At 32.1% G+C, this 115,343-nt stretch carries 98 protein-coding genes and 1 pseudogene (1 of these 99 running past the window's edge); 28 read left to right on the forward strand and 71 right to left on the reverse strand.

From position 1 onward, the window contains the following. Nucleotides 1-1,758: 1,758 nt before the first annotated feature. Nucleotides 1,759-2,877 (reverse strand): aminotransferase class I/II-fold pyridoxal phosphate-dependent enzyme, encoded by a 1,119-nt coding sequence (locus CHB67_RS15520; RefSeq protein WP_141119735.1) that lies wholly within the window; start codon nt 2,875-2,877, stop codon nt 1,759-1,761. 976 nt (nt 2,878-3,853) lie between these two features. Between CHB67_RS15520 and CHB67_RS15525 the strand changes: the two genes are divergently transcribed. Both CHB67_RS15525 and CHB67_RS15530 read left to right on the forward strand, forming a co-directional pair. Then, entirely contained in the window at nt 3,854-4,237 is a 384-nt protein-coding gene (locus CHB67_RS15525; RefSeq protein WP_089382719.1) for an HU family DNA-binding protein, read from the forward strand. A 1,683-nt stretch (nt 4,238-5,920) separates the two neighbouring features. After that, nucleotides 5,921-6,994 (forward strand): nucleotidyltransferase family protein, encoded by a 1,074-nt coding sequence (locus CHB67_RS15530; protein WP_176461303.1) that lies wholly within the window; start codon nt 5,921-5,923, stop codon nt 6,992-6,994. A gap of 970 nt (nt 6,995-7,964) precedes the next feature. On the opposite strand, the gene CHB67_RS15535 is transcribed toward CHB67_RS15530, so the two are convergent. The 20 genes from CHB67_RS15535 to CHB67_RS15630 all read right to left on the reverse strand — a co-directional run bounded on the left by CHB67_RS15535 (nt 7,965) and on the right by CHB67_RS15630 (nt 29,353). Then, a complete protein-coding gene (locus tag CHB67_RS15535) occupies nt 7,965-8,552 on the reverse strand; it encodes a sugar transferase (protein WP_089382721.1) in 588 nt (195 codons plus the stop codon). A 1-nt stretch (nt 8,553) separates the two neighbouring features. Further along, entirely contained in the window at nt 8,554-9,765 is a 1,212-nt protein-coding gene (locus CHB67_RS15540) for a DegT/DnrJ/EryC1/StrS family aminotransferase (protein WP_089382722.1), read from the reverse strand. An 89-nt stretch (nt 9,766-9,854) separates the two neighbouring features. Then, nucleotides 9,855-11,678, reverse strand: a complete 1,824-nt coding sequence (locus CHB67_RS15545) for an acyltransferase family protein (RefSeq protein WP_089382723.1) — start codon at nt 11,676-11,678, stop codon at nt 9,855-9,857. Nucleotides 11,679-11,915: 237 nt separating this feature from the next. Beyond that, nucleotides 11,916-12,545: a GNAT family N-acetyltransferase gene (locus tag CHB67_RS15550; protein WP_089382724.1), complete on the reverse strand. Its 630-nt coding sequence runs from the start codon at nt 12,543-12,545 to the stop codon at nt 11,916-11,918. Nucleotides 12,546-12,564: 19 nt separating this feature from the next. Continuing rightward, complete coding sequence (locus CHB67_RS15555) at nt 12,565-13,755, reverse strand: glycosyltransferase family 4 protein (protein WP_089382725.1); 1,191 nt, start codon at nt 13,753-13,755, stop codon at nt 12,565-12,567. A 2-nt stretch (nt 13,756-13,757) separates the two neighbouring features. Further along, complete coding sequence (locus CHB67_RS15560; protein ID WP_089382726.1) at nt 13,758-14,825, reverse strand: glycosyltransferase; 1,068 nt, start codon at nt 14,823-14,825, stop codon at nt 13,758-13,760. A gap of 195 nt (nt 14,826-15,020) precedes the next feature. Next, nucleotides 15,021-16,124 (reverse strand): glycosyltransferase family 4 protein, encoded by a 1,104-nt coding sequence (locus CHB67_RS15565; RefSeq protein WP_089382727.1) that lies wholly within the window; start codon nt 16,122-16,124, stop codon nt 15,021-15,023. A 17-nt stretch (nt 16,125-16,141) separates the two neighbouring features. Then, nucleotides 16,142-17,017, reverse strand: coding sequence for a glycosyltransferase family 2 protein (locus CHB67_RS15570; protein WP_089382728.1), 876 nt, complete (start codon nt 17,015-17,017; stop codon nt 16,142-16,144). Next, nucleotides 17,010-18,248 (reverse strand): hypothetical protein, encoded by a 1,239-nt coding sequence (locus CHB67_RS15575; RefSeq protein WP_089382729.1) that lies wholly within the window; start codon nt 18,246-18,248, stop codon nt 17,010-17,012. The genes CHB67_RS15570 and CHB67_RS15575 overlap by 8 nt, the downstream gene beginning before the upstream one ends. A gap of 12 nt (nt 18,249-18,260) precedes the next feature. Continuing rightward, nucleotides 18,261-19,364 carry a glycosyltransferase gene (locus CHB67_RS15580; protein ID WP_089382730.1) on the reverse strand — a complete coding sequence of 368 codons (1,104 nt, stop codon included), beginning with the start codon at nt 19,362-19,364 and terminating at the stop codon, nt 18,261-18,263. After that, nucleotides 19,361-20,545, reverse strand: a complete 1,185-nt coding sequence (locus CHB67_RS15585) for a glycosyltransferase family 4 protein (protein ID WP_089382731.1) — start codon at nt 20,543-20,545, stop codon at nt 19,361-19,363. The genes CHB67_RS15580 and CHB67_RS15585 overlap by 4 nt, the downstream gene beginning before the upstream one ends. A 5-nt stretch (nt 20,546-20,550) precedes the next feature. Further along, nucleotides 20,551-20,763, reverse strand: a complete 213-nt coding sequence (locus tag CHB67_RS15590; protein ID WP_089382732.1) for a hypothetical protein — start codon at nt 20,761-20,763, stop codon at nt 20,551-20,553. 54 nt (nt 20,764-20,817) lie between these two features. Then, nucleotides 20,818-22,008 (reverse strand): glycosyltransferase family 4 protein, encoded by a 1,191-nt coding sequence (locus CHB67_RS15595; protein WP_089382733.1) that lies wholly within the window; start codon nt 22,006-22,008, stop codon nt 20,818-20,820. Nucleotides 22,009-22,022: 14 nt separating this feature from the next. Next, on the reverse strand, nt 22,023-23,483 hold the full coding sequence (locus tag CHB67_RS15600) for an MOP flippase family protein (RefSeq protein WP_089382734.1): 1,461 nt from the start codon (nt 23,481-23,483) through the stop codon (nt 22,023-22,025). After that, nucleotides 23,467-24,600 carry a non-hydrolyzing UDP-N-acetylglucosamine 2-epimerase gene (gene wecB / locus CHB67_RS15605; protein WP_089382735.1) on the reverse strand — a complete coding sequence of 378 codons (1,134 nt, stop codon included), beginning with the start codon at nt 24,598-24,600 and terminating at the stop codon, nt 23,467-23,469. The genes CHB67_RS15600 and wecB (CHB67_RS15605) overlap by 17 nt, the downstream gene beginning before the upstream one ends. 51 nt (nt 24,601-24,651) lie before the next feature. After that, nucleotides 24,652-25,923 carry a nucleotide sugar dehydrogenase gene (locus tag CHB67_RS15610; RefSeq protein ID WP_089382736.1) on the reverse strand — a complete coding sequence of 424 codons (1,272 nt, stop codon included), beginning with the start codon at nt 25,921-25,923 and terminating at the stop codon, nt 24,652-24,654. A 95-nt stretch (nt 25,924-26,018) separates the two neighbouring features. Beyond that, complete coding sequence (gmd, locus tag CHB67_RS15615) at nt 26,019-27,254, reverse strand: GDP-mannose 4,6-dehydratase (RefSeq protein ID WP_089382838.1); 1,236 nt, start codon at nt 27,252-27,254, stop codon at nt 26,019-26,021. A gap of 220 nt (nt 27,255-27,474) precedes the next feature. Further along, nucleotides 27,475-27,705, reverse strand: a complete 231-nt coding sequence (locus CHB67_RS17485; RefSeq protein WP_176461304.1) for a four helix bundle protein — start codon at nt 27,703-27,705, stop codon at nt 27,475-27,477. 11 nt (nt 27,706-27,716) lie between these two features. Beyond that, nucleotides 27,717-27,887 carry a four helix bundle protein gene (locus CHB67_RS17410; RefSeq protein WP_089382738.1) on the reverse strand — a complete coding sequence of 57 codons (171 nt, stop codon included), beginning with the start codon at nt 27,885-27,887 and terminating at the stop codon, nt 27,717-27,719. 515 nt (nt 27,888-28,402) lie between these two features. Then, on the reverse strand, nt 28,403-29,353 hold the full coding sequence (locus tag CHB67_RS15630; RefSeq protein WP_089382739.1) for a GDP-L-fucose synthase family protein: 951 nt from the start codon (nt 29,351-29,353) through the stop codon (nt 28,403-28,405). A gap of 2,282 nt (nt 29,354-31,635) precedes the next feature. On the opposite strand from CHB67_RS15630, the gene CHB67_RS15635 reads away from it, so the two are divergent. Together CHB67_RS15635 and CHB67_RS15640 are read left to right on the forward strand one after the other, a co-directional pair. Next, nucleotides 31,636-31,878: a type II toxin-antitoxin system ParD family antitoxin gene (locus tag CHB67_RS15635; protein ID WP_089382740.1), complete on the forward strand. Its 243-nt coding sequence runs from the start codon at nt 31,636-31,638 to the stop codon at nt 31,876-31,878. Then, nucleotides 31,875-32,177: a type II toxin-antitoxin system RelE/ParE family toxin gene (locus tag CHB67_RS15640; RefSeq protein WP_089382741.1), complete on the forward strand. Its 303-nt coding sequence runs from the start codon at nt 31,875-31,877 to the stop codon at nt 32,175-32,177. Before CHB67_RS15635 ends, CHB67_RS15640 begins: the two co-directional genes overlap by 4 nt. Nucleotides 32,178-33,463: 1,286 nt before the next feature. Here the strand turns inward: CHB67_RS15640 and CHB67_RS15645 are convergent. The 14 genes from CHB67_RS15645 to CHB67_RS15705 form a co-directional block, all read right to left on the reverse strand. Continuing rightward, on the reverse strand, nt 33,464-34,615 hold the full coding sequence (locus CHB67_RS15645; RefSeq protein ID WP_089382742.1) for a BamA/TamA family outer membrane protein: 1,152 nt from the start codon (nt 34,613-34,615) through the stop codon (nt 33,464-33,466). Between the two features lie 14 nt (nt 34,616-34,629). Then, entirely contained in the window at nt 34,630-35,742 is a 1,113-nt protein-coding gene (locus tag CHB67_RS15650; protein ID WP_089382743.1) for a BamA/TamA family outer membrane protein, read from the reverse strand. Between the two features lie 10 nt (nt 35,743-35,752). Then, nucleotides 35,753-36,793, reverse strand: coding sequence for a hypothetical protein (locus CHB67_RS15655; protein ID WP_089382744.1), 1,041 nt, complete (start codon nt 36,791-36,793; stop codon nt 35,753-35,755). After that, a complete protein-coding gene (locus CHB67_RS15660) occupies nt 36,786-38,732 on the reverse strand; it encodes a hypothetical protein (protein ID WP_089382745.1) in 1,947 nt (648 codons plus the stop codon). Before CHB67_RS15660 ends, CHB67_RS15655 begins: the two co-directional genes overlap by 8 nt. Nucleotides 38,733-38,862: 130 nt before the next feature. Continuing rightward, a complete protein-coding gene (locus tag CHB67_RS15665; RefSeq protein ID WP_089382746.1) occupies nt 38,863-40,128 on the reverse strand; it encodes a DcaP family trimeric outer membrane transporter in 1,266 nt (421 codons plus the stop codon). A 293-nt stretch (nt 40,129-40,421) separates the two neighbouring features. Further along, nucleotides 40,422-41,345 (reverse strand): hypothetical protein, encoded by a 924-nt coding sequence (locus CHB67_RS15670; RefSeq protein WP_089382747.1) that lies wholly within the window; start codon nt 41,343-41,345, stop codon nt 40,422-40,424. A 164-nt stretch (nt 41,346-41,509) separates the two neighbouring features. Continuing rightward, nucleotides 41,510-43,258 carry an amidohydrolase gene (locus tag CHB67_RS15675; RefSeq protein WP_089382839.1) on the reverse strand — a complete coding sequence of 583 codons (1,749 nt, stop codon included), beginning with the start codon at nt 43,256-43,258 and terminating at the stop codon, nt 41,510-41,512. 62 nt (nt 43,259-43,320) lie between these two features. Further along, nucleotides 43,321-43,866, reverse strand: coding sequence for an HdeD family acid-resistance protein (locus tag CHB67_RS15680; protein ID WP_089382748.1), 546 nt, complete (start codon nt 43,864-43,866; stop codon nt 43,321-43,323). 217 nt (nt 43,867-44,083) lie between these two features. Then, complete coding sequence (locus CHB67_RS15685) at nt 44,084-45,625, reverse strand: M20 family peptidase (RefSeq protein WP_217900278.1); 1,542 nt, start codon at nt 45,623-45,625, stop codon at nt 44,084-44,086. 5 nt (nt 45,626-45,630) lie between these two features. Further along, the gene (locus CHB67_RS15690) at nt 45,631-46,968 is read right to left on the reverse strand and encodes a metal-dependent hydrolase family protein (RefSeq protein WP_089382841.1); all 1,338 of its coding nucleotides are present in this window, start codon (nt 46,966-46,968) and stop codon (nt 45,631-45,633) included. Nucleotides 46,969-46,981: 13 nt separating this feature from the next. Continuing rightward, nucleotides 46,982-47,128, reverse strand: a complete 147-nt coding sequence (locus CHB67_RS17260; RefSeq protein WP_176461305.1) for a hypothetical protein — start codon at nt 47,126-47,128, stop codon at nt 46,982-46,984. 622 nt (nt 47,129-47,750) lie between these two features. Then, nucleotides 47,751-49,358 (reverse strand): ABC transporter substrate-binding protein, encoded by a 1,608-nt coding sequence (locus CHB67_RS15695; protein ID WP_089382749.1) that lies wholly within the window; start codon nt 49,356-49,358, stop codon nt 47,751-47,753. Then, nucleotides 49,342-49,659, reverse strand: a complete 318-nt coding sequence (locus CHB67_RS15700) for an antibiotic biosynthesis monooxygenase family protein (RefSeq protein WP_089382750.1) — start codon at nt 49,657-49,659, stop codon at nt 49,342-49,344. The genes CHB67_RS15695 and CHB67_RS15700 overlap by 17 nt, the downstream gene beginning before the upstream one ends. Beyond that, nucleotides 49,656-50,141, reverse strand: a complete 486-nt coding sequence (locus CHB67_RS15705; RefSeq protein ID WP_089382751.1) for a GNAT family N-acetyltransferase — start codon at nt 50,139-50,141, stop codon at nt 49,656-49,658. The genes CHB67_RS15700 and CHB67_RS15705 overlap by 4 nt, the downstream gene beginning before the upstream one ends. Before the next feature lie 39 nt (nt 50,142-50,180). On the opposite strand from CHB67_RS15705, the gene mtaB reads away from it, so the two are divergent. The 7 genes from mtaB (at nt 50,181) to CHB67_RS15740 (ending at nt 55,458) form a co-directional block, all read left to right on the forward strand. After that, complete coding sequence (gene mtaB, locus CHB67_RS15710) at nt 50,181-51,515, forward strand: tRNA (N(6)-L-threonylcarbamoyladenosine(37)-C(2))-methylthiotransferase MtaB (protein WP_089382752.1); 1,335 nt, start codon at nt 50,181-50,183, stop codon at nt 51,513-51,515. 10 nt (nt 51,516-51,525) lie between these two features. Further along, nucleotides 51,526-52,167: a MarC family protein gene (locus tag CHB67_RS15715; protein WP_089382753.1), complete on the forward strand. Its 642-nt coding sequence runs from the start codon at nt 51,526-51,528 to the stop codon at nt 52,165-52,167. Further along, entirely contained in the window at nt 52,167-52,826 is a 660-nt protein-coding gene (locus CHB67_RS15720) for an alpha/beta fold hydrolase (protein WP_089382754.1), read from the forward strand. The genes CHB67_RS15715 and CHB67_RS15720 overlap by 1 nt, the downstream gene beginning before the upstream one ends. Before the next feature lie 78 nt (nt 52,827-52,904). Continuing rightward, nucleotides 52,905-53,825, forward strand: a complete 921-nt coding sequence (locus tag CHB67_RS15725) for a lytic transglycosylase domain-containing protein (RefSeq protein ID WP_089382755.1) — start codon at nt 52,905-52,907, stop codon at nt 53,823-53,825. A gap of 11 nt (nt 53,826-53,836) precedes the next feature. Further along, on the forward strand, nt 53,837-54,205 hold the full coding sequence (locus CHB67_RS15730) for a sulfite exporter TauE/SafE family protein (protein WP_317045704.1): 369 nt from the start codon (nt 53,837-53,839) through the stop codon (nt 54,203-54,205). A gap of 80 nt (nt 54,206-54,285) precedes the next feature. After that, nucleotides 54,286-55,203 (forward strand): sterol desaturase family protein, encoded by a 918-nt coding sequence (locus CHB67_RS15735; RefSeq protein WP_089382757.1) that lies wholly within the window; start codon nt 54,286-54,288, stop codon nt 55,201-55,203. A 9-nt stretch (nt 55,204-55,212) separates the two neighbouring features. Further along, complete coding sequence (locus CHB67_RS15740) at nt 55,213-55,458, forward strand: DUF1456 family protein (protein ID WP_089382758.1); 246 nt, start codon at nt 55,213-55,215, stop codon at nt 55,456-55,458. Between the two features lie 5 nt (nt 55,459-55,463). On the opposite strand, the gene CHB67_RS15745 is transcribed toward CHB67_RS15740, so the two are convergent. The 6 genes from CHB67_RS15745 to CHB67_RS15770 form a co-directional block, all read right to left on the reverse strand. Further along, nucleotides 55,464-56,399, reverse strand: coding sequence for an NAD(P)H-dependent flavin oxidoreductase (locus tag CHB67_RS15745; RefSeq protein WP_089382759.1), 936 nt, complete (start codon nt 56,397-56,399; stop codon nt 55,464-55,466). A 1-nt stretch (nt 56,400) separates the two neighbouring features. Further along, on the reverse strand, nt 56,401-58,023 hold the full coding sequence (locus tag CHB67_RS15750; RefSeq protein ID WP_245813582.1) for a S8 family serine peptidase: 1,623 nt from the start codon (nt 58,021-58,023) through the stop codon (nt 56,401-56,403). A gap of 74 nt (nt 58,024-58,097) precedes the next feature. Continuing rightward, nucleotides 58,098-59,285 (reverse strand): tRNA 2-thiouridine(34) synthase MnmA, encoded by a 1,188-nt coding sequence (gene mnmA, locus CHB67_RS15755; RefSeq protein WP_089382760.1) that lies wholly within the window; start codon nt 59,283-59,285, stop codon nt 58,098-58,100. A 317-nt stretch (nt 59,286-59,602) separates the two neighbouring features. Continuing rightward, entirely contained in the window at nt 59,603-60,439 is an 837-nt protein-coding gene (locus CHB67_RS15760) for a sulfurtransferase (protein ID WP_089382761.1), read from the reverse strand. An 8-nt stretch (nt 60,440-60,447) separates the two neighbouring features. After that, nucleotides 60,448-61,125, reverse strand: coding sequence for a toxin-antitoxin system YwqK family antitoxin (locus CHB67_RS15765; RefSeq protein WP_089382762.1), 678 nt, complete (start codon nt 61,123-61,125; stop codon nt 60,448-60,450). 1 nt (nt 61,126) lies between these two features. Continuing rightward, nucleotides 61,127-61,564, reverse strand: coding sequence for a heme-binding domain-containing protein (locus CHB67_RS15770; RefSeq protein WP_089382763.1), 438 nt, complete (start codon nt 61,562-61,564; stop codon nt 61,127-61,129). A 162-nt stretch (nt 61,565-61,726) separates the two neighbouring features. On the opposite strand from CHB67_RS15770, the gene CHB67_RS17415 reads away from it, so the two are divergent. The 12 genes from CHB67_RS17415 to CHB67_RS15825 all read left to right on the forward strand — a co-directional run bounded on the left by CHB67_RS17415 (nt 61,727) and on the right by CHB67_RS15825 (nt 75,287). Beyond that, the gene (locus tag CHB67_RS17415; protein ID WP_262494292.1) at nt 61,727-61,855 is read left to right on the forward strand and encodes a hypothetical protein; all 129 of its coding nucleotides are present in this window, start codon (nt 61,727-61,729) and stop codon (nt 61,853-61,855) included. A 29-nt stretch (nt 61,856-61,884) separates the two neighbouring features. Then, nucleotides 61,885-62,454, forward strand: coding sequence for a hypothetical protein (locus CHB67_RS15775; RefSeq protein WP_089382764.1), 570 nt, complete (start codon nt 61,885-61,887; stop codon nt 62,452-62,454). A gap of 58 nt (nt 62,455-62,512) precedes the next feature. Beyond that, the gene (gene purB, locus CHB67_RS15780) at nt 62,513-63,856 is read left to right on the forward strand and encodes an adenylosuccinate lyase (protein WP_089382765.1); all 1,344 of its coding nucleotides are present in this window, start codon (nt 62,513-62,515) and stop codon (nt 63,854-63,856) included. Nucleotides 63,857-63,867: 11 nt separating this feature from the next. Further along, nucleotides 63,868-64,239: a hypothetical protein gene (locus CHB67_RS15785; protein WP_089382766.1), complete on the forward strand. Its 372-nt coding sequence runs from the start codon at nt 63,868-63,870 to the stop codon at nt 64,237-64,239. A gap of 3 nt (nt 64,240-64,242) precedes the next feature. After that, on the forward strand, nt 64,243-65,097 hold the full coding sequence (locus CHB67_RS15790; protein WP_089382767.1) for a TerC family protein: 855 nt from the start codon (nt 64,243-64,245) through the stop codon (nt 65,095-65,097). A gap of 35 nt (nt 65,098-65,132) precedes the next feature. After that, nucleotides 65,133-66,176 (forward strand): AI-2E family transporter, encoded by a 1,044-nt coding sequence (locus CHB67_RS15795; protein ID WP_089382768.1) that lies wholly within the window; start codon nt 65,133-65,135, stop codon nt 66,174-66,176. Between the two features lie 128 nt (nt 66,177-66,304). Continuing rightward, nucleotides 66,305-67,618, forward strand: coding sequence for a TolC family protein (locus CHB67_RS15800; protein WP_245813584.1), 1,314 nt, complete (start codon nt 66,305-66,307; stop codon nt 67,616-67,618). A gap of 24 nt (nt 67,619-67,642) precedes the next feature. Beyond that, on the forward strand, nt 67,643-68,713 hold the full coding sequence (locus tag CHB67_RS15805) for an efflux RND transporter periplasmic adaptor subunit (protein WP_089382769.1): 1,071 nt from the start codon (nt 67,643-67,645) through the stop codon (nt 68,711-68,713). 2 nt (nt 68,714-68,715) lie between these two features. Beyond that, the gene (locus tag CHB67_RS15810; RefSeq protein ID WP_089382770.1) at nt 68,716-71,913 is read left to right on the forward strand and encodes an efflux RND transporter permease subunit; all 3,198 of its coding nucleotides are present in this window, start codon (nt 68,716-68,718) and stop codon (nt 71,911-71,913) included. 188 nt (nt 71,914-72,101) lie between these two features. After that, the gene (locus CHB67_RS15815; protein ID WP_089382771.1) at nt 72,102-72,410 is read left to right on the forward strand and encodes a hypothetical protein; all 309 of its coding nucleotides are present in this window, start codon (nt 72,102-72,104) and stop codon (nt 72,408-72,410) included. A gap of 17 nt (nt 72,411-72,427) precedes the next feature. Beyond that, nucleotides 72,428-72,613 (forward strand): YgaP family membrane protein, encoded by a 186-nt coding sequence (locus CHB67_RS15820; protein WP_089382772.1) that lies wholly within the window; start codon nt 72,428-72,430, stop codon nt 72,611-72,613. A gap of 394 nt (nt 72,614-73,007) precedes the next feature. Then, nucleotides 73,008-75,287 (forward strand): TonB-dependent receptor, encoded by a 2,280-nt coding sequence (locus tag CHB67_RS15825; protein ID WP_089382773.1) that lies wholly within the window; start codon nt 73,008-73,010, stop codon nt 75,285-75,287. Nucleotides 75,288-75,362: 75 nt separating this feature from the next. Here the strand turns inward: CHB67_RS15825 and CHB67_RS15830 are convergent, their stop codons facing one another. The 3 genes from CHB67_RS15830 to CHB67_RS15840 are packed head-to-tail and all read right to left on the reverse strand — an operon-like array spanning nt 75,363 to nt 79,027. Beyond that, nucleotides 75,363-77,255: a pyruvate carboxylase subunit B gene (locus CHB67_RS15830; RefSeq protein WP_217900279.1), complete on the reverse strand. Its 1,893-nt coding sequence runs from the start codon at nt 77,253-77,255 to the stop codon at nt 75,363-75,365. Nucleotides 77,256-77,274: 19 nt separating this feature from the next. Further along, a complete protein-coding gene (locus CHB67_RS15835) occupies nt 77,275-77,460 on the reverse strand; it encodes a hypothetical protein (RefSeq protein ID WP_089382774.1) in 186 nt (61 codons plus the stop codon). Nucleotides 77,461-77,470: 10 nt separating this feature from the next. After that, a complete protein-coding gene (locus CHB67_RS15840; protein WP_089382775.1) occupies nt 77,471-79,027 on the reverse strand; it encodes an acyl-CoA carboxylase subunit beta in 1,557 nt (518 codons plus the stop codon). A 672-nt stretch (nt 79,028-79,699) separates the two neighbouring features. Here CHB67_RS15840 and CHB67_RS15845 point away from each other — a divergent pair. Beyond that, a complete protein-coding gene (locus CHB67_RS15845; protein WP_089382776.1) occupies nt 79,700-80,932 on the forward strand; it encodes a uracil-xanthine permease family protein in 1,233 nt (410 codons plus the stop codon). A 74-nt stretch (nt 80,933-81,006) separates the two neighbouring features. On the opposite strand, the gene CHB67_RS15850 is transcribed toward CHB67_RS15845, so the two are convergent. Beyond that, complete coding sequence (locus CHB67_RS15850) at nt 81,007-82,302, reverse strand: NCS2 family permease (RefSeq protein WP_089382777.1); 1,296 nt, start codon at nt 82,300-82,302, stop codon at nt 81,007-81,009. A gap of 13 nt (nt 82,303-82,315) precedes the next feature. Further along, nucleotides 82,316-82,978, reverse strand: a complete 663-nt coding sequence (locus CHB67_RS15855; protein WP_089382778.1) for a DUF5020 family protein — start codon at nt 82,976-82,978, stop codon at nt 82,316-82,318. A gap of 292 nt (nt 82,979-83,270) precedes the next feature. Between CHB67_RS15855 and CHB67_RS15860 the strand changes: the two genes are divergently transcribed. Genes CHB67_RS15860 through CHB67_RS15875 form a run of 4 tightly spaced genes read left to right on the forward strand, consistent with a single transcriptional unit; the run spans nt 83,271 to nt 88,195 of the window. Then, entirely contained in the window at nt 83,271-84,995 is a 1,725-nt protein-coding gene (locus tag CHB67_RS15860) for an NAD(P)H-dependent oxidoreductase subunit E (RefSeq protein WP_089382779.1), read from the forward strand. A gap of 16 nt (nt 84,996-85,011) precedes the next feature. Further along, the gene (locus CHB67_RS15865; RefSeq protein ID WP_089382780.1) at nt 85,012-86,277 is read left to right on the forward strand and encodes an NADH-quinone oxidoreductase subunit B family protein; all 1,266 of its coding nucleotides are present in this window, start codon (nt 85,012-85,014) and stop codon (nt 86,275-86,277) included. A gap of 18 nt (nt 86,278-86,295) precedes the next feature. After that, nucleotides 86,296-87,747: a Ni/Fe hydrogenase subunit alpha gene (locus tag CHB67_RS15870; protein ID WP_089382781.1), complete on the forward strand. Its 1,452-nt coding sequence runs from the start codon at nt 86,296-86,298 to the stop codon at nt 87,745-87,747. After that, a complete protein-coding gene (locus CHB67_RS15875) occupies nt 87,731-88,195 on the forward strand; it encodes a hydrogenase maturation protease (RefSeq protein WP_089382782.1) in 465 nt (154 codons plus the stop codon). The genes CHB67_RS15870 and CHB67_RS15875 overlap by 17 nt, the downstream gene beginning before the upstream one ends. Before the next feature lie 16 nt (nt 88,196-88,211). Here the strand turns inward: CHB67_RS15875 and CHB67_RS15880 are convergent, their stop codons facing one another. The 25 genes and pseudogenes from CHB67_RS15880 to CHB67_RS15995 all read right to left on the reverse strand — a co-directional run. Then, nucleotides 88,212-88,634, reverse strand: a complete 423-nt coding sequence (locus tag CHB67_RS15880) for a secondary thiamine-phosphate synthase enzyme YjbQ (protein ID WP_089382783.1) — start codon at nt 88,632-88,634, stop codon at nt 88,212-88,214. Between the two features lie 1,598 nt (nt 88,635-90,232). Beyond that, nucleotides 90,233-91,618 (reverse strand): exopolysaccharide biosynthesis polyprenyl glycosylphosphotransferase, encoded by a 1,386-nt coding sequence (locus CHB67_RS15885; RefSeq protein WP_089382784.1) that lies wholly within the window; start codon nt 91,616-91,618, stop codon nt 90,233-90,235. A gap of 98 nt (nt 91,619-91,716) precedes the next feature. Further along, nucleotides 91,717-92,469, reverse strand: coding sequence for a glycosyltransferase family 2 protein (locus tag CHB67_RS15890; protein WP_089382785.1), 753 nt, complete (start codon nt 92,467-92,469; stop codon nt 91,717-91,719). Continuing rightward, a complete protein-coding gene (locus CHB67_RS15895) occupies nt 92,470-93,768 on the reverse strand; it encodes a phenylacetate--CoA ligase family protein (RefSeq protein WP_089382786.1) in 1,299 nt (432 codons plus the stop codon). It lies immediately after the preceding gene. Further along, a complete protein-coding gene (locus CHB67_RS15900; RefSeq protein ID WP_245813586.1) occupies nt 93,747-94,739 on the reverse strand; it encodes a glycosyltransferase family 4 protein in 993 nt (330 codons plus the stop codon). The genes CHB67_RS15895 and CHB67_RS15900 overlap by 22 nt, the downstream gene beginning before the upstream one ends. Before the next feature lie 18 nt (nt 94,740-94,757). Beyond that, complete coding sequence (locus tag CHB67_RS15905; RefSeq protein WP_089382788.1) at nt 94,758-96,104, reverse strand: O-antigen ligase family protein; 1,347 nt, start codon at nt 96,102-96,104, stop codon at nt 94,758-94,760. Beyond that, nucleotides 96,094-97,182, reverse strand: a complete 1,089-nt coding sequence (locus CHB67_RS15910; RefSeq protein WP_089382789.1) for a glycosyltransferase — start codon at nt 97,180-97,182, stop codon at nt 96,094-96,096. Before CHB67_RS15910 ends, CHB67_RS15905 begins: the two co-directional genes overlap by 11 nt. A 346-nt stretch (nt 97,183-97,528) precedes the next feature. After that, on the reverse strand, nt 97,529-97,954 hold the full coding sequence (locus CHB67_RS15915; protein ID WP_089382845.1) for an endonuclease domain-containing protein: 426 nt from the start codon (nt 97,952-97,954) through the stop codon (nt 97,529-97,531). Nucleotides 97,955-98,271: 317 nt separating this feature from the next. Next, the gene (locus CHB67_RS17370; RefSeq protein WP_317045705.1) at nt 98,272-99,132 is read right to left on the reverse strand and encodes a glycosyltransferase; all 861 of its coding nucleotides are present in this window, start codon (nt 99,130-99,132) and stop codon (nt 98,272-98,274) included. 324 nt (nt 99,133-99,456) lie between these two features. Further along, nucleotides 99,457-99,762 (reverse strand): annotated as a pseudogene (locus CHB67_RS17375) (glycosyltransferase family 1 protein); the annotation flags it as partial. 1,172 nt (nt 99,763-100,934) lie between these two features. After that, nucleotides 100,935-101,324, reverse strand: coding sequence for an endonuclease domain-containing protein (locus CHB67_RS15925; RefSeq protein WP_245813587.1), 390 nt, complete (start codon nt 101,322-101,324; stop codon nt 100,935-100,937). A 313-nt stretch (nt 101,325-101,637) separates the two neighbouring features. Further along, nucleotides 101,638-102,633, reverse strand: coding sequence for a glycosyltransferase family 2 protein (locus CHB67_RS15930; RefSeq protein ID WP_089382847.1), 996 nt, complete (start codon nt 102,631-102,633; stop codon nt 101,638-101,640). Further along, nucleotides 102,623-104,167, reverse strand: a complete 1,545-nt coding sequence (locus CHB67_RS15935) for a glycosyltransferase family 2 protein (protein ID WP_089382791.1) — start codon at nt 104,165-104,167, stop codon at nt 102,623-102,625. Before CHB67_RS15935 ends, CHB67_RS15930 begins: the two co-directional genes overlap by 11 nt. Next, nucleotides 104,167-105,309 carry a glycosyltransferase family 4 protein gene (locus tag CHB67_RS15940; RefSeq protein WP_089382792.1) on the reverse strand — a complete coding sequence of 381 codons (1,143 nt, stop codon included), beginning with the start codon at nt 105,307-105,309 and terminating at the stop codon, nt 104,167-104,169. Before CHB67_RS15940 ends, CHB67_RS15935 begins: the two co-directional genes overlap by 1 nt. Continuing rightward, nucleotides 105,306-106,364 (reverse strand): glycosyltransferase family 4 protein, encoded by a 1,059-nt coding sequence (locus CHB67_RS15945; protein ID WP_089382793.1) that lies wholly within the window; start codon nt 106,362-106,364, stop codon nt 105,306-105,308. Before CHB67_RS15945 ends, CHB67_RS15940 begins: the two co-directional genes overlap by 4 nt. 1 nt (nt 106,365) lies before the next feature. Next, complete coding sequence (gene wecB, locus CHB67_RS15950; protein ID WP_089382848.1) at nt 106,366-107,475, reverse strand: non-hydrolyzing UDP-N-acetylglucosamine 2-epimerase; 1,110 nt, start codon at nt 107,473-107,475, stop codon at nt 106,366-106,368. A gap of 2 nt (nt 107,476-107,477) precedes the next feature. Continuing rightward, nucleotides 107,478-108,071 carry an acyltransferase gene (locus CHB67_RS15955; RefSeq protein WP_089382794.1) on the reverse strand — a complete coding sequence of 198 codons (594 nt, stop codon included), beginning with the start codon at nt 108,069-108,071 and terminating at the stop codon, nt 107,478-107,480. Next, on the reverse strand, nt 108,068-109,015 hold the full coding sequence (locus tag CHB67_RS15960; protein ID WP_089382795.1) for a polysaccharide deacetylase family protein: 948 nt from the start codon (nt 109,013-109,015) through the stop codon (nt 108,068-108,070). The genes CHB67_RS15955 and CHB67_RS15960 overlap by 4 nt, the downstream gene beginning before the upstream one ends. Continuing rightward, nucleotides 109,012-109,833 carry a formyltransferase family protein gene (locus tag CHB67_RS15965; RefSeq protein ID WP_089382796.1) on the reverse strand — a complete coding sequence of 274 codons (822 nt, stop codon included), beginning with the start codon at nt 109,831-109,833 and terminating at the stop codon, nt 109,012-109,014. The genes CHB67_RS15960 and CHB67_RS15965 overlap by 4 nt, the downstream gene beginning before the upstream one ends. Before the next feature lie 5 nt (nt 109,834-109,838). Further along, on the reverse strand, nt 109,839-111,218 hold the full coding sequence (locus CHB67_RS15970; protein WP_089382797.1) for a hypothetical protein: 1,380 nt from the start codon (nt 111,216-111,218) through the stop codon (nt 109,839-109,841). Between the two features lies 1 nt (nt 111,219). After that, nucleotides 111,220-111,915 (reverse strand): acylneuraminate cytidylyltransferase family protein, encoded by a 696-nt coding sequence (locus tag CHB67_RS15975; RefSeq protein ID WP_089382798.1) that lies wholly within the window; start codon nt 111,913-111,915, stop codon nt 111,220-111,222. Next, complete coding sequence (neuC, locus tag CHB67_RS15980) at nt 111,915-113,072, reverse strand: UDP-N-acetylglucosamine 2-epimerase (protein ID WP_089382799.1); 1,158 nt, start codon at nt 113,070-113,072, stop codon at nt 111,915-111,917. The genes CHB67_RS15975 and neuC overlap by 1 nt, the downstream gene beginning before the upstream one ends. A gap of 1 nt (nt 113,073) precedes the next feature. After that, a complete protein-coding gene (locus CHB67_RS15985) occupies nt 113,074-114,072 on the reverse strand; it encodes an N-acetylneuraminate synthase family protein (RefSeq protein ID WP_089382800.1) in 999 nt (332 codons plus the stop codon). Between the two features lie 6 nt (nt 114,073-114,078). Further along, complete coding sequence (locus CHB67_RS15990; protein WP_089382801.1) at nt 114,079-114,720, reverse strand: class I SAM-dependent methyltransferase; 642 nt, start codon at nt 114,718-114,720, stop codon at nt 114,079-114,081. Between the two features lie 92 nt (nt 114,721-114,812). Then, nucleotides 114,813-115,343, reverse strand: the 3' portion of a protein-coding gene (locus tag CHB67_RS15995) for a glycosyltransferase family 2 protein (protein WP_089382802.1). It continues 429 nt past the right edge of the window; the window shows 531 of its 960 coding nt (coding positions 430-960); the start codon falls outside the window, past its right edge; its stop codon occupies nt 114,813-114,815.

Raw genomic sequence — 115,343 nt, forward strand, 5'->3', positions numbered from 1 at the left:
GATTTTTTACGTATGTGGAGAGCTGTTGCTATTAGTAGTAAAAACAAACTTTTGAACCACAGAACAAACAGATTTCCAGTCAAGCTGGAAATGACGTATTAACTCCCCGTGTAATAGACACAAAGTTTGATATTAAATATTAGAAGTTTTATACCTAAAGTAATTTAACGTAATACCATGCCTTATGTTATTATTAAGTTGAAAGTCTAAAATCAAACAGCTCAAAAACAACATCATTGGCTCCGTCGAATCTTCGATTTTTTACGTATGTGGAGAGCTGTTGCTATTAGTAGTAAAAACAAACTTTTGAACCACAGAACAAACAGATTTCCAGTCAAGCTGGAAATGACATATTAACTCCCCGTATAATAGACACAAAGTTTGATATTAAATATTAGAAGTTTTATATCTAAAGTAATAAAACGTAATACCACGCCTTATGTTATTGTTAAGTTGAAAGACTAAAATCATACAGCTCAAAAACAACATCATTGACTCCGTCGAATCTTAGATTTCTTACGTATGTGGGGGGCTGTTGCTACTAGTAGTAAAAACAAACATTTGAACCACAGAACAAACAGATTTCCAGTCAAGCTGGAAATGACGTTGGCTTTGAACCTCAATAGAACAAAAAAGTGTATTTTGTCATTTCGAATACAATGAGAAATCTCATAAAATTGAGCATTGGATGTGGTTCCTCCTTCGTCGGAATGACAAATCATATAGTGTATTAGGTTGAAAGTTTTGAGTCGAAAGCTAGTATTTGGTATCTAGCTACCAACAACCAACAACCAAACCGTCATCCTCGCGTATGCGGGGATCTGTTGCTACAAGCAATATAAACAACATTTGAACCACAGCACCAACAGATTTCCAGTCAAGCTGGAAATGACGTTGGCTTTGAACCTCAATAGAACAAAAAAGTCTATTTTGTCATTTCGAATGCAATGAGAAATCTCATAAAATTGAGCATTGGATGTGGTTCCTCCTTCGTCGGAATGACAAATCATATAGTGTATTAGGTTGAAAGTTTTGAGTCGAAAGCTAGTATTTGGTATCTAGCTACCACCAACCAAACCGTCATCCTCGCGAATGCGGGGAGCTGTTGCTATTAGTAGTAAAAACAACCTTTGAACCACAGCACCAACAGATTTCCAGTCAAGCTGGAAATGACGTAATTTCGGTGTTCTTTTTCACGGCAATCAACTGTCATACTAAACACACCCCTAGCCCCTCTCAAGAGGGGAATTATATTTTCGTCATGCTGAACTTGTTTCAGCATCTCATCATAATCGTTCCGGATTTCAATAGTAAAGATCTCCAATCAAGTTGGGAATGACGCTTCATTTCACCGTCACCCTCAGCTTGACTGGGGGTCTTTTACATTTGAACTTCAATACAAAAGATTCCCGTTTTCACGGGAATGACGTGACACAGCAAATAAACCGTCACTTCGAGTGATTTAACGTAGTGAAACGTAGTAAAATTGTATCAAGAAGTTGTCTAAAATAATTGTTTTTAACTCCAAACCAAAAGATTCCCAAATCGAAGATTCACGAACTCTTTAGCTTAAAATAAAAAAGAAAAGTGAGTAATTAAGTTGGAGATGACGGGTTTCTTGGGGCAGGTTACTGCTGAGCCCGCGAAGCAACGTCTCACGTCTCACGTCTCACGTCTCACGTCTCACGTCTCACTTCTCACTTCTCACTTCTCACCGCTGAGCCCGCGAAGCAACGTCTCACGTCTCACTAAAAAACTTCAAACATTCTTTTTAACACACGCACAAACCCGTTGCAAATCCGCTTCACTTAAATTAGATCCACTAGGTAAACACAAACCACGTTCAAACAAATCATCTGAAACACCATTGATATAACTAGGATACTTTTCAAAAATAGGTTGTTGATGCATTGGTTTCCATAACGGACGTGCTTCTATGTTTTCTTTTTCCAACGCCAAACGTAATTGTTCTCTAATTTCATAAGAAGGGGTTGTAATACAGGTTAACCATCTATTAGCATAATAACCTGTCGGCGCTTCTAAAAATTCAAGTGTTGAAATTCCTTTAAACGAGTTTTTATAAAACTCAAAATTACTTCTTCTAGCGGCAACACGCTCATCCAATACTTCCAATTGCCCTCTTCCTATCCCTGCAATAATATTGCTCATTCGGTAATTGTACCCAATTTCTGAATGCTGGTAATGGGGTTTATTGTCACGCGCTTGGGTTGCTAAATACACCGCTTTTTGTTTTGTTGCGGCATCTTTACATAGCAATGCACCTCCTCCTGAAGTGGTAATGATTTTATTACCGTTAAACGATACCACTCCAAACTCCCCGAAAGTCCCACATTTTTGATTATCAACACTGCTTCCTAGTGCACTTGCCGCATCTTCAACAATAGGAATGTTGTATGTTAGACCTATTTCTAGAATCTCATGAATTTTACAAGGCATTCCATAGCCGTGGACTACAATCATAGCTTTGGGTTTATTGCCTTTTGAAATTTGATCTTGAATGGCTTCTTCTAATAACATTGGGCATACATTCCAAGTATCCGTTTCGCTATCTACAAAAACAGGTGTTGCTCCAAGATACCCTACCGGATTTACCGTTGCTGCAAAAGTAAAACTCTGACACAGTACACGATCTTCTTTTTTAATTCCTAAAAGAAGCAATGCCAAATGTATTGCCGAAGTTCCTGAATTTAATGCAACTACTTTGTTTAATGTCGTTAAACACGCTGCTAATTCTTGCTCAAAATCATCAATTTGAGCACCCTTTGGAGCAACCCAATTGGCTTCAAAAGCTTGTTGAATGTATGTTAATTCAGCACCAGACATATGTGGTGGAGATAGTAAAATCTTATTTTTCATACGTGTGGTTAAAAATACATTTTTTATACAAAATGACGGGTTTTAACGGTTGGTTTTTCAATTTTAAGATTCGTTGATCATCTTTAGATTTCATTTTCCACTCCTATAAATAGTTGAAGTTCTCATTTTGAATGGAAATCCGTTTATTTTTCAACCTGTGTAAACTATTAAATTGCGGGATTCTTTGTGAAGGCTTACCAAGAAAGAAGTAACCTATTATGTCAACTTCATTTCTAACAAAAAAAGACTACAAAAAAAAGATTCTAAACAAAATTAGCGGTTTTTACGCTTTTTGAAAGCATCATTTTTATTAAAAAAAGGTGAAAAACAACAAAAAAAAGAAAATAATATAAAAAAATTAATTTTTTTTAAGCGAAGTACCTAACGTACAACTTATTGAATTTCAATATGTTTACGTTATAGTTTTTGCAAAAATAACTTTAATTATTGAATAAAACAACTTTTTTTGCATTTTTTTCTTGCGTAATGTAAAATGTATTGTTATATTCTATATATTTGAAATATGAAAATCAAATAAAATTGCTTATAAGTATCATTGATTTTTACGAACCTATAAAAGTAGTGCGAACTACTTTTTCAACAGTTAGTTTATCTAAACTATGCTGTAGAAACAACAAAGTCCTAAAGTTGGCGCTTTAGAACTTGGTATATTGTAACGCTAAAAGAAGCGCTGTATGTTTTTCGATGAAACAAAAATACACTTCTTCTTTTAGCTTACCAAATTTTTTTTAATAAATAAAAAAATCCAATATTTTGCATTGGTAATGGTAAGATGTATGACTTAATTTAAGCAACAAACACATTGTAACAAATTTATTTACAATTGAATACCCTAAAATCGATGGATTGTTCACTTCCCAAGGAAGGTGTCTCGAATGCGTACAAGGTTTGTCGTGAATAGTTCCTTTTAAAAACTATTCAAAAGCATATGTGTAATTTTTAAGTAAATAATAGAATGATTAAATATAAATTAAAAGAGCAAGTTAATCCAACGGATTTAGCTGCTCCAAATAAATATATTCCTGTAAAACAAAAACAGGAGGCCCTAACATTAAGAGACTTTGCAAAACGTATCAGTCGTGAAAGTACGGTGAGCTCTATGGATGCGATGGCAGTATTGGAAGGTTTGTTACAAATCATTCCTGATGAAATACTCAATGGGAAAATTATCAAATTAGGTGATTTTGGTACGTTTAGATCTACCATTTCTTCGGAAACGGTTGCAAGTCCTGAGGAATTTACGGTTTCTAAAATTCGTAGTTTAAACGTACGTTTTAGACCATCTAAAGAATTTCAAAAGCAATTAGGTGGTATTGATTACCAACTGGTTTCTGATTAATTTCTAGTAATTTATTAACTAAAAGGCGTTCATTTTGAACGCCTTTTTTTACGTCTTTTTTTAAAAGTCGGCCGACTTATTTTAAAAGTTGCCCGACTTTTATTTTTTGTCGACCGACTTTTGAATTATTTGTTCCAGTTATTGCATTGGCGTTTATTATTGAGTTTAAAGTTGAAAGCTATTGGCAAACGGCCCAAAGCCAACAGCTCAAAAACAACATCATTGACTCCGTCGAATCTTCGATTTCTCGCGTATGTGGGGAGCTGTTGCTACAAGCAATATAAACAACCTTTGAACCACAGAACAAACAGATTTCCAGTCAAGCTGGAAATGACGTAAATATGCATTATTAAACCAAAAGCTAACTGCAAAAAGCCAACAGCTCAAAAAAAACGTCATTGACTCCGTCGAATCTTCGATTTCTCGCGAATGCGGGGAGCTGTTGCTATTAGTAGTAAAAACAAACTTTTGAACCACAGAACAAACAGATTTCCAGTCAAGCTGGAAATGACGTATTAACTCCCCTCTTGAGAGGGGTTAGGGGTGTGTAATAGATACAAAGTTTGATATTAAATATTAGAAGTTTATACCTAAAGTAATTTAACGTAATACCACGCCTTATGTTATTGTTAAGTTGAAAGTCTAAAATCAAACAGCTCAAAAACAACGTCATTGACTCCGTCGAATCTTCGATTTCTCACGTATGCAGGGAGCTGTTGCTACAAGCAATATAAAAAACATTTGAACCACATAACAAACAGATTTCCAGTCAAGCAGGAAATGACGTAAATATGCATTATTAAACCAAAAGCTAACTGCAAAAAGCCAACAGCTCAAAAAAAACGTCATTGACTCCGTCGAATCTTCGATTTCTCGCGTATGCGGGGAGCTCTTGCTACAAGCAATATAAACAACATTTGAACCACATAACAAACAGATTTCCAGTCAAGCTGGAAATGACGTATTTTCGGTGTTCTTTTTGACGGCAATCAACTGTCATACTAAACACACCCCTAGCCCCTCTCAAGAGGGGAATTATACTTTCGCCATGCTTAACTTGTTTCAGCATCTCATCATAATCGTTCCGGATTTCAATAGTAAAGATCTCCAATCAAGTTGAGAATGACGGTTCATTTCATCGTCACCCTTAGCTTGACTGGGGTCTCACTCATTAGAACTCCAATGTAAAAGATCTCCAAATCGAAGATTCACGAACTCTTTAGCTTAAAATAAAAAAGAAAAGTGAGTAATCAAGTTGGAGATGACTTGACGTAGCTATACCGTCACTTCGAGTGATTTAACGCAGTGAAACGTAGTAAAATTGTATCGAGAAGTAATCTTTCACATTGAAACTCCAATGCAAAAGATTCCCGCATCCGCGAGAATGACGTGTTTGTTAGCTATCAGCTGTTAGCTTTTGGCAGTTGGCAATCACTATTCACCGTTCAGCATTTACTGTTAAGCCAGCGAAGCAACTTCTTACATCTCACTAAACAATACATACCCCTAGCCCCTCTCAAGAGTTGACTGAGCGTAAAGAAAATGTTCAGTGAACATTTTTAGCGACAGGGCCTGGTGGCGTGTGGAAGAAAATCAGCATAAAACTTCAATGCAAAAGATCTCCGACTATGGCTAAGTTTTTTTTACATTTACAAACAAATCATTTAAATTAATTAACAAATCTTGGTAAACAGTCAATTAAAAACATTAGAAACTATAGGTGCCATTTTAAGTTTTAAAAGTGATCCTCATTTATTAAAAATCACTTTACAAAAAGAACACTTCAATTGGGATGCCCTTGTAACAATTGGTAGTAGGCATTTGGTGTTACCTGCTATGTATTGCCGACTCAAAGAAAAGCAATTGTTGCATTGTTTACCTGAGGATTTAGTTCTGTACCTGGAAGAAATTACCGCCATCAATCGGAATAGGAACCTAGGAATTTTAAAGGAAGTCACAGCAATTAGTGAACTATTTAACAAACATCAAATAGATCACGTATTTTTAAAAGGAAGTGCTTTACTTGCTGGTAATTATTATCAGGATATTGGGGAGCGTATGATTGGTGATATTGATGTGTTGGTTGCTTCAAATCAATTGGATGAAGCTTATGAACTTCTACTGAAAGAAGATTATAAATCAAATGTAAGTTTTGGAGACAAATACTTTGAATATCAACACCTTCCTAGACTTGCAAAAAAAACAGTACTCGCTGCTGTTGAAATACATAGAAACGTTTTAAAAAGAAAGTACTTTAATTGTTTAATAGTTAATGAAATTTTTATAAAAAAAAGAATCATAAACGGTATTTCAATTCCTAATGATCAACATTTATTTGAACATAACATCCTAAATTTACAATTAAATGATCAAGGAAATTATCTTGTTTTTGTTAACCTTAGAACTGCCTATGATACTGAATTAATTTTAAAAGAAAATTCAACAATCGATTTTAATTTTTATTATTCCAAAGGTTTATTTAAAAATTACTTTTTACTACATCCATTTCTAATAAAAGATTTCAATAATATACCATCAACTACAATTACCAATAAGCTATACTTAGCCTTTTATATTTTCAAAACGAAACATAGATGGTTCAATATTATCTGGAATAAAATATTCTTTTTTGTAGATCTTGTAACTTTTCTCGTAGCACACTTTTGGTTTTTTATTTCTAACAAAAAATATAGAACTGATCTGATAAAAGAAAGAAAACATTTTTATAAAAAACTTAAAATACAGTTTTTCAGATAAATTATTATGATTGGAAGTGAATTTCTATCAGTTCAAATTAGAAGTTTTGTTTTTCAGTAAGCTAACTCTAAAGCTTTTTTTGCGATAATCTCTTTAGCTAATTGATGATCCAATGCAATAGGCTTCTTTTTGTTCTCGTCATACTGAAATTGGTTCAGCATCTCAACATAGTTGTTCCGGGTTTCAATGTAAAAGATCTCCAAATCGAAGATTCACGAACTCTTTAGCTTAAAAAAAAGTAAAGTGAGTAATCAAGTTGGAGATGACTTGACGTAGCTATACCGTAACTTCGAGCGATTTAACACAGTGAAACGTAGTAAAATTGTATCGAGAAGTATTCTTTCACATTGAAACTCCAATGCAAAAGATTCCCGCATTCGCGAGAAATCGAAGATTCGACAGAGTCAATGACGTGTTTGTTAGCTATTAGCTGTTAGCAGTTGGCAATCACTATTCACCGTTCAGCATTTACTGTTAAGCCTGCGAAGCAACGTCTCACTTCTCACTAAATAATACACACCCCTAGCCCCATTCATGAGGGGAATGTATTTGAACTCAAGACCAACAGATTTCCAGTCAAGCTGGAAATGACATATGTTTTAAATCTCCATACAAAAAAAAGTATGTTTTGTCATTTCGAATGCAATGAGAAATCACATAAAATTGAGCATTGGATGTGGTTGACTCCGTCTAATCTTCGATTTCCTCCTTCGTCGGAATAACAAATCATATAGTGTATTAGGTTGAAAGTTTTGAGTCAAAAGCCGGTATTCAGTATCTGGTATCTAGCTATCAACAACCACCAACCAAACCGACATCCTCGCGTATGCGGGGAGCTGTTGCTATTAATCCTAAAAAGTATGTTTGAAATACACAATTAAAAGATTTCCGATAAAGCTGGAAATGACGTAACCTTTGAACCATCAACTTATTGTTTGGATTCTAGCTAGTTTTAATTATTTTATTTACATTAATTTATTATTACCAAAAATGTTTTAAAAATCACCCCAATATCCTTCATTAAAGTTCTTTGTTTTAGGTAATCTAAATTAATTTGAAGTTTTTTAGGCATTATAACATTTATATAATAACTATTTGGGTTTTCCTGTGATGATAAAATTTCATTTTCATTTCTAAATTCAATCGATGCCAAATCTGTAATTCCCGGTTTTACAACGAGCACCTTTAATTGCTCTTTATTGTATAAATCAACATACTTTCTAACTTCTGGTCGCGGTCCTACAAAACTCATATCCCCAATAAGCACATTGATTAACTGAGACAATTCATCTAATTTATATTTTCTCAAATAGTAACCAATTTTTGTTACTCTAGGATCGTTACCTCCAATGGTTAACAACCCAAGCTTGTCTGCATCTACCCGCATCGTTCTAAACTTGAATATCTTAAAGTCTTTATTGTTTTTACCAACCCTTACTTGTCTATAAAAAACGGGGCCTTTTGAAGTCAGCTTTATAAGAATACCTATTACTAATAATAAAGGGGCAATAACAATTAACCCAAAAAAAGCCAACAATACATCAAAGGTTCTTTTCATTTTATTGCAAAATTTTATTTACAGCATTCACTACCACTTCAATAACTCTATTAATTTGCTCATCTGTTAATTCATAATAAACAGGCAATGAAATTTCATTCTCCCATAATTCTTTTGCTATTGGGAAATCATTTAATTCGTAGCCTAATGATTTGTAATAAGATAATAACGGCAATGGCTTATAATGCACATTTACGGAAACATCCTGATTGAAAATTTCCTGAATGATCAAATCTCTTTGCGCTTTGCTACAATTTTTAATTCTTAACAAATATAAATGATAAGAGGATTCTTTCATATTGTTATGATATTCCGGAACTATTGCCCAATCAAAATTAGCCAATCCTTCTGAATACATTTTAAATATTTCCTTGCGTTTTGGTAAGGTTTCTGTTTCATATCTTTCCAATTCTACCAAACCTATAGAAGCAAGTATATCTGTCATATTACATTTAAACCCTGCATCTATAACATCATATTCCCAATTTCCTTTTTGAGTCTTGGCCAAGGCATCTTTATTTTGTCCGTGCAATGACAGGGTATTTAAAATTTTATAAATTTCTTCGTTCTCAAAAGGCTTGGGTAAATTGATACAAATTGCTCCCCCTTCAGCTGTTGTTAAATTTTTAACAGCGTGAAAAGAGAATACAGTGAAATCAGCTTGTGAACCTACTTTTTTTTGATTGTAAGATGCACCAAATGAATGTGCGGCATCAGACAAGACCAATATTCTTCCTAATTTTTGTTGGTTTTCAGTTTCAGCAATAAATAAATCTTTGACACTTTTTTTATTCAATAGCGCATTTAATGCTGCATAATCAATAGGTAAACCTCCTACATCAACAGGGATGATCGCTTTTGTTCTGGCGGTAATGTGTTTTTCAATTTTAGAAACATCAATTCCAAAATCTGTTGAAACATCGACCATTACTACTTTAGCACCACGGTGCCTTACAATGTTCGCAGTGGCACAATAGGTATAAACCGGGACAATTACCTCGTCGCCTTCTTTTATACCATACCAATATAACAATAGCTCTGCGCCTGCTGTCCATGAATTCACCGCTAAAACATCGGATACATGACAGTATTCTGCAATTTTTTTTTCAAATAATTTTGTTCTTGGACCAGTAGTGATCCATCCAGACTGTAAAGCGACTGTTACTTCTTTTATAATTTTATCGTCAATTCTTGGAGGAGAAAATGGAATCATTTTATTTTAATTTAGAGCGTTAATTTATAAAACATCTTTAAAAGTTCACTTTTGGCTGACACTATACAAGTCATAATAATAAATAGTATTTATAAGTTTTTTTCTTTTATAATATCTTTTAATCTTTCCTCTAATATATCGGAGAAAAATAAGGCACCAAATATTGTTAAATGTCTCGTGTCATGGCTAATAAATTTACAATCTTTAGTGAAAACTGGAACATTCTTTTTGGAATCTATGATATTCTCTATAAGATCTATATATCTATCATTCCATATTAATCTTAATTCTTGATTTGACTTCCAAATATCTTTCCTTATAGATGTTCTAATTGTATCACATCCAAAACTTTCTTTAGTAGAATTATAATATACACCATTATTAATACCAAAATTCTTTAATCCCACAACCCAAACTTTATATATATCTATTTTAAATTTACTAATTAATATATCAAACATTATTTTATTAGTTGGAATATCAGAAGAATAAAAAATATAATCAGCATTATATGTTCTATTAATTAACTCAGTTGTTATATCAGCTTTCCATGGATCAAAATAACTTAGTTCTATACTTTCTTTTAATTTTGTTTCTAATAATATATTGGCAAAATCACGAGCGAAACTATTTCCAATAATTAATACTTTTAGGTTGTTGTTTTTCTTAAATGGTTTATCTAAAACTTTAATTCTATCGTTATACAAAGCTGGACTGTTATTTACAATGTCAAAATTATTATATAATCTAGGTACAAGTGACTTAGTTATATTAAGTTGTGGAAAATCTTTTACCCTACCATTAATCTTATATATATAAAACGAAGCGCTAACTATAATAATAAAAGATAAACTAACAACTTTATATACATTTTTAGTTTCAATGAATTGTTTATTACGCAATGGATTTTCAACAAAAAAGTAAGTAAATACAGATAATGTAATAATAATAATAAAGGATAAGAAGATAGATTCTATTGAATTAATATGGAGATTAAATGAGTATCTAGCAAATGCAAAAACTATTTGATGCCACAAATATAAGCTAAAACTAATTTTACCTAAACTAGATATAATCGTATTAGAAAAAATTAACTTATACAGTTTATTATCATTAAAATGGTACTTCCCTATGGTAAGAACTCCAATTGAAAGAAATGTTATAACTATTATTTTAGTATCATTATCTGGGATAATATTAAATTGAATAATTATGAAAATAATAATTATCATTGAAAATAATATAATTTTACTTTTTTTAACTTGTTTTTTATTTAATTCCCATTTACTAAAGTAAATAGCTGCAATACCTCCTGAAGATAATTCGAAAAACCTATATTGTAATAAGTAGAACTTTGCAGAAACATCATTGCTATAATAGAATAAAGCTAGTGATATAAATGTCAAAAATATAAGTAGCGGAAATATAAATTTTTGTTTATTTCCTTTTAGTATTAAGAAAATAAATGGATATAATAAATAGAATTGTTCTTCTATTCCTAGACTCCACATGTGCATCATTGGATTATATTCATTACTTACTGCCCAATAATCATTTGAAGTTATATACATGAAAATATTGAACATTGAAAAATTTGAAGCTAATACATTTTGACTCAATACATTTAAGTCATTTGGAGACATGAAAATTATACCTGTGATTAATGCAGATACTGTTGTGAATAACACTAAAGGTATAATTCTTCTAATTCTTCTCTCATAAAATGAAAATATTGAGAACCTATTTTCTTTAACTTCGTTATAAATAATGCCAGTAATTAAATATCCACTTATTACAAAAAATATATCTACACCTAAATACCCATTTGGTAAAAGGCCTAAATGAAATAATATAACTGAAATTACTGCAAAAGCACGCATTCCGTCAATATCTGTACGGTACATTTTTTTCATTAAAATAATCTATTAGGTTTATAGCAACATGTAATTTGGTATCCAATAAATATTGAATTCTCAAAAATATTAATCATAAGTTTATAAAATTATTATTTGCAAACTTCGGTATTTCCTCTTCAGGAGCTTTAACATTCGGTCCTGTTATCCAAACAGAATTAAGTGAATCAACGACTTCATTTACTATTGTATCGTCTATATATGTAGGTGAAAATGGTATAATCATTTCAATTTATTTTATAAATTCATCATTTCATTCTTAAACTCTTCATCAAAAAAGGAAGTATAATATACTGTTTCTTTTGTTTCTAAATATTTCATTTCTCTCCAACCTGATTTTTCAAACACCCTTCTACTAGATTTATTTTTTTTATAAACTCCAGCCCTAATTCCTCTACTTCCTCTATATTTACTTACATTCTTTGTTTCTTCAATCAACTCTCCAAAAATACCTGAACCTCTATAATTAGAATCAACTGCACCAATAGTCATTTGTGCAAAACCTTGAGAATCAATAATTGATATTTTATTACTATCAACATCTGGTCTACGCAATAAACGTTCCCATAACATTTTTGAAAACAATCTTGTTGGTTTTAAAACTATACTTAACATAAACTCTGGTAAACAGGCAATAAACATAGGTTTAGTAAATGCCCCATCACAAACGGCCACTAAACCAATAATCTTTCCTCCCTCTATACCTATTAATACGTAAGATTCTTTTGATGTAATCAACCATTTGTATGTAGCTTTAACATAATTTTCACCTAACATCATAGGAACGTGGTTTTTGGGTTTAAAAGACAAACAATGCAACTCTGTTATTTCGTTCAAATCATTTAGGTTCGCTAGTTTAATATTCATGCAATAAAATTTTATATGATTAAATAATTGTGATTGAAGACGCCAATTTATTTAAATTCTTCTTTTTTGATAAATTTTCCATTGCATAATCATAACCATTATTTCCTTTGTCCAAAAGTTTACTCTCTGAGATAGCAAATACCAATTTAAATTTATCAGCTAAAATACTTATATTTTCAGGTGCTAGCAACCAACCACAATTTGCAGCATTAATAATTCTAGCAGTATCGCTATCATCATCTACACAAGCAATAATTGGTTTCTTTGAAAACATATATGCTGGTAATTTTGACGGAATTGAGCTTGCTGCTGCTCCCTTTTTAATTGGCAACAACATGACATCTGCTTGTGCTTGAATCTCAGGAACTTTACCATTTGGAACCTCCCAAAATTCAATTCTAGCTGGTTTTAATGCATTTGCCTTTTCTTGAAGTAATTCCTTTTGAGAACCTGACCCGGCAATTACCAATCTGCAATTTTTTAAATCTGCTTTTACAAATGCTTCAATTAATAAATCTATCCCCGCAACAGGACCTATATTTCCAAGATACATAAATGTAAATGGTTTTTCTATGGTAGATCTACTTAAATTTGATACTTCATAGTCTAAAAAGACGCTTTCATCCTGCCAATTTTGAACAACATTAACTTTCTCTGATTCAACTTTTCTTGTCTTTATCAAATAATTTTTCATCTTATTTGAGATGGCAATAATCTTCGTTGCATTTTTAAGCACATATTTATCTATAGGCAAGAGCATAAAATTAAACATCGATTTAAAAAGAGGCACTTTATTGGAAAGTGACTCAGGATACACATCCTGCACATGAATTATAATTGGTAATTTATATTTTTTTGCAGCCTTAACACTAAAATATTGTGCCAATAAAGGCCAAGTATTTGCATAGATTACATCAATATTTTTATGATTGCTAACAATATACTTATAACAATGTTTCCCAAAACTATAACTTTCCATAAAACGACCAATTATTTTAGAAGGTGAGCAAGTATATGAGCTTAACTTTATAACATTATATTCTTCAACTTCTGGTTCATTTTCAAAATTAAAACCATGCGGCCTTGTAGGCTTCGGACAAAGTACCGTAACATTATTATTCTTTGATAATTTATGAGCTATATCTTTAGATAAAGATGCTGAGACTATCGGTTCAGGAGGAAAAACTGCTGAAATTAATAATATATTCATTATTAATAATTTTTTATTGACTTAAAAAAAACCTTAACTACTTCATCCCATGAATCAGGAAATTTAGTTATAGTTTTTGAATAATCTGGTTTCATATTTAATTTCAAATCATTCAACAACTTCTTTAAACTCATCAAAAAGGAAGCTTCTGAGTATGGCCTATAATAGTATCCTTCATTTTCACAAATCCAACGAGAATAAGGTAAATCAACTGTTAACACAGGTAAGTTTAATGTAATAGCCTCAATTAACGGTAAACCGTAACTTTCTGCACATGACAAAAAAAGTAAAGCATCAGCTTTATTATAATAAGTATTCATTTCTTCAGCATTCAATCTTCCAAGATTCTTTATCCACTTAATCGATTCAAAAGGCTTGAACTCTTCATCAAATAGAGTTAACCAAACTTCTACATCGTTCAATTCTATATTATTTGATTCACAATAATCGTTTATTTTTAATAAAAAATCGTGTTTCTTATGTGTATAAAATGCTGCAGGATAAAATAAAATTTTCTTTTTCTTATCATTTACTACATTCATATCTCCGTTCTTTTTGTCTAACCAATTAGGAACAGGCTGTGGGCAAACGGTTACCTTGTCCTTAATTTTCGGGTATGAAAGAATCAAATTCGTAGCCATTGCTCCAGTTTGTACGATTATTTTTTTTGCAAATTTATGATTTATTGAAAACAAAAATCTACTTATTCTGAAATTAAGACTTTTACCAGAATACCTATTTATTCTTGGATAAATTAAATTTGGCTGATGCACTAATACAATTTGATCTCTAATACCTCTTAGAGGTATGTCCCCTAAAACAATTGTAGGTACATTAGGGAAAATAAATTTTGAAAAAAAACATTCAAAAAATCTAGAAAACCCATTTGGAAAAATTCTTTTGTAACGTATTACACTTCCAGTTGCAGGCTTGTAACTAGATAAAGGCCCCTTTAATGGTAAATAAATCTTTAAAGAATTCAATTTCCCCATATTTGAAGCCGAGTCAAGAAAAGATTTCACTACCTGAGAAGCACCTAAACCTAAAATATTTGTTGCGTGTATTTGCATTAATTCAACTTTTTTAATAAATATTAACAGCTAATTCAATTTTAGTTTAGAATTTAAAAATGAATTTTCTTTCATAATTGACAAATCTAAACCTGAAATTTCATATTTTTTTATACTTAATCCTAAATTATCCTGCATAAAATCTTGTAGCCCGTATTTTCAATTTTGTTAATTTGAAGTAATTTTTTCATATACTTATTTAAGAAGTTTTTTAAATATTTCAATTTGAACATGTGGATTATATTTTTCATCTATAATTCTATAACAATTGTTTCTAACAAAATCTCTTTTTTTATCAGAAAAACCAATCCATTTTTCAATATTCAAACAAAGACTCTCAAGAGAATCCTCCTTAAAAAATGACCCCGTCAACCCTTCAGTTATCGCCTCAAATTCGGGCATCTGATTACTAAAATTATCATGAGTTATAATTGGTGTGCCGTAAACTAAACTATGCATAGCGGTTAACCCTACATTACCTGGCGATACGCAAACACTTGCATTAAAAATAAGCTCTCCTATTTTATTTTCATCATAACAAGGACCATATAACCAAATATTACGTTCATTCCCTATAATATTATTTAAAAAAGATATTTCTTCTGACTTTTCACCAATTATAATAAGATTACAATTAGAACCTCTGTCATTTAATTTATTTATTGATTCAATTAATAAATCTAGTTTTTTAACTTTTTGGATTCTCCCAATATATAAAATAACAGGGGCTTCATTCCTAAAATAATTCAAATATATTTCTGATGATTTTAATTTTTTCCTAATACTAATTTGCTTATCATAATCCAAAGAATTATAGATACATATCATTTTATTTTTTTTAAACCCTTCTTTTTCCATCAATTTTTTAGCATAATCTCCGTAAAGCAAAACTTTAGTGGAAAGAGAAAAAAATATTTTTTTTAAAACTTTCTTAAGAATATTTTCACGACCATACCAACCATGTGTCCAGACAAAGGTTTCTTTATTTAAAATTTTTGCAAATATTAAAATAAGCCACGTAGAAATACAATGCGGTTCTCCAATTAAAATAAAGTGAGAATATATTTTTTTAAAAACTAATTGAACTGCTCCTTTTTGCCAATAAAAACCACCCATTATTGGTGTAAATTTTAGATTTTTTTTAAAGCCGTATAACTCTGAATAATCCATCTTTTTTATTGGATTAAACACTCTGTCTCCAATATAAAAATCACAATTTAGCTCTTTATCCATCAACTTATAGATTGGAGCTCTATAATGGGCTGCTAAATTAAAAATACAACAATATGATTTTTTCATATTAATTTAAATAAATATTAATGTCTTATTCTATTCTGAAAATCTATATATACTTTTGGAATTAAAACTTTAACCCATCCCATAATAAACACAGCTGGTAATCTTAAAGGGAAAAACCTTTTCATTAAGTGTAAATTATCTATAAATGCCATACCTAAGGGATTGTACAAAAAATCAATTCTTTTTTTAAATGTTAGGTTCGTAAATATTTCAAACTTATTGCTTTTATTATTAGAACAAGTTCCTAAATAATCTTTCATTAACAATACTGGAATTCTATGTCTAACAGCATTTAACGTATAGTCATAATCTGCCACTCCATGTATATACACTTCTGATAATATCCCAATTTGTTTCACAACATTATTTGATACATACATTATGTTTGCGTTTCCTAAATTACATTCTTGAATTTTCTTACTAGGTTGTAATTTGTCATAGGTAAATAAAAATTTATTCTTAAGTTTAGCCCCCCCATAAGTGCGATTACCTTTTGTTTGATCTCGAGTTGAACCAATATAAACACCCCCAATACCAAAATTTTTGAAAGCATATTTTTGAGTAGAAACTATTTCTAAAAATAAATTTTCCAATACTAGTGTATCATCATTAAGCAGCAAATAACCATCATAATCATTTTTCAATGCATATTCCCAAGAATTCCTCATACCTCCTGCCCAAAATAGATTCCCATTTCCTTTTAACAACTTTACATTTGGATAGTTAAGAGCAACGGCATCACTTGTGCCATCAATAGAACCATCATCAGTTAAGAAGACATCTAAATTGAATTTTAATTCCGATTTTTCATAAGCAAAATATAAATACCTTAAACATTCCAAAGTTAAATTTATTCTATTATGACAAGTCATTAAAACCGCTATCTTATCCATTATAATCTAATTTATAAATATTTACAACTAGTAAATAACACATTAGAATTGGACCTGACCAATAAGGATTCATTATACCTCCTATAATCATAGATATTACTACGGAAAAATTACAAATTGTATTAAAATTATTTTTATATTTCATAAGCCTGTATGAATTTTTTAAACTTTTTAACATAAAAAATAAAAAAGCACCTCCTCCACCAAAAATACCCATTACTGCTAAAAGATCAATTGCTGAAGAATGCCCTCCTATCACACCCTCATAAATTGTTGCACGAATATTACCTCCACCACCAAACATCATTTTATCTACAAAAGTATTCCAAGAAAATTCCATTAATACAAACCTTGAAATACCTCCCGATCCATAATCGTACCCGCCTCCTGATGGATTTTCGATAAAATTATTAAATCGCCATTTAACATCCTCTATTGCAGTTATATTTGAGTTTAAAAAAAAATTGAATAAAAAAAATGTTAAAATAGATAATGCTAAAAAAATAAAGCTTGCTTTAAAAAAAACAACTATATTCTTTTTATTATTAAATAAATAAAGCACCCCCATGGTTAATAAATTAATTAAAAATAGTGCTATTGGTGTAGCAAAACCTGAAAAAGATAACTTATATACTATAAATAAAAGAGGTAGCGCATAAATTCCTTTTTTAAAAACTGTTTTTTGCTTTATAACTAAATTAATAAAAAGAGGTGAAAAAACACCAATGAGTGCCCAAAAGCCAGAAGTTCCGGAAGTCAAACTAAGATCTGAATCTGAGTAAATTTGCCGAGCGCTTTCATTTTCACCTATGGATTGTCCTGTAAATAAAATATTAAGTAAAATAAAAACCAATATACTTTTTATAGCAAAATCCTTATATAATTGATTTTTTGATGAAAACAGACCTATTGAAAAATATATTGGTAATAAGATAATTGAGATAAAATACTGATAATCGTTAGCTCCACGTAAAAAAGTAAATGCTACACCAACAATAAACAAAATTAAAAATAAGAACATTGTTCTATTTAACTTATAACTTTTATAATTAGTATTAATAATATAATCACCGCTTTTACCTGAAAAAACTAAAAAAAGTGAAATAACCAATAAAGGTATAAGCCCTACATACCCTCTATAAATTAAACTAATAAATGGAGAGACCATAGAACTTAATAGTAAAATTAAAACAGCAATTCTCCAATAAATAATATTAGCATTTAAAACCATAATCTTTCAAAATCAATTAATAACTTTTGAGTAAAAATTGGCATAATTAGCTACACCTTTTGAAATTGAAAATAAATCAATCGCACTTTGAACTAAACCTTTTGACAAAGTAATTTTCTCTTCAATAACCAAATTATAAATATTACTTATTGCACTAACTAGAGCTTCGCAATTTGGATCATACCCTATAGCATCAGGTACTAGTTTTAAAACATCATTAAGCCCCGGCACTTTTACTAACAGCGTTGGGATACCTACTGCAATACTTTCAATTGCTGCATTTCCAAGCCCTTCTAATTTAGAAGACATGATAAAAACATCAGAAATCCCCAAAATTTCCTCTGGATTTGAAACTAACCCTAAAAACATACATCTGTCATAGATACCTAGTTCTTTTGCCAGTTTTCTTTCATCGCAGCACTTATTTTCTCTACCTGCATGTAAATAAATCCAATTCATAGTTTTAGGTAATTTAGAAATTGCGTCAAGAATAAGTTCGTGCCTTTTAATAGGGGAACAATTCCCTATGGAAGTGATTACAAACACATGCTTATCTAAGCCTAATTTTTTCCTAATCTCAATTTTATCGTTTAATTCAACTGGTAAAAACCTATTACTATCATACCAATTATAAATAACTTTCGATTTTGTTAAAAAATGTTTGGCTTCATTTTCAGCAACAGAATCTCCAACCGATATATACTTAATATTTAAAAACACCGCAATAAAACGATCAAATAATCTTCTTAATTTACCTAAAAGTCTCGGTTTAAAAATACTATGAAAAGTTCTAACTATTTTTTTTTGCCCACTAAAATAAGCATTTAAAGCGTGCATTAAAAAATTAGCTTCCGTATGTATATGTACTACATCTACTTTTATAAGTTTTAAATATTCTCTTAATTCTAAAAAACTATTTAACTTTCTGTTAACAAATGATATATGTTTTACATTATACCCTTTTAGAGTTAACAACTCAAATGCCTCTCCTTTTTCTTTACCAGTTGCCAAAATATAAATTTCAATATCATTCTTTTTCCATTCTAAGAACGAATTAGCCAACATCATTTCCATCCCAGAAAAACGCAACTCATTTAAAATATAAAGTATTTTCATTCTTTAATTAGTTTATTATAAATAGCTAGGGTTTGATTTGAAACAACCTCTTGTGAATACTTACTCCAAACGTGTTTAATCCCTTTTTCGGATAAATCCACCATTAATGCTTTATTATTTAGCATATCGGCCATAGAATTTTCCATTACACTTATAGAGCTTACATCACACAATTCACCAATTTTTCCGTTTTCTAGAATATATGGAACTGCTCCTGAAAATTTACCAGCAATAACGGGTAAACCTCTTGCCAATGCTTCAATTAAAATATTTCCAAAAGACTCTTCTAGTGATGGATGTACCAAAACAATTGCTCTATCATACTCCTCCATTAACTTCTTATGGTCTACTTCTCCAATTAAATTCACCTTGTTTAACAAACCCATCGTTTCCCATTTTTTAACTTTTGGAACGTTCATATAAAATTGCTTACCAACCAAGTTTAATTCAACATCTTCAAATTTTTTATTTATTTTTTGAAAAGCAATTAAAAGTTTCTCTATATTTTTAGCTGGACTAATATTATTAGATACAGAAATAATGTACCGTTTTTTTTCAATATTAGTAAAATTTGTTTTTATAAATTTATTACTTATTGAATTTGGTATAACTTCAACCTCTTTCTTCCATTTTTTCTTTACAAGTTGCTTAATATATGGCGAATTAGCTAAAAAGGTTAAATTTGATGTTTTAAAAATTCTAAAATCCATTAAATATCGAGCAAACCTATAATAGTTTAAATTTAATTTCAAAATTTTTGGAGCCCAATCCCTCACTGTAATAATTACAGGAATTCGGTTTCTAAATTTAACAACTCCTTGCGCATATTCATACGTCCAATGCGCATGTAAAATGTCTGGTAAATGAGGTTCTAATTTTACAGATTCAAAAATAAAATTGATTTCTTTATTAAAAAAGGTAAGTGCTCTTAGCTTCCCATTTACTCTTAATGGATTTATATAAATTGTTAATAAATCTCCTCTTAAAATAACTCGGTTTTTAACTTCAAATGTTAATGTGTAAACAGATACTTTATGCCCCTGTATTAGAAAAGAATGAATTAAAGAATCTACCGCTGGTGCCTTTAACCCAATTATTCCATTAGCTTTAACTTGACTTTCTTTATTTAAAAAAGGTACAAATTCTTGTATTGTTACGGGAGATGAAATACCTATATGCATCCTGACTATCTTGTTCTAGTGGCAAATTCTTTTTCTTTTTCTAAGTCAACCTCAGGCAAAAAGAAAGGAAAATTAACATCCAGTTTATAATTATTAACAATATACCTTTTTAAATTATCTATTTTAAATTTCATTCTATGATATTGTGTATGATTCTCTTCTATATAGTAAATTGCCTTAGCTGCTTTGCTATATAATTCTTGAGGCTTTTTCTTCAAAATATTTCACATTAATCAATTTCATCATCTATGTTATCTGCAAAATAACAATGTTCATATTTTTATGAAATATCTATATAATGAGTAAAAAGCAGATTTAAATTTATAAATTATGCTTGGAGACATAGCTTTATCTAATCCTAGAGCTATATTTTCTATATTTTTATCAATTCCTTTATTATATATTTTCAATTCATTTTCAAAAATCATAGGTAAATCCTTTGCATTTACCCTCCAATCTAAAAAATTAAGTGCACTGGTACGTGCATTTACCTTATGCTCCAACAATACATTTTTATCTTTTATATAAAACTGCATTGCATTTGTTAAAGACTCACTATTACAAATACTCTCAGCCCAATAATAGCCATCTCGCCTTCCTAAATATTTTTCAACATTTACTAATTTCCCATTGTAACCATCTAATACAAATTCATTCATAGGTGGGTTATTGGTAGTTATAGCCGCTAAACCAGAAGCTAATGCTTCTGGTAAGGTTAAACCAATACCATCTAAACGAGAAGGGTATAAATAAACATCTCCTTCATTATATGGAAATGGATCAAAAGTTCCATATTTAAATTCAATTCTTTTATCTACACTTATTAAGCCTTGCCATTCTGGCAAGCAATCATTAAATTTAACTTGACTATATACAATTAATTTACAGTCTCCTTCCACATTATTAAAAGCTTTAATAGCCAATAAAGTACCCCTTCTGTCTAAACTATATTTACCTTGCCAGCCTGCACTAATAATAAAAGTAACTTTTTTATTGTGTGTTTTTATTGGTGCAAACTTATTAACATCTGTTCCCCAAGGTATATAATGGACGTTTTTATGCCAGTTAAAAACCGAATAATGTCTTTTAGTATTGCATATTAAAAAATTGTACAGCCCAAATGCAGGTACTGTTTCTTGGGTATAATAATCTATGTAAGAACCTATACAAAACCCCGCTTTTTTAGCTTCAATAACAGGTTTCCAATAACGTTGTTCATTAAAAAAAAGCACATCAATATTATTGTGCTTAGCCCATTTAATTAAATGAGAAGTATTTACACCATTTGTGTGGTAAGGAGCCCATGAAACTGATTTGTCATCCCATACGCTATCACCAGCCATGTTTTGCCCTCCTCTAGCATAAATAAACACATTATGTGCTTTTGAGAGCACTTCCTTGTATGCTTTTGATACATATCCTCCACCTGCTGGAAACCATGTTGTGACGATTCCTATATTCATAATATATAACTTAATTAATTCTTAATTTTTTTGAATGATTTTGTAGAAATTAAACCTAAAATATCCATAATAATATTTCTTTTAAAAATATACACTAACGTAAAATAAAGAATGGAATAAATTAAAGCAACTACTATAAAAATAAAACAAGTATCACTCTCAAATTGATTCATAATAGAATAACCTAAAATTAAACATAGAGTCCCTATTACAAAATATGGTAAAAAACTAGCTAAATATGCTCTTATATTTGATTCACATATTCTATAAACAATAAATTTCCAATTTGGATAAATAAACAACAAATGCAAGAAAACGAAACTAAATGCAATACCATTGATGCCATATTTACTTCCATATAATATGAATGTTGGATACAATAAAAATGTAATTAGATTCCAATAAAATGCGATATTAGCCTTACCCTTTGACAATAAAAGTGAACCGGCTGGGTTACCAATTGATTTTAACAAAAATCCAATAGCTAGAATTTGAACTATAGGAATAGCTTCTACCCAAACTTCACCAAACATTAAAACTACAATTGGCTGAGCGAATAGTGCAATAAGTAAATAAATTGGTGTATTAACTAAAGTAAGATAACTTACTGTTTTAAGATAAACCTCTCTTAGTTTTTTAGTATCCTCACTAATTTTAGACATTACTGGAAAAGTAACTTTTGTAATAACAGGGTTGATAATAGTTGATGGCTTACTCACCAAGTTTTTAGCAACATTATAGACACCTAACACTTCTACCCCAAGTAATTTCCCAATTAAAATAGTATCGAATTGAGTACCAAAGTAATTCATTGCTTTTTCTGCCATTTGATACATCCCAAAACTTAAAAACTCTTGTATATCTACTCTACTAAAATACAATTTGGGTTTATAAATATTTTTTCCATAATACATAAAAAGAATTGTACTAAGTGTAGCATAAATAATTACTCCATAAGCTAAAGAAAAAACGCCTAAATTATAATATGCCATTATAATTGTTGCAATAAACGAAACAAATCTTGAAACCGTTTGTACAATTGTTATTTTACTGAAATTTAATTCTTTTTGAAGTAAAATCATAAATTGCTGACCAAATGGTTGAATTACAAAGGTTACTCCAACTAATTTAATTAAATTAGTTAGTTGTGGTGAATCATAAAATACCGCTATATATGGTGCGATAATTAAAATAATTAAAAATAAAACAATACCAACAGCGATATTAAGCCAATACAGTGTAGTTAATTGGTTTTCTGAAACTTTTTGTTTATAAATAATGGCATTTGAGATACCCATATCTATAAACATACTAGAAAAGCCAATTACAACCATTACAATTGCCATTAATCCAAAATCTGTTGGGTTTAATAGCCTAGCTAAAATAGCAAGTTGTACTATTTGTAGTATAGCATTAAAAACAGAGCCAAACGTCGTCCATTTAACTCCTTTTATTGTTTTATCCTTTAAGGTCATCTATGTTAATTAAGTATTCTACTATCCTTTTACATGCCTTCCCATCGCCATAAGGATTATGTAAACCACTCATTTTTTGATAATGCATTGCATCATTTAGTAGAATAGTAGTTTCTGCTACTATTTTTTCTGAATCCGTTCCTACTAAAATTACAGTCCCTGCATCAACAGCTTCTGGTCTTTCCGTAGTATCACGCATCACCAATACTGGCTTTCCTAAACTTGGCGCTTCCTCTTGTACCCCTCCACTATCTGTAATAATTAAATACGATTTATTCATTAGCCACACAAAAGCTGGGTAGGATAAAGGTACTATTAAATAAATATTTGAAATGCTTTCTAGCAATTCATAAACAGGTTTTTGGACATTAGGGTTCAAATGCACTGGGTATATTATTTGTGTGTTGGGATTTTCTTCAGCAATTTGTTTTAACGCCTTACAAATATTAATAAATCCTTGCCCATGATTTTCTCTACGATGCCCAGTAACTAAAATTAACTTTTTATTTTTATATACAAGTTGTTTTAAATTTTCAATTTCAGAGTCATAAACACTATCTAATTTTGAAACGCTCTCTAACAACGCATCAATTACTGTATTTCCTGTTACAACAATATTTTCATCTTTAATATTTTCTAACAATAAATTTACTTTAGAAGCTTTGGTTGGTGCAAAATGAATATCTGATATTCTACCCGTAATTTGTCGGTTCATTTCTTCAGGGAAAGGAGACCACTTATTATTAGTTCTTAAACCAGCTTCCACATGACATACCTTTGCTCCTGAATAATACGCTGCAATACTTGAGGCCATTGTTGTAGTTGTGTCTCCGTGGACAAACACATAATCAGGTTTAAAATCTTCTAAAATAGGTTTTAAACCATTAATAATATCACCTGTTAATGAATATAAGTTTTGATTTGGTTTCATTAAATCCAGGTCAAAATCGGCTTTAATTTCAAAAAAATCTAGTACTTGGTCTAACATTTCTCTATGTTGCGCAGTAATGCAAACCTTCGTTTCAAAATTATCTTTAAATTTTTGAAACTCTTTTACTAAAGGGGCCATTTTTATTGCCTCTGGTCTTGTTCCAAATATAATTAAGTTCTTTTTCATTTTCTATAATTTTTACTTACAGATTTTTTCAACACTAAAATTAGTAATATATTATAACCTCCAACTTGGGTTTTCAACTATTCCTTTGATATCGATAATTACGGGGTTGTCATTTGAAATATTTATATAATCAGCTTCTGTTAATGCTTTGAATTGTTTATGAGCAACAGCAACAACAATGGCATCGTATTTTTTTGACTCTTTAAAAGGATTTGCCACAACACCATGTGTATAACTTTTTTTATCTTCTTTAGGATCTACCCAAGGATCATAAACATCAACTTTACAGCCAAATGATTTTAATTCTTCAATAATATCTACCACTTTTGTATTTCGCATATCAGGGCAGTCTTCTTTAAAAGTAACCCCTAATATCAAAATATTGGCATCTTTAATTTTTTTATCGCTGGCTATCATCACTTTAATGGTTTGGTTGGCAATATATTTCCCCATACCATTGTTAATTTGACGAGCGCCTAAAATTAAATTAGGTTTATAACCAAGTTCTTCTGCTTTGTATGTTAAGTAATAAGGATCTACTCCAATACAATGCCCACCAACCAAACCAGGTGTTAATTTTATAAAATTCCATTTGGTGGCAGCCGCCTCTAACACTTCATTGGTATCAATATTCATGGTGTCAAATATCAATGCCAACTCATTGATTAAGGCAATATTTACATCACGTTGTGTATTTTCAATGACTTTACTTGCTTCAGCAACTTTTATGCTTGAAGCTTTGTGTGTACCTGCAGCAATAATAGATTTATAAAGTGCATCTACCTTATCTGCAATTTCAGGTGTTGAACCTGAAGTTACTTTTAATATTTTGGTAACCGTATGGTTTTTATCTCCTGGATTGATACGCTCTGGTGAATAGCCACAGTAAAAATCTTTATTAAATTGAAAACCTGAAACTTGTTCTAATTCTTTTACGCACACTTCCTCAGTTACCCCTGGATAAACGGTAGATTCATAGATAACCAAATCTCCTTGTTTTAAAATACCACCAATCATTTGAGATGATTTTATAAGGGGTGTTAAATCTGGGCGGTTACTTTTATCAATTGGCGTAGGAACTGTAACAATAAATATATTACAATCTGCGATTCCATCTGTGTTTGAAGCGTAGCTAATTTTATTTTTAATTTCGCACAATTGATTTGAATCTAATTCTAAGGTTCTATCTACCCCATTACTTAATTCTTCAATACGTTCTTCATTGATATCAAAACCAACCACATTGAATCCTTTTTGTGCAAAAGCATGTACTAAAGGCAAACCAACATACCCCAACCCTATAATCGCTATTTTATCTTTCATATTTGTTACTAATAATGATTTATTCAAAAAATAAAAGTAATGTAGCCTTTATCTTTAATTACTTTTTTTTATACTTTAATTTTAAATCGCTATAATTACTCCGCTTGTTTCAAAATTTCATGACCTGCTTTTAGCAAATCAACATCTTTTTTCATTAACAACACATCACTTTGCATCATGTCTTGTACTAAGGCTTTTAAGTCGTATTCAGGTACCCAGCCTAATTTTTCTTTTGCTTTTGAAGGGTCTCCAATTAATAAATCTACTTCTGTTGGTCGGAAATAAGATGGGTCAACGGAAAGGACTTCTTGGCCTATAACCGGTTGCTTCCGATTGGCAGATCCTGAAACAAGTTCAGGATGACGTTGTTGGGTTCTCGATACACCTTCGCTTTGCTCCGGCACTCGAACTGACGAATTTGTTGCTTGGTTGTATTTTTCTTGGTTGATACTTTTTACAACGGCGGTTTCGTTTACGCCCGCTCCTTTAAATTCTAGTTCAATACCTACTTCTTCAAAAGCTAGGCGTACAAAGTCGCGTACTGTTGTGGTAACTCCTGTTGCTATGACCCAATCTTCAGCTTTGTCTGCTTGTAGTAGCATCCACATCATACGTACATAATCTTTGGCGTGCCCCCAATCACGTTTGGCTTCTAAATTCCCTAGGTACATTTTTTCTTGTAAACCTAAGGCTATTTTTGCCACAGCACGGGTAATTTTACGGGTCACAAACGTTTCCCCTCTTCTTGGAGATTCGTGGTTAAATAAAATTCCGTTACACGCAAACATATCATAAGCTTCACGGTAATTCTTGGTAATCCAAAAACCATAAATTTTAGCAACTCCATAAGGTGAACGTGGATAAAATGGAGAGTTTTCATCATAAAAACCTCTTTCATTTTTATTCTCTGCCATCCCTCCATACAATTCAGAAGTGGAAGCCTGGTAAATACGTGTCTTTTTTTCCAAGCCTAAAATACGTACCGCTTCTAATATTCTCAAGGTTCCCAATCCATCAACATTACCTACATATTCAGGCGTGTCAAAAGAAACAGCTACGTGACTCATTGCTCCTAGATTGTATATCTCATCTGGTTGTGCTTCTTGGATGATACGGGTTAGATTCATAGAATCGGTTAAATCTCCGTAGTGTAATTTCAACCGTTGATCAGGATCGTGTGGATCTTGGTATAAATGATCTATCCTGTCGGTGTTAAACAAAGAAGATCTTCTCTTAATACCATGTACCATATACCCCTTTTCCAACAAAAGTTCTGCTAAATAAGATCCATCTTGACCTGTAATTCCTGTGATTAATGCTACTTTTTTCATATTTATTTGTTCGATGTTGGTTGTTTGTTCGTGAACAAAATCAACTTTCAAATTTACTTTTTTTATTGACTAAAACTTAGACATAGACTAAGACTTTTTTTATTGACTAAAACTTAGACATAGACTAAGACTTTTTTTTACTAATACGTAAACTAAAACTAAGACTTTTTTATTGACTAAAACTTAGACATCGTTTTGGTTTTGGTTTTGGTATTTGTCTTTATTTACTTAATACTTTTTTTCTTAATCCGAATATTCTTTTTTGTAAACTTATTATATTTTTTAATAGCTCATCAAAATTAAGTTGAGAACTATACTTTCTTTTATTGGCTATTCTCAATTGAGTTTCGAGTTCAAAACAGGAACCTAAACTAATTTCTAAAAACCTTGCAAAATCTTTTTGAGAAGTTCGCCCTCCCCGCCATCTGGCTCGTTCTCTAAAAAAGTCCACTGGACTTTTTCTTAACGTTCCGTCCTCTCTGCAATATTTGAAGGAATTGAAACTGCTGAACGCGTAATCTGAGAACTCAATGAATATTTTTCTTCAGAAGGAAAATTATCAACCATTGTATAAATAGCATCAACCATGTTCATACTATCAATCCACACATCATATTCCCTAAAATTTCTCATTGCCTTGGTCTTCGTCTTAGTCTTTGTTTTCGTTTTTGTTTTTGTTTTGGTCTTAGTTTTTACTTCTCGTTTCTATTCAACAGATTACTTCGTCGTACCCTCCTCGTAATGACGGTTCACTCTTTACTCTTCACTGCTGAGCCTGCGAAGCAACTTCTCACTTCTCACTTCTCACTTCTATGCTACAGATCCCCATCAAGCTGAAGATGTCACACTGAGCTTGTCGAAGTGTTGTTTCAGCATCTCATCTTTTATACTTCCAATCAAAAGATTACTTCGTCGTACCCTCCTCGTAATGACGGTTCACTCTTTACTCTTCACTGCTGAGCCTGCGAAGCAACTTCTCACTTCTCACTTCTCACTTCTCACTTCTCACTTCTCACTTCTCACTTCTCACTTCTCACTTCTCACTTCTCACTTCTCACTTCTATGCTACAGATCCCCAGTCAAACATAGGATGACGGTTCGTCTTAGTCTTTGTCTTCGTTTTGGTCTTCCTCTTTATTTTCCTCCACTTACATTTTCACTTCTTTAAACGCTTCTATATTTTTTAAAAACCAATCATAGGTCTTATTTAATCCTTCATCTAAACTGGTACGTGCTTGCCAACCTTCATTTTTTAGTTTAGACACATCCATTAATTTTCTTGGTGTACCATCTGGCATTGCACTATTCCAAACAATTTCACCTGTATGCCCAACAACTTTTTGAATTTTTTCAGCTAAGGCTTTGATGGTTAAATCGCTTCCACAGCCTACATTGTACAAATGTTCAGTTAGTTTGTGTTCAAATGCAAAACAAACTGCTTCAGCCATATCATCTACAAATAAAAATTCTCGCATAGGCGTTCCTGATCCCCATAGTTCAACGGGTGTATTGCCATTTTCTTTTGCTTCGTGAAATTTACGCAGCATTGCTGGCAAGACGTGTGATGTTTTTAAATCGAAATTGTCATGTGTGCCGTATAAATTAGTAGGCATTAAACTAACATAATCTAAACCATATTGTTTACGAATGGCTTCACAAGCTTTTACACCTGAAATTTTTGCAATAGCATACCATTCATTGGTAGGTTCTAAACTTCCGGTTAATAAGGCTTTTTCTTTTAAGGGTTGTGCTGCTAATTTTGGATAAATACAAGAACTTCCTAAAAAAATAAATTTCTGAATACCTGTTTCAAAAGAGCCATTGATTAAGTTGTTTTGAATCAACATATTATCCATCAAAAACTGGTATGGATACGTGTTATTTGCTAAAATACCTCCAACTCTGGCGGCGGCATCAATAACAACTTCTACCTGTTCACTCTTTAAAAAATCGTTGACATCTGCTTGATTTCGTAAATCTAACTCTTTACTGGTTCTTCCAACTAAATTGGTATAGCCTTTACTTTGAAGATTTCTCCAAATGGCACTGCCTACCATTCCTCTATGGCCAGCAATGTATATTTTTGAGTCTTTATTCATAATATAAATTGACAGATTGTCAATAGTTTAGTTACGCAAATTTTGATTGCAAATATAACCTTTCTTTTAAATTAAGAAGAAGGATTTTGGATTAAATTGGGGGTTAGATGTTAGAAGTGAGAAGTGAGAAGTGAGAAGTGAGAAGTGAGAAGTGAGAAGTGAGAAGTGAGAAGTGAGAAGTGAGAAGTGAGAAGTTAGAAGTTAGAAGTTAGAAGTTAGAAGTTATAAGTTATAAGTTATAAGTTAGATATTAGGTATTAGATTTGTACAATGGCTTCGCTGGCTCAGTATTTAGAACTAAAAAACCGTCATTCCCAACTTGATTTGGAATCTTTTGCATTGGTGTTTAAATGTAAAAGACCTCCAGTCAGGCTGAAGGTGACGATGAAATGAAACTTTCATTTCAGTGAAAACGGGAATCTTTGGCTTTGGAGCTCAAAACAACTTTATTCTTTTTTGCATTGCCCAAAAAAGAACCAAAAAAGTCTAGTCTGATGAAGATTTCTTTAAAATTCAATCCTCAAAAAAGACATGCGCTGAACTCGCTGTGCTCAAACAGCACCGCCTGTTTTCTTTTTCTTCGGAAGTATTTTCTACAGAAATATTCATAGGACATCCAAAAAAACCGTCATTCCCAACCCTCTACCCTCTGCTGAGCGGATTCGAAATGTTGATTAGGAATCTTTTGCATTGGTGTTTAAATGTAAAAGACCTCCAGTCAAGCTGAAGGTGACGATGAAATGAAACTTTCATTTCAGTGAAAATGGGAATCTTTGGCTTTGAAGTTCAAAACAACTTTATTCTTTTTTGCATTGCCCAAAAAATAACCAAAAAAATCTAGTCTGATTTTATTTTTCTACAAACCTACTTAAAAAACGTTACCCACCAATTCCAGACCGCTACGCTCTTTGGAAAACCCGCCATCCAGCGCTACATTTTTTAGTTGTTTGTAACGAAAAATTAAATAGGACACTTCTTTGATATTAGTGGATTTAGGGATTAACTTTTGAGCCAGTGAAATAGTTTCATACTTCTTACCGATTATTACACACCCCTAGCCCTTCTCAAGAGGGAAATGAATTTGAACCACAAAACAAACAGATTTCCAGTCAAGCTGGAAATGAGGTATGTTTTGAACTGTCTTTGCGAGGGCGTTTATAAAGTGCAACGATATAAACAACTGCGGCAATCTCAATGTAATAGAACGTAATTAACCTTTGAAATAACAAACTAACAAATTACATTTAATTGTTTTTCTTCCTTCTTTTCCATTGATGAAAAGAACCAAAAATCTAGGCTTACGAAATAAGTACTAAATTTATTACTTGAAGGCTAAATTTTAGGAACTCACTACGTTAATTGTTGTAAATTTGTTGCATACGTGGTGTTCAAACAACCTAAAATTTTACGCCTTCTGCACTGCAAATTTTACGTCCTTTTTTCGATAGGCCGTTTAATTTAAATAATTTGCTGTAGTTACTTTTCAATTACCTCTTTTTTTATTGAAACTTCGCAACAAAATATAAGTTTAGTAGAAACGGTTGGGTGTAACGAAAAATTAAATAGGACAGTTTTCAAAACATCCTTTTTCAAAACGACTATTTACTTTTGGTGGGACTCTTTTTGTAAGAATAGTGCAGCCAAAGCTCAGAGATTCAGCGACTGCAAGGAGCGCTGAGTTTGGCAAACGGTGCTTGCAATTCCTACAAGGCTGGAGTGTTAAAAAATGTTTGAGAAACATTTTAACGATCAGGCCGGGGTGCGCTAGGGCTTCTTTGGTTGTCCAACGCGCCACCTGGCTCCATCGCTAAAAACAGTTACTAACTGTTTTCTGAACGCTAGGCCCTGGGCAATCAAAGAAATGAACAGAAAATATCTTTCTTATTCTTTTTTTCATCGATAAAAAAAGAACCAAAAAAATCTAGTCTGATTTTATTTTTCTACAAGCCTACCTAAAAAATGTTATCCACCATTTCCAGACCGCTGCGCTCTTTGGAAAACCCTCCATCCAACGCTACATTTTTTAGTTGTTTGCAACGAAAAATTAAATAGGACACTTCTTTGTTTTATTTTCTAATTTGCTTTTGATTCATAAAATAAATGTTATTATAAGCCTATTGAAAAATAGACTCCCTTTAGGGCTGGGGAGAAACTATTTTTCAAATTAATTAGTGGTTAGTAGCTACTAAATAATTAAAAATGAATGATTAATACCTGTTGTGTGATTTAAAAATTTTTCATTGTTACCAAAATTTGGTAAATTTGAGTGAAATTTAATAAAAATGGGAAAAAACACATCAATATCAATCGGTAATCATTTTGAGGAATTTATTCAAAATGAGATTAAATCTGGAAAATATGGTTCTGCAAGTGAAGTTATTCGTTCTGCTTTGAGACTTCTTGAAAGAGAAGAAAGAAAAGAAAGAGCACTAATTAAAGCTCTAGAAATTGGAGAAAAAAGTGGGTTTGTTGAAAATTTCAATCCAAAAGAACATTTGAAAGAATTACACCGTAAACACTTATGAGTAAAAATAAATATCGCATAAGTGAACAGGCTATAAATGACTTGAATGACATTTGGATTTACACATTAAATAAATGGTCTAAAGAACAAGCTGATAGATATTACGATTTGATAATTAGCGAAATTGAGTTTATTTCTGGGAATTTTTTGACTGGAAAATCAGCGGAGCAAACTCGAAAAAATTATAGAGTGACTAAAATAAAATCACATTTAATTTTTTATAGAAAAATAGAAAACAACATTGTAGAAATAGTAAGAATTTTACATCAAAGAATGGATCTCAAAAAACGAATTGATTAAAAAACTACACACTACAACTCATAAAGTTTGTGCTTACATTTAAACTAAATAACGAACCATCAAACATTCAACAAACAATTTGCTACGTCCCAAAATCTCCGATTTTCCAGTCGCACAAATCTTATAAAAGCTCAATCACATCCAATGCTCAATTTTATGTGATTTCTCATTGCATTCGAAATGACAAAATATATGTCATTTTCAGCTTGATTACTCACTTTTTTTTATTTTAAGCTAAAGAGTTCGTGAATCTTCGATTTGGGAATCTTTGGCTTTGGAGTTTAAAACAACTTTATTCTATTTTGCATTGCCCAAAAATGAAATCGACATTAGGAGATTCACGAACACTTCATAAAATAATAAATGGGTGAGCTAACCAAAAATCTAGTCTGATTTTATTTTTCTACAAACCTACTTAAAAAACGTTATCCACCATTTCCAGACCGCTGCGCTCTTTGGAAAACCCTCCATCCAACGCTACATTTTTTAGTTGGTTGCAACGAAAAATTAAATAGGACACTTCTTTGATATTAGTGGATTTGGGATTAACTTTTGAGCCAGTGAAATAGTTTCATACTTCTTACCGATTATTACACACCCCTAGCCCTTCTCAAGGGGGAAATGAATTTGAACCACAAAACAAACAGATTTCCAGTCAAGCTGGAAATGAGGTATGCTTTGAACCGTCTTTGCGAGGGCGTTTATAAAGTGCAACGATATAAACAACTGTGGCAATCTCAATGTAATAGAACGTAATTAACCTTTGAAATAACAAACTAACAAATTACATTTAATTGTTTTTCTTGTTCTTTTCCATTGATGAAAAGAACCAAAAATCTAGGCTTACGAAATAAGTACTAAATTTATTGCTTGAAGGCTAAATTTTAGGAACTCACTACGTTAATTGTTGTAAATTTGTTGCATACGTGGTGTTCAAACAGCCTAAAATTTTACGCCTTCTGCACTGCAAATTTTATGTCCTTTTTTCGATAGGCCGTTTAATTTAAATAATTTGCTATAGTTACTTTTCAATTACCTCTTTTTTTATTGAAACTTCGCAACAAAATATAAGTTTAGTAGAAACGGTTGGGTGTAACGAAAAATTAAATAGGACAACTCTTTGTTGAAAATTGCCTATTTGCTTTTGATTCATAAAATAAATGTTATTATAAGCCTATTGAAAAATAGACTCCCTTTAGGGCTGGGGAAAAATTATTTTTCAAATTGATCTATCATAATTTGGATGTGGGTGGTTGACTGTTAGCTATAAATTTTTTAACCGCTATTTACCAAGATTTTCCAAAAACAATATAGAATGCAAAATCTTTACCATTACCCCATGCAAAGTCGGTTCCCATATCTACACCAAGTTTGCGCGCTATTTGATATCTAAAACCTGTACCTACAGTATATGCCCAATCTGTCTCTCCAAAATCCTTGAATTCTGAAAATGCTTTACCTCCACCAAAAAATCCTAATACAGACCAACGTTTGTATATATTGTAGTTCCATTCGGTTTCTGCTACTAAGGTATTGTCTCCCTGGTATCGCATAGCCGGCACACCACGTAAGCTAACAAATGGATAGGCATAAAATGGTGCATCTCCAATCAAATAACTACCCTGAAAGCGCCAAGATGATCTTAGCCTATCCACTATAGGTACATAACCAAAAAAATCTGTTGACAAGGTGCTGAAATCATCTGATGAACCCAACCACTCTGCACTATAACTCATTGCTATTTGCGCTTTAACCCCTTTGGTAGGCGTAAAGGTATTATTTAGATTGTCGAAGGTGATTGTTGGTTTTATTGAACTAATCTTTGAATTGACATTTAACCTTTTTAGTATCGCATTTATTATCGGTCGGTTAGGAATGGTATCAAAGGAAACATTTCCGTTGAAATACATATACGTTGCACCTGCGTAAAATTTTGATTTCCCCAGCCTGGCTTCAGCTTGCTGCATAAATACCCAAGAATCTAACTTAATTCCTATTGGATTGCCATCTAAAATAGGACTGTTATTTCCGTAGTATTTAATATTCACATTAGGTTTAAAAATCGCTGTGATGGTACGAACACGGTTTTCACCAAAAATATGACTATGAAAAGCACCTGCCCCCCAGGTTTTATTTTCAGTATACAACCCAACAACACCTGATACGCTTGGTGGTACATAGGTTTCATATTTTTTCTTGCGCTTATGAAAATACAACAGGGCCAATCCACCCCCATAACCAACTGCGGGCTCTGTTATTGGAATTACAATAGGCAATACCCCATTTGCCTCCAATAAAAATTGACTCAAGTCAAAAGCCCCATCCTCAGGATCACGAAAGCTTAACTTTTTTTTGGTTTTTAGACTATCCTGTTGTGCTATTGTTATTTGAGTAAATAAGCAAGTAAACAAAAAAAATAAAATTAGTTTTAGTTTCATATCAATTAAATTTATCAACGTCCAAACGACTCCCCAATTCTGAAATAAATCCCCCAATCATCTTTTCCAAGGGCAGCATCCAGACCTATATTAATACGCATTTTTTCAATGACCATGTATCGTACTCCAACTCCTCCCCCTGGTAAAAAAGGAGCATTGTCTATATCTCCAAGTGTTTCAACTGCAGTAGCTAACCCAAAAAAGGCAACAGCTCCAAATTTGTTTTGAAAACGGTGACGATATTCTGCTTGTAGTGCGTATACCTGGTTTTCACGATAACGCCCTTTTGTGTAACCTCGAATATCGTCTTGACCAACTACGTTCTGCCCTTGAAAAGGGACATCACCAGTTGCAATGGCTGCATGAAAACGCGCAGCAATAATATCATTTGAAGATTTGATAGGAATAAATTGATTGTACGTAATATTGTACGATTCGAATTTATTATCACTCCCTATCCAATCCCTATAAAAATTATTTTTAAAAGAAATGTTGTAACCTTTGTACGGATTTATCTGATCATCACGCTCATCAAAGTTTAAGGTATAACCTAAAGAGTTCATACTGCGATAACTTGTCACTAGTTCGGGAGGAATAAAATCAGGTAGATCATACGTTAGTTTAGACTTTGAATAGATACCTACCAAACCGAAATATAGTTTTCCAATAACTTTACGTTCTACTTTAAGCATAACAAAATCTGCTTTTGTATTAAATCCCACAAAACCACCTCCAAAAATGGGGATTTCCTGAAAGTATTGATAATTTATATTTCCAGCTCCAAGGGCTGCTAAAATACGCCAGCGATCTTCATTGAGATACAAGCGTTGAAACAAAGTTCCAAACCAAGTGCCATTTGTGGTATACATTCCAAAAACCCCTGATGAAGACACAGGGGAAATAGAATCCGTTTTGCTTACCTTATAGAAAACTCGTCCCATAGCGCCCAAACTAAACCCAGTGGCATTGCTATAATTAACTACTGGAATGGCTGCAAAATTTACTTTTTTATCAGTTTTTTCTTTTTCTTGAGCATTAACAGTTAAACAAAATAACAAATACACAAAAATGGTGATGGTAATCTTAATTTTTATAATTTCTTTCAATACTTTTGATATTATAAACATTCAATCTTAGTTACAGCTGTAAACCAGACAAATAATTTTTCCCTTTAAATCCAAAACGGTATCCCAAACCAACAACTATTTGACTTCTACTTCCAAAATTGTATATACTAGTTAAAGTGTATCGCTTATTAAATTGAAAATTAAAACCAACATTCATACTCCAAGGCGAAATAAATTCCTTATTAAACTGATAATGAAGATCTACAGGTTTGTCGTCTGAAAGCCAATTGGCAACGCCACTGTAAATAGGTTCTAAAACTTCTTGTTCTCTATCCGTCAAATTATCATACCAACCATTTAATCCTTCTAAGGCCTTTTCTTTATCAGACGTACTAATTAGTCCTAATTTTCCACTACCTGCTTTGTTAATGCCAAGATATTGCGCCCCTACAAGAATTGCTAAATTTCTAACTGGGTTTCTAAATTTGATTAAATAACCTGTCCTTCCAGCAAAAAAAATAGATTTATTTGGCTGATCTAAATTTGATAACTTAGTCCAAACCATACCAAAATCTGCTGACACTATCATTGGCCCAACAGCACCTCCTAAAACAGCACCCCAACCATACGCTAGACCACTATTTTTTTTAGTATTGAATTCCATTTCAAAAGGAAGCCCCAATTGTACATTTGTTTGTGAACTAATATTCCCCACTATACCATAAAGATTTAAGAAAGGTAATAACCAAAAATCATAACGTAAGGTATAAGCACTTACATCTGAACTAATTTTCTTAAATCGAGCAATACCATCAATAGGCAAAAGTTCATCCTCACTAAACCCCACATAAGCATCACTTAGTAGGATGTCCTGTTTGGAAGCTGCATAGGTAAATGAAATTCCATTAGGATAAGGAATATCAAATCCCATTTTCCTGATTTTTTCTCCCATGATAGGTAAATGCCACTCATAGGGCGTTCTTTTTAGGCTATCGCGATAAGATTCAAGCCTATCCGAAATTGACAAGTTCGTTATTTGACCATAGGTCATTGTAAAAGAGGCTATTATAAATATAGCACTGGCTATAATTTTTTTAATGTTATTAGTCATGGCTTAATATTATAGATAATTCTTTAAAATTGTTTGCAATTATTACTTTTTCCCAAGTAGCTTTATAAATTAAAAGTGAGATGATTGCTGATACACGACCTTCTGTTATCACATCCTCAACAATACCTGTATTTACAATAGCTTTTATTATATTTTGGGCTACATCTTTCACGTTGCTCTCTTGTATAGATTGCAATACAGGAAGAAGTGCTTGTGTAATTGCTTCCTTAGTAACATTGTCTTTAATAATATCTAAATTAAGGATTAACTCTGCTAAATAACCAGCGACAACTTCAGCATTGAGCTTTGTGATTTCTTCCAAAAGCGGAAGTATTAAATTTTTAACCGATTCAGCGGTTATATTTTCAGTAATAAAATTATTCAAAGCTGATGCAATTCTTAAAGCAGTTGCATTAGGATCTAAATTATTAAGAATCGGACTTAACAAATCTCTAATTTCAATATAAAGTACTTCAGAGATCTCATCTTTAAAACCTAATAGCCATTCTGCAAGTGTTGTACCAGCTGTCTCAGGATCTATCGTTTGTAAGAATTGAATTGCGGCTCCAAAAGTATTATTTATATTTTCAGTCGTTAAGAATTGTGATAAGATAATATTGGCTACATCTTTTGCTGCCTGCTCAGGACCTGTAACAGCAATCACTGGTTTAATCGCTATGTATGCTAACTTGATGGTGTTTTGCATACTTTCATAGTTGGGAGACAAATTAAGATCAGGAAAAACTTGATTAAGACCATTGATCAAGTTTTCAATACTTGCTGTGGTTTCTGTTGCCAACGCTCCCATTTGAAAAATGGATGTTTCATCTATACGAGTTGTAAAAGGTAACAATCCATCAGAAATTGTTGTTTCATTGATAAAGACATCTTCAACTACTGTTGTCAACTTACCTGAAATAACATCTATTTGTGCTTCATCTAAACGTGTAAATTCAGTCCAAGCGCTCACAAGTATCGGCTGTACATTATTTTCATTAAACACATCCGAAAAGAGGTCTGAAATTAAGGTTGCAATAGCTTCAGAAACAGCTTCAGAGTTGATGGCTATTTGCTCAATATAAGGAAGAATGAAATCATTAATCTGTTCTTCAGAAAGCTGTTCGTCTATAAGTTGAATCACCTTGTTTGCAATAGCTTCAGCAACTGCATCCTTATCAATATTAGAAATATTCTCTAATTGAGTTAAAATTAATTCTGTTAAAAGTGGATGCCATTCAACTTGCTCAAGGGCATTTCTAATTTCAGTAGCTAATAAATCTGCTAATTCGTCTGGATCTATTTCATTTATAAATTCTAGTTTTCCTGCTATTGCAGAAACCACCACATCATTAATTAAGGTTTGTAAGGCTTCATTGTTAAACAAAAGGTCGGCAATAAAGTCACCTACTTTAGTTGGAGTTCCATTGGCTACCTGATCAACAAGCTTATCATTTATTTTTTTTATAATATTTTCAGCAGTTTCCTCTGTAGCTATCAATGACATTTCCTTGGCATTGGCATCATAAATGTACTTATAATTTACATTCTCTGCCGCGTTAATTCTTATGGTTCTTTCATTAAAAACAAAATAAGTACCTATTGCTTCTTCTAAAAGCAAGTCTATTTGACCATTTTTAGTAATGATAGTACCATCCTCTTTAAATTCTACTTCATATTTCCGCATATCTGAAGCATCAAAAACCATATCATCTAGATCATAAATACCAGCACTCAAAATAGCATTAGTTGCGTTGAACAATACAGGAGGTGGAATGTCATCATTGCGAAGTTCAAATTTGAATTGCTCAAGGTTCCAGGTATTTGATGTGAGTATGTCCTTCGTTTCATCTACTGCTTTTATTACGCTATCTTCAGGTGTTTCACAAGAAAAAAGTAATATCATTGCAAGCGCAGCGATAAAAGTAAATTTTGTTTTCATAAAAGTATTATTAAAATTGTTAAATTTTATGTGTTTTATTAAATATAAATATATTTTTATGTTCTTATTTTAAAAGAATTTAATAGTTTCAAATTTTTAAGAAATCAATAATTTCCGATACCATTTTTTATTAAAAATCAAATTTCGCCATGGTTTGTATTCTTCCCGCATTCCCAAAGGCATCATTATTAGTTCTTTGTGCTCCCCACATATATTCAGCACCTATAGAAAAGTTTTTTCCATACTTATAAATAAGGTTTAGATGTCCGATACCTCCCCTTTTTAAGGCGAAAGGTGCTCTTGAATCTGGAGCATCTAACCAGCCATAGGCATAATTAATATTAGACTCTAATTTAGGATGCCATCTATGCATAAAACCTGCCATTAAAGCTGCTGCAGGCATTGGGTCAAGTTCTCCTTGAGCGTTTAAAACAGCGTTGGAATTACTGCTAGCAAAAGCAATAATGTTGTTTCCATAAGCTTTACCATAGCTAAAATTATACGTGAAATAATTATTATCTCCAATATATTGTCTACCGGCCACTACAAAATCATATTGAAGTGTTTGATCTTTAGGACCAGTAGCTCCACCATCCCAACGTAATTGTGCAATACTAGACCCCAAAAATAAGACACCTGTTTTCCACCTGTAATCAAACCTTAATGCCAACAAAGGCAATTGCACAGAAGCCTGACCTGATAAATTATTCGGATTTTCGATACCTAGATTAGATAAATACTCTAGACCAATGGACATTTTTAACTTATCATTCAATTGGTTTTGATATCTTATTTGTGCTGATCTCCCTCCAAAGAGTGCGTCCCCTGCAGCAAAATCAATCATAAAGGCCATCGACTCCAAAAAAGATAGCGTTGTCCAAGTTTGCCCAATAATAAAATCTCCAGCTGAAATATAAGCGTGTCTCAATCTAAATTGGTTTCCCTCTGAAAAAAAATCCCCTTCAATAAATAAATGTATGGGTAACTTCTTGTCTGAAAAACGTCTTAAATCTATATGAATCCTAGTTTCTTTAACAAAGAAAGAAAGGTAGCCCTCATTATCATATTCTGGTTGTCCTTCTACAGGAATTGTAGACATTAAAAACTGAGTTTTATCTAAAGTTCCGTCCATATCATAAAGAAAATCGGCTTTTAAATACCCTCCTATTTTCATTCTAAAATCTGTCCCAAACATGGGCCAAGATCCCGGGAAATCAGAACTTACTAAATGTTCTCTGGCGGTTTTCAAGACTTGTTCTCTTAAATCACTTTCAGGAGTTACTAGTTGCTTATTTATGCTGTCATTTTCGGTTTCATTTTGCGCTTGAATAACCTGACATAGCAATAACAGTACGATAAAAGTTAGCTTTATTTTCAATTTAAATGTGTTTTTCATTAATTAATTGTGTTTTACAACTCATTTTCTCAATGTTTAAATCTTGTAATATCTACCAATTGAATGGTAGCAACTAGATACATATTATTAGTTAACGCATTCGCAGTTAAAGATACTTTTAAAGGGATGGTCATTTTTTCTGTATCCACAATGTTTCTTTTTAATGAAACACCAATATCATAGAAACCTGCTTTACTTCATTAAAAAAAATTCCTAAATTAGAACTTCTTTTTGTTTTGACATTTTTATGTGCGTTATATTCAGTGTTTAAAAATCTTACCCCCTTAATTACTCTACCAAGGCAAAGGTACAACTGGTGCAAATGTAAATCTAACTTGGTGTTTTGGGCCAAATGCATCAGGAGATGCAACATAATACCAGTATTGTAATCCCATTCTAACAGGCATTTTACCAAACTTTAATACTTTTTGTACACCTGTTCCTAACGGTAAGGTAAACTTATTTCCTTTTGTACCATTATAATTGTACGAATAGGTTGGTGAAGCTGCTACTTGCCACCCTTTTTTTAAGTTTACAGTATAAAAATATTGACCAGCTGTTACACTGGCACTTTTAGTGTTATTATTTGCCGCAGCAAAAGCATCATGTACAAAAACAGTTGAAGAACTCAAATCCGGGTCACTTGGACTACCAACACCAATAGCTTGACTTACCATAACACCTACTGCTCCAAAACTAGTTAACTTGGCTACCATAATTTCTGGTCCTAAAGTTACCTGACTTGATCTTAACGCCTTATCTGAAGCTGTTGGAAAACCTCCAAAAACACCAATTAATGTAATCCACTTAGAAGGCCAGGTTTTACCAATGGCAATGTCAGCACTAATATTTCCAAAGGCTCCTTTGTTTTCAAAGCCATTTGCTCCAAGAACAGGTTGAGATAAAAACACAGGAATTAATGGTCTTACATATAAATTAATCCCTTCTGAAATAGATATAGGTAAAGATGGTTGAAAACTTAATACAAATCCATTTTGATTAGCATCGGGTAAATCACCACCATAATTAACATAATCAATAGGAAAAAGCATTTGCCCCAATGTAGCGTTAGGGTTGGCTAGCTCTTTTGCTAAGGATGCAGCATCATCTTGTGGTGCTCCGTTATCTGTATCTTGGGCATTCATAACAAAAAGCGACATTATAAATTGCAATGCAATTAGCGCTATTACATTTCGTTTGTTTTTTAAATCAATCATAATTCTATTTTTTTAGTTTGAATAAGTTTAATTTTATTTCCAACCTATCCAAATTTTGAAAGGAAATTTTAGTAGTATCAGGTATCGTTTTAAATTTTAATTGTTATTGTACGTTTTTTTACTTTACCTTAATTTATCCATCTATTTTTTATAATTAATATTATTTATTTTCCTGTTTTAAGATAAACAGTTTCACCTTCTTTTATAGTTTCCAAAACAATAATTTCTTTGATATCTTCTTCGGAAACTTTCAAGGGATTTTTATCTAGAACAACTAAATCTGCCAATTTACCTACTTCTAGTGTTCCTTTGGTATCTTCTTCAAAATGTTGATAAGCGGACCAGCTAGTAATTGCTTGTAAGCCTTCGTAGGCTGTTATTTTTTCGGCAGCTCCAATGACTTGACCTGACCGTGATTTACGCTCTACAGAAATACCCAACATACGCATAAGATTTGGTAAAGCTACTGGTGCATCCGTATGAATTGTAATTTTTACTCCTTTGTCTAAAGCTGTTCTGGTTGGGCTAATTTTATTAGCTAAACTATCACCAATTATCTGCTTATGCCAATCGCCCCAATAGAAGGTATGCAATGGGAAAAGTGACACTATTAAGTTCATATCTTTTGCGTTATCTAGTTGGTCTTCTCTTATGTATTGTCCATGCACAATTACATCACGCCTATTATCGTGGCTATACTCCCCTTCTAACTTCTTCATTGTTCTTAAAAGTTGATCTACAGCTGCATCACCATTTGTATGACTCAATATTTGCCAATTATTTCTGTACCCCTTTTCATAGATTGTATACAAAATACTGTCGTTTGGAATGGCTGGATAGCCTTTATAATCTGCACTCCTACCTTCTGGTGGAATTAAGTAAGGAGTAGTCCTCCATGCTGTTCTACCCTGAGGAGACCCATCTAATGTTACTTTCATCCCTCCTATACGGTAATGGTTGTTATACGTTTTACTATTCCATTTAGTACTCATATAATCATCTACCTGTGTATAATCTATATAACTTACAACATCTAATTTTAGCTTACCAGACTCAGCTGCATTAACCATCATATCATGGCTTGGTTTCATTGTTCTTCCTTCTTGAGCTGTGGTGAATCCAAAAGACAGCGCCATGCTTTGACCAGATTCAAAAAACTTTTCAGCGGCTTCTTTGGTTGCAGGAACCGTTGCTTTAATAGCATGTGGAATGGCCGCTAATTCTTCTAAAACCCCATTTGGTTCGTTACTACCTTTTTCTCTCCTAATAATTCCTCCCTCTGGATTCTTGGTATTGGCATCATAACCAATAACTTCTAATCCTTTAGAATTAACTACCGCAAAATGACCTGAAATATGTATGGCCATTACAGGAAACTCTGTAGATACTTTATCTAAATCATGCTTGGTAGGAAAGCGTTTTTCATCAAGCACAGAATCGTCAAATCCCATTCCGAAAACCCATCCGGTTAAGGCTCTATTCTCAGGTGTATTCCACTCTTTGAGAATATGAATCATGGTAGGAATATCTTTAGCACCAGCATCTGGTGGTGGTAATATTTTCGCTGCAATAGCTTGAATACTGAAGGATGCAAAATGTGCATGCCCATCAATCAAACCAGGGACTAGGGTTTTGCCTTCCAAATTTATTTTTTGAGCATTTCCATAGGCACTTTCAGCTTCAGCTAAAGAACCCACAAAAGCAATTTTATCATCTTTAACTACTAAGGCTTCTGCATAAGTAGGTGAGTCACCTTTCATCGTAAGAATATCACCTCCAAAATATAGCTGCTCATATGAAGGTTCATTTGTTAAATCGCTGGAATTCTTTTTGTCTTGCTTGCAAGATAAAAAGATGCCTAAGCATACCATAAGCACAAGAGTAATGGATTTTTTAAGGTTGAATAATTTCATAATATATTTTTTATATTTATAATCATTATTTTTAATTTGCATTATGATTATCTCTTTAAACATTAATTTACCTTTTTATCAATGTTTTTCAATCTAAAAGATAAAAGCGCATTTACAATTCCTGCTATTAAGAAACCAATACCTATCCATACAGTGATGGCAATAGCACCTACAAATATATTTGAGGTAATAAAATAACCAATAATAACTGTTAGTATTCCACTAATTAAGCCAAGCCACCAAACAGGAACCTCAGTTTTACGTATAGCTAAGGAATTGACAAAAACGATGACTCCACTTATCATCATCCAAAAACCAACTATAAACGGAATAACTGCTGCTGTAATTGCAGGGTTTGATACTAAAACTATAGCGAAAAGGAGATCTATAATACCACCTGCTAGATTCCATCCCCAATTGTCGTTAACACTTTTCAATGATAGCGCTACCCCTATTTCAAAGATACCAGTAATTGATAAACTAATTCCAATATAGAGCGCCAATGCCACTAGAGCATCTATAGGATTTCCTAGTACATATAATCCTAAAACTATTAAGATGATACCTCGTAACAGAATTAACCACCAATTTTTAAATGCATTTTTCATAAGTTTTAATGATAAAGATATTAATTTCTTTATTTATGTCTTACAAGGGTATATTTCTTTTGAAACCTTTAAAAGGTTAGAGTATTTTTTTAAAATTATTATTCTTTTTTAATGTGCTTTTATAAATTATAATACTAAAACAATACTAGTTTTTCAACTTCCTTATTAGAAGCTGAAAAACTGTAAAGCATATATTTATATAAAAAATTTAATATTCTTAAAGGCTTTCTAAATTATCAAATATTTGATAAAAGAAACCTATAGACTTGGCATATTCATCAACAAGAATACGTTCATTTACACCGTGAAAACCTTTAAACTCTTCGGTGTTTTCCAATTGAATAGCAGTCATGGTATACACATCTGGTGCAAAATCTCTGGCTTGAAAATGTTTAGAATCTGAACCTCCAACCACAAAAAATGGTGATACAATTAAATCGTTACCCCATATTTGGCGTACGGTTTTTTCTAGCATTTTATATCCAGGGCCACTAGCATCCGCTATATTAGTTGCTGGTGTAGAAGCTGAAATATCTTTCATTGTAATACGATCATCTCCAATAGCTTTTTTAATATGCGCCATAATTACTTCAGGTGTGTCACCTGGCATAGGTCTGAAATTTACAACAGCTGTTGCTGATGGAGGCAATACATTATCCTTAATACCAGCATTAAACATCGTAGTGGCTATAGTTGTATGAAGCATCGCCCTTGTAACTTCATTTTTTGACATAACTTCAATAAATTTTTGTTCCATATCAGTTACTTCTCCATCTTTACCAAAAGCTACAGCGGCATACAAGGGTTGATTTTCAGCATCTAATTCAGGTCCCATGTAAAGGTATTGTTGACGCACTGCAGGGTGAATTCTATATGGGAATTGTGCTTTTTCTAATTTTGTAATAGCCTCTGCTAAAATTCCGATATTTGATTCTTCTGGAGGCATAGACGAATGACCTCCTATACCATGTATAGCCAACTCTAAACTAACAAATCCTTTTTGAGCGATACCAATCAATGCTGTATTCTCCTCAATTCCTGGGAATATCCCTGGTGTTAGCGGAGCAGATTCATCCATTATATAGGCAAACCTTTTTATACCACGTTCTTCTAAAACATCGGCAACTTTTTTAGCACCTTCAGCGCCTCCAACTTCTTCATCTTGACCAAAAACAAAATAGATGGTACGCGATGGTTGCCAACCTTCTTTTATTTTCATTTCAGCAGCTTCTAAAATGGCATGAACTTGATTTTTATCATCCAATGAACCACGCCCCCAAATATAACCGTCCTTTACAGTACCTGCAAAAGGTTCTACCTTCCATTGGTCTCTGGAATCTTCAGGAACAGGTACAACATCCATATGCGCATAAAACAGTGCTGGTTGTAATGTTGGGTCTTTACCTTCCCAAGTATATAGCAAGCTAAAAGGTCTTGGATCACCATGTAATTCTTTTTTTAAAGTTTTATGTACTTCTGGGTATGATTCCTCTAAAAATTCATGATAGCTTGAAAAGGCCTCTTTATCAAAGTCACTTCTATCCTGATTTGAAATGGTTTTATAGGTGACTGCTTTTGATAATCGTTTAACCGCACCATCAAGATCTACGTCAATAGATATTTGTTCTACTCCTTTCATTTGCTTGGAAGTAAAATTTTCCAAATCTGGGTTATTTTTTTCTGTGCTCTCTTTTGTATTTTGACCACAACTAAACAACATAGCTACTGAAGCTAACGCAATTAAAGTTTTTGTTTTCATATTTATTATTTATTTAAGGTGTTTTTATAAATTTCACCATTTTTCATTATTACTACAAAATTTTGACCAGGGTCTCCAACCAAATCAAGATTTTTTAATGGATTACCATCTACTATAATCATATCGGCATAAGCACCTTCTTTTACAACACCCAATGGCCCTTCTTGATAAGGGTGACGTGGACCAGACAATTTTAATAAACGGGCATTTTCTGATGTAGCTATCTTTAGAACCTCGTACGGTGTAAACCATTCTCCAAGGCGAACTAAGTAATCACTTTGTTGATGCGCTTTAGACGCGTCCATCAACTGATCTGTACCAAATGCTAAATTAACCCCTACTTTTTTTGCCATTGGATACAATGCAGATACAGCATCTGTTACCTGCTTATACTTTGCAGCACTTACAGGGTTTGTCCAAACCATATCTTCTTCCTTCATAGGTTGCGGACTTAGCCATGCTCCCTTTTCCTTCATAAGTTCTAAGGTTTCTTCTGAAGCAAAAAATCCATGCTCAATACTCATAACTCCTGCTTCCACAGATGTTCTAACTCCCCTGTCAGTCATAACATGTGACAAAACATAGGTATTGTAATTAGTCGCTTCTTCTACAATAGCCTTAATCTCATCCACAGAGTATTCACTAACATCTAATGGATCAAATTCAGAAGATACACCACCACCAGTACAAATTTTAATTTGAGTTGCGCCATATTTCAAAATATCTCTAGTTCTTAATCTAACTTCAGTCTCACCGTCAGAAGTCATGGCCATCATGTTTAGCTCCCAATAATTTAGAAAACGTTTATCTCTAGGAGTTTCCAATTTACTATAATGGTCTGCATGTCCTGTAGTTGGACTCATAAAAGGACCCGATGGTAAAATTCGGTGCCCTGGATATTCTCCTGAATCAATTAGCTTTTTGATAGCAAAAGGATTACCTCCTGGGTCTCTTACAGTGGTAAAACCACGCATTAATGTTTCTCTTGCCCCAGTCATACTACGAATGGCTACCTCAGGCATATCGCCTTGATTTGCCAATAGTACTGATGCAGGTGTATAGGCATAGGTAGTGTGCCAATGTGCATCAATTAAACCTGGTATTAATGTTTTTCCTTGTGCATCAATAACTTTTGCATCTTTTGCTGAAAGGTTTTTCCCTATTTTTTTAATAAGATTACCTTCTATCATAACATCTGAATCTGTGATGAGTTTTTCGTTTACACCATCAAAAATATTGACGTTTTTAATAATAATGGTCGTTTTTTCCTCCTCTTGAGCAAAGCTGAAATGAGATGTGACCAAAACCATAAAGATCACCAATAATTTAATTTTGTTTTTCATTTTGTTTTTCATTTTATTTATTCAACGCATTTTTATATTCTTTCCCATCTTTCAAAATAAGCAATAAGTTCTTTTCAGGATTTGCTAATAAACAAGTATCCTCCAACGGGTTTCCGTTTACAAATAAATCCGCAAAAACATCTTCTTTTACAACAACCAATGGATAATCTTCAAGTAACGAATATACATTATTATTTTTAAATGTTTAATTTTTATTAATTTTAGTTAAACATTATTATTGAGTTTTATTGCTAAAAACAGGATTATTTTAAACATTCATGCACTATTTGACACTATGAAAATATAACTAAAAAATCTTAGTGCTTCCATATGAATCTGTTGTTATTAATTATGTGAAAATTAGTAATAATTATAAACCATTAGCTAGTTTTAATATTAACAAAATATTAAGAATATAAATTTAAATAAATAAAATTAATATATAAAACATTACTTTAATTTATATATAAAAGGACTTATTTTAAAAATATTTGGCATTCTAAAGCCAATATTCACCTTAATTTTTACATTAAATTAAATTGAATTTAGGGGAGGTTCTATAAAAAAACATGGATGTATTATTTGCTAAAATGCTGATGATACAAATTCAGACTTATAGAATGGTGTTCCTTATAGTGATATCTTCACTTAGAGATTATCCTATTATTTTTCTATCAGCTAGACCTATGTTTAGACTTCTAAAATATATAACATCAAAGAATACCTGCATACAAAAGTATAACAGTTTATATTTTACATGATGTTCCCATATTTGTTTTTTATCACTTATGCTTCTTTACCCGTTTTAAATCTAAATGATTGATGGGATTGATTCCTAAACCTGAAACGTTTTTTTGTGTAAAGCGCACTACTTGATCGTAATACAAAGGTATTACGGCTGCTGAAGCCATGACCATACTATCCATTTTTTGGTACAAGGCTCTTCGTTCTAAATTATTGGTTATGGTAATTGATTTCTCATATAATTTATCAAATTCAGGCGAGCTATAATGTGTGTAATTTGGTCCGTGAGGGGAGAAATTTTTACTGTGAAATATAAACAAGTAATTTTCAGCATCGGGGTAATCGGCTACCCAACTACCTCTAAAAATACTCAACTGTCCGTTTACCTTTGTTTGCCTTAATGTTGAAGGCGGCATCACATCGATATTCACTTGCAAGCCAGTTTTTTGAACTTCGCGCTGAATGTATTCACACAAATCTAAATATTGGCTATTGGTACTTATGGTAATTGAAGGCGTTGTATTTCCTGTTTCTTCTATATACAATTGCACCAATTCTTTTGCTTTTTTTGGTTGATAGGTGTACCCTTCCATTGCATTGAAAGAAGGCAGGCCTTTTGGTATAAATCCGTTAACGGCAGGTGTACCAATACCATTGCGTAAATACAAAATCATTTTTTCACGATTGAAACCGTAATTAATGGCTTTTCTAATTTTCAACGAGTTTACTTCCTTTTCTTCAGCATCTAAATAAACACCTAAATATTCGGTATTTAAATACGGACTTGAGAGCATATCAATTTTATCCTGGTGATGTGCTTTTAACTTGCCATCAGTTGTTAATAAATCGTCCTTATAAGAAGCGTCAATACTGCTCATAAAATCAATATTGCCTTGTATAAATTGCAAAAACTCGCTCTGTTTGTCTGGTAAAAAAGTAATGGCAACTGCTTCCAAATAAGGCAATGCGTTTCCTTGTGCGTCTTTTTCAAAATAATGGTGATTTTTTCTAAAGACCAACTTGGTATTCTCTACCCATAATTTAAATTGAAAAGGACCTGTACCAATAGGATTCGCTCTAAACGTATCTCCAAAATAAGCAACCGCCTCTTTTGGAACAACCGAACAATACCGCATACTTAAAATACTTAAAAAAGGTGGAAACGGTTGTTTTAATTGAATTACAAAAGTACTGTCATTTACTGCTTCAAATTGCTCCACAAATTCTAATACCCATTTTCCGGGTGAAGTAACTTTGGGATCAATCAATCGGTTGAAACTGTATTCAAAATCACTTGCAATTACATTTCTTGTTGAATCATTTCCAAACAACTTGTGCTTGTGAAATTTCACATCGTTTCTTAAATTAAAACGGTATGTTTTTCCATCTTCAGAAATGGCCCAAGATTCAGCAATATCAGGATGCACTTCTAATTGATCATCTAATTGTACCAACCCGTTAAACAACTGATTGGTTACCCAAATAGTACGTAAATCTTTTGCAAAAGCAGGATCTAACGTAGTAATATTTGCATGTTCATTATACCTAAAAACCTGAGAATCATCATAATTTGAAACATTTCTATTACAAGAAATCAATAAGCAACAACCAACAATCAACAACCAACAACTACTTCTCAAAACCATACGCTCTTTCAACTTTACAAATTCGTAATTGGTATGTTTTATACCATAATTCTTTTCCCTTTTCTCTTGCCAATGAGTGTTCTGCGTTATTTCGCCATTTTAAAATAGCCTCTAAACTTTTCCAATACGAAACGGTGATTCCAACTTCACTTCTAGCAGATTCTATGCCTAAAAAACCTTCTTGTTGCTTCGCTAATTCCTCCATTCTTTGGGCGGTTTCTAGATATCCTTCATCAACTTCAGTTCGTAATGTTGAAAAAATAACAGCATAATATGGTGGTTTTGGAGTAGTTGCAATCATAATTCTAAGTTCATTATATATTCAGGCAATTTGGTGTATTTACAAACTTGTTCTTTAACAACTGTAAAACCTGCACGTTTTAAAATTTTATAAGAACCTGTATTCTCAATAATTACTTCAGCCATTAATTTTTTTAACCCTAGCTGTTTTGAAAATAGAATTAAACCTTCAACTAACGCTGTTCCGTATCCATTGTACCAATATTGTTTTAAAAACCTGTATCCAATTTCATTGTTTTCAATAACACCGCAAATTCCAACAAAGCTTCCATTTTCTTTTAATGTCACCGCATAAGGCCATTCCATAACCTTCGTTTCATAACGTGCAATCCACTCATTTAATTTAGCTTCACTTTGTTCAAAAGTTGCTGCGCTACCCGTAATATAGCGCATCACTTCTATATCACTTTGCATTTTATGAAAGTCATTTAAATCAGAAATTGTTAATTTTCGAACTCTAAGCCGATTGGTTTCAAATATCATCAATATTATTGTAAATTTGCATCCGATAAATGTACAAGAATGAGCGCACAAAAAAAAGTCGCATTTTACACTTTAGGCTGTAAACTAAATTTTTCAGAAACTTCTACCATCGCACGTAACTTTCAAAATGAAGGTTTTTCACGGGTTGAATTTGAGGAAAAAGCTGATATCTATGTTATTAATACCTGTACGGTTACTGATAATGCGGATAAACGTTTTAAATCAATTGTAAAAAATGCATTGAAAAAAAATGAACATGCCTTTTTAATTGCCATAGGTTGTTATGCACAATTGAAACCTGAAGAGTTAGCCGCCGTTGACGGTGTTGATTTGGTATTAGGTGCTACTGAAAAATTTAAAGTAACCGATTATATAAACGACCTTTCTAAGAATGAAATGGGCGAAGTGCACTCTTGTGAAATTGAAGATGCCGATTTTTACGTTGGCTCTTATTCTATTGGAGATAGAACCCGCGCCTTTTTAAAAGTGCAAGATGGTTGCGATTATAAATGTACCTATTGCACTATTCCTTTAGCGCGTGGTATTTCACGCAGTGATGAATTGGAAAATGTGCTAAAAAATGCCAAAGAAATTTCAGAAAAAGGTATTAAAGAAATTGTGTTAACTGGGGTTAATATTGGTGACTATGGTAAAGGTGAATTCGGGAATAAAAAACACGAACATACCTTTAACGAATTGGTGCAAGCTTTAGATACAGTTGATGGTATTCATCGTTTACGAATTTCATCTATTGAACCTAATTTATTAACCAATGAAACGATTGATTTTGTAGCTACATCAAATAGTTTTGTGCCGCATTTTCACATTCCTTTGCAAAGTGGAAGCGACACTTTGTTGAAATTAATGAAACGTCGTTATTTACGTGAAACCTACGACAACCGTGTTGAAGCTATAAAAAACAAAATGCCAAATGCTTGTATTGGTGTAGATGTAATTGTTGGATTTCCTGGCGAAACCGATGAATTATTTTTAGAAACCTACAATTATTTAAACGAATTAGATATTTCCTATTTACACGTTTTCACCTATTCTGAACGACCAAATACAGAAGCTTTTGATATGGAAGGCGTAGTTCCTAAAAAAGTACGTGCAAAACGCAGTAAAATGTTACGTGGCTTGTCGGTTAAAAAACGTAGAGCTTTTTATGAAAGTCAGTTAGGAAACGATTTAACGGTGTTGTTTGAAAGTGAAAATAAGGATGGGTTTATACACGGATTTACACAAAATTATGTAAAAGTAAAAACACCTTGGAATCCTGAATTGGTAAATACGTTGCAAGAAATTACGTTGACAGAAATTGATGAAGATGGCGTGGTACGATTTGATTGGATTCAACAACCTGAATTTATATAAAATGACTTAAATGACAGATTTATACACATTTGCGATATTAGTTTTTACGGCTTTTTTCACTATCATAAACCCGTTAGGCACCATGCCTATTTTTATGACAATGACGTCTACGTTAAGTAAAAAAAGAAGAAAACAAACCGCAAAAAAAGCAACCATTGTAGCTTTTTTTACCATTTTAGCATTTGCATTTTCAGGTCAAATTTTATTTAATTTCTTCGGAATTTCAGTCAATAGTTTTAGAATTGTTGGTGGTGTTATTTTCTTTATGATGGGTTGGGATATGTTACAAGCACGTTTGGGTTCTTTAAAACACACCAAAGATGAAGGGCAAATTGATGCGTATGTAGATGATATTTCAATTACACCATTGGCTATTCCTATGATTTGTGGCCCTGGAGCAATTACAAATGCTATTATTTTAATGGAAGATTCACAAAACCTAACTCAAAAATCTGTATTGATTGGTGTTATTGCATTTGTATTACTGCTCACCTATTTAATATTGGTTGGTGCAAGTACTATTACCGACAAGTTAGGAGAAACTGGTAATAAAGTAATGATGCGCTTAATGGGATTAATTGTAATGGTAATTGCTGTTGAATTTTTCTTTAGTGGTTTAAAACCTATTATTTTAGATATAATGCATAGCTAATGGAAACAGCAAAAACGCCTATTTATTTTATTCCGGGATTGGCTGCCAGCGCTAAAATATTTGAGCGCATACAATTGCCAAAAGATTCATTTGAAGTCCATTTTTTAGAATGGATCATTCCTACCTCTGTAAACGAATCTCTGGAAGCTTACGCAAAAAGAATGGCTGAATTTGTGACTGAAAGTAATGCAGTTTTAGTAGGTGTTTCTTTCGGCGGAATTATGGTGCAAGAAATGAGTAAATTTTTAAATGTTCAAAAAATAATTTTAATCTCAAGTATCAAATCTAGCAAGGAACTACCACCTATGTTGAAGGTGCTTGAAAAAACACATTTATACAAATTATTTCCTTCAAAATACATTTCATATTTTGAAAATTATGCTACGTATGCTTTTGGCGATTTTGCAAAAAAAAAGGTGAAATTATACAAAGAATACTTAACGGTTAGAGATGTTCTTTATTTAGACTGGGCCATTGAAAATGTACTGAAATGGAATCAAACTGAGCCTTTAAAAAACACGGTTCATATACACGGAACAAATGACCATATTTTTCCGATTAAATATATTAAAGATTGTATTCCTGTGGAAAATGGCACGCATGTTATGATTCTTTTTAAAGCTAAAACCATCAGTAATCTTATTACAAAAGCCATTTAATTGTTAAAATAGAAATACATTTTCTTCAAATGCGAATAAATTTGTATTTTGTGACTCATCATAAAAATTGGGGTAATTATGAAAAATTCAATTAAAATTCTAGGTTTAATAGCCGTGATACTTGTAAGTTCATTGTTTATTTTTTCAACAGAAAAAAAAGCGATAACAGAAGATAAAATCACTACAGACAATGAGAAAAACACGAGTGATTCGTACCAAATTAAAGCGTTAAAAATACCTTCAAATTTAAATTTTGCAGGAGAACCTGTTCCTATTGAAAAAGAAGATATTAAAGAACGTATTGATCGTGAATTGTTGGTAAATACTTATTGGCAATCTAACGGGCTACTTTTGTTTAAAAGAGCACATAAATATTTCCCAATAATTGAACCTATTTTAAAGAAAAATGGCATTCCTAACGATTTTAAATATTTAGCCGTTATTGAGAGTGGACTTCAAAATGTAACTTCGCCTGCTGGCGCACGTGGAATTTGGCAGATTATGAAAAATACAGCTCGAGAAAATGGACTGGAAGTAAATGCAAATGTGGATGAACGTTACAACCTTGAAAAAGCAACACAAGTGGCTTGTGATTATTTAAAGAAAGCGAAAGAACGTTTTGGAAGTTGGACATTGGCTGCAGCTGCTTATAATGCTGGTAATGCAGGTATTTCAAGAAGAATGAATTCTCAATTAGTTGATAATTATTACGATTTATTATTACCTGATGAAACACAAAGGTATGTGCCTAGAATGGTTGCTATGAAAGAAATTTTATCAAACCCTACAAAGTATGGTTTCATTTTTGAAAACAACGATTTGTATAATTTTGAAGCAACTAAAACCGTTAAGGTTGATACTGTTATTACAGACATCGCTCGATTTTCAAAAGATATGGGTATTAATTATAAAACCTTAAAATTACACAACCCTTGGTTGCGTGAAAACAAGTTAAATAATGCCTCTAGAAGAGCTTATGAAATAAAAATTCCACTATAAGCAACATGAAAATGACAACAATTCTTACCTTAATTATTATTGGGCTATTAGCAGGAATTTTAAGTGGTCTAGTTGGTGTTGGAGGCGGAATTATTATGGTTCCGTTATTTGTATTTGTATTAGGATTAACACAGCACAACGCCCAAGGATTAAGTTTGGCGGTTATGTTACCTCCTGTAACTATTTTAGCCGTTTATAATTACCACAATGCAAGTGGTGGCACTATTGATTGGAAAGCAACCGTAATCGTTGCTACTCTTTTTGTTTTAGGCAGCTTTTTAGGTTCTAAATTGGCACTCCAAATAGACCAACGTATGTTAAAAAAAATATTTGGCTTTTTTATGCTGATGGTGGCTATAAAAATGATTTTCTCAAAATAAAAGACATTTAAGCTGAATTAAAATCTAATAATAACTAGTACTACCAAATTATCACTACATTGTGAATTCAAAAATAATACATGAATTTCACAAATCCATTGGTATATGGAGTACCTTGCTTTTTAGCGCTTATTTTATTAGAATATTCCTACAGTAAATCTCATCACAATAAAAAACTTTACAACTTAAAAGATTTAGGAGCTAGCCTATTTATGGGTGTTGGCTCTGCTATTATAGCTCCACTTATTAAAACAATTTCAGCTATTGTTATATTTAACGTTGTTTATGAACTATTCAACCCTGAAATTGGCGGAATTAGAACCAATATTATGGGTTGGGAATCTTTTGGTTATGCTTGGTATATTTGGATTGCTTGTCAACTATTAGATGATTTTACCTATTACTGGTTTCACCGTCAAAATCATATGGTTCGTTTTCTTTGGGCTGCACATATTGTGCATCATTCCTCCAATAAATACAACTTAGGAACTGCTGTTAGAAATGGATGGTTTACCTTATTTTACAAACCTCTCTTTTATATGTGGCTTCCCGCAATAGGTTTTCCTCCAGCAATGGTTATTGTTTGTTTGGGAATTGAATCGCTATGGCAATTTCAATTACACACCCAATATATTTCTAAAATGGGTTTTGTTGAACAACTATTTAATACGCATACCATGCATCAAGTGCATCACGCTAAAAATATAGCTTATTTGGATAAAAACCACGGTGGATTTTTAAATATTTTCGATCGAATTTTTGGCACTTGGAAACAATTAGACGAAACTATTGACATAGAATACGGAGTTACACATGCGCCAAACTCTTATAACCCTTGGATTATATTGACGCATGAATATAAAGACATTTGGTTAGATACTAAAAAATCTAAAAACTGGTATCATAAATTTATGTACACTTTTGGTCCTCCAGGTTGGAGTCACGATAATAGCACGCAAACTGTAAAACAAATGCAATTAGAATTAAAAAAACAGTAACTTTGCCAAATGGGATTAACAAACAATGATATTTTTAAAAAATTACGTGTCGCTCACAAATTAAGAGATACCGATATTGTAGATATTTGTAAGCTTGTAGATTTTAAAGTATCTAAAAGCGAACTAGGAGCCATCTTTAGAAAAGAAGACCATCCAAAATACATGGAATGTGGCGATCAAATATTACGTAACTTTTTAAATGGTTTGGTAATTCACTTACGTGGACCAATGCCTCCTAAAAAAGAAACAACGTAATTTTTTTAGCAAAATGAAGCTTTTACTTCATCAAATTCATTAACTATTTCTTTTACAATTTCAGCTGCTGGTTTTATTTCATGAATTAATCCTGCAATCTGACCTATTTCTAATTCTCCGTTGTCTAAATCACCTTCAAACATCCCTTTTTTAGCTCTTCCTCTTCCTAACTTTTCTCTTACTTGCTCAACCGTAGGTTTTTGCTTGTACAACTCTTGTAATTCATTAAAAAACTGATTTTTAATCAAGCGTGCAGGTGCTAATTCTTTTAAGGTTAAATACGTATCTCCATCTTGTGCTTTTACCACTTCTTCTTTAAAATTAATATGAGAAGAAGCTTCATCACTGGCTACAAATCTACTTCCAATTTGAACCCCATCAGCACCTAAAACTAGCGCAGCTAACATACCTCTTCCCGTGGCAATTCCACCAGCAGCAATTACAGGTATTTTCACTTTTTCTTTCACCATTGGTATCAATGTAAGCGTCGTAGTTTCCTCTCTTCCGTTATGCCCACCTGCTTCAAAACCTTCAGCAACCACAGCATCAACACCCGCTAATTCAGATTTCACAGCAAACTTTACACTACTTACTACGTGTACTACTTTAATGCCTTTTTCTTGTAAAAATGAAGTCCACGTTTTTGGATTCCCTGCAGAAGTAAACACAATTTCAACACCTTCTTCTACAATAATTTGCATAATTTCTTCAATGTTAGGGTATAACATTGGCACATTTACACCAAAAGGCTTATCGGTTGCTTTTTTACATTTTTGAATGTGTTCTCTTAACACATCAGGATACATAGATCCCGCTCCAATTAAACCTAAACCTCCTGCATTACTTACTGCTGAAGCCAATCTCCAACCGCTATTCCAAACCATTCCTGCTTGAATAATTGGGTACTCTATATTAAACAACTGTGTGATACGATTATCCATCTTAATTTTTTATAATTTTTATAATATGTGTTTGTTCATTATAGGAAAGTTGTAATAAATAGACGCCTTTCGCTAAAAACGAAATATCTTTTACCGGATGTAATTTTGAAATAATAGCTGTTGAAACTACTTGTCCTAATAAGTTATAAATAACAACCTTCACTTCTTCTGAAGCTGTCGAAAATTTAAAGTTTAGTTCGTTTTCTACAGGATTGGGAAACGGCTGTATATGATCTAAAACTAACTCAGGAGTTTCTTCATTTAATAAATTAAAAATAGTTTCAAAATCAGGAATTCCATAACCTTCCTGTTCGGTTGGATTCAAAAATAAATGTGCCGATTCCTTTATTAATTGTATTATTTCAGCATTTGTTTTTTCAGGAAAAGCCTGCCATAAACAAGCCACAACACCTGTTAAAACCGGTGATGAAAACGAAGTTCCGTTAGAAATTGCAATATTTCCAGCACTATTAATTACAAAAGCCATAGCGCCTACAGCACAAACATCTGGTTTTATTCTTCCGTCAAAAGTAGGTCCGTAAGAACTAAATGGCGCAATAGTTCCAAAATAAAATACAGCTCCAATACTTAGTACCGAGTTAGCATCAGCAGGAGCACTTATATAACGCCAATTACTATTACCTTCATTTCCTGCAGAATTCACCACAATCATACCGCGTGAAAAAGCAATTTCAGCACCACGACTAATAAAAGTAGTTTCCCCATCCATATCTTCATACGAATAATTATAAGTTGGGTTGTCAAAAGTAGTATAACCTAAAGACGTATTGATAACATCAACACCTAAACTGTCTGCTTTTTCAGCAGCTTCAACCCATAAACTTTCTTCTAAAGGTGTTTCATTAGCAGCATCTTCAGTAATAAATAAATAGAATTCAGCATCAGGCGCAGTTCCTACAAACTCATTTTCAATAGAACCCGCTATGGTTGATAAAACAGTCATTCCGTGAGAATGACCCGTATAAAAATTAGAATCTCTATGTACAAAATTGTAACCTCCTAAAATTTGGTTGTTATTTCTAATGCGTTCAAATGCTGAAAAAGTATCAACATTTGGAAAACCAGCATCAATCACAGCTATTTGCATTCCTTCACCAGTGAAATTATTTTCATGTAAAATTTCGCCCTTTAATTGTTTAATTTGACGCTCGGTAGTTCCGTAATTAAAATCGATTGTAACTTCGAATTTATTATTTTGATGCACTATTTTTTTTGAAGTGGTATTTTTGGTTGAAGTATTCAATGATTTATTTGCAAATTGAACGTTGGCAACAAAATCATGCTTCATTAAGTTTGAAATAGCTGTTTGCGAACCTTGCACATGCAAAGCATTCAACCATTTTGAACGTGCTAAAATTTTAATTCCTTCAGTATTTTTAATTTGAAAAACATAGGATGCTTCAACTGGAATATCTTTAAAATCTAATGAAATATTGTAACGCATTCTTCGATCTAAAGAGCGCTGCGTTAACATTTTTAAAGGTGCATTTATAAATTGTTTTTCACTTGGCTTGTCTGTAAAATACACCCAAGCATCTTCAGTTTGAGCAAACAAACTGCATACGGATAAAAATAGTGTAAGTATGAGTAATTTCTTTTTCAATTTTTGTGGGGTCTAAATTATCAACTAAATTTACTGCTTTTTATTGAGTTAAAAACTCAATATTCTGTAAAAAATTATGAAATAACTCCGGAACCTAACAACTCATCATTTAAATACCAAGCTACAAACTGACCTTCAGTAATGGCAGATTGTGCATTTTTAAATGCAACATACATTCCTGTTTCAACTTTATATAAAGTAGCTTCTTCTAATTTTTGACGGTAACGAATTCTTGATAGCACCTCCATAGAAGCGCCATTTTGCATTGCTAAATCGGTGCGAATCCAGTGTAATTCTTCATTAGAAACAAACAATACATTGCGGTACAAACCTTTGTGGTTTTTACCTTCACCTGTATAAATTACATTTTCAACAACATCTGTATCTATTACAAATAACGGTTCTTTTGTTCCTCCAACGGCCAAACCTTTACGCTGTCCTTTGGTGAAATAATGCGCACCTTGGTGTTTCCCTACAACTTTTCCATCACTTATAGTGTACTCATATTTTGTGCTGAAAAATGCTAATTCTTCTTCTTTAGAATGAAAGGTTGGAATTTCACGATTGTAAATTGCTGAGTCTTCAGGAATTTGAACAATTACGCCTTCCTTAGGTTGTAATTTTTGCTGTAAAAACTCTGGCAAACGCACTTTACCAATAAAACAAAGTCCTTGAGAATCTTTTTTATCGGCTGTAATTAAATCTTGCTCAGCAGCAATTTTTCGAACTTCAGGTTTGGTTAACTCGCCAATTGGAAACAACGCTTTTGACAATTGTTCTTGTGACAACTGACATAAAAAATAAGATTGATCCTTATTATCATCTATTCCTGCCAATAATTTATAAACAGGTTCATCGTTTATTTCTTCTTCCCCTTTTCTACAGTAATGACCCGTTGCCACATAATCAGCACCCAAATCCAAGGCGATTTTTAAAAATACATCAAATTTAATTTCACGGTTGCATAAAACGTCAGGGTTTGGCGTACGTCCTTTTTCGTATTCGTTGAACATATAATCAACAATACGTACTTTATAATCTTCGCTTAAATCAACTACTTGAAACGGAATACCTAACTTTTCAGCAACAATCATTGCATCGTTACTATCTTCTAACCACGGACATTCATTAGAAATGGTCACAGAATCATCGTGCCAATTTTTCATAAACAAGCCGATTACTTCATAACCTTGCTCCTTTAATAAATAAGCAGCAACACTACTATCAACACCTCCTGAAAGTCCAACAATTACACGTTTCATTTTTAAAAAATTTAGTTTGCAAAGTTACGCATTACTTTTATAATGAAAAGTTAAACCTTTGGTGCATTTTAATTAAATTTCACTAATTCCAATGAATTTAGGACTTGTATGCTTAAAAATTTATATAGAGCATAGAAATTTCATTAAAAACAGCGCTGTTCTCGATACGATTTTTTATCAAAAATCACTCGAACTGACGTTTTTACGATATTTAAATAGCCAAAATGCACAACGAATCAGTTAAATATCTAAATAAATTATTGGGATTCGTTTTTTTACTGAAGTCGTGTTATTCAACAACTATATAAAATTGTTATTTACCCAACTTCAACAGGAAATTTACCAACTTGTCCCCACTCCGACCAAGAGCCATCGTACAACGCTTTTTCGTTGTCATTTACCAATTCAAAAGCCAATAAAATAATACAAGCTGTAACACCTGAACCACAAGTAAACACCATTTTTTTGTGCTTACATTTTAAGTTTAAAAGAAGATTTTCTAATTCCGATTTTGACTTCATTTTACCGTTTTCTAATACGCTACTGTAAGGAAAACTAACAGAATTTGGTATATGACCTGCAGCCATTCCTAATCTTGGTTCAGGATTTGTCCCTAAAAAACGAGCTTCAGAACGTGCGTCTAAAATTAGCACATCTTCGTTTTGAAGATTGTTTAAAATGAATTTAGAGTCGCTAACCAGCTCCGAATTATAATGCGATTCAAACGTTCCTTTTTCAAACGTTTTATTATTCTTTTTCTCACAAGCAAATCCGGCATCTTTCCAAGCCGTTAAACCTCCATCTAAAACAGTCACATATTGATGTCCCATTGCTTTAAACATCCAACGCGCTCTCGGACTTGTGTAAATTCCTAGATTATCATAAACAACAATAATACTGTCTGAATTGATTCCTAAATTTTGACACTCTTTTGAAAATACCTCAGGACTAGACATCATATTAGGAAGTTTATTTTCCTTGTCAAAAAATACCGTTTCCATATCAAAAATTCGAGCATCTTTAATTTGAATATCAATATATTTAGGCTCTAAATTTGAAACATTTTTTTTTGGACTAGCATCTAAAATTACTAAATTTGGTATGTCTAAATTCTGAGAAAGCCATTCTACTGAAACTATTGGATTTAATGTCATAACTACAATTATTGTTTTAATGTATTGGTGTCTGGTCGTACAGATTTTCCATCGTCATAAAATTCCCACTTCCCTGCTTTTTCATCATTTTCATACATTCCTGTATAAATTAATTTTCCGTCCAAATTATAATATTTTGCCAAGCCTTGTAATTTACCATCAACATAACTTAAATCATCAATTAAAACACCATTATCTGCAAAACGCTCAACCTTACCGTGTAACTTTCCATTTTTATAATGTAAAATCTCCGTTGGAATTCCCGATTTATAAAAGGTTTTTGAGATGCCATTTAAAACACCATTCTCATAATTTTCTTCTGAAACAATTGTAATCCCATCCTTTTGAAAATAAAGCCATTTACCGACTCTATTTTTACCATCCATTTGCCCTTTGCTTTCTAAAATCCCTTCTTCTGAATAAAAAACAACCTCAGCCAAATTAGTACTTTTTGAAAAGGTTTTAACTAAAATAGGATGTTCAGAACTCACCATACTGTAATACTTAAAAACACCTACTTCTTTACCTGCTTCAAACTGACCTTGGTAACGAATTCTTCCATTTGGGTAGTCTTTTTTCCAAACGCCAACTCTTTCTCCTTTTGCATTCAATTTATTAATTTCTTCTTGTGCAGAAAGTGATAAAATTCCGCTAAACAAAAACAGCACTACAAATTTAAACTTCATTTTATTGTTCTTTTATCGTTTTTACCCAAGCGACTAACGCATTGTATTGTTCTTTAGACATTTCAGCTTCTTTATGCAATAATAAATAACTTTTCAAAGGCATTTCATGAGATAGCAATACTTCTTCAAAATTTTTTAAAATATGTTCTTTCTGATACTTGTTATAAGCGGTCCATTCTGAAAAATTTAAATGCGCTTTACCATCATTTACGTGACTTGCCAAATACCACGAAACAGGTGCAATTTCACTATACCAAGGGTAAACTGTTGAGTTTGAATGACAATCGTTACACGAATTTAGTAAGATTTGTTCAACTTCATCAGGTACATCTATAACTGTTGAAATATGATTGATATTGTTTTTGGAATCATTTTTATGAGGTCGTATAAGCTGTATTAAAATAAAAACAACCACAATACTCAAGAGTACTTTTTTCATAAATTATAGTTTTAATGCATCTATATTTAAATAGATTTGCTGTAAAATTACGTTAAATAAAAACCATTATGTGCCTTTTACAACATTCAAAATAGTTCGTAATTTGTATTTTTAAAGTTTAAAGATAAATATTCTTTTTTTACATTTAAATTTTTATTTCATATGGGAATTTCAAATTTTTGGTATTATACACTTGTAATTGTAGTAATTGTGCATATACTTATTGCTTTTGGATATTTAATGTACAAACTTTCACCCAAAAAGAGAGATAAAAAGAAGAATGAGAATTAAACATTGATATTTTGCTAAAACTACAAACATTGACTAAAATTTATTTAAATGAACAGCTTGAAGCCATGCAAAATGCAAAACGTGAAAATCGTTTACGTGTTGCCAATTTGGTATTGGAAAACCCAGCGTTAATGCCTTTTTTAATTGAACAAGTTTTTGAAATTGAAAATAAACTATCAATAAAAGCTGCTTGGACTTTAGAGTTGGTTTGTGAGCAACAATTAAATTTACTAGTTCCTTATTTAGCTACTTTTGTAACTAAAATTAACACACTAAAACATGACAGCGCTGTGAGGCCTGCTTCAAAAATTTGTAACTTCTTAGCCATTGCTTACAAAGCAAAAAAAAATCCGCTTATTACTAAAAATTTAACTTCAGAACATATAAACCGTATTATTGAAACAGGTTTTGATTGGATGCTTAGCAACCACAAAGTAGCTACCAAAGCTTATACTATGAATGCCTTATTTTTACTAGGAAAAAACACAGATTGGGCACATCAAGAATTGAAACTTATCCTTGAACAAAATATTCCAAAGGAAAGTGCGGCATATAAAGCACGGGGAAAGATAACTTTAGCACTTATAAACAAAAAATAAATGTAACAATTATCGGTTAATTTCATTAATTTTGCATTTTTCAACACAAAACTAACAAATGGCATTAACAAGTTTAAACGCAATATCTCCAATTGATGGAAGATACAGAAGTAAAGTAGAAAGTTTAAGTCCTTTTTTTTCAGAAGAAGCACTTATTAAATATAGAGTAAAAGTAGAAATTGAATATTTTATTGCATTGTGCGAAATTCCTTTACCACAATTGGAAAATTTTGACAGTTCACTTTTTCCGCAGTTAAGAGCAATTTATATTGATTTTACTTCAGAAGATGCTCAAAAAATAAAAGATATTGAAAGCATCACCAACCACGATGTAAAAGCCGTTGAATATTTTATTAAAGAAAAATTTGATGCTTTAAACCTACAAGCTTTTAAAGAGTTTATTCACTTTGGATTAACTTCACAAGATATTAATAATACTGCAATTCCATTATCTATTAAAGATTCTTTGGAAGAAGTATATTACCCTTCTTTAGATGAGTTGACTTTGAAGTTAGCTGATTTAGCAGAAGAATGGGATGATGTTCCTATGTTAGCTCGTACACACGGACAACCAGCTTCTCCAACACGTTTAGGAAAAGAATTGTTTGTTTTTGTTGAAAGAGTAAATCAACAAGTATTGCATTTACAGCACACTCCGCATGCTGCAAAATTCGGTGGAGCTACAGGAAATTACAATGCACACAAAGTTGCGTACCCAAACATTGATTGGAAAGCATTTGGAACTCAATTTGTTGAGGATATTTTAGGTTTACACCACTCTTTCCCAACAACTCAAATTGAACACTACGACCATATGGCTGGTATTTTTGATGCAATGAAACGTATCAATACCATTATCATGGATTTAGATAGAGATATATGGACTTATATTTCTAGCAACTATTTCAAACAAAAAATTAAAGCTGGTGAAGTTGGTTCTTCTGCAATGCCACATAAAGTAAACCCTATTGATTTTGAAAATTCAGAAGGAAATATTGGAATTGCAAATGCATTGTTTGAGCACTTAGCTGCTAAACTTCCTTTATCTCGTTTACAACGTGATTTAACAGATTCTACGGTATTAAGAAATGTAGGTGTTCCTTTTGGACATACATTAATTGCCATTGCTTCTACATTAAAAGGATTGAATAAGTTACTTATTAACAAAGAAGCCTTTGAACAAGATTTAGAAAATAACTGGGCTGTTGTTGCTGAAGCTATTCAAACAATTTTGCGAAGAGAAGCATATCCTAATCCTTATGAAGCTTTAAAAGGGTTGACACGTACTAATGCAAAAATTACGCAAAAATCTATGGCTGATTTTATTGATAGTTTAGAAGTTTCAACTGAAATTAAAACTGAATTAAAAGCAATTACACCAAGTAATTACACAGGAATATAAATTAAATAGCTATGAAAAAGATTGTTTTAATATTTTCAATAATTGTACTAGTTATAAGCTGTAAAGACGAACCTTTAAGCGCTGACCGATTTAAGACGGGAACGTTTGAAATTCCGGCAGGGAAAGGATACGAAAAAACAATTATTGTAAGGAAAGACTCTCTTCAAATTGAAACTTATGAAGATAGAATAGATACGCTTTCAATTTCTTGGAAAAACAATTTTAACTATACGTTAAAGATGATACATCCAAAAACAGCTATTGACGAAGATCCTATTCATATTAAAATTACGAATATTGAAAAAAACTCATACGAGTTTGAAGCTGTAATTGGACATTCAAATTTTATTCAAAAAGGAGAAATTATTAAAATATTAGATTAAGCTATGGAGATTTTTTTACAAGCCTCTACGTGGATTGCGTTATTGACGCTAATTTTTTTAGAAATTGTATTAGGTATAGACAATATTGTATTTATATCTATAGTTTCTAACAAACTTGAAGAAAAAGACAGACCAAAAGCACGTAACATTGGCTTGTTATTGGCTATGGTTTTTAGAATAGCACTACTGTTTGGTATTTCATGGGTGCTAAAATTACAAAGTGTTTTATTTGAAATTAATACATCTTGGCTACAAGCAGGAATTACAGGTCAAAGTTTAATAATTATAGCTGGTGGTGTATTTCTACTTTACAAAAGTGTTGCTGAAATTCACCACAAATTAGAAGGTGAGGAAGAAGGTACAAAAGCAAAAGCGAGCAAAACTATTTCAAGTGCTATTGTTCAAATTGTGATGCTAGATTTAGTATTTTCATTTGACAGTATTTTAACAGCTATTGGGTTGGTAAGTTTTGATGCTACTCCTGTAGGTTTTGGTTATTTTGGCGGAATGTCAATCATAATTATTGCCATTATTGTATCCATTATCGTTATGCTCATATTCGCAGGCCCTGTAAGTCAGTTTGTAAATGAGCATCCAACTATTCAGATTTTAGGCTTGTCGTTTTTATTACTAATTGGTGTTATGTTATTGGCCGAAGGTTCGCATTTAGCCCATTTTGAATTTTTCGGAAATCCTGTTCATAGCATTCCAAAAGGATATTTGTACTTTGCAATTTTCTTCTCTTTGTTCGTTGAATTTATCAATTTAAAAATGAAGAAAAGAAAAAACCCTGTAAAGCTTCATAATGCAACAATTGTTGACGAAAAGCTAAAGGACCGTAATTTATTAGATAAATAATCACGTTTTTATTCTTAAAATAGAACTTAATTAAAATGAATTTAAAAGACACTAAAACAACAAACACCTTGCTATTGATAATAGTAATACCGCTTGTTTTTTATATTTTGAAAATATTATCTTTTATTTTTATTCCGCTGATTGCTTCTATGTTTATTGCGCTCATTTTTTTACCATTGATGAGATGGTTTAATAAACGACATGTACCGAAATTCATAAGCATCTTTGTAATCTTAATTATTTTCGGACTTATTTTTAAAATTAGTGGAGAATTAATTAAACTATCTAGCAAGGAGCTAATGGCTGTTGATACTGCTTTCTTAGATAGTGCTAAATTAAAGCTAACCAATCTAATCGTAGCTGTACATCAATTTTTTGGTATAGAATATATGGCAGACGGTAAATCTGTTTTTTCGAATTTTATTCAAGGTGAAGACATTTCAAAAAACTTTGGAACAACGTTAGATTTTATTAGAAAAACGCTAACAATGACTTTAATGACCGCTTTTTTTGTGGTTTTATGGCTCGCTGAATCTATCAATTTTGAAAAACTACTAAACAATACCATATTAAAGCAAAAATATGCTTCTGTAAAAACGTTTATGAAAATTGAAAAGGATTTAATTAAATTTATTAAAGTTAAAATTCTTGTTAGTTTATTTACGGGTATAGGAATAGGCTTGGCGTGCGTATTTTTTGATGTAAAATTCCCTATTTTTTGGGGCTTATTTGCATTTTTAATTAATTTTGTACAAATGATTGGTTCTTTTATATCAGTCATTTTATTAGCCATTTTTGCATTTATACAATTAGATCCCACAAGCACTTTGTTCTTTTTTGTATTAAGTATTACGGGGGTTCAAGTGCTATTTGGAGGTGTTTTAGAACCAGTTTTTATGGGAAAATCCTTTTCTATAAATATTATTACAATTTTAGTAATGCTAATGCTTTGGGGCTATATTTGGGGAATCCCAGGACTTATTATGGCAATACCTTTAACTGTGTTTATTAAAATTATCTTAGAGCAAAACCCTAAAACAAAACTGTTTGCGGGTTTCTTAAGTGGCAAACAACAGTAAAAATTTCACTCTTTTAAAAGCTATAAAACAAAATTAAAGTTATAAATGTTACATAACACTGTAATGTTTATGACGATTCGGGCAACTTCCCTCAGCTACTTTTGTATTGAACTAAAAAAATACAAAAAATGATGCGAAGTAAACTCACTATCTTATTTACATATTTATTGGTTAGCTTTTCAACAATAAATGCACAACAAGAAATTTCTACTTCTTTAGATGCTATTTTAACAAAAGCGGCTAAAAATAACTTTACCAATAAAATTTCTGATGAAGATTTAAATGCCGCAAAAGCAGCGTACAATCAAACAAAATCGGTTTTTTTGCCAAACATTAATGTTTCATATTCAGGAATTGCAACTACCAATCCGTTAATGGCATTTGGTTCAAAATTAAATCAAGGAATTTTAACTGCTGCAGACTTCAACCCAGATTTGCTAAACGATCCTGATAACACTACAAATTTCGCAACAAAATTTGAAATTGAACAACCTATATTTAATATGGATGGTTTTCATATGCGTAAAGCGGCGCGTTCAAAAATGAATGCGGTTGAACTACAATCGTTAAGAACAAAAGATTATATGGCTTTAGAAGTTACAAAAGCCTATATGCAATTGCAATTAGCTTATAAAGCTGTTGAAGTATTAGAAACTGCAAAAGCTGCTGCACTAGCCAACAAAAAAATAGCTGATAATAACTTCAAACAAGGTTATGTACAAAAAGCCGATGTGTTATTGGTTGACATTCATGTGACTGAAGTTGAAAATCAGTTACAAAACGCAAAAAGTAATATTAAAAATGCTTCAGATTATGTACATCATTTAATTGGTGAAACTAGTGAAGGTATTTTAAAACCATCTGACATTTTAAATGCTGAACTAGATTTAAACTTGTATAACGCAACATTTTCTAATGAAAGAAGTGACATAATTGCGATGGAAGAAAGCTCAAACGCTTATAACCATATGTACAAAGCTTCAAAAATGGGGTATGTCCCAAGGTTAAATGCCTTCGGAAGTTATGAAATGTATGACAAAGATATTTTTCAGGTAAACTCTGGTGGTTATTTAGTAGGCGCCCAATTGTCTTGGAATGTTTTTGAAGGTTATAAAAGAGTTGGAGAAACTCAAAAAACGAAAGCTGAATTTAACAAAGCTTCTATTAATTATGATGCCTACAAAAGTAAAAGTGAATTAGAATTTAACAAAGCTAAGCGTCAGTTAAAAGATGCTGAAAATACCTTACACTTAACAAATTCAGCCGTTGAACAAGCAAATGAAGCTTTAAGAATTAGAACCAACAGATTTGAACAAGGGTTGGAAAAATCTTCAGATTTATTAAATTCTGAAACACAATATTTACAAAAACAACTAGCATATTTACAAACCGTTTTTAACTACAATTTCACCAAAGCTTACGTGGAATTTTTAACTAAATAAATTACTACACTAAATTTATACAACATGAAAAATATTACAAAAATAATAGCTATTGCGACTTTAATTTTTATGACAAGTTGTGGAGAAGATAAAAAAGAAACAGTTGACAACAGACCTACTGTAAATGTAAAAGTAAGTACTCCTTCTTCTGAAAACGGAAATTTTATTACCGCGAGTGGTAAAATTGAAGCCGTACAAAATGCAAATATCAGTACTAGATTGATGGGGTATGTAAACAACATTCCTGTAAACGTTGGCGACAAAGTTTCAAAAGGGCAACTTTTAATTAGTATTAATAGTGCTGATATTACAGCACAAAAAGGACAAGTTGATGCCGCTATTATTGAAGCAACTGCTGCCTTAAAAAATGCTGAGAAAGATTACAATCGCTATAAAATATTATTTGCTGATAGCAGTGCTTCACAAAAAGAACTAGATGATATGACTGCCAATTACGATATGGCAAAAGCGCGCTTAGAAGCAGCAAATCAACAAAAAAAACAAGTAAATGCGCAATTATCTTATTCAAACATCACTGCCCCTTTTAGCGGAATTGTAACTGGAAAATACATTAACAAAGGAGATATGGCAAATCCAGGAATGCCTTTGTTGAGCATTGAAACTCCTGGTAATTTTCAAGTAATTGCAATGGTTCCTGAATCACAAATTACTCAAATAAGTGAAGGAATTAAAGTAAATATTCAAGTAAAGTCTATCAACCAAATTGTAACTGGTAAAGTTACCGAAGTTAGTTCTTCAACCAAAAATACAGGCGGACAATATTTAGTGAAAATTGAATTAGACAAAACCAATGTTAATTTACTTTCAGGAATGTTTACATCAGTACATTTTCCTGTAGAAAAAACAAATGAAACAGCTCCGGTATTAATTGCAACTTCAGCTATAGTTACAAGAGGAGAGTTAAACGGAGTTTATGTAGTTAGCCAAAGCAATACTGCATTATTACGTTGGTTGCGTTTAGGCCGTGTGTATGGAGATCAAATTGAAGTGTTGTCTGGCTTGTCTTCAAACGAACAATACATATTAACCGCTGAAAGCAAATTAGTGAACGGTGCAAAACTTAACATTCAATAATTATGAAGGAAGGATTAGCTGGTAGTATTGCCAAAGTATTTATAAATTCAAAATTAACTATTTTACTAATGGTCATGTTTATGGTGATTGGAGTGTATAGTTCATTTTTGATACCAAGAGAAGAAGAACCTCAAATTGATGTACCAATTGCTGACATTTTTGTGAGCTATCCAGGTGCAAGTCCGCAAGAGGTAGAATCTAGAGTTATAAAACCTTTAGAAAAAATAGTTTCGAACATTAAAGGAATTGAGTACGTATACTCTACTTCAATGAACGAACAAGCTATGTTAATTGTGCAATTTTATGTGGGTGAAGATATTGAGCGCTCGTTTGTAAAATTATACAATGAAATTATGAAGCATATGGATCAAATGCCGCAAGGTGTTTCCATTCCTTTAGTAAAAACAAGAGCTATTGACGATGTTCCTATGTTAGCCTTAACGTTATGGAGCGAAACCTATGATGACTATCAATTAAAACAAGTTGCCAACGAGTTAACAAGTGAAATTGAAAAAATAAACGACGTTGCTATTACCAAAAAAATTGGAGGAAGAAACCGTCAGGTTCGTGTGGTGTTAGACAAAGATAAAATGGCTGAAAGTGGCTTGGATATGTTGAGTATTACTCAAAAGATTCAGGCAAACAATCAACAATTAAATTCAGGAAGCTTTGATAACAATAATACTGAATATTTAGTAAATACTGGAAATTTTTTAAGCACTATTGAAGATGTTGAAAATTTAGTAGTTGGCGTACAAGAAAATCAGCCAATTTATTTAAAACAAATTGCTAGTATTACTGATGGACCTGAAATCCCAAAAGAATATGTATCTTTTGGTTACGGAAAAGCAAACAAATTATCAGAAACCTATACTTCTGAATATCCTGCAGTAACTATTTCAATAGGAAAACGAAAAGGTGCTGATGCAATGAAAATTTCAGAAAAAATCTTAGGAAAAGTAGCGTACTTAAAACAAGATTTATTACCTGATGATGTGCATATGACCGTGACTCGTAACTACGGAGAAACAGCATCACACAAAGTTTCAGAGTTATTAATGCACTTAATTGGCTCAATTTTAGCGGTAACAATTGTGGTAATGTTGGCAATGGGCTGGCGTGGAGGATTGGTTGTTTTCTTATCAGTTCCTATTACATTTGCTATGACGTTGTTTAGCTATTATATGCTAGATTACACCTTAAACCGTATTACATTATTTGCCTTGGTTTTTGTAACGGGTATTGTGGTTGATGATAGTATTATTATTGCCGAAAATATGCATAGGCATTTTAAAATGAAACGATTGCCTTTTAAACAGGCTGCTTTATACGCTATTAATGAAGTTGGAAATCCTACAATTTTAGCAACATTTACAGTAATTGCATCTGTATTACCAATGGCATTTGTATCTGGTTTAATGGGGCCTTATATGAGTCCGATGCCAATTGGAGCTTCAATCGCTATGATTATTTCATTATTTGTAGCTTTAACAATTACACCTTATTTAGGATACTATATTTTAAGAGAAAAAGAAACACAAGAAGATAAAGAAGAAAAAGGTTTAGAAACTACCTTAATTTTTAAGATTTACAATAAGTTTGAAAAACCTTTAATTGAAAACAAGGCAAAACGTTGGGGATTCTTAGGTTTTACATTTGTACTATTATTAGGTTCAATGGCATTATTTTACACCAAAGGTGTGGCTGTAAAAATGTTACCGTTTGATAATAAAAACGAATTTCAAGTAGTGGTTGATATGCCTGAAGGAAGTACTTTAGAAAATACCTCTGCAGTTACGCGTGAAATTGCAAACTACCTTTCGCAAAGACCTGAAGTTGATAATTACCAAAGTTTTGTAGGAACCTCTGCTCCTATTACATTTAACGGTTTGGTTCGTCATTACGATTTACGTGGAGGCTCTAATATGGCTGATATTCAAGTGAATTTAATCGATAAATCACAACGATCAGAGCAAAGTCACGATGTCGCTAAAAAACTAAGAGCCGATATTCAAGCTATAGGAAAGCGTTTTAACGCCAATGTGAAATTGGTTGAAGTTCCGCCAGGGCCACCAGTATTATCAACAATTGTTGCTGAGGTTTATGGTCCTGATTATAATGAGCAAATTAAAATAGCGAAACAATTACAAAACATTGTGGCTACTACTGATGATATTGTAGATGTTGATGACATGGTTGAAGCAGATCAAACAGAGTATAATTTTGTGGTAGATAAAGAAAAAGCAATGTTAAATGGTGTAGCTCCTCAACAAATTGTTGCAACGTTAAAAATGGCATTGTCTGAACAACCTATTTCAACATTGTATAACGAAGCTTCAAACGATCAAATTGGATTGGTATTGGCTTTGGATGAAAAAGAAAAATCATCTATCAACGATATAAAACAAGTAAAAGTTATTTCGCAAATGGGAATGGCAATTCCTATTGGAGATTTAATTAAAGTTGAGGAAAAAATTAGAGAAAAATCTATTTTCCGTAAAAACCAAAAACGTGTGGTGTATGTAATTGCAGATATGGCAGGTACATTAGAAAGTCCGGTGTATGGTATTTTAAATATGAGCGATCGTTTAGATGAAATTTCAGTTCCGGCTGGTTATCAATTAAACGAAGAATTCAACCAACAACCAGAAAATGAAGATGACTACACGATAAAATGGGATGGTGAATGGCAAATTACTTATGAAGTTTTTAGAGATTTAGGAGCTGCTTTTGCCATTGCAATATTTGTAATTTACTTACTAATTGTAGGTTGGTTCCAAAACTTTAAAGCGCCACTTGTTATGTTGGTTGCCATTCCACTATCAATGGTTGGAATTATGCTAGGGCACTGGATTTTAGGCGCATTCTTTACGGCGACTTCAATGATTGGTGTTATTGCTTTAGCTGGTATTATGGTGCGAAACTCAGTATTACTTATCGACTTTATTGAATTGAGGTTAGAAGATGGCGTTCCGTTAAAACAAGCCGTTATTGAAGCAGGAGCCGTTAGAACTACACCTATTTTATTAACAGCTGGAACGGTTGTAATTGGAGCATTTGTAATCTTGTTTGACCCTATTTTTCAAGGATTGGCAATTTCATTAATGGGTGGTACAATTACAGCAACCATATTAACATTATTGGTAGTTCCATTGGTGTATTATATGACTGAAAAACATAAATACGAGGATAGAAAGTAAAAGTTAATTGTTATTCTGAACAGCAAAAGATGGTTCTCAATTGTTCAGAATGACAAATTATAAAAAGTTCGTCAACCTTAACTTGTTTCAGGTTCTCACAAAAATTAGATGCCAATATCATGAGATTCTGAAACAAGTTCAGAATGACGTTTAAAAAAGCATAGCATTATTCACCTAAACACCTAAAAATGAAATTATTATTAATAACAAGCGTATCAGAATACGAAAAAGAGGTTTGCAAACTTTTTAAAAAAGCTGAAATAATAGTTTATAGCACATCTGATATTCAAGGGCATAAATTTTTTGCAGGAAATAACCTGCAAGACAATTGGTTCTCTACCCAAAGAGATTCTTTTGATTCTAAATTATATTTCTCTTTTACTTCAGAAGATAAAATTGAAACCATCTTTAAAAGTATTGAAGCATTTAACACCGAAAAAACGAGTTCAAATCCATTAAAAGCAATTGTATTGGATATTGAAAAATTTATTAACTAAAAAAAAACTAAATAAAAATGAAAAATAGAATTATACACATTGTAGCTGGCCTTTTTATCCTTATTAGTATAACCTTAGCTGTTAAAGTCAATATAAACTGGTTATGGTTTACGGCTTTTGTAGGTGTAAATTTATTTCAATCTGGAATTACCAAATGGTGCCTCATGGGAACAATTTTAGGCAAATTAGGTGTAAAAGATTAAATTCTTTTGTAATTTGCCAAAAAATTGTAAGGCATTAAAAACAAATTAAAACATATTATATCGAGTGTACTATTAATAGCTGTACTGCTTCCTTTTGCAGTACAGTTTGTACATTCTTTTGAACGTCATGAACACATTTGCAGTGAAAATAACATTCATCTTGATACACATAAATTAGATTGTTCCGTTTTTCACTTTAAAATAAATCAAAATTCTATTGATTTTTCTTCCGAAGAAATTACTTTTGAAAACAACATTTCAAATGCTCATATTTTCACCAGTGAAGCGTGTAAATCACTCGTAAATCTTTACTACAAATCATCTAGAGCCCCCCCTATTTTATTGTTATAATTAAGCTTACATACAATTACTTAACAATAAAAACATATATATTATGAAAATATACTTAACGCTATTTTTAGTAGCGGCTTCCTATATTTCAATTGCACAACAAAAAATTTCTGGTACCGTTACAAATAATCATAATAAACCTTTATTTGGGGTTGAAGTGTTTGTTGAAGAACTACAAAAAGGAACTTCAACTGATGAAAACGGCTATTATGAATTAACCAATTTACCCAACAATACAATTCATCTTATCTATAATTATTTAGGATATGAAACACAAATTAAAACAATAGCACTAAAAAATGAAGAGACTGTATTTGAAATAATTTTAGAAGATGCAGTATTTCATATGGAAGAAATAATTATTTCAACTCCTTTCAATAAATTGCAGTCTGAAAACGTAATGAAAGTTGATAAAATAACCGTTCAACAATTAAAAACCAAAGGAGCAGCTACTTTAATTGAAGGTGTTAGCTTAATACCAGGAGTTTCACAAGTTTCAACAGGAACAGGTATTGGAAAACCTGTAATTAGAGGACTTAGAGGAAACCGGGTATTGGTTTACTCACAAGGAATTCGTCTTGAAAATCAACAATTTGGAGATGAACACGGTTTAGGAGTTGACGATGCTAGTATTGAAAGTATTGAAGTAATTAAAGGTCCTGCATCGTTATTATATGGTTCTGACGCCTTAGGTGGTGTACTTTATTTTACACCTTTAAAATTTGCCGATGAAAATACATTTAATGTGTATGCTAACCAAACTTACTTTACAAATACAGACGGAAGCAATACCTCTTTTGGAGTAAAGCAATCCTATAATTCTTGGAAGTTTTTAGCTAGTGGAGCCTACAATTCTCACGGAGATTATAAAATCCCTGATAATAAAAGCGTTCTAAATACTCGTTTTAATGAAGCTATTTTTAATGCGGCTATTGGCTTTAACAGTAACCTAATTTCTAGTGTTGCGCGTTTTAATTTCAATCATTCTAATGTTGGTATTCCTGAAGAAATTGGCGCTGAGAACACCTTTAAGACACCGATGTTACCTTACCAAGATTTAACTAATAAATCAGTAAGCTTAAACACCATTTTCTATTTAAATAATTCAAAAATATCAACTGTATTTGGATATACAAAAAATGACAGAAAAGAGTTTGAAGAACATCATGATGAACATGCTGATGACGACGACGATCACGATGACCACGATGACCACCAAGATGATGAAGAGCTACATCCGTCACTTCACCTAAAATTAAATACGTTTAGCTACGATGCAAAATGGCATTTACCTAAAACTAAAAATTTTGAAGGAATTTTTGGTGTACAAGGAATGCTACAAAACAACTCAAATTACGGGGAAGAAATCCTAATTCCGGATGCTACTATAAATGATATTGGGCTTTTATTTACAGGTACTTATGATTTTAAAAATAATAGTAACTTACAAGGTGGAATTCGTTTTGATTACAGAGCAATTGACACTGAAGAACACATTATACAACACGAAGATGAACTTCATGTTTTTGATGCGCTTGATAAAAATTATGAAAACTTTTCAGCATCTTTAGGATATAAAACAACACTGTTTAAAGTTATTACCAGCCGATTTAATGCAGCTACAGGATTTAAAGCACCCAATTTAGCTGAATTGACTTCAAACGGTGTGCACCACGGATCCAATCGTTTTGAGATTGGAAATCCTGATTTAAAAAGTGAACGCAATGTACAATTAGATGTTGCTTTGGAATACGATACGAAACATTTTGAACTATTTGCTAACGGATTTTACAATTATATAGACAATTATATTTTTATAAATCCGACAGGTGATTTTGAAGATGGTTATGACGTTTATAAATACACGCAAGAGAATGCAGAGTTATATGGTGGAGAGTTTGGATTTCACTTACATCCCCACCCATTAGATTGGCTGCACTTGCAAAGTAGTTATGAAACTGTAATTGGAAAACAAAGCAATGGAGACTATTTACCGTTAATTCCTGCAAATAAATTCATCAATACTATTAGAACTGAATTCAACATAAAAGACTGGTTAAATAAAGGCTTTGCAGCCATTACTGTTGAAAGCAATTTGGAACAAAATAATGTAAGCGACTTTGAAACGGCTACGGAAGGCTACAGTTTATTAAATATTGGTGCTGGTGCAACATTTGTAGTTTCTAGAATTAATTTTGATGTAAGTTTAAACCTTAACAATGCGTTAGATAAAACGTATATTTCTCACTTATCTCGCTTGAAGGCAAACAACATTCCTAATATTGGAAGAAACTTTATTGCTAGTGTTAAGTTTAAACTTTAACTCTTAATAATCGTATAAAAAAAAAGGTAGCCTGAAGAGATCAGGCTACCTTTTTTTATGTATTTAATTTATTTGTTATTCAATCACAAATAATAAATCTCCTTTTGATACAGAGTCTCCAGATTCGTATTTAATTCCTGAAATAACCCCGTCTTTATGTGCTTCAAGGTTATTCATCATTTTCATAGCTTCAAGCACAACAACCATTTCACCTTTTTTTACAGTGTCACCATTTTGTTTCTTGAATTCAACAATCATTCCTGGAATTGGAGCTAATAAAGCATTTTCATTGCTTTCTTCTGTAGAAACTTTCTTCTTACGTTTTTTTCTAGCTACAGCTTTCCCGTTAGGAATTGCAACATTAAATTTCTCTCCATCAACAATAACTTCCATTTCTGTCATTTGAGAATCTCCTTTGCTAGCAGTAGTAAGTTCTCCAGATAAAGCTTTTGCAATTAATTCTTGCTCTTTCTCTACTTCAGCCATAGTTTTAGCTTTCACATCAGCAGGAACTTCTTCTTTACCATATTTCCACTTCAAAAATCTTTTACCTGTTATAGGGTACAATGCAACTAAAACTTCATCATCAAGATCTTGAGCAACATCTTTAAATTTATCTTTTACTGCTTCCATTTCAGGCTCTAAGATTGAACCAGGACGTACAGAAATAGGCTCTTCTCCACGCTCATAATCTTTTAAAGCTTTCGCTTGAACTTCAGGATTGATAGGCTCTGTTGTTTTTCCATATAAACCATAACAAAGATCTTTTACCTCTTTTGTAATTTGAGCATACTCACCTTCGTAAGAATCAAACAATACATTGTTTACTGTTTGTACCCCAACAATTTGTGAAGTAGGTGTTACTAATGGAATATTACCTAAATCTTTACGTACTTTTGGTAACATTTTAAATACATCTTCCAATTTATCCAAAGCATCCATTGCTTTTAACTGGTTTACCAAGTTAGAAAGCATTCCTCCTGGAGTTTGGTGAAGCAATACATTAATATCTGTAGTAGAGTATTTAGGATTGTTATCTAAATGTTTGTACTTAGGAATATATTTCTCCATTTCATCAGCAATAGCAGTGATTTTTTTGATATCCATACCAGAGTCACGGTTAGTACCTAACAATGACATAATGATTGGCTCAACAGCTGCGTGAGACGTACGGTAAGCGTAAGGCCCAATACAAGTATCAACAATATCAACACCTGCTTCAATTGCTTTAAAAATAGCTAAATCACCCATACCTGAAGTAAAGTGCGTATGTAAATTCAATGGAATATCAGTGATTTTTTTGATTTCACGAACCATATTGTAAATATCATATGGCGCAATTAAACCTGCCATATCTTTAATACAAATAGAATCTACACCAAAAGCTACAAGTTCTTTTACTTTGTTCAAATAGTACTCCATATTATACACATCACCACCTAAACGAGGTTGGTTTAAAGTATAACATACAACTCCTTGAAAATGCTTGTCGTTATCTTTAATAACTTGAGCTGCAGTTTCAAAGTTACGGTAATCGTTCAATGCATCAAAACAACGGAAAATATCCATTCCATTATCAATAGAACGTTGCACAAATGCTTTTACAACATCATCAGCATAGTTACGGTAACCTACAACGTTTTGACCACGAAGTAACATTGAAAAAGGTGTTTTTGGCATTACTTTTTTCAAAGTTCTTAATCTTTCCCAAGGATCTTCACCTAAGAAACGGTGCATGGTATCAAACGTAGCTCCACCCCAAGTTTCAACAGCGTTATAACCTGCATTATCAATCATTTCTGCAACTGGCAACATATCTTCTGTACGTCCACGTGTTGCGAACAAAGATTGGTGACCATCACGTAAACTTACGTCGTTAATTTTTATTGGATTAGCCGCTTTAGGACGATCTGCTCCAAATTCTAGTTTGGACATTTCTAATATCCCGTGTTTATCGAAATTCATCATTTTAATGTTTTAATAATTATTATAGAAAAGGTTTAGCTCCTGGTGTTTTTAATTTACCTTGCACCATTTGTCTGTCGCTCATAATTCTACGTATTCCCATTTTTCCCCAAACATCTTCTGATACTTTGTCTGGTTTCGTTTCCATTTGAGTGTAAGCACTAACTGCTATCACCGCTGCTCTTCTCTTTTTTTCTGTTTGTGTCATAATAAAAAAATTATAGTGGAATATTTCCGTGTTTTTTAGGAGGCAATATTTCCGACTTAGAAGACATTGTTTCTAATGCCATAATTAATCTTTCTCTTGTTTCACTTGGTAAAATCACCTCATCAATATATCCTCTTTCAGCTGCCAAATAAGGTACACTAAAAGCTTTTTCATACTCTTCTATTTTTTCTTGAGTTTTAGCTGCTTTATCTTCAGCTTGGCTAATGTCTTTTCTATAGGTTGAAATTACTTCAACTGCTCCTTTAGCCCCCATTACTGCAATTTCAGAAGTTGGCCAAGCAAAAACCATATCAGCTCCTAAATGGCTTGAACTCATTGCTACATAAGCACCTCCATAATCCTTTCTACATACTACGGTAAATTTAGGAACGGTAGCTTCTGAATAAGAATATAATAGTTTTGCTCCGTGTCTAATAATACCATTCAACTCTTGTTCTACACCAGGTAAATATCCTGGTACATCTACAAATGTTATTAATGGAATATTAAAAGCATCACAAGTTCTAATAAACCTACTTATTTTATCTGATGCATCAATATTTAAACAACCTGCTAAAAACATTGGTTGGTTAGCTATAATACCTACTGATCTGTTATTTAATCTACCAAAACCAACAATTGCATTTTCAGCAAAATGTTCGTGAACTTCATAAAAATCTCCTCCATCTAAAACCTCTTCAATGACTTCTTTCATATCATAAGACATTTTAGAGTCATCTGGTATAAATGTATCTAACATATCACAAGATCTTTTTGGATCGTCTCCCATTTCTAATGTTGGAGCAGTCTCCATATTATTGTTAGGTAAATAATCAATTAAATCTCTAATTTGTTCAATACAATCTTCGTCACTTTCACAAGCAAAATGTGAGTTACCACTTTTTGAATTATGAACCATTGCTCCTCCAAGTTCTTCAAATGTAGTTTCTTCACCAGTTACAGTTTTAATTACATAAGGACTTGTAATAAACATATGACTCGTTTTTTTAACCATAAAAACAAAATCAGTAATTGCAGGTGAATAAACAGCTCCACCAGCACAAGGTCCCATAATTGCTGAAATTTGAGGTATTACACCTGATGCTCTAGAATTTTTAAAGAAAATATCTCCATACCCTTTTAAAGCATCAACACCTTCTTCAACTCTTGCCCCACCTGAATCATTCAATCCTACAATAGGAGCACCAGCTTTCATAGCCAAATCCATTACTTTACAAATTTTAGCGGCATGTATTTGTCCTAAAGAACCACCTCTTGAAGTAAAATCTTGAGAAAATGCAAATACAGATCTTCCATTTACCAATCCATAACCAACAATAACACCGTCAGATTCAATCTCAACGTGTTCCATTCCAAAATTAGTAGACCTATGCTTTGCAAATGCATCTATCTCATGAAAACTATCCTCATCAAATAAAAGGTTTATACGCTCACGTGCCGATAGTTTATTTTTGGCATGTTGCTTTTCAACTCTTGCATCACCTCCCATTTTAAGAACTTGCTCTCGTTTGGCTTTTAACAAATCTATTTTTTCAACAACTTTCATATTTATTTCTATTGTTTAAATTTTATTTTTTAAGCTAAATTTTTCAATAACTATTTTTATGCTATTTAACTGTAACAAAGATAACAATCGCTTTTAATTAGAAAACTGATAAGTATCATACTTTTAACGAAAACAATAAAATACCAATAGATCCTACATAAGCATTTTATACACATATATAAAAAAAAACCGTTATTTAAGTCTTTTTATTGAACAATTAACATTTAAATAGGTTTAAATTTGAATATATGTCAAATTTTATTTTATTCATTGTTTTTTATTCAAATGGCCTAAAACACCCTAAAAAAGCCTGATTTTTTGAATATTAGAAGCTAAAAAAAAGATAAAAAAACGCACTAAAAATATATTTATTTCACTTCAATAAAATTATAAACTGCCATTTAAAACGTTTTCGAAGCAATAAAAAAAACCGTCTGCTTTTTGTTTTATTTTACTCTAAAATTCGATTCATTTACTGTTTAAATTAAAATCAAAGAAAAAAAACTTTTTTTTAAAAAAAAGTCATATTTAACAAAAAAATATCGATTTTACTTTAAAATAACTTGTTTTTTATCAAAAAAAAATCTAAACAAACGTTTTTAACGTCATTTTAAAGAGCTGTTATTATTTATTTTTTATGATTACTTTTAGCAAAAATTTAAAACCCTCATAATGCAAAAATCTCAAAAACTAGAAACCATTAATTTAAATAATCCTATAAAACGAACGCTTGTTGGAATTCAATTTTTATTTGTAGCCTTTGGAGCAACTGTGTTAGTTCCTCTTTTAATAGATATTGACCCTTCAGTTGCTTTATTTACTGCTGGAGTTGGAACTCTTATTTTCCATTTAATTACAAAAGGAAAAGTCCCTGTATTTTTAGGTAGTAGTTTTGCTTTTATTGCTCCAATTATAGCGGCAACAAAGTTATATGGTTACGCAGGAACCTTAGGAGGCTTAATTGCTGTTGGGTTGGTATACGGGATTGTTTCGGCAGTTATTAAACTTTGGGGATTGCGAATTATTGAAAAAATATTCCCTTCTATAGTTGTAGGACCTGTAATTATGATTATTGGTTTATCATTAGCTCCTGTTGGAGTTGATATGGCTAAAACAAACTGGCTTATTGCACTTTCAGTATTAATAACAGCTATTATTATTGTAGTTTATGCAAAAGGATTGATGAAGCTAATTCCTATTTTTATTGGCATTGTAGTTGGATATCTAATTTCAATTATTGCAGGTTTGGTAGATTTTACATCTGTTAATGAAGCTGCTTGGTTTGTATTACCAAAATTTACAAGGCCTGAATTTAATTGGGCTGCTATTGTGTATATGATACCTGTTGCTGTAGCTCCTATTATTGAGCACATTGGTGATATGTATGCAATTGGTGGAGTTGCAAACAAAAAATTTGTAAAAGATCCTGGTTTACACAGAACCTTATTAGGAGATGGAGTTGCTACGGCTTTTGCTGGTTTTTTAGGAGGCCCACCAAACACCACTTATTCAGAAGTTACGGGTGCAGTTGCTTTAACTAAGATTGTAGATCCTCGTGTATTGAGAATAGCTGCTGTTACGGCGATTGTTTTTTCTTTAGTAGGAAAAGTAAGCGCCATATTAAAAACGATACCACAAGCTGTTTTAGGCGGAATTATGCTATTATTATTTGGTATGATTGCAAGTATTGGTATTAAAACATTGGTGGATGCAAAAACTGATTTTTCAAAAACAAGAAACCAGGTGATTGTTTCAATTATTTTAACCATTGGAATTGGAGGTGCAGAAATTTCATACGGAAATTTCTCATTGGCAGGAATTGGTTTAGCCTCTATTGTGGGTGTACTATTGAACTTGATATTACCAAACAAGTCAACACCTATAAAAGGAAGTCACGAAGAGTAACCTATTATCACGCATAAAAAAGCCTTTTTGAATATATTCAAAAAGGCTTTTTTTTATAATATGATTATTTAAAACTACATCATAAACTTAATGATGAACAACACTGCAATTACATACATTATTGGTTTTATTTCTTTAAATTTCCCTGTCAATAATTTTAATAATACATAGGACAACATTCCAAACACAATACCTTCAGCAATACTATACGTTAAAGGCATCATAATAATGGTGAAAAATGCTGGAATCGATTCTGTAAAATCGTTCAAATCAACTTTTGTTATAGGTGTTATCATCATTAAACCTACAATTATTAAAGCTGGTGCAGTTGCTGCTGCCGGAATAATCATAAACAAGGGTGCAAAAAATAACGAAAGTGCAAACATCACAGCAACCGTTAAAGCAGTCATACCTGTTTTTCCTCCTTCAGCAACACCTGCAGCACTCTCTACATAAGTTGTTACGGTTGAAGTTCCTAAAATTGCACCTACAAATGTTCCTATAGAATCTGCAAATAACGCTTGTTTTACTCTTGGCACTCTACCATCTTTATCTAACATTCCAGATTTTGAAGAAACACCTACTAAGGTGCCAACGGTATCAAACATATCAACAAATAAAAACGTAAATAATACAATTAACATATCAATTGTAAAGATTTGAGAAAAATCAAATTTAAAAAAGATTGGTTCAATTGAAGGTGGTAAACTCACAAATGTAAATCCTTCAGGAATAACAGTTACTCCAACAATTAAACCTATAACTGTTGAAGATAAAATCCCTATCAAAATAGCGCCCTTTACTTGTTTTACTAATAAAACACCAATAATGATAACTCCGGCTAATCCAACCCAAACTGCAGGGTTTTTCATATCGCCTAAACTCACCAAAGTTGCAGGATTATCCACTATCAATCCAGTTCCTTTTAAGCCTATGAAAGCAATAAAAAGTCCAATACCAACTGAAACTGCGTGCTTTAAATTTAAAGGTATTGAATTCACTATTAACTCACGAATATTGAACGCCGTTAATAATAAAAATACAATCCCTTCTAAGAATACTGCTGTTAAAGCAAATTCCCACGAATAACCCATTCCTAAAACTACTGTAAATGCAAAAAAGGCATTCAATCCCATTCCTGGTGCCAATGCAAATGGTAATTTAGCAACCAATGCCATTACTAACGTTGCAATTACTGCAGATAAAGCTGTTGCTGTAAAAACAGCATCCTTATCCATTCCTGCAGCACTTAAAATACTTGGGTTTACAGCTAAAATATACACCATTGTCATAAACGTAGTGATACCTGCAATAATCTCAGTTCTAAGTGTTGATTTTTGTTCGGTGATTTTAAAATATTTATCTAACATAATCTATCCTTATTTATATATTCCATTTAACACCTAAAGTTGGTCGTGCTTTAAAACCATTGTAACCTGCAAAGTTATTTGAAACCTCAACCTCACCTCCTAATGAAAAGGATTTATTTAAATGATACCAAATTTGTGGCTCAGTTAAAAGTATTGTTTTTTCGCTCAAGCCATTTTCAGACCATAAATCAGCAAAACCAATAAATGTAAGTTTTTCTTGAATGATGTTCCAGTACCAAGTTCCTGTTACTTGATAATTTCCTTTACTAGTTCCTTTGAAAACTTTATAACCTGCATACGTTGAAAATCCCCAAACGGCATTTGACATACCATAATTAGCTCCAAAAATCCAAGCATTGTTAATTGTATAGCCATCTAAACCACCGTCACCATCAAAATCACCATTACCCAAACCACCATTAAATTCAACGTGTAAACCTACTGGCATTTTTTCTGTTTTTAAAACACGTGCCAATTCAAAATACACTTGACTAATACCATTTTCTCCATTAAAATCAAAATCAGTAAAAGTATAAGTATTTCCGTACTTATCTGGTTTAAACATTTCAAAAGTTAGAGTTATATGTTCTCGGTCAAAATCATAATGACCTTGAAAATTTTGAGCGCTTAAAGTAACAACTGTAAAAAAAGCAAAAAGAGTACTAATTTTTTTCATTATAAATAAGTTAAATTTTAAGCATCAAATTTACCTTAAATCACACCAATCAGTCTTTTATTTAAATCTTAACTTGTCAACATTTAATTACGTACTAAAGCTACTTTAATTACTTATAAAATAAGACTCATAACCACAATATTGCTATCTTTCATATTAAAATTTACAGATTGTTAATAAGTTTTTACTTACAACCCGTTAAAAATGAATTCAATCAGCACTAATTAAAATTAAAAATAGTTGAATTTCAATATTTTATAACGTAAATTTATACTACAAATACTATTATCTTATGAAACGGTCTAGGCTATTAACCCGCCTTTGGGAGTTTCAAAATAAGTATGGTTATATCCCTGACGTTGCCATTTCAGAAATTGCCCAAAAGCTAAGGGTTTCAAAAATTGAAATTGAAGGAGTTGTTTCTTTTTATCACTTCTTCCACAGACAACCAACTGGAAAATACATTATTTACCTCAGCAGCAGTATTATTTCAGAATTTAAAGGTTTAAACGAAATTAAAACTGCTTTTGAAAAAGAAACAGGATGTACTTTTGGTGTGTATAATCAACATCCGCTATTCTCACTTTTCGAAACTTCCTGCATTGGTTTAAGTGATCAAGAGCCCGCTGCTCTTATCAACTTTTATCCATTTACCAATTTAACACCTAAAAAAGTCGCTTCAATTATTCAGGATTTAAAAAACGGCATACAAGTCGATTCTATAGCTAACAAACCTGCTAGTAAAATTCAGTTCATTCCTTCGGAAGAGAAAACAGTTTTTTTTAGAGATTATCACTTAGGGAATTCATTAGAAAATTTAAAATACTTAGATGCCAATGAAGTTTTAGACATTATTTCAGATGCTGAACTTACCGGTCGTGGTGGTGCTTTTTTTCCTACTGCACAAAAGTGGATGTATGGTAAAAACGCTACAAGTGAATTAAAATATATTATTTGTAATGCCGATGAAGGTGAACCTGGAACGTTTAAAGACAAAGCTCTTATCCAGAATTTACCCGGACTTATTATTGAAGGAATGATTATTTCGGCCTATATAAGTGGTGCACAAAAGGGGTTTATTTATTTACGTGCAGAATACAGCTATTTACTCGCTAAATTAAAAGCTACCTTAGTTAAATTTCAGAAGCATAATTTACTTGGAAAAAACATCTTAAAAATACCTAATTTCAATTTTGATATTGAAATTCAATTGGGTGCTGGCGCCTATGTTTGTGGTGCTGAAACCGCTTTAATAGAATCTTTAGAAGGGAAACGAGGAGAGCCAAGAATTAGAAATAGTTTTCCTACAGAAAGAGGTTTTAATAACCATGCTACCATTGTAAATAATGTGGAAACTTTTGCAATGGCTGCAAGAATTATTGAATTGGGAAGTGAGTACATTTCAAAAATTGGCACAAAAAATAGTAAAGGCACCAAATTGTTAAGTGTAGCTGGAGATATTGCCAAGCCAGGTATTTATGAAATTGAATGGGGAACCACCGTTGAAGAGCTATTAAACCGCTGTGAAGCTAATGCTCCCTATTTTGTTCAAATTAGTGGACCTTCAGGTGAATGTATTAATGCTACTGAATTTAACCGTAAATTTTGCCAAGAAGATTTAGCCTGTGGTGGTTCGGTTATGATTTTTAATAGATCCCGAAGTATCCTTCAAATATTAGAAAACTTTATTCAATTCTTTAAAAATGAATCCTGCGGTAATTGTACGCCTTGTAGAGCTGGAAATCAGATCCTCTTTGAAAAAATACAGAAAATAAAACGGGGTATTTGCACCACCGATGATTTAAAAGATGTTCAGAAGTGGGCACAAATTATGAAACTGACAAGTCGCTGTGGGTTGGGGCAATTTTCTGGAAAAACCTTTAGTATGGCAATAGATAAATTTGACGATTATTTCAATTTAAAAGTAACCACTTGTAGTGATAATTGTAACGTTGAATTTGATATAGAACAGGCTATCTCTGATTATGAGCAGGTAGTCAAAAACACACAATTATAGTTTAATCTTATGAACTATGGAAACAATAACATTCAAAATAGACGGAAGAAATTGTACTGCGGAAAAAGGCCAAAACCTCATTGAAGCAGCCAAACAAAACGGAATATTTATTCCAACCTTATGCCATTTTAAACACTTAAATCCTTTGGGGAGCTGTAGGGTTTGCACGGTAAAAAATAACGGACATACCATTGCTGGCTGTATTGTTAAGGTTGCTGAAGGAATGAATATTGAAGTAAACACGCCTGAATTATTAGACGCCAGAAAAGCAATTTTGGAAATGATGTTTGTTGAAGGAAACCACTTCTGCCCTTCTTGTGAAAAAAGTGGCGATTGCGATATGCAAAATTTAGCTTATGAAACAGGTATTCGCTACACTCGTTTTCCACATTTATTTGTAGATCGAATTGTTGATGCTCATCCAAAACGCATAGCTGTTAATCAAAACAGATGCATTAAATGCCAGCGCTGTATTGAAGAAGTTAATACAAATGATGGCTATAAAGTATTTCAATTAACAGAAAAAGGAAACAAAACACAAGTTTCGATTGATTATGAGCAAGAAGCCAAACTTTCAGCAGCAGAAGCTGAACACGCCATGCATATTTGCCCTACAGGCTCCATTTTAGTAAAAGGCAAAACTTTTAGCAAGCCTTTTGGAGACAGAGCTTTTGATTATAAATTAGGAAGAAAAGATATTTCCTTAAACGATATTAAAAAACATACTACTACAAAAGGCTCTAAAAAACGCATTGCAACCACATCATTAGCCGGTTGTTTTGGCTGCCATATGTCGTTATTAGATATTGATTTAGGTCTTTTAGATGTTATTGAACTGGTTGACATCCACAAATCTCCTTTAACCGATATTAAAAAATTTACGGAACGTTGTGACATTGGTTTAATTGAAGGTGGTTGCTGTAATACCGATAATGTTGAAGTGCTACGTGAATTCAGAAAAAATTGTGACATTCTTATCTCAGTTGGTGAATGTGCTATTTGGGGTGGTTTACCTGCAATGAGAAATACCGTTCCACTTGAAGCCTGTTTAAGTGAAGCCTATTTAAATTCTATGACCAGTGAAGAAGGTGAAACGATTATTCCCAATCACGAGGACATTCCGAAAATATTAAATAACGTATATGCAAATCACGATGTAGTAAAAATTGATTACCACATCCCTGGTTGCCCTCCAAATGCGAATCATATTTGGAATGTGGTAAAACATATATTGTTTGAAGAAGAATATACGATTGCCTACTCTGAATTTAAATATGATTAACTGAAAAAAAATGAAACCATGAATAAAAGAAAAATAACTATAGAACCTATTACACGTGTTGAAGGACACGGTAAAGTAACCATTAAATTAGATGAAAACGGTAAAGTTGAAGATGCTTTTTTACATATTGTAGAATTTAGAGGTTTCGAAAAATTTATTCAAGGACATCCGTATTGGGAAGCGCCTGTTTTAGTGCAACGTTTGTGTGGTATTTGCCCTGTAAGTCATCATTTAGCAGCAGCAAAAGCTATTGATCAATTGGTAGGTGTTGATCCTGAAAACTTATCGCCAACAGCTACAAAATTGCGAAGGTTATTACATTACGGACAAGTTTTTCAATCGCATTCGCTACACTTTTTCTACTTGGCTTCACCTGATATTTTATTCGGAATAAATGCGCCTGCGGAAAAAAGAAATATTGTAGCGGTGGCTGCTCACAATAAAGAACTCGCTAAAAAAGGCATCTTAATGCGAAAATTTGGTCAAGAAATTATCAAGGCATTGGCAGGGAAAAAGATTCACGGAATTGTAGCAGTTCCCGGTGGTGTGTATAAAACTTTTACTAAAGAAGAACGTGCATATTTTTTAGATGGAAAACAAATTCCGAATGTTGATACTATGATTGAATGGTCTAAAGAAATCATCGATTTTATTAAAAATTATCATACAGAAAATGCGGAATGGATTGATAATTTTGCTTCCTACCCTTCCAATCATTTAGGTTTAGTTGATCGCGAAACTGGAGCCTTAGAATTGTATGATGGAAGATTGCGATCTGTAAATTCCGAAGGAAAAGAATTGCTAAATATTGAAGATATTGACTACCGAGACCATTTTAAAGAAGCTGTAGCACCTTGGTCTTATTTAAAATTTCCATATATGACAAAATATGGAAGAGAAGAAGGTTGGAATCGAGTTGGTCCTTTAGCTAGAATGAATACATGTTCACATATTACAACTCCCTTGGCTGAAATTGAACGTTTAATTTTTAAAGGTTATACCAATAACCAACCTAACAATATGACCATGCACACGCATTGGGCACGCTTGATTGAAATGCTACATTGTGCTGAATTGATGAAAGAATTATTATTAGATGAAGAAATAATGGGAAGCGACTTAGTGAGAGAAGGAACGCCAAGAAATAAAGGAATTGGAATTATTGAAGCGCCAAGAGGCACCCTAATTCACGAATACCATACCGATGATAAAGGTTTAATTACAAAATGTAATTTAATTGTTTCAACCACACATAACAATGAAGCTATGAACCGTGGTGTACGTGCAGTTGCTAGTCAAATTTTAAGCGAGAAACCCGAAATAACAGAGCCTATGTTAAATCAGGTTGAGATAGCCATTAGAGCTTATGACCCTTGTTTAAGTTGCGCAACGCATGCTTTAGGGCAAATGCCTTTAATTGTTCAGTTAGAAGACAACCAAGGAAACTTAATTGATGAAAAAATTAGATAACACCCTAATTATTGGGATTGGAAATAACACACGCCAAGACGATGGACTAGGTTGGTATTTTTTAGATAGTTTGGAAAAGGATGACTTTAATCCTGAAAATTTACTCTACAAATACCAATTAATGGTTGAAGATGCCGAAATTATTTCAGCATATGAAACTGTTATTTTTGTTGATGCTTCTAAGGAACATTCAGCAAACGGATTTAAAATTGAACGGATTTTCCCTTCAGAACAAGTCGCTTTTTCAACACATGCAGTACCTCCAAATCAAATTTTAAATTTATGTGCAACCATTTATCATAAAAAGCCAAAAGCATACGTAATTAAAATTGATGGCTATGAGTGGGATTATAAAATTGAACTCTCTAAAGAAGCGGAAACAAATTTAAATAACGCCATAAAAAGTTTCACCCAAGTACTTTTACCTAGAATTATAGCCAAAAAATAGTTTTAAAAAAATTTTATTACTCTCCAAAAGCTGTTAAAACCAGCTTGCGTGAACCTCCATAATCTCTGTGTTCACAAACATAAATACCCTGCCAGGTTCCTAAATTTAAGCACCCCTTGGTAATTGGAATAGTTACTGAATTTCCTAATAAGGATGTTTTAATGTGTGCTGGCATATCATCAGGACCTTCATAAGTATGCAAATAATAAGGTGCATTTTCAGGAACCATTTTATTGAAATGACTTTCAAAATCGGTTCTAACCGTTGGATCTGCATTTTCATTGATGGTTAAACTTGCTGAAGAATGTTTAATAAAAACCTGTAGTTGTCCAATTTGAATATTTTTCAACTCAGAAAACTGACTCATTAATTCTTCTGTAATTAAATGAAAACCTCTTTTTAATGGTCGTAATTGAATTTCTTTTTGATAAAATTTCATAAGCAATATTTTAAAATGGTTTAGATGTTCAACTTTAAGGATATAATCAAACTTATTTAACATCTTTTGTTTTTTTACACAGTCTAAATGACATATGACAGATAACAGTCTTGTTCTTTACCCTTTTTACTTCTCTTGGTTTAGATCAAATTTAATACTTCTATAAACATAAACCCCCATATACAAACATAAGATGACAGTAGTAAATGTCACCCTGAGCCTGTCGAAGGGTCTCATGATTTGGAATACAATCATAAGATGCTGAAATCGAAGATTCACGAACACAGTATTAAAAAATAAAAAAGAATGGTGAGTAAATAAATTCAGCATGACGAAATATAACTCCCCTCTTGAGAGGGGTTAGGGGTGTGTATACTTTCTTAAAAATATACTTTTTTTAACGAACAACTACACTAACCAACCAAACCGTCATTCCCGACCTGATCGGGAATCTCATGATACGGAGAAGAAAGTAAATAGTCTTCGACAAGCTCAAACTGATAACACGCAACGTCACCCTGAACTTGTTTCATGGTCTCACATAATCTTGAATACAATGATGAGATTGCCACGTCGCGTACTCCTCACAATGACAGTAGTAAATGTCACCCTGAGCCTGTCTAAGGGTCTCATGATTTGGAATACAATCATAAGATGCTGAAATCGAAGATTCACGAACACAGTATTAAAAAATAAAAAAGAATGGTGAGTAAATAAATTCAGCATGACGAAATATAACTCCCCTCTTGAGAGGGGTTAGGGGTGTGTACATTTTTTTTTAACGAATAATTACACTAACCAACCAAACCGTCATTCCTCACCTGATGCGGAATCTCATGATATGAAAAGTAATGATGAGATTGCCACGTCGCTATCGCTTCTCGCAATGACAGCAATAAATGTCACCCTGAACTTGTTTCAGGGTCTCATAATTTGGAATACAATCATAAGATGCTGAAATCGAAGATTCACGAACACAGTATTAAAAAATAAAAAAGAATGGTGAGTAAATAAATTCAGCATGACGAAATTTATCTCCCCTCTTGAGAGGGGTTAGGGGTGTGTATACTTTCTTAAAAATATACTTTTTTTAACGAACAACTACACTAACCAACCAAACCGTCATTCCCGACCTGATCGGGAATCTCATGATACGGAGAAGAAAGTAAATAGTCTTCGACAAGCTCAAACTGATAACACGCAACGTCACCCTGAACTTGTTTCATGGTCTCACATAATCTGGAATACAATGATGAGATTGCCACGTCGCGCACTCCTCACAATGACAGGAATGGAGATGCTGAAATAAATTCAGCATGACGAAATATAACTCCCCTCTTGAGAGGGGTTAGGGGTGTGTACATTTTTTTTTAACGAATAATTACACTAACCAACCAAACCGTCATTCCGCACCTGATGCGGAATCTCATGATACGAAGAAGAAAGTAAATAGTCTTCGACAAGCTCAAACTGATAACACGCAACGTCACCCTGAGCCTGTCGAAGGGTCTCATAATTTGTAAAGAAAAGCAAAAAGTCTTCGACAGGCTCAGACTGACATCGATAGCAATGGAAAGCTGTTAGGTTTAATTGCAATTTTAAGTTCCTCTAAAAAATAAAACTGTACTAATCGTTTTCATCACAATTTTAAAATCTAACAATAAGTTACGTTCTTTAATATAATACAAATCGAACCATAACTTTTCTTGTTGATCTTCAACAGAACTTGCATACGGATGCATGACCTGTGCCCAACCAGTTAAACCTGGCTGAATTACATGCCGTAAGGCATAATACGGGATTTCCTGTTCTAATTGTGAAACAAATTCTGGGCGTTCAGGTCTTGGACCTATCAAACTCATTTCACCTTTTAAAACATTAACAAACTGAGGCATTTCATCGATCCTCGTTTTTCTTAAAATTCTTCCAAAAGGTGTAATTCGCACATCTCCTTTTTTAGACCATACTACTCCGTCTTTTTCAGCATTAGAAACCATGGTTCTAAACTTTACAATTTTAAATTCCTTCCCTCGTTTTCCAACCCTATTCTGTACATAAAATAACCTTCCCCTATTCCCAATTAAATTCAATACAAAAACAAATGGAACTATGGCTACAAAAACCAAAATACCAATAATACCAAAAAGAATATCTAAAATTCTTCTGAAAGCTAAATACAAATTATTTTGATGGCTTTTACTAAATGAAAAGTAATTGTAAAAGTTAGCAATTAACTGATTCTCAGAAATCTTAAAGGTCTCATCCTCTAAAAATGCATCTACACTACGTATGCTCATTCCTTTTTCAAACAACATTATTAATTGTGTATTGATATTTTTAGCATTGTGGTCGTTAATTGTTGAACAAATTAAAATTTCTTTGATTCCTAAATCTATAACCAACTCCTCAATATTTGTGGTTTCAATAGGTGCAAATTGCAATTCACTACACTTTTCAGATGCTTTATTTGAAATATACCCTACAAACCGATTGCTTTGTTGCAAATCAACTTTAGCTAAAAACGATTCAACCGATGCTACATCACCAATTAACAATATATTTTTTAAAAACCGTGGCGAAAATATAAATTGAATATAGATCAATCTATTTAAAAGTACAGCTAAAAAAACAGTTAATAAAAAGTAAACTAATTGCAATCTGTTCTGTGGTAAAATTGGCGTAATTTTAGGTGTAAGCACAAAAAATAAGGCGGTAAAAACAACAGTAACTACCAAACTTCGCAATGTTAAATAACGATCGCTAGCCGTTCTTAGTTGAAATAATTCAAACACTTCCCCAAAAAAGTAATAGTATATAAAAAGTACAGTAAACCAAGTATATAACGCAGGACTTTTAAAATTGAAATATGAAAAATCAAATACCGTATTCAATAAAAATAAACCAAAAAATATAAATACCACATCTAAAGTTCGTAAATATATTTTACGTTCTGAAATACTAAAATGTATAGATTTTGGGGGCATTTAAGAATGTAAATTAAATATTCAAAGTTATGTATTTAATATAAATTAATAAGTATTTTCATAAAACTTATTAAATATATCTTATTTATGTTTTTTTACTAATTAGCATACTTCAATAAACCATTCTTCATCCACAAAATAAAATAGTAAGCCGATTTAACAACTGATAAATGCTCGACATTTCTATAAAATGCCCATTGATGCTTTAACAAATTCATTTTATTTCTAGAATGAGAGTTCTCTCTAATTCTATAAATTGCTAATGGCTTTGGATAACCTATCGCATAATCTATGTTTTTTAAATAATTCAACCACAATCCCATGTCCTGACGGTATAAAACATTTGGCATATATAACTTACCTAATTTTTCTATATTTATAAATGCTGTTAAACAACTTATAGAGTTTGTTTTTAAGATGTCTGAATAAGTAACTCTAGTTGGTACGATAAAATCTTTAAATTTAGGTTTTAAAGATTCATCATATCTATGATACGAGGCAAAAACAAAACCTTCTGATTTTTTTACAAAATTTAAAGAAATTTCTAAAAACTCGGGTAACCATAAATCATCTGAATCTATAAATGTTAAAAATGCTCCTTTAGCTTTATGAATGCCTAAATTTCTACATTTAGCAGGTCCTTGATTTATATTAGCTTTAATTAAATTAATTCTAACATCTGACTTACAATATTTCTCTATAATTTGAATTGATCTATCTTTTGAACAATCATCTACAATAAGCAACTCCCAATGTACATAGGTTTGATTTAATACGCTTTCAATAGTTTCTGAAATATATTTTTCACAGTTATAATTAGGTGTTACAATAGATACTAACGGCTGCTTCATTTAGTTGATTGTTGAAATAAAACTTTTTAACTTTTTGTTGTTTGAAACTATGCGTTGTCCATCTTTAATAACATAATTTAGATCTTGGTAAAAATAACGCTTAATTTCTTCTTCCAATAATTTTAATATGGTTGAAGATAGGCTTTGTTCAATTATAAACACCAATTCACCTTTCTTTTCCTGTTGAACTTGATAGGTTAACTTCACTCCTTTTTCAGCTAAATTTTTAAATATATAATAAAAATACAAACTCGGATAGGTTTCTGAAAGTCCGTACACCAAACCACCTATTCTACCAGTAACCTCTTCTAAAATTGAATGCTGCATTCCGCATTTGCATGTGGTTTCTTTGGGTGCTAGCTTTATATAATCACCCAATTTATAACGAATAATTGGAAAGGCATGCATTTGTAAATTGGTTACAATAATCTCATCCTCAATTTCTTCTACTAGAACACCTTCCATATTCAGGTGCATATTTCCTGCAGGACATTCAAAAGCAATAATGCCTGTTTCTGCAGCACCATATTCACTAATCACTTTTTGACCAAAAGCTTTTTGAATCGCTAATTGGTAGGCTTCCTGAATTTTTTCTGAAGTGCCTTTCACCATTTTTAACTGAACAGACAATTGATGCTTATTCATATAGTTGGCTACTTCATAAACCATAGAAGCATAACCATGTACATAGCTAGAATTCTGCAATTTAGCTATAAACGATTTTAGTTCGTTACTTTCATAACTAAACAATCGAAATCTATTCTGTAGGTGATCTAGAAACTGTGTTTTCAACTTTGAAAATCCCCTAAAATTAAAGCCCCAAAAATAACCATTACGCTCCCAAGGTTGTACATTGTACCAAGAATAGCCTCTAAAAATTGAAGCTCTGTTGAACGAATCTGCAGGTTCTTCTCTGTTGAATTTTAAGGATTGCCCCGAAGTACCAGAAGTACTGCATTGAAATGTTTTACCAAAATTTAAATTTGTATGTATGGCTGTAGTATTAGCAATCAACTCCTCTTTTGAAATAACAGGTAATTTATGCAAATCGTTCAACGATGTAATATCCTGAGGTTTGAAGCCAACAGCATCAAAACGCTTTTTGTAATACACTGAATGTTGATAAGCAAGCTTCACCAATTTTTGAAGTTGTTGTAACTGATACGCTTCTAATTCTTCAATAGAGAAGTGTTCAGATTTCTTTAAAAAGTTGAACCATTCCTTCAATGATGGGTTTCTTAATCGCTGCCCTATTTTGAATCGTATTTTCGCCCACATTATGTTAACAATTGAATCCATTGTTCTTTCACTTTAGTTACATCAAAGTCCTCCACCATAGTACGTGCATTTTGAGAAATTTCAATAGCTTTCTTAGGCTGTTGAAGTAATATTCCTATTTTAAATGCCATAGCTGCTGCATCACCAGCAGCTACCAAACATCCTGTTATATCTTCTTGAATTAAATAAGGCAATCCACCAACATTTGTAGAAACCACCGGCAACCCTAAAGCCATTGCTTCTAAAACACTCACAGGTGTATTATCAATCGTAGTTGTATTCATAAAAATAGCATAATTTTTGGATTTTTCAATCCATTCTTCTTTTGAAAGATAGCCTGTAAATTCAATTGAATTCAGCAATCCTTTTTCTTCAGCAAATTGTATCACTTTTTCCAACGAACCATCTTTGTCTGCTCCCACCATACACAATGTTGCATTGGGATAAGTTGTCTTTAAAATCTCCAATACTTCTATCGCCATTGTAGGATTGTAAATCGCATCAAAAGCACGCACCCATAATAAGTTTGGTGCTAAAACAGTACGCTGCTTGAATGGATAATTTTTCAATTCAATAGCATTTGGAATAAACTGCGTTTTAAAACCTTTTTGTTGAAATTCAACTTGTAAATAATTAGATGGTGCTATTGTTACCAGCGAATGTTTAAAAATAAAACTACATAGTTTCGGGTTTGTTTTCAAGCGTTCAGGTAAATTTCCACCGTGTAAAATTGGAATATAAGAGATTGAGAATAGACGTGCTAATTGAGAAATGACCAATGCATAATAAAAATTAACCGTACTATAGGTATCTATCAATACATAGTTTGCATTTGTATTTGTGATTACTCCCCAACACATATGCAATAACCTCAACAGTTTATACTGTTGATTTGAATAAATTTTAACTTGAAAACCACTACTCATTAATAACTTACTCAACAAATCTAGGGTTGTTGGGTTTGCTGATGTTAAGTGGTTTCCTATGTACACTATTTTTTTCAATATATGTTATCCTACGTTATCGGTTTCCTCAGAACTATTAAAATTAATATGTATCAAACTCAATCCATAAATAAATGCCGGAAAAGCAATCCGCATCGCTGAATGGTTGATGGTTAAAAACCAAAAGAGCAAAAATGCACTTAAAAATGCCCTTGCTAAATAAGGCTGACTTAAGATATGACTCGCAGGAATTGCTATTAATATGATTAAAATAATCAAACCTATCATTCCGTGTTCACTTAACAATCTACTGACTTCATTATGAGATGCTGCTACTACTCCTTCCTCTTCCATTCTATCATATTTAGAACCTCCAACTCCTATCCCAAAAAATGGGTTTTCATAAAAATTATCCAATTCACTCTTAAAAAGATCTATTCTCCCTGTACTTATATCTTTCTTTGTAGTCCCAGCTGCATTTTTATTGGTATATCTATTTACCAACATTCCACCAGTAGCATCGGCAGTATATACCACCAAAGCCATACTAAATAAAGTTACTAAACCTGCATATTTAACGAGTTGTTTTACTTTATCTTTTCGAGCCATGATGAAATAAAATATAAAAGCTGTCAATGCAATAATTGCTGTTAACATCCCTCCTCTCGATAAGGTAATTAACCCCCTATAGGACAAATACATAAACAGTAGTACATCTATTGCTAAAATCGAAAAAACCCGTTTTTTAAAAAACAATAAAACTGCTAAAATAAACATGCCCAACCCTAAAATGGTTGATACCTGGTTGGGGCCATAGCCACCTGAAGCAGCAAAATTAGCACCTCCTCCAAAAGATATTTGTCGTACATCTGGTGTTTTAAAATACAACAAACTCAACATAGAAATTATAGGTAACAACATCACAAACAACATGTCCAAGAGTGTATCAAATGAAATTTCCCGTTTGTAAAAATAAATCGCACACAACCCTAACAAAACAGGGCCACTTAAGTTAAATGCCACTGCTTTTCGAATGGATTCATCATACGGAATGTCTACAAATGCAATACCAATCAATAACAGTAAAATATATACTAAATAACTTACGGATACATGATGCCGTTTTCGTTCAATATATAAACCGATGGCTAAAAATAACAAGATGGAATATTTGGGCAATTCGTAAAACAACATACCTCCCGACATGCGAAACAATACCTCTGCACTCACCATATAAGCACTCCATAAAATAGCTTGATTTTCACTATTTTCAGATTTCACAATATTTCTGATGGCAATCGCAACAATTATGAGCGAATACACCTTACTAATGAAACCAGATAGCAATAGTATCCCTAAACCTAAATGAAATAAGGCAAGTACCAATTGTATGTTTGTATTTTTAGTTTGCATCACAGTAAATACCTATCAATTGTTGTGTGTACGCTTCTTTTGAATAATGTACTTTGATATGTTCATACAACTCTGTACCAAATATGTTTCTTTTAGATTCATCTTTAATAAGTACTTCTAAAGCTTCCGCAACTACAAATTCATTTTCTTTTATAACTACCAATCCATTTTGCTCATTAAAAATTACTTTTCCGCATTCTCCCACATTAGTTGTTACTACTGGTAATTGCATCAATCCATATTCTAACAATGCCACTGGTAAGCCTTCCGACGAAGATGCTAACACTCCTATAGTAGCTTGTGCTAATACATTTGAGGTATCTGAGCAGCTTCCATACAAAAATACATGATTTACCAAACCATGCTCTTTTATATACGCTTTTATTTTTTCTGAATAGGCATCTAAAAAATCCATCCCTACTAAATGCAAGGTCCAATCGCTACGCACCTTTTGTACTATACAAAAAGCTTTTAATAAATTCAAATGATCTTTCTGCGGACGTAAATTTGCCAAACAAACAATTCGCTTTCCTTCATCTCCTTTTAATTCTGTTTGCTTTATTTCTTGTGGGTTGAAGTTTGCAAAATTCTGAAGATAAACGTTCTTTGCTACTTTTAAATAGTGCTGATTCCATTCGAGTAATAAGGTATTGACAGAAATGGTCGCATTGAAAAAACGAGAAATCCATACCAAAGGAAATTTTGGTCTTGGATCTAAAGCTTCACTCATTCCAAAATGATCGTGCCAAATCAACCGCAGTTTAGGATTCAATAACTTCATGATAAACCCCAAAAAATAAGACGATGAGTGCGCATGAATAATCGTTATTTGATGTTGTTTGATATAGATTCGCAATTGACGTATCGCTTTAAAATCAATTGTCCTTTTTTTATTCAAAAACAAATAACCAACATTCGCAGCTATCTTTAACTTTAAATCACCCTCCAATCGTGTAGCACATATATGCGATTGCATACCTTCTTCTGCCAGTGCATTGGCAATGTTTACTGCCATCATTTCAGCACCTCCTGGTGTTAATGAATCTATGAGTTGTATGATCTTAAGGTGTTGTTTCATATATTAATCCCCTCTTGAGAGGGGCTAGGGGTGTGTTTAGAATTATTATTAAATTATAAAAATTCCCCAACTATTTCTTACCAATTATTAAAAATGCTCCCAAAACATTTTCTTAACGCTCTGTCATGCATTTCTCCAGCGCGCCTCCTGGTATCAGCGCACCAACTCGCCCATAGCTACCGCTATGTCGTACTAAAAATGTTCACTGAACATTTTCTTTACGCTCTGTCATGCATTTCTCCATCGCGCCATCTGGCCCTATCACTAAAAATGTTCACTGAACATTTTCTTCACGCTCTGTCATGCATTTCTCCATCGCGCCATCTGGACCTATCGCTAAAAATGTTCACTGAACATTTTCTTTACGCTCTGTCCCCTCTTGAGAGGGGTTAGGGGTGTGTTTTTCAAATTCAAAAATATAAAATTCTATTGCTTTAATTACATTTTCAATTGTTTTAAATACTTCCTCATCTTTAAACCTTAATATTGTTACACCTAACTCATTTAACCTTGCTTCCTTTCTGACATCTTTTTCAAATACCTCTACCAATTCATGAGAGTATCCATCAAGTTCAATCCCTAACAATAATTCTGGGCTATAAAAATCTAAAATATAATGATCAATTGGCTTTTGTCTACAAAATTTATAACCGTAGAGCTGTTTGTTTTTCAACTTATTCCATAATACTATTTCAGATTTTGTTGCATTGTTTCTTAGTTCTTTGGCTAATCCTTTTAATTTAGGGTTGTACCAAATTATTTTTCTTTTCATTTTAATTGCATTTTTACTAATGTTACCTATTCTTGGCAACATTTAATCTATAAATCTAATGATTTTAATATTTATAAATATATAACAGATTAAATACACACCCCTAATCCTATCTAGAGGGGAATTACTCATTTGAAAACTGAAATAGACTATGAACAGATCAAATACACACCCCTAACCCCTCTCTAGAGGGGAATTACTCATTTGAAAGCTAAAATAAACTAACAACAAATCAAATACACACCCCTAGCCCCTCTCAAGAGGGGAATTACTGATTTGAAAACTTAAATAGATTAACAACAAATCAAATACACACCCTAACCCCTCTCTAAAGGGGAATGAAATAGTTTCCCTATCTCCTCTTCAAACTTTTCCAATGTATATTGCCTAGACCAATCCATTGCTTTTTGTGCCTGCTCTTTATAGATCGACGGATTTTGTAAATAGGTTTCGATTGCTGAAATAATTTCATTTGAATTTGCATTTACAATACTGCCTCGTTTTCCAAAATCCAACATAGACGGTATACACGATACGTTACTTGTAATGGGTAAGCAGCCCCAAAACATAGCTTCAGCCACCACCTTTGGCCATCCTTCAGATTTCGAAATAAATACTAAAAAATGTGCTTGTTGATAGGCTTTCTTCACTATTTCTTTTGAAGTATTTCCAAGTAAAAAAACAACATCCTTTAAGTCATTAACTAATATATAATTTTCGACATTAATCCGCTCAACGCCGTCTCCATACATATCCAATTGTACAGAGTACCCGTTTTTCTTTAGTTGATGCACTACTTGGACACTTAATAAGGGTTGCTTTCCTGGGGTGAATCCACCTACGTAGATGAATTTTAGATTTGTTGATTGAGACCCTTCGACAGGCTCAGGGTGACATTCAGCACTGTCATTGCGAGGAGCCTTTCGACTACGCTCAAGACAGGTTGGCGACGTGGCAATCTCATCATTGCCTTCCACATCATAAGATTCCGCATCAGGTGCGGAATGACGTTCCGTGTTGTCATTGCGAGGAGTGTGCGACGTGGCAATCTCATTATTACCTTCCACATCATGAGATTCCCGATCAGGTCGGGAATGACGGTTGGCGGAGAAAGGCTGAGGGTGACGTTCCGATTCGTCATGCTGAACTTGATTCAGCATCTCATCATTGCTTTTCATATCGTGAGACCCTTCGACAGGCTCAGGGTGACATTCAGTATTGTCAGTCTGAGCTTGTCGAAGACTTTTTACACTCTTCTCTATATCATAAGATTCCGCATCAGGTGCGGAATGACGCTCTGTGTTGTCATTGCGAGGAGTGTGCGACGTGGCAATCTCATCATTGGTTTCCAAATCATGAGATTCCGCATCAAGTGCGGAATGACGGTTGGCTGAGAAAGGCTCAGGGTGACATTTTGTATCGTCATTGCAAGAAGTAAGCGACGTGGTAATCTGATCCTTTGAAAAGATAGCTTCACTGCGTTCGCTATGACGTTCTAATAATTCCTTCTCAGAATAACTAGCCGTAAAAAACGGCATGATATTGCTACTTTGTTTAGACCATTCACCATATACCAGTACTTTGCAATTTCTGGTTAAAAAAGTATTGCTCACCATCCATTTTTGCAATTTATAACTATAGGGTTGCTTGCTTTTCGGATCCCAATTACCTGCATATTTTACCGTTTTGGGTTTGTGAGGAAATAATACCTGTACAAAACATCCCAACAAGCCTATATTACCAGGGCAACGCAGGTGAATATGATCTGCCCATTGCATGGCTTTGTATATTTGATATATTATGAAAGGGATTTTAAAAATAGCTTTTACTGCATTTTTTAATGAGGTAATATCTATTGACTGTATTTTAGTGAGGTGGATTGTTTTTGTTTCGTCATGCTGAACTTGGTTTAGTAGCTCATCATTACTTTTCATATCGTGAGATTCCGCATCAGGTGCGGAATGACGTTCCGTGTTGTCATTGCGAGGAGTGTGCGACGTGGCAATCTCATCATTGAATTCCATAGCGTGAGACCCTTCGACAGGCTCAGGGTGACATTCAGCGCTGTCAGTCTGAGCTTGTCGAAGACTTTTTACATTCCTTTTCAAATCATGAGATTCCGCATCAAGTGCGGAATGACGTTCCGTTACGTCATGCTGAACTTGATTCAGCATCTCATCATTGCTTTTCAAATCATGAGACCCTTCGACAGGCTCAGGGTGACATCCTGTTTCGTCATGCTGAACTTGATTACTCACCAATCTTTTTTTAATGCTGTGTTCGTGAATCTTCGATTTCAGCATCTCATCATTGACTTCCAAATGATGAGATGCCCGATCAAGTCGGGAATGACGGTTGTATTTAGATTCAATAGAGGTCAATTCTTTCTTCGAAAAGGGAGCTACAATCTTCACCTCATCTACATATTTCAACCATAAATTCATTTCTTTTACATAAGGTTCGTAAGCAAAGAGTTCTTGCTCATGAATTTTATGTTCGGCATGCGTAATGATGGTGAATTTCATTGTTTCAGAATTACTTATTGAGTCAAAAATAAAACTAAATAGCAATATACAATCATGTTTTAAGCTTTTATCCCTAAACTAATTGAAGTTTTTTGCTTTTTGTAACTGCTATACGCTTTCACGCTTTTGCCACTACTCATATACAAGTTTACCCGCTTTTGCCCCAACCCTAAAGGGTGAGCGGAAAAACTACAATATTAAATTCTTGCTTTGATTTTGTAAACTAATAAGTTAAATCAAGGATATTTTCACGCTTTTTGCTCCAACCCTAAAGGGTGAGCGGGTAAACTACATTATTCAACAGAATAAGGTAACTGTAAAAACTACCATATTTAATTCAAATCATTAGCTTGAAAAACAGACTCCCTTTAGGGCTGGGGAAAACTATTTTTCAATACAATTTTCGAGAATGTTTTCACGCTTTTTGCCCCACCCCTAAAGGGTGAGCGTGAAAACTATTTTTCAATTTCATTCCTAATTTGATTTATGACTGATAGGATGTCATTTTCAACTTCTTTGTTTTTAAATCTTATCACTTTCAATCCGTTAAATTCTAGGAAATTGGTTCTTTCTTTATCTTTTATTATTTGCTCTTGTTTATCGTGGTATTCTCCATCAACTTCAATGACTAAATTATATTTGTGTATATAAAAATCGACAATATAAATTCCTATAGGATGTTGTCTTCTAATTTTACAACCTAATAATCTTTTGTCTTTCAACTTATTCCATAATAATGTTTCAGAATTCGTCATATCTTCCCTCAAGATTTGGGCTTTTTTGAAAGTTCCACTGTTTGCTCCCTTCCACATGCTATCATCTAATTGAATTTTACTTATTTTCATATGTAATCTTTTTCTTATGATATAAAGTTACCGTGTTTTTTTTCTTTTTGCAACTGCTATACGCTTTCACGCTTTTGCCCCAACCCTAAAGGGTGAGTGGGAAAACTAACATATAAATTCAAATCATTAGCTTGAAAAATAGACTCCCTTTAGGGCTGGGGAAAACTGTTTTTCAATAGACTCCCTTTAGGGCTGGGGAAAACTATTTTTCAATGCAATTTTCGAGAATGTTTTCACGCTTTGGTCCCAACCATCATACAAGTTTACCCGCTTTTGCCCCAACCCTAAAGGGTGAGCGTGAAAACTACCATAATTATTTTTCTACTTTCGGTTTATTAAAAAATAATGAAAACCAACCAACCAATCTACCTGAAGCTTCTGTAAATGCTTCTTTAGGCTTAGTTGTAGTAAAAATATTAGTAAATCGTATCCCAATTAATAACAATACAATGGCGTTCCATTTAAAACGAGCATTCAAAGAAGGCTTGGGATATTTTACATGCCAAACATACCAGCCATTGCGTACCACCATTTTTCCATACCTATATTGATTGGGTCTTCCACTTGGTTCATGATGATGCTCTAACTGTGCTGCTGTATTTATATACAATTTTCCTGTTTTAGCAACTCTTAAAGAAAAATCAGCATCTTCATACAAACCATAACCTTCAAAATAAGTTGAAAATTGTAGTTTTTGAAATACTTCTTTTCGATAAGAAGCAACACCTCCCATTAATTGTTCAACTTCATATATGTTGCCTGAAGGAGGCAAAAAAGAAACTGATCTCCCATTTGAAAATACAGGCATAAATCCAGGAAGAGTTTCATCTATCAAACCTAATTTTTTACGCAAAATAAACCGACTCCCTTCCTTACGAATATAACCATCAAAACCATATTCACTTTTAGTCAACGCTCTATTCGACTGCTCCCAATTAACTTCATTATTAATAAAACCTCCAACAGCCAATGCTTCTGAATAATTACTATAAGTATTGATTAATTGTTCAAAATAATTGTTCGCTAAAATGGTATCATCATCTAAAAAACAACTAATTTCACATTCATCAGCTACTTTTGAGATACCGAAATTACGCTGTTTCGTCAAACCTCTACGCTCTTCTGAAACTAAATAATAACTTAGATTTTGGTAGGTTTTATTCTCCAATGCCATTTCGGTAGCAGTATCTAAAGAGCCATCCACAATAATTATTTCATTGGGATACAAGGTTTGTTTCTCAACTGAATCCAGTAAAGTTATCAATGCTTTTGGGCGTTGGTAAGTACAGATGATGAGACTAAATTTCATTACCATCCGTTTTCATTAATTTAGTTGCCCAAAATACACTTCTGTTCCATTGTTTTATAAAATTTTTAAAATACGTAATTGGATTTTTATTTTTTTTAACTCTATAGTATTTAAGAAATAAAATGGTTTTATATCCTTTTAACTGTTCCTTAGTTTTATGCTTTAAAGTAAAAAGCATCACTGTCGGTGAAGGTTTTGGTTGTATCATTTCATTACTCCATAAAAATGTAGGTTTTGTTCTAAAACCGCCTATAGGAGCTTTTAAATGTGTAATTTTTAACTCTGGTAAATAAAAAACATCAAATCCTTTGTTTCTCAATTGCATACCAAAATCACCATCTTCACCATAGCCAAATTCTAAATCCATACTAAACCTAACATCCTTTAAACAAGAACTTTTAACAAAACTATTCCCCGATCCAAAAATCTTAGATTGATTGATTATTTTAGATTTAATTTTTTCATTTTGTTGTGGATATGCTGTCGAAAATACAAGAATCCCTAATTGATTTGCCATTAATAAACCTTCTTTCAGCAGATTACTATCAAACCTATTGTCATCATCATTTAAAAACACCCACTCACTTTCAACCTGTTTCAATGCTATATTACGCGCATTACAGGCTCCTGATTGATGTGTAAAAGTATGCTTAATTGTAAAAGGCCAACTTTCATTTGTAATATAATCCAATTCTGAAAAGCTATTTATTTTTGGATTCTGCTCTACAATAATGACATTTATTGGCAAATGTGTTTGATTTCTTAAATCACACAAAACATCATATAAATATTTTTTTCTTCCAATTGTTGGAATAATAACATCAATAGTCTCTTTTGTGTTTATGATATATTTCTTATATTGTATGTTTATTGATTTAATTAAGTTGGTTCTATTTTTATAAAATAACGAAATGAATAAAGGAAATAGTTTTATTGTTTTTTCAAACCAACATAAATTTAAAAACAACAGAAATACCCATCTTGTTTTGTAGTGTTGCTTTACAAATCTAAACAACTTGAAATCCGAGACCTTCTTATCTGAATTGACAACATCTTCTTTTAGAAGATTAGGATTGGAATAACAAAATAATCCCAATGGCATCGCTAATTTCGCCACTGAATTTAAATAATAATCAAAATCTTTATCAAATGGAATGCTTTTCGAAATTTGATTTATTATTGACGTATGAATTATGCCAACACAAGCACTCATTTGCCAAGTAGGAAACAAAATATTTTTATTACAGTTTATAAATAAAGATTCATCTACATAACCAATTGCAGCTCTAAAATAATAGTCTCCTTTCGTAAAAGAATGCATTTCATTGGTTCGCTGAAACATTTGACTGATAAAATCAAAATCTACAGAATTCCTATTGTTAATATCACACCAAACCAGTAGTTCATTGTCATAGATTTGACTAATCAATGAGATACTCTGTGCAATGGTTAAATCTGACAACTTCCCATTATCTAATCCCTCTGCATTGATTACTTCAACTATTAAATTGTTATTATGATAGACAATTATCATTATATCATTCCTTTATAAAATTCTAAGCTCTGTTTTGCAACCACTTCTTGCGAAAAGTATTGTTCTACTTTAAATCTAGCCGCTTCCCCAAATTTTGCTCTTAACTCTTCATCTTGTAATAACTCCCAAATTTTTTGAGCATATGCTTTATGATTTATTGGATGTTCAATGAAACCATTTATCTCATTGTCTATTACTTCTTTTGCCCATCCTATATTTGAAGCGACTATTGCTTTTTCCATAGCCATTGCTTCAATCCAAGAAACGGGTAAAGCTTCTGCAAATGAAGGAAAAACACATACCGATGCTTCCGTAATATGCTGTTTCATATCTGCATAAGGTACGACTCCTAAATAAGTTACGTTATTTAAAGCCTCAACATCAAATAACGGTTGCATCAATTCCCATGTTGAAGAGTTTCCTGTTTTTATATCTCTTACATCAGCTCCAACAAGTACTAATTTCACATGTTGATGTTGTTTCACCACTTCATTAAAAATATAGGGAAGCTCTAACAATCCTTTTTTACGAATCAAACTTCCAAAATACAAAATAGTCTGTTCAAGAGGTTCATTCTCTATTTCTTTTTTAAACAAATCTGTATCAATACCATTTGGTATTATTGCAAACTTTTTATCTAAATCAAAAATCTGATTGGTAACTTTAGCTGTATATGCACTCACTGAAATTAACCCATTGGCTTTTTTTAATGCCCGTTTTTCATGAAACTTATTTATCCATTTTACTGGGCGTTGTTCTAAATGACAAAAATAAGTATCTGTACCGTGCAATCGAATCACAATCGGGCATTTTTTCGTTTGAATAAAGGACGTTATTCCGGTCCAATCTGGAGCTTCAACAATCTCTAATTGTTTTTTCTGATATAAACTATTGATCTTCGTTTCTATTTTTTTGCGAATCAACCACCAAGACAATCCCTTTAATTTGATGTTTTTAATTTGATGGATTTCAATACCTTCATCATAAAAAACAGCATCCTTAGGTTGCCCATAAACTAATACAAGTACTTTTTGTTGCTGTGCCAACAAACCTTTAGATAGGTTTCTAATACTTGTGCCAATACCTCCAGATTTCCCTGTTGTCGCATGTGGGTACTCAGGTGTTAAAAAAGCTATCTTCATTTAATATAGCTTAAGTGATTTTCAACCATGGTATCCAAATTATACTGCTCTTCAATCAACGTATTTGTTGCTGTTGCTATTTTCAAGGTTCCTAAAATAATCCTTTTTAAAATTGCACTTAGCGCTATTACATTTCCTGTTTCAAAAATAAAACCATTTTTAGCATGCGTTATCACTTCTAAATTACCTCCTACTGTCGTTGTAACAACAGGTACATTGGCTGCTAAACTCTCTAATATAGACAAGCTAAAACATTCCATGTAAGTTGGCTGTAGCATATAGCTATAATTGGTAAACAATTGGTTTAGATGCGAAGTGCTTCCTTTAAAATGAATCAATTTAGTTAAATTCAATTTAGCACATTGTTCTTTTAGTTCATTTTCATAAGGCCCTTCACCAAAAATATCAATTTCGATCCTATTTTTAAGATTGTCTGGCAATATTGAAACTGCTTGTAACAAATCTTGTATTCCTTTTGAAAAACGCAAATGCGACGTAACTATAAATTTATTTTTATTTGGTTGGGTTCTTTTTTCATAAACGGAGGAATCAATACCGTTATATATTACAATCGTTTTATCATTTAAATAAAAACCATAATCCTTTAAAATGTGTTTTTTCGTATACTTAGAAACTCCAACAAATTGGTCGATATATCGACTATACATAACACCTTTTATTTTATTTTTCACTCTTTTACTGAGAGGAAAACCTTCCAAAGGTCGTGGATTGTGATCTACAGCTATAATTTTATCAACACCCATCTTTTTGGCATGTTTATAAAAGGAAGTACACAACGCGGTAAAATGAGTCACTAGTATCTCATACTTGTTTTTTATGTTTTTTTCTAAAAAAAAACTTTCAACAGCATCCCCTTTAGCTGAAAAAATGGTTAAACCCTCAAAAAAATTAAATGGAGTGTAACTTGAAAAATACCAATGCACTTCATAACCCAATTCCTTAGCTCTTCTATCATACTCCACATAAAAACGATCCATACCTCCAATTCTATCGGGACGTAGAACATAATCACATATGACAGCTATTGTTTTCATATTAAAAATGTTTTAAAAAAGTTACTATTTGTTTAGCTGCGGTACCATCTCCATATGGGTTTTTATTGCCAATCATATTTTCATAAGCTATTTCATTATCTAATAAAATAGTAGCTTCCTTTACAATCTTTTCCTTATTAGTACCTACTAACTTAACGGTTCCTTGTTCTACTGCTTCTTGCCTTTCAGTTACTTCTCTTGTTACTAATACAGGTTTTTTTAAAGAAGGTGCTTCTTCTTGCACCCCTCCACTATCAGTAATAATTAAGTACGATTGATCTAACAACCATATAAAAGCTTCATAATCCAAGGGAGCAATTAATAATATATTTTTAAGATTCCCTAAAGTATCATAAACTACTTTTTGTACATTTGGATTTAAGTGTACTGGATAAATTAATTGTACATCCTCTCTAATTGCTAACTCTTTTAAAGCACTACAAAACTCATAAAACTTATCTCCAAAATTTTCTCTTCTATGTCCTGTAACTACAATTAGTTTTTTATTTCTATCCAGAAAAGTATTGATTTCTTTTATATCTGTTCGTTCCTTATTTATATTTTTAATTCCCCATAATAAAGCATCAATAACGGTGTTTCCTGTTATGTGAACTGCATTAGACAACACCCCTTCATTTAACAAATTTTGAGCAGATTGTTGGGTAGGTGCAAAATGAATATCTGCCAACCTTCCTGTAATTTGTCTATTGATTTCTTCTGGATAAGGTGCCAATTTATTATAAGTTCTTAAACCTGCTTCTACATGACCAATTTTAATACCTCTATGAAAAGCAGCCAAGGCTACCATACTGCTTGTAGACGTATCCCCATGCACCAAAACTAAATCTGGCTCAAAATCTATTAACGCTTTATCAATAGCTGTTAATATCCTAGCACTTAATTCATTTAAACTTTGATTAGGTTTCATCAAATTCAAATCATACTCTGGAGTAATCTTAAAAAACTCTAATACCTGATCTAACATTTCTCTATGTTGAGCTGTAACACAAACCTTTGTATCAAATTCTGTATGCTGATATAATTCCTTTACCAAAGGCGCCATTTTTATTGCTTCAGGCCTTGTACCGAATACTACTAAAATCTTTTTCATATTTACCATTCTTTTCTCCAATCAATATTATCCTTAACTATTATAGCAGGGTTTCCTGCTATAATAGTAGCTGACTCTGTATAACTTTTCGTTACAACACTCCCTAAACCAATTAAATTAATATTTCCTATTTTAACACTTGGTGCAATAGATGTATTAGACCCTATATAAACATTACTACCTATACAAACAGAAAGATCTTTTCCTGATTTTGTGTGAATAGAACCGTGTGTCCAAATTTGACTACTTTTTCCAGCTAACCATGAATTTCTACCTATAGTAACATTGTTATATAAATCTATAAAATGATCATTAATTATTCTACTATTCTTGCCAATAGTAAAATTAGCAGAACCTATTATTTTATTCCCACTATGAATGCTAAAGCCATCGTTGATTTTTAAAATATTACAAGAAATATTATTATAATCTCTAATTAATACATTATCTCCTATATCTACTTTTTTTGCATTGATAACACATTTACCTATCCTAACATTTTTTCCTATTTTATATTTAAAAGCAAATCGATAAAAAAAGACTCTCAAACTATTTGTTGGTAATCTTTTTACAATAATAAAGAGTATTTTTTTCATATCAATTCTTTTTTCAACTCCCTTACTTGACCAAATTGAAATTGATTACAATCATATCTTGGTAAAGCTTGTTTTCTATTCAATAAATCATTCTTTTCAATATCTCTTTGCTCAACATTAAAAGAAAAGCTACACTTAAGACTATCTAAAATTATTTCACAATTATCATCAAAAGAATGAAACCCTCCATATGGGTAACAAAATGTTTTAATATCAAATTCATCTACAATTTTTTCTAAATAATTGAATGAATCATTTATCTCATTAAATTGTTTATTTTTAGAAATTTTAGATAGAACAGGATGAGACACTGTATGACTTCCAATCACCATTCCATTATCATGCATTTCTTTTATTTGATTATTTGTCAAATAATAATTTAATAATATCTTTTCAAAATTAGGTATTAACTTATTAATAACCTTATCAATAATTATTTCTCTAAACTCATATTTTATAAAATAATTAAGTGTTTTTTTTGTTAATAAGGTATAATTATCATTTACTTGTAATTTATATACCATCGAACGAAATTCATTTTCACTTTTCTTATCTAACATATCATCCGTCAAGTAAGACATTATTGTTTCATATACTTTTCTACTGTCATTAGATGCTAATAAAATATGAATTCTATGTACATCAATAATTTTTTGTTCTATAAAAGGTAAAGTAGGAATATAAAAAACCCCCCATAAATCTCTTTTTTTTAATTCCTTATATACATATTTATAATGACATGATAAACCATCATCAAATGTTAATACAACTCCATTAGGCACAATTCCACTTTTAAAAGAATTAATAAAATCTGCTTTTGAAACAAAACCATATTCTGACTCAAAAAAATCTAACTGTTTTCTAAAGTCATCTATATGTAAGCTTTTCAAATTTGGAAATAAAGGGTCAAAAGGTCTTACATAATGATACATTATACCTTTCATTTATTTAGTTTTAAATTAATTATTGGATATTTATCATCTATTAAGTATTTATTTTCTAAATATTTAGAAATTATATTCTCTTTTGTTATATTATTATAAAGCATTCTTAAACTTTCTTCTGTAAAATCTTTTTTCCTATATAACCTTTTAATTTCTGAGGGGGTAATTTTTTGTTTAACATTATTTATGCTATCAAATTTTAAAATTAACTCCGAACATACAATCGCCATATCTTTAATCAGTCTATTACCTATTGTATGAATTGAATCACAAGTGTTCATTTTTGCTCTAAACTGATGAATTATATTACCCGTATCAATCCCCTTATCAATAAACATATAAGTTACACCTACAAACTGTAGTTCATTATTTACAAAAGGAAAATAATTTGTACCTGCTCCTCTATAATATGGTGAAATTCCTAAATGAATATTAATAAATCTACCTTTAAAACTACTTATTAAATTTGATTTTATGATTGAACACCCGTAAGAAATTATTAAATCTGGATTTAAATCAATTATTTCAGAAACATATTTTTTATTATTTATCTCACCTTTTTCAATAAAAACATTATTCGAATTTTGAACAACATCATTAAAAACTTCAAAAAAATCACTTTCCACTTGATCTCTCAATAATAAATGTTTAGTTCTTAAATCGTTATTAATCGAATCTTTTTTAACTAATGATTGAATGTTACCTTTTTGTGATTCAGAAAATGATTTAAGTAATTTTATACCTTTAGTGTTCTTTAAATACTTCCTAAAGAATGTGTGTCTTTTTTCACTTCCTGTTAAAATTACTATTGTTTTCATTTAAACTATTTTAAACTATTAGCAATACGCTCACTTGTACCTTTAAGCTTTTTACTTATTTTTAAATTTAATAACTGTTTTCTTTGAACACTTCTTAAATTTGGGTTATCTAAAGATTCTTGCATTTGCAAATGTAATTCTTCTTCATTTTTAGCAACTGTAACAGCTTCACTATTTACAACGTGTTTGTAATGTACATAGCTCAAAAACTTCTGATCATCATACAAACCGTTTTTTTTATTTCCAAAGACTGTATTTATTACAGGTTTATCAAAAATCATAAAATCTAAACTCATAGTAGAAACCATATTTATATTTAAATCACAATAATTTAAAATAGCTTTTAAATCCATTACATCTTCAATTGTTGGTAAGCGCTGAGACCATGCTTCTGTATGCCCCTCTCTAGATAAAAACCATTTTGGAAAATTCCATATAACTTCTGGAAATTCATTTTTCAAATCATCAAATCTTTTTCCATCTTCTGCTGGTGAAGTTCTAACTAATAGCTGTAAATTTTCATATTTTTTTATATAAGTTAAAACTGCTCTAATATGAATTTCATCATTTTTACCAATTCCCGTATCTGCACAACTATAGCAAATAATCTTCTTATTAGAATCTAATTTAAATTTATTAAAAAACATTTCTTTACTTAGTGTATATCTGTCTAAAACATAAGGTTCAAATTGAGGTGTTCCTACAATTTTAATTTTTTCTTTATCTGTATTTGGATAAAATATAGACATTTCAGTTTTCATTAGTTTGCTCCAAACTAGATAAGAATCAAAAGTACCTAACATTCTTCCTTTAGATGCTAAATTATCCCAACTAAAAATAAAAGCACTAGTTTCTATCTTTAATTTATTGGCAGCTGCTAATAAAGGTGCTAAATATGGTGGTCTTTGGTGTGTGAAAAATAATTTATCTGGTAATTCTTTTTCTAAAGTTTTTTTATAATCAATATAAACTCTGTCTCTTTTAAATGCATTAAACTGTAATTTTTCAAAAAAAATTATGTTTTTTTCTGAATGAAAAATTGATGCAATTTTGTATACAAGTTTTATAATCAAATTTCTTTTAGAATTAGATACAGGGTATCCTCTTTCTAAATTACTATTTATACCAAAGTAGCTTTTATGTAAGTACATATGAGCTACTTCCTTTAACTTTCTATAAAACCAAACTTTATTAGTTTCCTTATAAGGTTCTAAATCAAAAACTTTAATATTTTCAGATATTAAAGAATCATTATAACATTTAGTCGGGATTCCTGAATATATGTTTACCTCATCATATTTTTTAGCGATCTCCACCAAAAAATTGCTCATAACAAAATTTCTATATCCAACACCATCTGTAATTACAATACCTATTTTTTTCATTCTAAAAAATATTTTTTACCAATATTTCTGCCTTTTTCCAATCCTCTAAAGTATCTATATTTACATACCAATCTTTGGGAGATTCTATATAAGATAATGATTTACCAAATAATGAATCTTTTTCCAAAATAACAGATGTTTTTGTTAAATATATACTTCCGTCTCTATGATAGGCTTTAGGTAAATCTTGCCTCCTAGAGATAATTTGTTCCTCTCCTGTAGCTATTTTTAAATTTCCCAAATCATCTTGTTCAAAAACCCAATGAGGATTGAATTCATGAGGAACTTCCTGAACAGAAACCAAACTATCTGTACCAGCATTTATAAATTTCTCTATCGCTTTATTTAAAAATTCAATCGTTCTAAAAGGACTTGTTACTTGTAACAAACAAACAGCATCAAAATCAACACCTATACTTTTGTAATATTTTAAAGCATGCTGAATCACTGGTAATGTCGGAGCTGTATCTATAGCTAAATTAGAGGGTCTTCTAAAAGGCACTTGAATGCCTAAACTTTTTGCTACCTCCATAATCTCTTCATCATCACTACTCAAAACTAAAGTATCAATAAAACTACTCGCTAAACCAATTTCTGATGTATATTGAAGTAAAGGTTTTCCTTCTAGTAGTTTTATGTTTTTTCTAGGAACTCCTTTAGAACCTCCTCTGGCGGGTATAATTCCTAAAATTTTCATTAATACACAATTGTTTTATGAAATGTCAACTCAGTTTCAGCAAGAATATTCGCTATTCTTTGTCCTGATGCTCCATCTCCATAAATATTTTCAGAGACAATATCATTGGCAATAATTCTATTCTTAATGCTCTTTATAATTTCATTTTTATCATAAATAGTATCTAATACATTATTAGCTCTTTCTCTTCTATTTTGACGAGTTCCTATATTTACAACTGGTACTCCTAAATAAGAACATTCACGAATTCCTACACTAGAATTCCCTATTAAACACTTACTATTAACTAATAATTTTAAGAAATCATTAGGTTCCATATTCTTAAAAAAATGAATATTTTGTGGTTTGTGATTTTCTCTAAAAGATCTTATTGCTCCCGATGTTCCGTCTGAACCAGCATCTACATTTGGCCAAAACCAAAAAGTAGGAATATTTAAATGATGAACAGCTTTTAATGTTTCTTCTACATCTTTCCTTGCAGATTCATACTCTGTCGTTACAGGGTGTTGCATTACTACTATATATCCTTTTTCCCACTCTATATTAGATCCTACACCTCCATATTTTTGAATAGGATCAAAATCTAATGTTGGATTGTTTTTAATTTCATCTGCCAAATCTATAGATGGACAACCAGTATTAAAAACCATTTCTGGGTTTTCACCCATTTTTAAGACTCTTTGTTTAGCATCTTCTGAAGCAACCAAATGAAGGTCTGCTAATTTTGTATTAGCATGCCTTACTTTTTCATCTATATTTCCAGTGACCTCTCCTCCTTGAATATGAATTAAAGGAATATTTTGATAAGATGCTGCAATACTAGTTGCTATAGTTTCAAACCTATCCGCAATAGTAACTACTGCATCTGGTTGTAAACGATAAAATACATTTGCCAATTCCATAACCCCTAAACCTGTGGTTTTTGCCATTGAAGTTGGATTCTCTCCCTCCAACACCATAAAAACTTTTTCAGAAATGGTAAAACCATCTTTTTCAATAAATTCTACTGCATTCCCATAACGCCCCAACAATGCAGAACCTGCAATTACCAACTGTAATTCTAATTTCGGGTGATTTTTTATAGCAATTAAAGCTGTTTTTATTCTACTATAAGAAGGACGTGCTGTAACCACAACACATATTTTTTTTATCGACATATTATTCAATTAAATCCTCATCATTTAAAAAATTCCATTGAGACAAATCTCTTTTTATTTTTTTACCAATCACTTTTTCATATTCACTAGCCAAGATACCAAATCCTTTAGGCTTTTTGGTATCTAAATCAGAAAAACTAATAATATCTCCTTTTTTTAAAATTTTATTGATTGTTAATGATTTTTCAAATATTGACTTCAAATCACTAAACCCCGTATTGTCTGACTTATTTACTGGGTTTTGTAACGCTCTAACAATGTTTTTCACTGCTTTTACCAATTGAGTAGTTTCGTTCATTGTTAAAGATGCCTTGGCATCTGGGCCGAACATTTCCTTATCAAAAACTACATGAAACTCCAAAATTTCTGCTCCCAATACAGTAGCTGCTATACAAGCTTCTATAGAAGATGAATGATCTGAAAAACCAACAGGAACATTATACTTCTGTTTTAATTCCTTAATTACATTTAATCCAAATTGTTCTGGTTGAGTTGGGTATGCTGTTGTACATTGTAAAATAGAGTAATCTACTCCTCTATCTTTTAAAAAAGAAACTGTTTTGTCTAATTCATCAAAAGAACTCATCCCTGATGATATAATTACTGGCTTTCTTGTTTGTGATATTCTTTCTAATAACACAAAGTTATTTACCTCACCTGAACCTACTTTATATTTTTTTACACCAACTTCCTCTAATAAGTCTACGGCTGCATTACTAAAAGGAGAACTCATAAACTCTAAACCTACCTCATCACAATGCTGTTTGATTTCTTTCCATTGTTCCAACGTAAACTCCATACGTTTCCAATAATCCATTCTTGTAGTATCCTGCTTAGAAAACTTGACTCTAAAAGGTTCATGAATACTACTTTCTGCTTCAGCAATATGAGTTTGAAACTTGATGGCATCACAACCTGTTTTAGCAACCGCATCTATATAAGCATGTGCCATCCCTAAACTTCCATCGTGTGCTTGCGCTATTTCTGCTATAATATCCATTTATTTTTATTTTTTAACAGCTACTATTCCATAACTCATTCCTAGTGCTTTAGGATTTCGTTTTTCAATATAATTCTCAATTTGTCTTTTAACTCTTTCTTTAAATGATTTTGGTTGAATAGATTTATATTGAATATCTACTATTGCATATTCTTTAATTTCAAAACCAAGATTTTCTAAATAAAATCTAACAATATGTTCCCAAGGGGTAAAAACATGATGCTCTAGAAGGTGTTTTTCTTGAAAAGTGTAAAGCGTGCCTTTTAAAAATAGGTTTAATGTGTTTTTACTTGATTGTGGGTTAGGTGTTGTAAGGATTAACACACCGCCTTTTTCCATACTTTTATAAATATTAGTTAAACCTAATAATGGATTTGCTAAATGCTCTAATACTTCTAAAAATATTACACCACCTGCTTTTTTTGAAGAAGTTGGTGCTGACTCATTTAAGTCCCATATTTGAGCTTCTTCAATTTTACGAATATAATCAAAAGGCTGCCATTCAAAACCTCTTGAAACTATGCTGTTTTTCATATTACCCCACCCAGAACCTATATCACTAATTACTTTATTTGGCAGTTTTTTTAAATATTTATCCATCATTGCTTCTGCAAAGTCTACTCTACGTATATAATAATTTAATTTCATTTTTGATTTTTTATTAATTAGGCATAAGATTTATACAACTTATATCACTAACAATTTCTTTGTTCAGTCTGTAAAAGACTATTATCCATGAATTAATGAACTCTTATTTTATTTAAAACTTTATCCCATCTAAAAGATTGTATCCTAAAAAATTTAATTAATTTTAAACATGACATAATTATTATTTTTCGCTTGATAAGATTTAATTGAAAAACTTTTTCAATATATATAATATTATAATTATGCTCATTTATTAAAGCCTTACGGTATAGGTTTAGTAACATTCTGTATGAACTTTGAATTAATTCACTATCATTTAAATTAATAGCCCTGACCAAATTTCCTTTTACAATATAAGATGACGATTCTTGGAAATCTTTTCTATAAAATTTGGCTTTACTACTCGTTGATTGCAAATGACCTCTGTATAAAAAACCATATGATTGAATAATTTTATACTCATGTTTATCAATCTTAAAAAATAATCTAGAAAATAACTCAAACTCTTGCCCTTTTTTGATTACATCTAAAAACAAATCATGTTTGTCTAAAAATTCTTTTCTAAATAAAACTGATGGGGTTAAAATCTTTACACCTTCTAAAACATAGTTTTTGTATAATGA

This window comes from Lutibacter agarilyticus, assembly GCF_900188235.1.
In the GTDB taxonomy this organism is placed as follows: Bacteria; Bacteroidota; Bacteroidia; order Flavobacteriales; family Flavobacteriaceae; genus Lutibacter; species Lutibacter agarilyticus.

What these genes read in the sequence shown, in the direction of transcription:
- CHB67_RS15520 (WP_141119735.1), bottom strand. Translation starts at nt 2,877, where the DNA reads ATGAAAAATAAGATTTTACTATCTCCACCACATATGTCTGGTGCTGAA.
- CHB67_RS15525 (WP_089382719.1), top strand. Translation starts at nt 3,854, where the DNA reads ATGATTAAATATAAATTAAAAGAGCAAGTTAATCCAACGGATTTAGCT.
- CHB67_RS15535 (WP_089382721.1), bottom strand. Translation starts at nt 8,552, where the DNA reads ATGAAAAGAACCTTTGATGTATTGTTGGCTTTTTTTGGGTTAATTGTT.
- CHB67_RS15540 (WP_089382722.1), bottom strand. Translation starts at nt 9,765, where the DNA reads ATGATTCCATTTTCTCCTCCAAGAATTGACGATAAAATTATAAAAGAA.
- CHB67_RS15545 (WP_089382723.1), bottom strand. Translation starts at nt 11,678, where the DNA reads ATGAAAAAAATGTACCGTACAGATATTGACGGAATGCGTGCTTTTGCA.
- CHB67_RS15550 (WP_089382724.1), bottom strand. Translation starts at nt 12,545, where the DNA reads ATGAATATTAAACTAGCGAACCTAAATGATTTGAACGAAATAACAGAG.
- CHB67_RS15555 (WP_089382725.1), bottom strand. Translation starts at nt 13,755, where the DNA reads ATGAATATATTATTAATTTCAGCAGTTTTTCCTCCTGAACCGATAGTC.
- CHB67_RS15560 (WP_089382726.1), bottom strand. Translation starts at nt 14,825, where the DNA reads ATGCAAATACACGCAACAAATATTTTAGGTTTAGGTGCTTCTCAGGTA.
- CHB67_RS15565 (WP_089382727.1), bottom strand. Translation starts at nt 16,124, where the DNA reads ATGAAAAAATCATATTGTTGTATTTTTAATTTAGCAGCCCATTATAGA.
- CHB67_RS15570 (WP_089382728.1), bottom strand. Translation starts at nt 17,017, where the DNA reads ATGGATAAGATAGCGGTTTTAATGACTTGTCATAATAGAATAAATTTA.
- CHB67_RS15575 (WP_089382729.1), bottom strand. Translation starts at nt 18,248, where the DNA reads ATGGTTTTAAATGCTAATATTATTTATTGGAGAATTGCTGTTTTAATT.
- CHB67_RS15580 (WP_089382730.1), bottom strand. Translation starts at nt 19,364, where the DNA reads ATGAAAATACTTTATATTTTAAATGAGTTGCGTTTTTCTGGGATGGAA.
- CHB67_RS15585 (WP_089382731.1), bottom strand. Translation starts at nt 20,545, where the DNA reads ATGCATATAGGTATTTCATCTCCCGTAACAATACAAGAATTTGTACCT.
- CHB67_RS15595 (WP_089382733.1), bottom strand. Translation starts at nt 22,008, where the DNA reads ATGAATATAGGAATCGTCACAACATGGTTTCCAGCAGGTGGAGGATAT.
- CHB67_RS15600 (WP_089382734.1), bottom strand. Translation starts at nt 23,483, where the DNA reads ATGACCTTAAAGGATAAAACAATAAAAGGAGTTAAATGGACGACGTTT.
- wecB (WP_089382735.1), bottom strand. Translation starts at nt 24,600, where the DNA reads ATGAAAAAGAACTTAATTATATTTGGAACAAGACCAGAGGCAATAAAA.
- CHB67_RS15610 (WP_089382736.1), bottom strand. Translation starts at nt 25,923, where the DNA reads ATGAAAGATAAAATAGCGATTATAGGGTTGGGGTATGTTGGTTTGCCT.
- gmd (WP_089382838.1), bottom strand. Translation starts at nt 27,254, where the DNA reads ATGAAAAAAGTAGCATTAATCACAGGAATTACAGGTCAAGATGGATCT.
- CHB67_RS17410 (WP_089382738.1), bottom strand. Translation starts at nt 27,887, where the DNA reads ATGAGAAATTTTAGGGAATATGATGTGTGGATTGATAGTATGAACATG.
- CHB67_RS15630 (WP_089382739.1), bottom strand. Translation starts at nt 29,353, where the DNA reads ATGAATAAAGACTCAAAAATATACATTGCTGGCCATAGAGGAATGGTA.
- CHB67_RS15635 (WP_089382740.1), top strand. Translation starts at nt 31,636, where the DNA reads ATGGGAAAAAACACATCAATATCAATCGGTAATCATTTTGAGGAATTT.
- CHB67_RS15640 (WP_089382741.1), top strand. Translation starts at nt 31,875, where the DNA reads ATGAGTAAAAATAAATATCGCATAAGTGAACAGGCTATAAATGACTTG.
- CHB67_RS15645 (WP_089382742.1), bottom strand. Translation starts at nt 34,615, where the DNA reads ATGAAACTAAAACTAATTTTATTTTTTTTGTTTACTTGCTTATTTACT.
- CHB67_RS15650 (WP_089382743.1), bottom strand. Translation starts at nt 35,742, where the DNA reads ATGTTTATAATATCAAAAGTATTGAAAGAAATTATAAAAATTAAGATT.
- CHB67_RS15655 (WP_089382744.1), bottom strand. Translation starts at nt 36,793, where the DNA reads ATGACTAATAACATTAAAAAAATTATAGCCAGTGCTATATTTATAATA.
- CHB67_RS15660 (WP_089382745.1), bottom strand. Translation starts at nt 38,732, where the DNA reads ATGAAAACAAAATTTACTTTTATCGCTGCGCTTGCAATGATATTACTT.
- CHB67_RS15665 (WP_089382746.1), bottom strand. Translation starts at nt 40,128, where the DNA reads ATGAAAAACACATTTAAATTGAAAATAAAGCTAACTTTTATCGTACTG.
- CHB67_RS15670 (WP_089382747.1), bottom strand. Translation starts at nt 41,345, where the DNA reads ATGATTGATTTAAAAAACAAACGAAATGTAATAGCGCTAATTGCATTG.
- CHB67_RS15675 (WP_089382839.1), bottom strand. Translation starts at nt 43,258, where the DNA reads ATGAAATTATTCAACCTTAAAAAATCCATTACTCTTGTGCTTATGGTA.
- CHB67_RS15680 (WP_089382748.1), bottom strand. Translation starts at nt 43,866, where the DNA reads ATGAAAAATGCATTTAAAAATTGGTGGTTAATTCTGTTACGAGGTATC.
- CHB67_RS15685 (WP_217900278.1), bottom strand. Translation starts at nt 45,625, where the DNA reads ATGAAAACAAAAACTTTAATTGCGTTAGCTTCAGTAGCTATGTTGTTT.
- CHB67_RS15690 (WP_089382841.1), bottom strand. Translation starts at nt 46,968, where the DNA reads ATGAAAAACAAAATTAAATTATTGGTGATCTTTATGGTTTTGGTCACA.
- CHB67_RS15695 (WP_089382749.1), bottom strand. Translation starts at nt 49,358, where the DNA reads ATGGTTTTGAGAAGTAGTTGTTGGTTGTTGATTGTTGGTTGTTGCTTA.
- CHB67_RS15700 (WP_089382750.1), bottom strand. Translation starts at nt 49,659, where the DNA reads ATGATTGCAACTACTCCAAAACCACCATATTATGCTGTTATTTTTTCA.
- CHB67_RS15705 (WP_089382751.1), bottom strand. Translation starts at nt 50,141, where the DNA reads ATGATATTTGAAACCAATCGGCTTAGAGTTCGAAAATTAACAATTTCT.
- mtaB (WP_089382752.1), top strand. Translation starts at nt 50,181, where the DNA reads ATGAGCGCACAAAAAAAAGTCGCATTTTACACTTTAGGCTGTAAACTA.
- CHB67_RS15715 (WP_089382753.1), top strand. Translation starts at nt 51,526, where the DNA reads ATGACAGATTTATACACATTTGCGATATTAGTTTTTACGGCTTTTTTC.
- CHB67_RS15720 (WP_089382754.1), top strand. Translation starts at nt 52,167, where the DNA reads ATGGAAACAGCAAAAACGCCTATTTATTTTATTCCGGGATTGGCTGCC.
- CHB67_RS15725 (WP_089382755.1), top strand. Translation starts at nt 52,905, where the DNA reads ATGAAAAATTCAATTAAAATTCTAGGTTTAATAGCCGTGATACTTGTA.
- CHB67_RS15730 (WP_317045704.1), top strand. Translation starts at nt 53,837, where the DNA reads ATGACAACAATTCTTACCTTAATTATTATTGGGCTATTAGCAGGAATT.
- CHB67_RS15735 (WP_089382757.1), top strand. Translation starts at nt 54,286, where the DNA reads ATGAATTTCACAAATCCATTGGTATATGGAGTACCTTGCTTTTTAGCG.
- CHB67_RS15740 (WP_089382758.1), top strand. Translation starts at nt 55,213, where the DNA reads ATGGGATTAACAAACAATGATATTTTTAAAAAATTACGTGTCGCTCAC.
- CHB67_RS15745 (WP_089382759.1), bottom strand. Translation starts at nt 56,399, where the DNA reads ATGGATAATCGTATCACACAGTTGTTTAATATAGAGTACCCAATTATT.
- mnmA (WP_089382760.1), bottom strand. Translation starts at nt 59,285, where the DNA reads ATGAAACGTGTAATTGTTGGACTTTCAGGAGGTGTTGATAGTAGTGTT.
- CHB67_RS15760 (WP_089382761.1), bottom strand. Translation starts at nt 60,439, where the DNA reads ATGACATTAAATCCAATAGTTTCAGTAGAATGGCTTTCTCAGAATTTA.
- CHB67_RS15765 (WP_089382762.1), bottom strand. Translation starts at nt 61,125, where the DNA reads ATGAAGTTTAAATTTGTAGTGCTGTTTTTGTTTAGCGGAATTTTATCA.
- CHB67_RS15770 (WP_089382763.1), bottom strand. Translation starts at nt 61,564, where the DNA reads ATGAAAAAAGTACTCTTGAGTATTGTGGTTGTTTTTATTTTAATACAG.
- CHB67_RS17415 (WP_262494292.1), top strand. Translation starts at nt 61,727, where the DNA reads ATGGGAATTTCAAATTTTTGGTATTATACACTTGTAATTGTAGTAATT.
- purB (WP_089382765.1), top strand. Translation starts at nt 62,513, where the DNA reads ATGGCATTAACAAGTTTAAACGCAATATCTCCAATTGATGGAAGATAC.
- CHB67_RS15785 (WP_089382766.1), top strand. Translation starts at nt 63,868, where the DNA reads ATGAAAAAGATTGTTTTAATATTTTCAATAATTGTACTAGTTATAAGC.
- CHB67_RS15790 (WP_089382767.1), top strand. Translation starts at nt 64,243, where the DNA reads ATGGAGATTTTTTTACAAGCCTCTACGTGGATTGCGTTATTGACGCTA.
- CHB67_RS15795 (WP_089382768.1), top strand. Translation starts at nt 65,133, where the DNA reads ATGAATTTAAAAGACACTAAAACAACAAACACCTTGCTATTGATAATA.
- CHB67_RS15800 (WP_245813584.1), top strand. Translation starts at nt 66,305, where the DNA reads ATGATGCGAAGTAAACTCACTATCTTATTTACATATTTATTGGTTAGC.
- CHB67_RS15805 (WP_089382769.1), top strand. Translation starts at nt 67,643, where the DNA reads ATGAAAAATATTACAAAAATAATAGCTATTGCGACTTTAATTTTTATG.
- CHB67_RS15810 (WP_089382770.1), top strand. Translation starts at nt 68,716, where the DNA reads ATGAAGGAAGGATTAGCTGGTAGTATTGCCAAAGTATTTATAAATTCA.
- CHB67_RS15815 (WP_089382771.1), top strand. Translation starts at nt 72,102, where the DNA reads ATGAAATTATTATTAATAACAAGCGTATCAGAATACGAAAAAGAGGTT.
- CHB67_RS15820 (WP_089382772.1), top strand. Translation starts at nt 72,428, where the DNA reads ATGAAAAATAGAATTATACACATTGTAGCTGGCCTTTTTATCCTTATT.
- CHB67_RS15825 (WP_089382773.1), top strand. Translation starts at nt 73,008, where the DNA reads ATGAAAATATACTTAACGCTATTTTTAGTAGCGGCTTCCTATATTTCA.
- CHB67_RS15830 (WP_217900279.1), bottom strand. Translation starts at nt 77,255, where the DNA reads ATGATGAATTTCGATAAACACGGGATATTAGAAATGTCCAAACTAGAA.
- CHB67_RS15835 (WP_089382774.1), bottom strand. Translation starts at nt 77,460, where the DNA reads ATGACACAAACAGAAAAAAAGAGAAGAGCAGCGGTGATAGCAGTTAGT.
- CHB67_RS15840 (WP_089382775.1), bottom strand. Translation starts at nt 79,027, where the DNA reads ATGAAAGTTGTTGAAAAAATAGATTTGTTAAAAGCCAAACGAGAGCAA.
- CHB67_RS15845 (WP_089382776.1), top strand. Translation starts at nt 79,700, where the DNA reads ATGCAAAAATCTCAAAAACTAGAAACCATTAATTTAAATAATCCTATA.
- CHB67_RS15850 (WP_089382777.1), bottom strand. Translation starts at nt 82,302, where the DNA reads ATGTTAGATAAATATTTTAAAATCACCGAACAAAAATCAACACTTAGA.
- CHB67_RS15855 (WP_089382778.1), bottom strand. Translation starts at nt 82,978, where the DNA reads ATGAAAAAAATTAGTACTCTTTTTGCTTTTTTTACAGTTGTTACTTTA.
- CHB67_RS15860 (WP_089382779.1), top strand. Translation starts at nt 83,271, where the DNA reads ATGAAACGGTCTAGGCTATTAACCCGCCTTTGGGAGTTTCAAAATAAG.
- CHB67_RS15865 (WP_089382780.1), top strand. Translation starts at nt 85,012, where the DNA reads ATGGAAACAATAACATTCAAAATAGACGGAAGAAATTGTACTGCGGAA.
- CHB67_RS15870 (WP_089382781.1), top strand. Translation starts at nt 86,296, where the DNA reads ATGAATAAAAGAAAAATAACTATAGAACCTATTACACGTGTTGAAGGA.
- CHB67_RS15875 (WP_089382782.1), top strand. Translation starts at nt 87,731, where the DNA reads ATGAAAAAATTAGATAACACCCTAATTATTGGGATTGGAAATAACACA.
- CHB67_RS15880 (WP_089382783.1), bottom strand. Translation starts at nt 88,634, where the DNA reads ATGAAATTTTATCAAAAAGAAATTCAATTACGACCATTAAAAAGAGGT.
- CHB67_RS15885 (WP_089382784.1), bottom strand. Translation starts at nt 91,618, where the DNA reads ATGCCCCCAAAATCTATACATTTTAGTATTTCAGAACGTAAAATATAT.
- CHB67_RS15890 (WP_089382785.1), bottom strand. Translation starts at nt 92,469, where the DNA reads ATGAAGCAGCCGTTAGTATCTATTGTAACACCTAATTATAACTGTGAA.
- CHB67_RS15895 (WP_089382786.1), bottom strand. Translation starts at nt 93,768, where the DNA reads ATGGATTCAATTGTTAACATAATGTGGGCGAAAATACGATTCAAAATA.
- CHB67_RS15905 (WP_089382788.1), bottom strand. Translation starts at nt 96,104, where the DNA reads ATGCAAACTAAAAATACAAACATACAATTGGTACTTGCCTTATTTCAT.
- CHB67_RS15910 (WP_089382789.1), bottom strand. Translation starts at nt 97,182, where the DNA reads ATGAAACAACACCTTAAGATCATACAACTCATAGATTCATTAACACCA.
- CHB67_RS15915 (WP_089382845.1), bottom strand. Translation starts at nt 97,954, where the DNA reads ATGAAAAGAAAAATAATTTGGTACAACCCTAAATTAAAAGGATTAGCC.
- CHB67_RS17370 (WP_317045705.1), bottom strand. Translation starts at nt 99,132, where the DNA reads ATGAAAAGCAATGATGAGATGCTGAATCAAGTTCAGCATGACGAATCG.
- CHB67_RS15925 (WP_245813587.1), bottom strand. Translation starts at nt 101,324, where the DNA reads ATGAAAATAAGTAAAATTCAATTAGATGATAGCATGTGGAAGGGAGCA.
- CHB67_RS15930 (WP_089382847.1), bottom strand. Translation starts at nt 102,633, where the DNA reads ATGAAATTTAGTCTCATCATCTGTACTTACCAACGCCCAAAAGCATTG.
- CHB67_RS15935 (WP_089382791.1), bottom strand. Translation starts at nt 104,167, where the DNA reads ATGATAATTGTCTATCATAATAACAATTTAATAGTTGAAGTAATCAAT.
- CHB67_RS15940 (WP_089382792.1), bottom strand. Translation starts at nt 105,309, where the DNA reads ATGAAGATAGCTTTTTTAACACCTGAGTACCCACATGCGACAACAGGG.
- CHB67_RS15945 (WP_089382793.1), bottom strand. Translation starts at nt 106,364, where the DNA reads ATGAAAACAATAGCTGTCATATGTGATTATGTTCTACGTCCCGATAGA.
- wecB (WP_089382848.1), bottom strand. Translation starts at nt 107,475, where the DNA reads ATGAAAAAGATTTTAGTAGTATTCGGTACAAGGCCTGAAGCAATAAAA.
- CHB67_RS15955 (WP_089382794.1), bottom strand. Translation starts at nt 108,071, where the DNA reads ATGAAAAAAATACTCTTTATTATTGTAAAAAGATTACCAACAAATAGT.
- CHB67_RS15960 (WP_089382795.1), bottom strand. Translation starts at nt 109,015, where the DNA reads ATGAAAGGTATAATGTATCATTATGTAAGACCTTTTGACCCTTTATTT.
- CHB67_RS15965 (WP_089382796.1), bottom strand. Translation starts at nt 109,833, where the DNA reads ATGAAAACAATAGTAATTTTAACAGGAAGTGAAAAAAGACACACATTC.
- CHB67_RS15970 (WP_089382797.1), bottom strand. Translation starts at nt 111,218, where the DNA reads ATGAAAAAAATAGGTATTGTAATTACAGATGGTGTTGGATATAGAAAT.
- CHB67_RS15975 (WP_089382798.1), bottom strand. Translation starts at nt 111,915, where the DNA reads ATGAAAATTTTAGGAATTATACCCGCCAGAGGAGGTTCTAAAGGAGTT.
- neuC (WP_089382799.1), bottom strand. Translation starts at nt 113,072, where the DNA reads ATGTCGATAAAAAAAATATGTGTTGTGGTTACAGCACGTCCTTCTTAT.
- CHB67_RS15985 (WP_089382800.1), bottom strand. Translation starts at nt 114,072, where the DNA reads ATGGATATTATAGCAGAAATAGCGCAAGCACACGATGGAAGTTTAGGG.
- CHB67_RS15990 (WP_089382801.1), bottom strand. Translation starts at nt 114,720, where the DNA reads ATGAAATTAAATTATTATATACGTAGAGTAGACTTTGCAGAAGCAATG.